The organism is Bifidobacterium coryneforme (genome assembly GCF_000737865.1).
Classification (GTDB): domain Bacteria; phylum Actinomycetota; class Actinomycetes; order Actinomycetales; family Bifidobacteriaceae; genus Bombiscardovia; species Bombiscardovia coryneformis.
Genome location: NZ_CP007287.1, coordinates 288,357 through 403,699, shown reverse-complemented (window position 1 = coordinate 403,699; position 115,343 = coordinate 288,357). Strand labels below are relative to the sequence as shown.

92 protein-coding genes, 4 tRNA genes and 1 pseudogene (2 of these 97 cut by a window edge) are annotated in these 115,343 nt (G+C 61.4%); 35 read left to right on the top strand and 62 right to left on the bottom strand.

Annotation, left to right across the window (positions count from 1 at the left end):
* Window positions 1-20: the final stretch of a hypothetical protein gene (locus tag bcor_RS01495; protein ID WP_033491682.1), read on the top strand. It extends 160 nt beyond the left edge of the window; only the last 20 of its 180 coding nucleotides appear in the window; its start codon lies beyond the left edge, outside the window; it ends in the stop codon at window positions 18-20.
* Between the two features lie 43 nt (window positions 21-63).
* Here the strand turns inward: bcor_RS01495 and bcor_RS01490 are convergent, their stop codons facing one another.
* From bcor_RS01490 to bcor_RS01470, 5 genes are all read right to left on the bottom strand, one after another.
* Window positions 64-1,071, bottom strand: coding sequence for an AEC family transporter (locus bcor_RS01490; RefSeq protein ID WP_033498678.1), 1,008 nt, complete (start codon window positions 1,069-1,071; stop codon window positions 64-66).
* Window positions 1,072-1,238: 167 nt separating this feature from the next.
* On the bottom strand, window positions 1,239-2,018 hold the full coding sequence (pstB, locus tag bcor_RS01485; protein WP_033491679.1) for a phosphate ABC transporter ATP-binding protein PstB: 780 nt from the start codon (window positions 2,016-2,018) through the stop codon (window positions 1,239-1,241).
* 67 nt (window positions 2,019-2,085) lie between these two features.
* Window positions 2,086-3,102, bottom strand: coding sequence for a phosphate ABC transporter permease PstA (gene pstA, locus bcor_RS01480; RefSeq protein ID WP_033498705.1), 1,017 nt, complete (start codon window positions 3,100-3,102; stop codon window positions 2,086-2,088).
* A gap of 53 nt (window positions 3,103-3,155) precedes the next feature.
* Window positions 3,156-4,151, bottom strand: coding sequence for a phosphate ABC transporter permease subunit PstC (gene pstC / locus bcor_RS01475; protein ID WP_051875585.1), 996 nt, complete (start codon window positions 4,149-4,151; stop codon window positions 3,156-3,158).
* Window positions 4,152-4,171: 20 nt separating this feature from the next.
* Window positions 4,172-5,302: a phosphate ABC transporter substrate-binding protein PstS gene (locus bcor_RS01470; protein ID WP_033498679.1), complete on the bottom strand. Its 1,131-nt coding sequence runs from the start codon at window positions 5,300-5,302 to the stop codon at window positions 4,172-4,174.
* Between the two features lie 386 nt (window positions 5,303-5,688).
* Here bcor_RS01470 and bcor_RS01465 point away from each other — a divergent pair, with 386 nt between their 5' ends.
* Entirely contained in the window at window positions 5,689-7,308 is a 1,620-nt protein-coding gene (locus bcor_RS01465) for an MDR family MFS transporter (protein WP_238548561.1), read from the top strand.
* Window positions 7,309-7,332: 24 nt separating this feature from the next.
* Here bcor_RS01465 and bcor_RS01460 read toward each other — a convergent pair whose 3' ends face one another.
* From bcor_RS01460 to bcor_RS01395, 14 genes are all read right to left on the bottom strand, one after another.
* Window positions 7,333-8,106: an HNH endonuclease family protein gene (locus bcor_RS01460; RefSeq protein ID WP_033498680.1), complete on the bottom strand. Its 774-nt coding sequence runs from the start codon at window positions 8,104-8,106 to the stop codon at window positions 7,333-7,335.
* A gap of 42 nt (window positions 8,107-8,148) precedes the next feature.
* Entirely contained in the window at window positions 8,149-8,997 is an 849-nt protein-coding gene (locus bcor_RS01455) for an aldo/keto reductase (RefSeq protein ID WP_033498681.1), read from the bottom strand.
* Between the two features lie 158 nt (window positions 8,998-9,155).
* Window positions 9,156-9,455: a hypothetical protein gene (locus bcor_RS01450; RefSeq protein ID WP_033491674.1), complete on the bottom strand. Its 300-nt coding sequence runs from the start codon at window positions 9,453-9,455 to the stop codon at window positions 9,156-9,158.
* The gene (locus bcor_RS07180) at window positions 9,445-10,581 is read right to left on the bottom strand and encodes a class C sortase (protein WP_051875584.1); all 1,137 of its coding nucleotides are present in this window, start codon (window positions 10,579-10,581) and stop codon (window positions 9,445-9,447) included. The genes bcor_RS01450 and bcor_RS07180 overlap by 11 nt, the downstream gene beginning before the upstream one ends.
* A gap of 467 nt (window positions 10,582-11,048) precedes the next feature.
* A complete protein-coding gene (locus tag bcor_RS01440; protein WP_148303934.1) occupies window positions 11,049-11,861 on the bottom strand; it encodes a hypothetical protein in 813 nt (270 codons plus the stop codon).
* 221 nt (window positions 11,862-12,082) lie between these two features.
* A complete protein-coding gene (locus bcor_RS01435) occupies window positions 12,083-14,008 on the bottom strand; it encodes a SpaH/EbpB family LPXTG-anchored major pilin (RefSeq protein ID WP_033498683.1) in 1,926 nt (641 codons plus the stop codon).
* Between the two features lie 299 nt (window positions 14,009-14,307).
* Window positions 14,308-15,822, bottom strand: coding sequence for an L-arabinose isomerase (gene araA, locus bcor_RS01430; RefSeq protein WP_033498684.1), 1,515 nt, complete (start codon window positions 15,820-15,822; stop codon window positions 14,308-14,310).
* 58 nt (window positions 15,823-15,880) lie between these two features.
* Window positions 15,881-17,494, bottom strand: coding sequence for a xylulokinase (locus bcor_RS01425; protein ID WP_033498685.1), 1,614 nt, complete (start codon window positions 17,492-17,494; stop codon window positions 15,881-15,883).
* A gap of 139 nt (window positions 17,495-17,633) precedes the next feature.
* Entirely contained in the window at window positions 17,634-18,710 is a 1,077-nt protein-coding gene (locus tag bcor_RS01420; protein ID WP_033491699.1) for a LacI family DNA-binding transcriptional regulator, read from the bottom strand.
* Between the two features lie 123 nt (window positions 18,711-18,833).
* Window positions 18,834-19,520, bottom strand: coding sequence for a ribonuclease HII (locus tag bcor_RS01415; RefSeq protein WP_033498686.1), 687 nt, complete (start codon window positions 19,518-19,520; stop codon window positions 18,834-18,836).
* A gap of 9 nt (window positions 19,521-19,529) precedes the next feature.
* Window positions 19,530-20,300 carry a signal peptidase I gene (lepB, locus tag bcor_RS01410; protein WP_051875583.1) on the bottom strand — a complete coding sequence of 257 codons (771 nt, stop codon included), beginning with the start codon at window positions 20,298-20,300 and terminating at the stop codon, window positions 19,530-19,532.
* A gap of 189 nt (window positions 20,301-20,489) precedes the next feature.
* Window positions 20,490-20,858: a 50S ribosomal protein L19 gene (gene rplS / locus bcor_RS01405; RefSeq protein ID WP_033491666.1), complete on the bottom strand. Its 369-nt coding sequence runs from the start codon at window positions 20,856-20,858 to the stop codon at window positions 20,490-20,492.
* A gap of 229 nt (window positions 20,859-21,087) precedes the next feature.
* The gene (pgi, locus tag bcor_RS01400) at window positions 21,088-22,782 is read right to left on the bottom strand and encodes a glucose-6-phosphate isomerase (RefSeq protein ID WP_033491665.1); all 1,695 of its coding nucleotides are present in this window, start codon (window positions 22,780-22,782) and stop codon (window positions 21,088-21,090) included.
* 190 nt (window positions 22,783-22,972) lie between these two features.
* Window positions 22,973-24,097, bottom strand: a complete 1,125-nt coding sequence (locus bcor_RS01395) for a mannose-1-phosphate guanylyltransferase (RefSeq protein WP_033498687.1) — start codon at window positions 24,095-24,097, stop codon at window positions 22,973-22,975.
* Between the two features lie 119 nt (window positions 24,098-24,216).
* Here bcor_RS01395 and bcor_RS01390 point away from each other — a divergent pair.
* A tRNA-Thr gene (locus bcor_RS01390) sits at window positions 24,217-24,289 on the top strand.
* A gap of 205 nt (window positions 24,290-24,494) precedes the next feature.
* On the opposite strand, the gene bcor_RS01385 is transcribed toward bcor_RS01390, so the two are convergent.
* Both bcor_RS01385 and bcor_RS01380 read right to left on the bottom strand, forming a co-directional pair.
* Window positions 24,495-26,360: a SpaA isopeptide-forming pilin-related protein gene (locus bcor_RS01385; protein WP_158332616.1), complete on the bottom strand. Its 1,866-nt coding sequence runs from the start codon at window positions 26,358-26,360 to the stop codon at window positions 24,495-24,497.
* Window positions 26,361-26,413: 53 nt separating this feature from the next.
* Window positions 26,414-29,515 carry an Ig-like domain-containing protein gene (locus tag bcor_RS01380; RefSeq protein ID WP_033498689.1) on the bottom strand — a complete coding sequence of 1,034 codons (3,102 nt, stop codon included), beginning with the start codon at window positions 29,513-29,515 and terminating at the stop codon, window positions 26,414-26,416.
* Window positions 29,516-29,913: 398 nt separating this feature from the next.
* Between bcor_RS01380 and bcor_RS01375 the strand changes: the two genes are divergently transcribed.
* A tRNA-Leu gene (locus tag bcor_RS01375) sits at window positions 29,914-29,994 on the top strand.
* A gap of 26 nt (window positions 29,995-30,020) precedes the next feature.
* Here bcor_RS01375 and bcor_RS01370 read toward each other — a convergent pair.
* From bcor_RS01370 to bcor_RS01355, 4 genes are all read right to left on the bottom strand, one after another.
* Window positions 30,021-30,992 (bottom strand): class C sortase, encoded by a 972-nt coding sequence (locus bcor_RS01370; RefSeq protein WP_051875582.1) that lies wholly within the window; start codon window positions 30,990-30,992, stop codon window positions 30,021-30,023.
* Entirely contained in the window at window positions 30,979-31,659 is a 681-nt protein-coding gene (rdgB, locus tag bcor_RS01365; RefSeq protein WP_033498690.1) for an RdgB/HAM1 family non-canonical purine NTP pyrophosphatase, read from the bottom strand. The genes bcor_RS01370 and rdgB overlap by 14 nt, the downstream gene beginning before the upstream one ends.
* 135 nt (window positions 31,660-31,794) lie before the next feature.
* A complete protein-coding gene (gene rph / locus bcor_RS01360) occupies window positions 31,795-32,559 on the bottom strand; it encodes a ribonuclease PH (protein ID WP_033498691.1) in 765 nt (254 codons plus the stop codon).
* Window positions 32,560-32,617: 58 nt separating this feature from the next.
* Window positions 32,618-33,253, bottom strand: a complete 636-nt coding sequence (locus bcor_RS01355; RefSeq protein WP_033491693.1) for a Pr6Pr family membrane protein — start codon at window positions 33,251-33,253, stop codon at window positions 32,618-32,620.
* Between the two features lie 129 nt (window positions 33,254-33,382).
* Here bcor_RS01355 and bcor_RS01350 point away from each other — a divergent pair, with 129 nt between their 5' ends.
* Both bcor_RS01350 and bcor_RS01345 read left to right on the top strand, forming a co-directional pair.
* Window positions 33,383-34,714: a nicotinate phosphoribosyltransferase gene (locus bcor_RS01350; RefSeq protein WP_033491657.1), complete on the top strand. Its 1,332-nt coding sequence runs from the start codon at window positions 33,383-33,385 to the stop codon at window positions 34,712-34,714.
* 21 nt (window positions 34,715-34,735) lie between these two features.
* A complete protein-coding gene (locus bcor_RS01345) occupies window positions 34,736-35,746 on the top strand; it encodes an aldo/keto reductase (RefSeq protein ID WP_033498692.1) in 1,011 nt (336 codons plus the stop codon).
* 57 nt (window positions 35,747-35,803) lie between these two features.
* Here the strand turns inward: bcor_RS01345 and bcor_RS01340 are convergent, their stop codons facing one another.
* On the bottom strand, window positions 35,804-36,157 hold the full coding sequence (locus tag bcor_RS01340) for a DUF3039 domain-containing protein (RefSeq protein WP_033491655.1): 354 nt from the start codon (window positions 36,155-36,157) through the stop codon (window positions 35,804-35,806).
* A 127-nt stretch (window positions 36,158-36,284) separates the two neighbouring features.
* Between bcor_RS01340 and coaD the strand changes: the two genes are divergently transcribed.
* From coaD to bcor_RS01300, 8 genes are all read left to right on the top strand, one after another.
* Entirely contained in the window at window positions 36,285-36,785 is a 501-nt protein-coding gene (gene coaD / locus bcor_RS01335) for a pantetheine-phosphate adenylyltransferase (RefSeq protein WP_033498693.1), read from the top strand.
* Window positions 36,778-37,530 (top strand): cell division protein, encoded by a 753-nt coding sequence (locus tag bcor_RS01330; protein WP_420796639.1) that lies wholly within the window; start codon window positions 36,778-36,780, stop codon window positions 37,528-37,530. Before coaD ends, bcor_RS01330 begins: the two co-directional genes overlap by 8 nt.
* An 86-nt stretch (window positions 37,531-37,616) precedes the next feature.
* Window positions 37,617-38,213, top strand: coding sequence for a YceD family protein (locus bcor_RS01325; protein WP_033498694.1), 597 nt, complete (start codon window positions 37,617-37,619; stop codon window positions 38,211-38,213).
* A 105-nt stretch (window positions 38,214-38,318) separates the two neighbouring features.
* A complete protein-coding gene (gene rpmF / locus bcor_RS01320) occupies window positions 38,319-38,513 on the top strand; it encodes a 50S ribosomal protein L32 (RefSeq protein WP_033491651.1) in 195 nt (64 codons plus the stop codon).
* A gap of 119 nt (window positions 38,514-38,632) precedes the next feature.
* Window positions 38,633-39,457 carry a ribonuclease III gene (rnc, locus tag bcor_RS01315; RefSeq protein ID WP_081830741.1) on the top strand — a complete coding sequence of 275 codons (825 nt, stop codon included), beginning with the start codon at window positions 38,633-38,635 and terminating at the stop codon, window positions 39,455-39,457.
* A 208-nt stretch (window positions 39,458-39,665) separates the two neighbouring features.
* The gene (locus bcor_RS01310; RefSeq protein ID WP_033498695.1) at window positions 39,666-41,606 is read left to right on the top strand and encodes an acetolactate synthase large subunit; all 1,941 of its coding nucleotides are present in this window, start codon (window positions 39,666-39,668) and stop codon (window positions 41,604-41,606) included.
* 16 nt (window positions 41,607-41,622) lie between these two features.
* On the top strand, window positions 41,623-42,177 hold the full coding sequence (gene ilvN, locus bcor_RS01305; RefSeq protein WP_033491649.1) for an acetolactate synthase small subunit: 555 nt from the start codon (window positions 41,623-41,625) through the stop codon (window positions 42,175-42,177).
* A gap of 76 nt (window positions 42,178-42,253) precedes the next feature.
* Window positions 42,254-44,266, top strand: coding sequence for an ABC-F family ATP-binding cassette domain-containing protein (locus bcor_RS01300; RefSeq protein ID WP_033498696.1), 2,013 nt, complete (start codon window positions 42,254-42,256; stop codon window positions 44,264-44,266).
* Between the two features lie 91 nt (window positions 44,267-44,357).
* Here bcor_RS01300 and bcor_RS01295 read toward each other — a convergent pair whose 3' ends face one another.
* Window positions 44,358-45,083 carry a type 1 glutamine amidotransferase gene (locus bcor_RS01295; protein ID WP_033498710.1) on the bottom strand — a complete coding sequence of 242 codons (726 nt, stop codon included), beginning with the start codon at window positions 45,081-45,083 and terminating at the stop codon, window positions 44,358-44,360.
* Between the two features lie 159 nt (window positions 45,084-45,242).
* Between bcor_RS01295 and cysS the strand changes: the two genes are divergently transcribed.
* The gene (gene cysS / locus bcor_RS01290) at window positions 45,243-46,865 is read left to right on the top strand and encodes a cysteine--tRNA ligase (RefSeq protein WP_033498697.1); all 1,623 of its coding nucleotides are present in this window, start codon (window positions 45,243-45,245) and stop codon (window positions 46,863-46,865) included.
* A 22-nt stretch (window positions 46,866-46,887) separates the two neighbouring features.
* Entirely contained in the window at window positions 46,888-47,889 is a 1,002-nt protein-coding gene (locus bcor_RS01285; protein ID WP_033498698.1) for a LacI family DNA-binding transcriptional regulator, read from the top strand.
* A gap of 78 nt (window positions 47,890-47,967) precedes the next feature.
* Here bcor_RS01285 and bcor_RS01280 read toward each other — a convergent pair whose 3' ends face one another.
* A complete protein-coding gene (locus tag bcor_RS01280) occupies window positions 47,968-49,104 on the bottom strand; it encodes a glycoside hydrolase family 172 protein (RefSeq protein ID WP_033498699.1) in 1,137 nt (378 codons plus the stop codon).
* Window positions 49,105-49,322: 218 nt separating this feature from the next.
* Here bcor_RS01280 and ffh point away from each other — a divergent pair, with 218 nt between their 5' ends.
* From ffh to trmD, 8 genes and pseudogenes are all read left to right on the top strand, one after another.
* Window positions 49,323-50,939, top strand: a complete 1,617-nt coding sequence (ffh, locus tag bcor_RS01275) for a signal recognition particle protein (protein ID WP_033498700.1) — start codon at window positions 49,323-49,325, stop codon at window positions 50,937-50,939.
* A gap of 21 nt (window positions 50,940-50,960) precedes the next feature.
* Window positions 50,961-51,998 carry an endonuclease/exonuclease/phosphatase family protein gene (locus bcor_RS01270; RefSeq protein ID WP_033498701.1) on the top strand — a complete coding sequence of 346 codons (1,038 nt, stop codon included), beginning with the start codon at window positions 50,961-50,963 and terminating at the stop codon, window positions 51,996-51,998.
* 198 nt (window positions 51,999-52,196) lie between these two features.
* Window positions 52,197-52,688: a 30S ribosomal protein S16 gene (gene rpsP, locus bcor_RS01265; protein ID WP_033491638.1), complete on the top strand. Its 492-nt coding sequence runs from the start codon at window positions 52,197-52,199 to the stop codon at window positions 52,686-52,688.
* 28 nt (window positions 52,689-52,716) lie between these two features.
* Window positions 52,717-52,950 carry an RNA-binding protein gene (locus bcor_RS01260; RefSeq protein ID WP_033491689.1) on the top strand — a complete coding sequence of 78 codons (234 nt, stop codon included), beginning with the start codon at window positions 52,717-52,719 and terminating at the stop codon, window positions 52,948-52,950.
* On the top strand, window positions 52,947-53,621 hold the full coding sequence (rimM, locus tag bcor_RS01255; protein ID WP_051875581.1) for a ribosome maturation factor RimM: 675 nt from the start codon (window positions 52,947-52,949) through the stop codon (window positions 53,619-53,621). The genes bcor_RS01260 and rimM overlap by 4 nt, the downstream gene beginning before the upstream one ends.
* Before the next feature lie 168 nt (window positions 53,622-53,789).
* A complete protein-coding gene (locus tag bcor_RS01250) occupies window positions 53,790-54,806 on the top strand; it encodes a YdcF family protein (protein ID WP_033498702.1) in 1,017 nt (338 codons plus the stop codon).
* Window positions 54,807-55,141: 335 nt separating this feature from the next.
* Window positions 55,142-60,470 (top strand): annotated as a pseudogene (locus bcor_RS01240) (RCC1 domain-containing protein).
* Window positions 60,471-60,693: 223 nt separating this feature from the next.
* Complete coding sequence (gene trmD / locus bcor_RS01235) at window positions 60,694-61,605, top strand: tRNA (guanosine(37)-N1)-methyltransferase TrmD (RefSeq protein ID WP_033498291.1); 912 nt, start codon at window positions 60,694-60,696, stop codon at window positions 61,603-61,605.
* Between the two features lie 75 nt (window positions 61,606-61,680).
* Here the strand turns inward: trmD and bcor_RS01230 are convergent, their stop codons facing one another.
* The 4 genes from bcor_RS01230 to bcor_RS01215 all read right to left on the bottom strand — a co-directional run bounded on the left by bcor_RS01230 (window position 61,681) and on the right by bcor_RS01215 (window position 66,068).
* The gene (locus bcor_RS01230) at window positions 61,681-62,289 is read right to left on the bottom strand and encodes an RsmD family RNA methyltransferase (protein WP_033498237.1); all 609 of its coding nucleotides are present in this window, start codon (window positions 62,287-62,289) and stop codon (window positions 61,681-61,683) included.
* A 16-nt stretch (window positions 62,290-62,305) separates the two neighbouring features.
* Complete coding sequence (locus bcor_RS01225; protein ID WP_033498236.1) at window positions 62,306-64,804, bottom strand: ATP-dependent DNA helicase RecG; 2,499 nt, start codon at window positions 64,802-64,804, stop codon at window positions 62,306-62,308.
* 216 nt (window positions 64,805-65,020) lie between these two features.
* Window positions 65,021-65,215, bottom strand: a complete 195-nt coding sequence (gene rpmB / locus bcor_RS01220; RefSeq protein ID WP_033491413.1) for a 50S ribosomal protein L28 — start codon at window positions 65,213-65,215, stop codon at window positions 65,021-65,023.
* Window positions 65,216-65,393: 178 nt separating this feature from the next.
* Window positions 65,394-66,068 carry a sugar O-acetyltransferase gene (locus bcor_RS01215; RefSeq protein WP_274518303.1) on the bottom strand — a complete coding sequence of 225 codons (675 nt, stop codon included), beginning with the start codon at window positions 66,066-66,068 and terminating at the stop codon, window positions 65,394-65,396.
* Between the two features lie 251 nt (window positions 66,069-66,319).
* Here bcor_RS01215 and bcor_RS01210 point away from each other — a divergent pair, with 251 nt between their 5' ends.
* A complete protein-coding gene (locus bcor_RS01210) occupies window positions 66,320-66,775 on the top strand; it encodes a GNAT family N-acetyltransferase (protein ID WP_033498235.1) in 456 nt (151 codons plus the stop codon).
* The gene (locus bcor_RS01205) at window positions 66,772-67,686 is read left to right on the top strand and encodes a mechanosensitive ion channel family protein (protein WP_338010420.1); all 915 of its coding nucleotides are present in this window, start codon (window positions 66,772-66,774) and stop codon (window positions 67,684-67,686) included. Before bcor_RS01210 ends, bcor_RS01205 begins: the two co-directional genes overlap by 4 nt.
* A gap of 86 nt (window positions 67,687-67,772) precedes the next feature.
* Here the strand turns inward: bcor_RS01205 and bcor_RS01200 are convergent, their stop codons facing one another.
* From bcor_RS01200 to leuC, 9 genes are all read right to left on the bottom strand, one after another.
* Window positions 67,773-68,936 carry a D-alanine--D-alanine ligase family protein gene (locus bcor_RS01200; RefSeq protein ID WP_033498286.1) on the bottom strand — a complete coding sequence of 388 codons (1,164 nt, stop codon included), beginning with the start codon at window positions 68,934-68,936 and terminating at the stop codon, window positions 67,773-67,775.
* A 243-nt stretch (window positions 68,937-69,179) separates the two neighbouring features.
* Window positions 69,180-70,181: an NAD(P)H-dependent glycerol-3-phosphate dehydrogenase gene (locus tag bcor_RS01195; RefSeq protein ID WP_148303930.1), complete on the bottom strand. Its 1,002-nt coding sequence runs from the start codon at window positions 70,179-70,181 to the stop codon at window positions 69,180-69,182.
* A gap of 112 nt (window positions 70,182-70,293) precedes the next feature.
* Window positions 70,294-71,187: a lysophospholipid acyltransferase family protein gene (locus tag bcor_RS01190; RefSeq protein ID WP_051875580.1), complete on the bottom strand. Its 894-nt coding sequence runs from the start codon at window positions 71,185-71,187 to the stop codon at window positions 70,294-70,296.
* Window positions 71,188-71,269: 82 nt separating this feature from the next.
* A complete protein-coding gene (gene murA, locus bcor_RS01185; RefSeq protein WP_033498230.1) occupies window positions 71,270-72,601 on the bottom strand; it encodes a UDP-N-acetylglucosamine 1-carboxyvinyltransferase in 1,332 nt (443 codons plus the stop codon).
* Window positions 72,602-72,726: 125 nt separating this feature from the next.
* Window positions 72,727-73,668 (bottom strand): CPBP family intramembrane glutamic endopeptidase, encoded by a 942-nt coding sequence (locus bcor_RS01180; RefSeq protein WP_033498228.1) that lies wholly within the window; start codon window positions 73,666-73,668, stop codon window positions 72,727-72,729.
* Between the two features lie 265 nt (window positions 73,669-73,933).
* A complete protein-coding gene (locus bcor_RS01175; protein ID WP_033498226.1) occupies window positions 73,934-77,239 on the bottom strand; it encodes a CPBP family glutamic-type intramembrane protease in 3,306 nt (1,101 codons plus the stop codon).
* 74 nt (window positions 77,240-77,313) lie between these two features.
* Complete coding sequence (locus bcor_RS07175) at window positions 77,314-78,333, bottom strand: CPBP family intramembrane glutamic endopeptidase (RefSeq protein ID WP_051875579.1); 1,020 nt, start codon at window positions 78,331-78,333, stop codon at window positions 77,314-77,316.
* Window positions 78,334-78,435: 102 nt separating this feature from the next.
* A complete protein-coding gene (gene leuD / locus bcor_RS01165) occupies window positions 78,436-79,122 on the bottom strand; it encodes a 3-isopropylmalate dehydratase small subunit (RefSeq protein WP_033498222.1) in 687 nt (228 codons plus the stop codon).
* 49 nt (window positions 79,123-79,171) lie between these two features.
* Entirely contained in the window at window positions 79,172-80,575 is a 1,404-nt protein-coding gene (gene leuC / locus bcor_RS01160; RefSeq protein WP_033491397.1) for a 3-isopropylmalate dehydratase large subunit, read from the bottom strand.
* A 135-nt stretch (window positions 80,576-80,710) separates the two neighbouring features.
* On the opposite strand from leuC, the gene bcor_RS01155 reads away from it, so the two are divergent.
* Window positions 80,711-81,550 carry an IclR family transcriptional regulator gene (locus bcor_RS01155; RefSeq protein WP_033491396.1) on the top strand — a complete coding sequence of 280 codons (840 nt, stop codon included), beginning with the start codon at window positions 80,711-80,713 and terminating at the stop codon, window positions 81,548-81,550.
* Between the two features lie 10 nt (window positions 81,551-81,560).
* Here the strand turns inward: bcor_RS01155 and bcor_RS01150 are convergent, their stop codons facing one another.
* Window positions 81,561-83,048 carry a metallophosphoesterase family protein gene (locus bcor_RS01150; RefSeq protein WP_033498221.1) on the bottom strand — a complete coding sequence of 496 codons (1,488 nt, stop codon included), beginning with the start codon at window positions 83,046-83,048 and terminating at the stop codon, window positions 81,561-81,563.
* 151 nt (window positions 83,049-83,199) lie between these two features.
* Here bcor_RS01150 and bcor_RS01145 point away from each other — a divergent pair, with 151 nt between their 5' ends.
* Complete coding sequence (locus bcor_RS01145; protein WP_158332615.1) at window positions 83,200-84,159, top strand: polyprenyl synthetase family protein; 960 nt, start codon at window positions 83,200-83,202, stop codon at window positions 84,157-84,159.
* 32 nt (window positions 84,160-84,191) lie between these two features.
* Here bcor_RS01145 and cydC read toward each other — a convergent pair whose 3' ends face one another.
* The 10 genes from cydC to nrdD all read right to left on the bottom strand — a co-directional run bounded on the left by cydC (window position 84,192) and on the right by nrdD (window position 96,993).
* Entirely contained in the window at window positions 84,192-86,039 is a 1,848-nt protein-coding gene (gene cydC / locus bcor_RS01140; RefSeq protein WP_081870301.1) for a thiol reductant ABC exporter subunit CydC, read from the bottom strand.
* The gene (gene cydD, locus bcor_RS01135) at window positions 85,996-87,828 is read right to left on the bottom strand and encodes a thiol reductant ABC exporter subunit CydD (RefSeq protein WP_033498219.1); all 1,833 of its coding nucleotides are present in this window, start codon (window positions 87,826-87,828) and stop codon (window positions 85,996-85,998) included. Before cydD ends, cydC begins: the two co-directional genes overlap by 44 nt.
* Before the next feature lie 46 nt (window positions 87,829-87,874).
* Window positions 87,875-88,927 carry a cytochrome d ubiquinol oxidase subunit II gene (gene cydB, locus bcor_RS01130; RefSeq protein ID WP_033498217.1) on the bottom strand — a complete coding sequence of 351 codons (1,053 nt, stop codon included), beginning with the start codon at window positions 88,925-88,927 and terminating at the stop codon, window positions 87,875-87,877.
* The gene (locus bcor_RS01125; RefSeq protein WP_033498216.1) at window positions 88,924-90,420 is read right to left on the bottom strand and encodes a cytochrome ubiquinol oxidase subunit I; all 1,497 of its coding nucleotides are present in this window, start codon (window positions 90,418-90,420) and stop codon (window positions 88,924-88,926) included. The genes cydB and bcor_RS01125 overlap by 4 nt, the downstream gene beginning before the upstream one ends.
* A gap of 48 nt (window positions 90,421-90,468) precedes the next feature.
* Complete coding sequence (locus tag bcor_RS01120; RefSeq protein ID WP_033498214.1) at window positions 90,469-91,644, bottom strand: NAD(P)/FAD-dependent oxidoreductase; 1,176 nt, start codon at window positions 91,642-91,644, stop codon at window positions 90,469-90,471.
* Window positions 91,645-91,920: 276 nt separating this feature from the next.
* Window positions 91,921-91,992, bottom strand: a tRNA-Gln gene (locus bcor_RS01115).
* 42 nt (window positions 91,993-92,034) lie between these two features.
* A tRNA-Glu gene (locus bcor_RS01110) sits at window positions 92,035-92,107 on the bottom strand.
* Between the two features lie 69 nt (window positions 92,108-92,176).
* Window positions 92,177-93,703, bottom strand: a complete 1,527-nt coding sequence (gene gltX / locus bcor_RS01105) for a glutamate--tRNA ligase (RefSeq protein WP_033498210.1) — start codon at window positions 93,701-93,703, stop codon at window positions 92,177-92,179.
* Between the two features lie 46 nt (window positions 93,704-93,749).
* Window positions 93,750-94,475, bottom strand: coding sequence for an anaerobic ribonucleoside-triphosphate reductase activating protein (nrdG, locus tag bcor_RS01100; RefSeq protein ID WP_110444468.1), 726 nt, complete (start codon window positions 94,473-94,475; stop codon window positions 93,750-93,752).
* A 106-nt stretch (window positions 94,476-94,581) separates the two neighbouring features.
* The gene (gene nrdD, locus bcor_RS01095) at window positions 94,582-96,993 is read right to left on the bottom strand and encodes an anaerobic ribonucleoside-triphosphate reductase (protein ID WP_034259121.1); all 2,412 of its coding nucleotides are present in this window, start codon (window positions 96,991-96,993) and stop codon (window positions 94,582-94,584) included.
* Between the two features lie 537 nt (window positions 96,994-97,530).
* On the opposite strand from nrdD, the gene bcor_RS01090 reads away from it, so the two are divergent.
* The 3 genes from bcor_RS01090 (at window position 97,531) to bcor_RS01080 (ending at window position 100,713) form a co-directional block, all read left to right on the top strand.
* Complete coding sequence (locus bcor_RS01090; protein ID WP_148303929.1) at window positions 97,531-98,634, top strand: ABC transporter substrate-binding protein; 1,104 nt, start codon at window positions 97,531-97,533, stop codon at window positions 98,632-98,634.
* Window positions 98,631-99,401, top strand: a complete 771-nt coding sequence (locus bcor_RS01085) for an ABC transporter permease (RefSeq protein ID WP_033498208.1) — start codon at window positions 98,631-98,633, stop codon at window positions 99,399-99,401. The genes bcor_RS01090 and bcor_RS01085 overlap by 4 nt, the downstream gene beginning before the upstream one ends.
* Before the next feature lie 247 nt (window positions 99,402-99,648).
* On the top strand, window positions 99,649-100,713 hold the full coding sequence (locus bcor_RS01080) for a DUF805 domain-containing protein (RefSeq protein ID WP_033498207.1): 1,065 nt from the start codon (window positions 99,649-99,651) through the stop codon (window positions 100,711-100,713).
* Window positions 100,714-100,844: 131 nt separating this feature from the next.
* Here bcor_RS01080 and bcor_RS01075 read toward each other — a convergent pair whose 3' ends face one another.
* Window positions 100,845-101,720, bottom strand: a complete 876-nt coding sequence (locus bcor_RS01075) for a hypothetical protein (RefSeq protein WP_033498205.1) — start codon at window positions 101,718-101,720, stop codon at window positions 100,845-100,847.
* A 74-nt stretch (window positions 101,721-101,794) separates the two neighbouring features.
* On the bottom strand, window positions 101,795-102,451 hold the full coding sequence (locus bcor_RS01070; protein ID WP_033491379.1) for a histidine phosphatase family protein: 657 nt from the start codon (window positions 102,449-102,451) through the stop codon (window positions 101,795-101,797).
* Between the two features lie 277 nt (window positions 102,452-102,728).
* Between bcor_RS01070 and bcor_RS01065 the strand changes: the two genes are divergently transcribed.
* The 3 genes from bcor_RS01065 (at window position 102,729) to bcor_RS01055 (ending at window position 105,136) form a co-directional block, all read left to right on the top strand.
* Window positions 102,729-104,054: an MFS transporter gene (locus bcor_RS01065; protein WP_033498204.1), complete on the top strand. Its 1,326-nt coding sequence runs from the start codon at window positions 102,729-102,731 to the stop codon at window positions 104,052-104,054.
* 154 nt (window positions 104,055-104,208) lie between these two features.
* Window positions 104,209-104,715, top strand: coding sequence for a GtrA family protein (locus tag bcor_RS01060; RefSeq protein WP_033498202.1), 507 nt, complete (start codon window positions 104,209-104,211; stop codon window positions 104,713-104,715).
* A 73-nt stretch (window positions 104,716-104,788) separates the two neighbouring features.
* Entirely contained in the window at window positions 104,789-105,136 is a 348-nt protein-coding gene (locus tag bcor_RS01055; protein ID WP_033498201.1) for a phenylpyruvate tautomerase MIF-related protein, read from the top strand.
* A gap of 169 nt (window positions 105,137-105,305) precedes the next feature.
* On the opposite strand, the gene rplI is transcribed toward bcor_RS01055, so the two are convergent.
* The 4 genes from rplI to rpsF all read right to left on the bottom strand — a co-directional run bounded on the left by rplI (window position 105,306) and on the right by rpsF (window position 107,080).
* On the bottom strand, window positions 105,306-105,758 hold the full coding sequence (gene rplI, locus bcor_RS01050; RefSeq protein ID WP_033491371.1) for a 50S ribosomal protein L9: 453 nt from the start codon (window positions 105,756-105,758) through the stop codon (window positions 105,306-105,308).
* 14 nt (window positions 105,759-105,772) lie between these two features.
* Complete coding sequence (gene rpsR, locus bcor_RS01045; protein ID WP_033491370.1) at window positions 105,773-106,021, bottom strand: 30S ribosomal protein S18; 249 nt, start codon at window positions 106,019-106,021, stop codon at window positions 105,773-105,775.
* 46 nt (window positions 106,022-106,067) lie between these two features.
* A complete protein-coding gene (locus bcor_RS01040) occupies window positions 106,068-106,673 on the bottom strand; it encodes a single-stranded DNA-binding protein (protein WP_033498198.1) in 606 nt (201 codons plus the stop codon).
* Window positions 106,674-106,783: 110 nt separating this feature from the next.
* Complete coding sequence (rpsF, locus tag bcor_RS01035) at window positions 106,784-107,080, bottom strand: 30S ribosomal protein S6 (RefSeq protein ID WP_033491368.1); 297 nt, start codon at window positions 107,078-107,080, stop codon at window positions 106,784-106,786.
* Between the two features lie 320 nt (window positions 107,081-107,400).
* Between rpsF and bcor_RS01030 the strand changes: the two genes are divergently transcribed.
* Window positions 107,401-108,429, top strand: a complete 1,029-nt coding sequence (locus bcor_RS01030; RefSeq protein ID WP_033498194.1) for a glycosyltransferase family 2 protein — start codon at window positions 107,401-107,403, stop codon at window positions 108,427-108,429.
* 12 nt (window positions 108,430-108,441) lie between these two features.
* Here bcor_RS01030 and bcor_RS07370 read toward each other — a convergent pair whose 3' ends face one another.
* The 4 genes from bcor_RS07370 to rfbA form a co-directional block, all read right to left on the bottom strand.
* A complete protein-coding gene (locus bcor_RS07370; protein WP_081870299.1) occupies window positions 108,442-112,533 on the bottom strand; it encodes a glycosyltransferase family 2 protein in 4,092 nt (1,363 codons plus the stop codon).
* A gap of 174 nt (window positions 112,534-112,707) precedes the next feature.
* The gene (locus tag bcor_RS01020; protein ID WP_051875577.1) at window positions 112,708-113,931 is read right to left on the bottom strand and encodes an ABC transporter ATP-binding protein; all 1,224 of its coding nucleotides are present in this window, start codon (window positions 113,929-113,931) and stop codon (window positions 112,708-112,710) included.
* On the bottom strand, window positions 113,932-114,759 hold the full coding sequence (locus bcor_RS01015) for an ABC transporter permease (protein WP_033491365.1): 828 nt from the start codon (window positions 114,757-114,759) through the stop codon (window positions 113,932-113,934).
* A 63-nt stretch (window positions 114,760-114,822) separates the two neighbouring features.
* On the bottom strand, window positions 114,823-115,343 hold the 3' portion of the coding sequence (gene rfbA, locus bcor_RS01010) for a glucose-1-phosphate thymidylyltransferase RfbA (RefSeq protein WP_033491363.1). The gene runs 379 nt beyond the window's last position; 521 of the gene's 900 nt are visible here — the last part of the coding sequence; its start codon lies beyond the right edge, outside the window; the stop codon is at window positions 114,823-114,825.

The window sequence follows — 115,343 nt, the reverse complement described above, 5'->3', positions numbered from 1 at the left end:
AGCGCTCGGACAAGGACTGAACCGCCGATACAAGACCAGGGGAACCGAAGGTCACCGTCTGACTCAGACCGCCCCTATCAGCAGGTGGGCCAGAATCATCAGGATGGTTGAGCAGAAGGCGGTCAGGGCCAGGGTGAAACCCGCCAATTTTGCATTGCCCAGCACCTTGTCGGTGAACATGGTGGCAAAAACCGCTGTGGGCGCCAGGCAACAGAGGGCCACCGCCTGCCGGACCGGAGGGCCGAAAGGAAGCAGGAACCAGGCCGCCAGGGCGAAGATGACACCGAACGGTATGCGCCATGCCAGAATTTGCGCCACCTCCTTGACATCCTGCACACTTGCGGGAAGGTCCATCAACATGCCAACCATGAGCATAGAGCAGAATGCGTTGGCCGCCGAAAAGGGCCTGCTCGCCTGAGCCACCCAGCCGGGCAGGGTCACCCCGGCCAACATCAGGGCCAGCATGACCAGGTAGGTATCGAAGGAGACGGAGCCGAGGAACCCCTTGACGATATTGGTCAGCATGGCCTTGAAACGGAGATTCCGCGCATCGGAATCGTCCAGTTTCACCGCTGGCGCGGTTCCGACCCTGACCAGTTTCTCCTCGCTGCTCAAAGGCTCCCCCGGCCTGATATGCAGAAGCCCCTGGGTCATGACGTTCGTTCCGGCGGCAACCATGACATTGTTGCCGATATCGAACATGGCGGCGGGAACCAGGGCCGCCGGACCCAGCAGGGACTGGAGCATGGGGAAGCTGAAACAGCCGATGTTGAACCCGGAACCGTTCAGCATAAGGAAGGCCCTGTGCCCCACCGAAGCGTGCCGGCTGGTCAGGTAGATTGCCAATGGCGGCACCAGAGAGGCCACAAAGGCGAACACGGAGACCAGGAGAAGACTGGAATCATGGGGGTTGGTGGCAAAGGAGAAGATGATGGCGCCCGGCAGAATCAGGTTGAACTCGGCCGTTTGCAGGACCCTGTAGTCCATAGGTTTGAAAAGCCCGACCCGCTTGAAGAGGTACCCCAGCAGGATGATGGCCAGGAGTATGACCGGCTCGAGCACCACAGACATACACCGCTCCTCTCGCCACCAGCTTCCTCAACCTTGCGGTTCGCTCCCATGGTACCGAGTTATGCGGGATGTGGCACTGATGGTGTCACATCCTGCGCAAGCGGAGCTGGACTGAACGGACGGAATCAATGCACGGAGACGGCAACCGAACCGCGCAGGGCGACGAATCAGCCGAACCGTCCGGAAATGTAGCGTTCGGTGTCCTCTTCCTGTGGATTGGAGAAGATGGTGGTCGTATCGTTCATCTCGACCAGGTGTCCAGGCTGGCCCACGGCCTTGAGGTTGAAGAAGGCCGTGTAGTCCGAGACCCTTGCAGCCTGCTGCATGTTGTGGGTCACGATGACGATTGTGTAGTCCTTCTTCAACTCGTTGATCAGATCCTCAACGGCCAGGGTGGAGATGGGGTCAAGTGCGGAGCAGGGCTCGTCCATAAGGAGGACCTGGGGGTGGACGGCAACCGCCCGGGCGATGCACAGGCGCTGTTGCTGGCCTCCCGAAAGTCCGATACCCGGCTTGTCAAGGCGGTCCTTCACCTCCTTCCAGAGGTTGGCACCACGCAGGGCCCACTCGACGAGGTCATCGGCGTCCGATTTGGAGATGTGCTTCTTGTTCAGCCTTACGCCGGCCAGGACGTTCTCCCTGATGGACATGGTCGGGAAGGGGTTGGCTCGCTGGAAGACCATGCCCACGTCGCGCCGCACCTCGACCGGGTCCACATCCGGCCCGTAAAGGTCACGCCCCTCAAGGAGCACCTGCCCCTCCACATGGGCGCCCGGGGTGATCTCGTGCATCCGGTCCAGGGTGCGCAGAACCGTCGATTTTCCGCAGCCTGAGGGGCCGATGAAGGCCGTGACCTTGTTGGCCAGGATCTTCATGTTCACGTCCTGGACGGCCAGGACGTCGCCATAGTAGACGTTGAGGTGATTGATGTCTATACGCTGGCCCATGCCGTCTCCTCCATGGTCATCACGATTGTCGTTGCGGGACCGGATTCCGTGGCCCCTACTCTTCGCCTCATTTGGCCTCCTGGACCGAGAAGATACGTGAAATCAGCCGTCCCAGCAGGTTGAGCAGGAGGACGATGATGATCAGAACCAGGGCCGCCGCCCAGGCGCGTTGCATGCGTATATCGGTCAGGCACCCCGGGGAGGCCCCCGGCCCGCAGACCGCCAACCCCTCCGAGTACTCGTTGTAGACGTAAACCGGAAGTGTGGTCATTCTCCCCGAGAAGAGGTTGGGGTTGGTCGTGGCGATGAAACCGGAGGCTATCAGCAGGGGGGCCGTCTCGCCGATGACCCTGGCTATGGCCAGGATGGTACCGGAGACGATGCCCGGCAGGGCCGTACGCAGAACGATTTTGGTGATGGTCCTTTGCTGGGTGACGCCCAGGGCATAGGCGGCCTCCCTCAAGTCGTTGGGAACCACAGCCAGCATGTCTTCGGAGGTCTTGACCACGGTCGGGATCATCAGGAGGGAGAGCGCAACGGATCCGGAGAATCCGTTGACCGTTCCCGGGCCGACCAGGGTCGCGAACATGGAGAAGGCGAAGAGACCCGCAACGATCGAGGGGATGCCGCTCATCACGTCCACCAGGAGGGAGATGGCCTTGGCCAGCCGACTCCCGTGGGCGTATTCGACCAGGTAGACCGCACACATGACCCCTATGGGGATGGAGATGACCATGGCTCCCAGAGTGACCTCCAGGGTGCCGATGATGGCATGGAGAATGCCGCCGTACCCACCGGTGGCCGTGGGGTTGCCACCCACCACCCCGCTCATGTTGTGGGTCAGGAAGTCAAGGTTGAGCCGTTCCATCCCGTTGACCAGGCTGACCCAGAGAACCGAAACCAGAGGAACCAGTGCCACCAGGAAGGAGAACACAATCAGGGCGGTCATGACCAGGTTCTTGCGTTTGCGGGCCCTGAGTGATGAGCGGGTCGGCTTGAACTTGTCGAAGTCGATGACAGGAAGGGCGCCGTCGTCAGGAGTCCTGACCTGAGAGGACGTGCTGGAAAGCCGCTGGTCGCCCATGGTCGGCCCACCTTCCTTCCGTAGCCCTGCCGTTGTCTTGTCCGCCTTGTCCATCATTCACCCGCCTTGGACGTGATCCTGCGTGCGAGGTAGTTCACGAGGAAGGTGATGACGAAGAGGACCAGACCGGTAGCCACCAGGAGGCTCACCCCGATTGAGTCCGCCTCCGGGAACTGGGAGGCGATGTTGGCGGCGATGGTCTGACTGGTCGAGGGGCGGAGCAGGCGCAGAGCGTAGCTGAAGCCCGGGGATAGGATCATCAGAACGGCCATGGTCTCCCCCAGGGCCCGGCCCAGGCCGAGCATGGAGGCGGAGATGATACCCGACCGCCCGAAGGGAAGTACCGCCAGTCGGATCATTTCCCACTTGGTGGCCCCCAGTGCCAGGGCGGCCTCCTGCTGGAGACGCGGCGCCTGGAGGAATATGTCACGGGTGACGGAAGTGATGATGGGCAGAATCATGACCGCCAGCACCAGGGCCACTGTCGCGACCGATCGCGCCGGGGCGGCCACAGGGCCTGCAAAGAGTGGGATCCAGCCAAGGTGATTAGCCACCCAGCCCCAGAATCCGGTGATGCCGGGAACCAGCACCAGTGCGCCCCAGAGTCCATATACCACCGAGGGAATGGCTGCCAGAAGGTCCACCACGTAACTCAATGCCGTGGAGAGTTTAGCCGGGGCGTAGTGGGATATGAAGAGGGCGATGCCCACAGCCACCGGGAAAGCCATAAGGAGGGCCAGCCCTGCAATCAGGACCGTACCGAAGACCAGTGGCCCCACATACTGCCAGAATCCGGAGGCCCTCCCCCCGCTCAGGGAGTCGATGGCCCTGGTCCGCTGCTCCCCGTCCCCGATAAAGGCCGGGAAGGCCTTGATAATCAGGAAGAGGGTCACGGCCGCCAGGACCAGGAGAATCAGGATCCCGGCCCCTCGGGCGCACAAGCGGAAGATTCGATCGGCCCTTGCCCCTGAGTGGGGCCCGCCTTGCGTCTGACCGGCCGGAGGCTGTTCCCCTGTGGTCCGCTCGTCTGCCTCTGCATCGTCTTTCATCGGTTTTTCAGTGTCCCCCATCAGTCCACCTCGATCTTCTTGACCGATGCCATGACCCTGGCCCTGACGGCCTCGCTCAGCTCGGCACTGCCGGCGTTGGCCGCAGCCTGGCGCTGGCCCTCCTCGCTGACGATGTAGGTGAGCCAAGCCTTGGCGAACCTGGCCTTGGACCGGTCCTGATCGTGCCGGTACACCGAGCAGGCAACGTCATAGGAAATCAGCATGATTGGGTATGCGCCTGCCTGATCCGTGGTGTGGTCGATGTCCAGGACCACCCGGTTGGGCTCCACGGCATCAGGGGAGGGCCTGGCGGAGTCCAGAACCAGTGCGGCCGCCTTGGCCGATGGGGGCGTCCAGCCATTGCCTACTTTCACTGCCACCGATCCCAGACTGGTGGTCTGTGCGGCATCGGCATACCCTATGGTCCCCTGGGCCTGGGTCATGGTCATGACCACGCCCGCAGTCCCCTTGGCGCTCTGTCCCAGGTCGTTGGGCCAGTTCTCCCCCACCGCATACGGCCAGGCCGATCCGGCGGCATCATGCAGGTATGAGACGAAGCTCTTGGTGGTACCTGACTTGTCGGAGCGGTGGACCACGGTGATGGGCAGATCGGGCAGGGTCGCGCCCGGGTTGAGCCTGGCCAGTTCCGGGTCCTTCCAGTTGGTTATCTTCCCACTGAAGATTCGGGCGATGGTCTCAGGCGTCATGTTCAGATGACGATCAGGTCCGTTCAGTCCGGCGTCGCCAAGGTTGTAGGCAACAGCTATGGGGGTGGCGTACACGGGGAGGTCGAAGGCCGTTCCATCCTGGCAGATGGCCTCGGATTGCCTGATCTGGCTCTTGCTCAAAGGGGCGTCGGAGCCGGCCCAGATGGTCGAACCGTTCAGAAAGGCGTTGACCCCGGCACCGGAGCCGGAAGGGTCATATGAGATGCGCGCCTGGGGGTGGTTCTGCCGGAAGCCTGCGATCCAGGCCTCGTTGGCGCTCTGTTGGGAGGAGGCACCGGAGCCGGCGAATTCACCGCTCAGGCTCTGGTCCGTGCCGCCTTGCCCACTGGATGGCAGGGCGTTGTCGCCACAGGCCGAGAGGCCGACCACCAGACCCATGCTCAAGAAGAGGGCCAGAGACCGACCGAACACATGTGAACGCATGCTGCCTTCCTCAACCACCGAATCGTTCTTCACTTGGTAACATCCGAATCAAGATTACCGATGCTCACACCAATCAGCATACTGGAAACGCTGGTCCTGGGAAATCGGCCTCACGCAGCGTTGCGAAACCCTGATCACCCTTTGGGAAAGCAACCGCCACCATCCACAGGTCGGTATATTATTGACTTCCTGTTGGACACTCCACCCCAAACCCCCGACCGGTTCCCCGGCCCTGGTTTGTCTTGATTCTGTCGGCCTTCTGCGTATCCACTCACCGATGTCACCCGACGCCATGCAGACCCCTGAGGGGCGGTACCTGTTCCAAACCCTGAGCCATTCAAGGGGATTACCAAAGATGACCAAGCCGGAAAAGGAAGTGGTTGTGCATGAGGAAGAAGGAGCTCGCCAAGCAAGGGCGGACCCTCAGCAAGGATGGAGCCTTCATCAACGGCAAACTCACCCACGAGGCCTTTATCTCACTAGCCATCCTCACCGCCATCACCTTCCTGGGCAACTTCACCCAACTCCAGCTCGCCTCGGCCCTGCCCACCATCGTTCATGAGTTCGGTATTTCACTGACCACCGGCCAGTGGCTCACCTCGGTCTTCCAGTTGGTCATGGGGGTCATGGTGCCCCTTACGGGCTTCCTGACCAAACGCTTCTCCACACGCGAGATCGTCATCACCTCCATGACCATCTTCACCCTGGGGTCCCTCCTGAGCTGGCAATCCCAGACCTTTGCCCTGGTTCTCCTCGGACGTATCCTGGAGGCCGTGGGCACAGGCACCATGTGGCCTGTCCTCCAAATCACGGTCTTCTCCATCTACCCCCTGTCCAAGCGCGGCATGGCCATGGGCACGGTAGGCCTGGCCATGAGTGTGGCGCCCGCCATAGGGCCCACCCTGGGAGGCTGGCAGACCGACGCCAACGGCTGGCGCTCCATCTTCCTGACCCTGAGCATCTGTGGGGCCGTGGCCCTGATCCTCTCCATCTGCGGTCTACGCAACTTCGGCGAGCGCGATACGAGCATCAAGGCGGACTTCTTCTCGGTAGCCCTGTCGATATTCGGCTTCGGTGGCCTCATGTTCGGGTTCACCAACATCGAGAACTATCCGATCACCTCTCTGATGACCTGGCCATTCCTGATCGTGGGCCTGGCGGGCATCGTCTGGTTCGTTCTCCGCCAACTCCACCACACCAGCCCCCTCCTGAACCTGAGGGTGCTGAAGATCAGGAACTTCACGGTGGGCACCATCATCGCCTCCATGTCCTTCTTCGCCTTCAGCTCGGTTACGGTCATCCTGCCCATGTACATCCAGACCGACCGCGGTTATTCGGCCACCATGAGCGGCCTGGTTATGCTGCCCGGTGCCATCGGCACGGCCATCGCCCAGTTCCTCGGAGGACGGCTCCTGGACCGGTGGGGGGCGCGGCCTGTGGCCCTGACCGGCTGTTCCGTCCTCTGCCTGGGAACCGTGGCCCTGAGCATGGTCGGCAGCGGAACCTGGATTGGACTGGTCTCCATCTGCCAGTTCGTACGTCAGATCGGCATGGGATTCACCCTGATGCCCCTGACCACCTGGTCCTTGAACAACCTTGCCCCGAAGGACGTCTCCGCCGGTTCGGCAGTGACCAACACAGCCCGTCAGATAGCCGGTGCCGTTGGGGCCCCCATCCTGGTCATCGTCATGGATTCCATCACCACCCTGCGTCACGCCGCCCTTGGAGGCGGTCCGTCCACCCAGGTTGCGTCCAACATCTTCGGCATCCAGTGGGCCCTGAGAATCTCCGCCTTGATCTGCCTGGGCATGGTCCTGCTGGTCTACTTCGGTGTCCGGGGCAACGGGGCCGGATCGGGCCGCCAGATGACCCGGATGGTCCTGCGCCACATCCACGTCATCCACGCCCCCGCACCCAAGGCAGCAGCCCAGGAAACGGTCACCACCTCAGACCGGCAGGACACCCCGGAACTCGAATCCGGCAACGGGCTCGCTGGTAAATGGTAACCTCCTGAGGACCGGTATCAGGCCTCACTCATCCGAGGGCAGGGGCTGGCCGGGGCAACCATGCAGAACGCCCATCATGGCCTGCTTTTCGGCTGAGGTGACGCTCAGGCCGTACTTGTCCTTGACGCCGATCTGCCGAGCCACATAGGCGCACCGATAGTCTGTACGGGGCGGAAGCCAATAGTCCGCGGAGGCACTTCCCTTTTCCTGGTTGGCTGGTCCGTCCACGGCCAGAAGATTGTAGGGGTCGTTCCCGAAACGGTACCGTCTGGCCGTATCCCAGGTATCAGCCCCCGACTTCCAGGCATTTTCCAAGGCCACCACATGGTCGATTTGAACATCGGCACTGGTCCTCTCACCCCTGATGAAGGTGATGGTCTTGCCGGTATAGGGGTCATCCAGGATGCCGGAAGACACCTTGCACCCTCCGGGAGTGGTATGGCGCACCTGGCGCAGATCCCTGGTCAGCACATCCTCGCGGATATTGCACCCATTGCCATCAACATCGGTCTGTTTGAAACCGAATGAGTCCCGGCGGTATTGACGGCCCGGCCTGGGACGGTCCTGGACCCGGAGTCCTTCCAGGGTCTGGGCGGCATCGCCGGTTGCCTGGTACCTCCCGGTCATCACCCCGATCGTCCCATCCACCCTGGGAAGGACCAGACCGATGGTCACTCCGATCATCGCCACTATGACGAGGAGGACAAGAACCCGCTCCAAGGCCGACGTGGACCTGAACCTGGCACTGCCGGCGGCCCTTCTCCGACCCCTGTATCTTCCGGCAAACCGACGGGCCATCTGTATGCCTACCTCCCCTTGGTTACGAGCGATTCCCGACCATCAGGCGTAGGAGTAGGTCCTCGGGTCGTGACCGGCCCGAACCGGCCCGTCCAGGGCATCGATTGCAGCACGCTCCTGCTCGGTCAGGGAGAATCCGAACAAGTCCAGATTCTCCTTCTGCCGCTCGGCATGGACGGACTTGGGGATGATGATGGTCCCGTTCTCGATGTGCCACCGCAACACAACCTGGGCCGGTGAGCACCCTTTTTCCTCTGCTATGCGGTCTATCACTCCCTGACCGGCGCTCAGATCCGCTCCCCGCGCGAGGGGGGAATATGCCTCCACGGCAATCTTCCTGGAACGGCAGAAGGCCACCAGATCCCGCTGCTGCCAGGTGGGGTGCAGCTCGATCTGGTTGACGGCGGGGTACTCCCCTGTCTCCCTGTGGAGCCTTTCCAGATCCTCCACCAGGAAGTTGCATACACCCAGGGTCCGAACCCTCTGCTGTTGCCGCAATTCCTGGAAGGCCTTCCAGGTCTCGGCCGCACGCCAGTCAAAGGGCGTGGGCCAATGAATCATGTACATGTCGACATAATCGGTTCCAAGGAGACCTATCTGCCGGTCGAAAGCCCGCAGGGCCGAATCATAACCCTGCTCGGAATCCCGAAGCTTGGTGGTCAGCCAGATGGATTCCCGGCGACTTCCGGTGTCATATCCCGCCGCCTTGAGGCCCCTGCCCACGCCTGCCTCGTTCTGATACCCGGCAGCGGTGTCGATGTGCCGATACCCCAAGGAAAGGGCCGACTCCACAACCTGACCGGTCTGGTCATCCGCAATCCTGAGCACGCCCAACCCAATCTGGGGAATCCTGCGCCCGTCGGCAAGTTCGATATCCGGTACTGCGGCCATGATCTGCTCCTCTATCCCTGCAAGGGTACCTACTCCTGCTCCGCAGGAGGTCAACCTCATTCTAGGGCCAGCAGGGACCGGAACCGGGCAGGAGGCGCTCTGTGGTCAACTATGCCTCCACCCGCTCTGCAGGGTATCGCCTTACGCCGCCGACCCGGTCAGCGGGCGGCGACGCCGAAGAAATAAAGGATATGGGAATCGAACCAGGAGTACCCCAGGTCGAATACCGGCAGGAAGCCGATTCGCATCATCATGCCGAAGGCGGCCCAGGCAAAAAAGAGGGCCAGCAGCGCCAGTACCCACATCAGGAAGGTATAGGTGCGCCTCTTACGGACCAGTGCACGTCGTCGCTCCGCTGGCGACAGTCGCCCCCTACCCCGGGAATTACGGTTGTGTCCAAGTTCCTGGTCATGGTCATCGAGCCGGTCCATGCCGGTCACCGATTGCTCATCCGTCATGATGTACCTCCTGACTCCTTGCATAGCCCTGTTCCACCCCTGGAAGGTCTGGTCGCCAGCCCCCACTGTCGCCATCAGGAGGATCACTGTCCATCAATGAGCCATCATCCCCTAAGGAGCCGTCAGGCTCGCCAGCGCTGCCATCGTCGTCGGCACCATACACTCCCGTAACGGGGGAATCCTGCCCGCCGCCCGCTTCGACCTTGTCCAGGTTCGCAATATGCTGTTTGCACTCTTTGCGGCGCCTGGACAGGTAGTACCAGGCCAGCAGACACAGGATCATGAGCAACAGGAGTATCCAGAGCATGTAGTTGGGAGCCCCCTGAGGCTTGGTGGCGGGGACATTCTCTCCGATGAACCGGCCACGGATGAGCAGGCGGTGGGAGTTGATTCCGTAAGGGGTGCAGGTCAGCATGGTGACGTAGTTCGAGCCCGCCACAGGCTGGAGGTCATCGACCTCGGTGGGCAGAATCACCTTGATCTGGTCCACCTGATAGCTCATGCGCTTGTCCAGAACGCGAATCTGGAAAACGTCCCCCTTCTTCATCTGGGTCAGGTTGTCGAAGAGGATATGCCCCACTTCGCCCGTGTGCCCGGTAATCACGGAGTGGATCGTGCTGTTGTCCGTGGGAACGTGGGTGGTGGCGATATGACCTATGCTGTCCCTGAGCACTTCGTCGGTTGTTCCGTGGCGAATGGGGAGCTTCACATTGATCTTGGGGATGTCGACGTAGGCCATCATCCCCTTCCCATCAACGTTGAGAATCTTGGAATACCTCCCGAGGGGCTCCTGAATCTCCTTGTACCGGAAAGGATCTCGCAGGGTCGGCTTGCCGAGGTCATCATCATACTGCTTGGCATCCTGCCACATTTTCTGCCGCTGCTGCGGGGTGAGCTGATTGACGATGTTCTCGTACTCATCGACGGCCTGGGTGGTTTCCGCATAGTTGAAGTAGGCCGCCGCCAGGGGGTACAGGAACAAGGCCAGTCCAATCAGGAAGACCACCACTTCGATGAAGCCAAACCTGCGGTCGGATTTGACCCGGTGCTTGGCCTTACCGGCCCCCGTCGAAGAGCGCCGATCCGGTGCAACCTTCTGGTCGGTCTCCCTCACCGGCATGGTCATCGCCGCCCCCTTGTATCCATCATCCTATTCAACCTCCGTATACGCCTCTCGACCGCAGCCGGACCAACCATGGGACCAGGAACAGCGGAACCGTAACGACAAGCAACCGCCATATCCCCAGTGCCAGAGTGCCCCGCACACAACACCGACCTCATTAAGGTCCCCAATCACCTTCAGTCGATGACTGTTAATCCCCAGGGGTCCAGGTCAAGAGAGTCACTACCTTCTTACCTTACCCGTCTTCCGGCACAACCTCCTTGCCCGGTGTCACACCATCAATGCGACCGACCTTTTGTATAGAGGCATAGCTCTCATAGCATCCCCGGAAACAACCAGACCGTCGGAGTGGAAAAACCCGTGACGGGGCAGGCAAAAGTCACACTAGTACGCAGGAAGCCGACAGCACTCTCAGTGCCATCGGCTTCTAGAGTTGCATGGTCGCTCAGAGACGGCCATACGAACAGAGCTCAAACAATCGTATCGTGGCGCTTCTTCATCGCCATGACCAGGACGACAACTCCCATGATGAGGAAGACGGCCAGCAGAATGAGGGGAAGAATCAAGGATGATCCGGTTTTTGACAGGTGCTGTATCGAGACGGCGCTCCCCGGAACCACATCCGACTTGCTGATATCCAGCTTGGGATAGACATCTACCTGGAAAGTCGGGGAGCCTCCCGGAACCAGGGTGGGCAACTGCACAACGCAGGGGTCCGTCCGAACGGTAACCCCATGGGGGGCAGCAACCAGGCTGACCATCCAATAGGTCGGTTCCTCTTCCGTCCCTCCCAGCTGCGCCGCCGTTCCACCGGAAAGGGTCGCAGAGTTGACATCAAGCTGTGCGCCTTCCAGCCAGATGCCTACAGACTGAGTCGTCGAAGATGTGGTTATGACACCATTGGCATCGGATACACCGTAGAACTCTGTATTCGAAGAATCCTTGAACGAGGCAAGGTCTGCAATGACAGCAGAGGTCAGGTTCTTCTGAAGGGTCTCCGGCGACGAGGCAAGGTCTGCGGCCGCCAGGTTGATCTTGCCCCTGTCCAGCTTCACTGCCTTGTAGATGTACCCGGGGCCTGCAGGAGGATTGCTGCTTCCCGGCAGGATGGAATCCGCATTATTCTGTGTTTCGAGAAGGGTGAGTGTAAGAGTGGGATCCGCAGTGCTTGCGGCTGCTTGAGTCAATCCACCGGCAAGCATGAGTCCGCAAGAAACAACGGAGACAACCAACCAGAGCAGGACCCGTTTTGTCTTCCCCGCCCGTAAGGAACTAGCCTTCATACAACATCCCTTCAAGAGAACCATCCTTCAAGGTGGTCATCCACGTCGGAGGTCAGCACCTACCGGTGTGACATCCCCTTCTCCGACATATCACTAACACAAGATACATGTCTTCTATAGGATATCATAACACCCCATAACAAGAACGGCGGGTGGTCCACATAGGAACCACCCGCCGTTGTGATTGGTTCAGACTAACTCAACCAATCAGTCACAGCAGCTCAGGCAGTACGGGCTGCGTTGCGACGGCTGCGCAGGTAGAGGGCGCCACCCATGATGGCGACACCAACAACCAGCAGCAGGATGATGCCGCGACCACCGGTCAGCGGGAGGCCAATCGGGGCATCCGTATCATCCTTGGTGTAGTTCATCATCTTCTTCGCCACAGACTTACCATTGAACTTGATCTCGTTGGCAATGCTTGCATTGCTATCCGCAGCGTAGGTAGCGAAGCTCAGCTGATCGTAGTCAGGCTCGATCGGGTTCGAACCATAGTAATCTACGATCTGCTGCTCGGTCTTACCTGCGACGTTCGGGCCGAAGGTCACCTGGGAGAAGGGATTCGGGGCCGTGATGAAACCGTTGGGGGCCGTAACCTCGACCACGGTCCAGTTAGCGGCGATGCCCTTCTTGTTCGAGTCCAGAATCGGAAGACCGGTGAAAGCCACCAGACCTGCCGGAGAGGAAGTTGCAGAGAAGAAGGTCACACCAGTGTCAGTGGTGGGGTGGAATGCCCCATCAGTGGCGAGGTAGGAGGTGGGGTTGGCAGGATCAGCCAGACGGAAGACAGCGCCTTCCAGAGCCTTGAGCTGAGTCGGGCTTCCGTCCTTCTGCACCTTGCCGAAAGCAACGGAGCCGGAGGGGGTGATAGTGCCATCGCTAGGAGGAGTATCAGGACCCTTGTCATCAGCGTTGTCCCTGAAATCGGACTCAACCTTGTTGGCGACACCACCATCACCGGTGGAATCACCATCAGCGGTCACCGTGGCACTGTAGGTGATCTCAAGAGTCAGCTCAGTGGGGACATTACCGGAGGCGTCTTTCATGCCTGCAACAGTCTGACGAATTTTGTTAGCGTCTTTGAAGAACTTGAAGATAGTATAAGTGGCCTTACCATCTTGTTCGTTCGCGAAGAACTTACCATTGCCCTGAAGACGGTCAGGCTTGTCAGTCGAAGTCACGACCTCGTAGTCGACATCCCTATCCAAGACAGGTACCGAGGACCCACCGGGAGTTTCGAGAAGGACCTCGATGGAGCTATCCCGCATCTTCAGCGAGGAACCCATACGATCCACGATATGCAGATCCTGGAGGTCACCCTTCACCTCTGCCATATCCAGTTTCTGGTCCTTGAAAGCATGAGTGCTCTCGTTGTAGAGCTTATGCTGGACCTTGTAGGAGACGACATCGCCGGCCTGGGCAATGGAGACTGTGTCCGGTCCCCTCTTGACCCCAGTGACAGTCTTGGTCAGACCGCCCTTGCTGACGTTCTTCGGGAAGACGTGCAGGTGATAGATGTAACCGCTCTTAGCCGGAGCACCCGGAGTGCTGTTATCGGTGGTCCTGTAAGGCAGTCCGAAGAACGAAGGAGCGGACTCAGTGTACTTGGCTGCATTGAAGCCCGGAGAAACAACCGGATTCGTATTCTCGGTCATCACATAATAGTGCTGACCGGAGGCGAAGGTCACGGGAGTGCTGGTGGGCGCACCGCTGGCGTCCGCCGTGAACCAGGAGTCGATGACACCCTGTCCGTTGGTTATACCAGCTGCGTAGAAACCGCTGCTGGCATTAGTGAACGTTGAGGCATCGGTGGGGTTGATGTCAGCGACGGTCTTACCGGTCGCAGGGACGACCTCACGAACGTTGAAGACGATGTCCTTTGCAGGAGTACCAACGCCGGCGGCGGGCCTGTCCATAATCGAGCCGGTGGCCCCGGATCCCTTGGAGCCCGACAGGTACTTCGTGACTGTCAGCTGGGGGGTCTTGCTTGTGTCAAGAGCACCCTCAACGAAGTCGTCCGCAGCTTCAAAGGCCGAAGCCTGAGTCACGGGAAGGGCAACCATCCCGGCCAGCAGAGTGGCACCAGCCACCGCCAGACCGAGAACCTTGGAAAGCCCTCGCCTTTCATTTGTTTTTACTGTATGCATGCATGCATCCCTTCTATTTTGCGATGGTACGGAGCGGTGCGCAACAACACTGCGGCCTATCCGGCATATTCCATTCCCCAGCCGATAAACCCTTCCGAGTGAGCCGTCGCGAAACATGACCCAATACCACTATCGAAGCTTAGTGCACGGCCTTAACCTTTGCAAACGGATAGATGCAATGTATGTCACATGTCTCTGCACTTGCAGAACGCCCTCATTCTCCTTGTACTGCCACTATCGGACCGCAGATCCAAGCGGCAAGCACACGGTGAATAAGGGCGAAATCCGAAAGAAACAATTTATTGCCGGTTATCGAGACGATGCACCATCTCGGAGAGTTCCAGGTCCTTGCCAAACCGCTCGGCCGTGGTGTCCTCATCGATGGAAGCCAGTTCCACGCCGGCAATGCACGCGAAGTCCTCCCACGCCTCGCGACCAACTGTGGTGGTCATGCAGGTGTGATGGGCTGCACCGGCACGCAGCCAGCATTCAGCGGATACCTTCAGGGAGGGCCGAGGCTTCCAGATGGCGCGGGCCACAGGGAGCTTGGACAGGGAGCCACCGGGCTCGACCACATCCACCACATTCATGACCAGACGGAAACGCTCCCGCACGTCCGACATGGAGACCACAACCGCATCCTTGCAGGGGGTGGCGGTGAAGACCAGGCGGACGGGATCCTCCCGGTCTCCGATGGAGAGTGGATGAATCTCCAGACGGGGTCTGCCCTCGGTCAGGAGGGTCGGCGATACCTCCAGCATGTGGGCACCCATGATCTCCTCTTGGCCAGGCACGAAGTTATAGGAGTAGTCCTCCATCAGGGAGCAGCCACCCTTGAGGCCATACCCCATGACGTTGCCGATGCGGACCAGAACAGAGGTCTTCCAATCCCCCTCTGCCGAGAATCCGTACCCGTCGGCCATCAGCCGCTGGGCGCCGACCCCGGGCAGTTGGTGCAGGGCACCCAGGTCCTGGAAGTTGTCGACGGCCGCCGTGGCCCCGACCTCCTGGAGCATGTTGCGCATGCCCGCCTCCTCCCGAGCGGCCACCACCAGGGAGTCGTACCGGGAATCGAGGAGTTCGGGGGCCACATCGTAGCTGCGCTTGTAGTCTTCGATCAGATCCTTGACCTGGTCATCCTTGACGGCCTCCACATGGGCCACCAGTTCATTGACCGGCCAGGTGTTGACGGAGACCCCGAAAACGCGTTCGGCCTCGGTCTTGTCGCCCTCGGTCACGGCCACATCGCGCATGTTGTCGCCCCACCGGCAGACCTTCATGGAATTGGCGGCATCCCAACCGGCGCAGGCCCGGGCCCAGGTCCCGATTCGCTCCGCCACCTCGGGATCGGTGTAGTGCCCCACGACAATCTTGCGGGGAATGCCCAGGCGGGTAAGGATGTACCCGAACTCGCGGTCACCGTGGGCCGATTGGTTCAGGTTCATGAAGTCCATGTCGATGGTCTCCCAGGGGATTTCGACATGGTGCTGCGTATTCAACTGGAGAAGGGGCTTCCTCAACTGCTCCAGTCCACGAATCCACATCTTGGCAGGGCTGAAGGTGTGCATCCAGGCCACAATGCCAATGCAGGCCGGGTCGGAGGAGGCGTCGACCATGAAATTCCTGATGGAGTCCGAGTCCTTCAGGGTCGGCTTGAGAACCAGCCTGACCGGAATTTTGCCGGAGTCGTTCAGGGTCTGCGCTATGTCGGCGGCCTGCACGGCCACCTGCCGCAGCGTATCCTCACCATAGAGGTCCTGGGAACCAACTGCGAACCAGAGTTCCTTACCCTGGAATGGATCTGTCATTGCCATGGTTGCTCCTTATTGCTATTGCTGATTATGGTCACGTATATATATATGGAGTCATGGGTCATCCCTCCAGAGGGATGCTCCTGACTGCCGCCTGCTCGATGGGTAGGGACCTGGAGAACCGTTCGAAGAAGGCGCGGAACCCTTCGACATCCGCCGAGTCGGGGTTCTCCACTCGTGATTCAACGTCGGCGAAGACCCTTGAATCCAGGTAGTCGGCCAGGGTCTGATCGGAGTGGGTCAGGTAGTCGGCCAGAACAGCCATCCCCCAGGCCCCTCCTTCCGCAGCAGTCGACATGACCCGGATGGGGGTGTCGAAAGCCGCAGCCAGAATCTTCTGCGCCACCTTGGGAGTGGCGAAGATGCCGCCATGCCCAACCAGGGAATCCACCTGTACCCCCTCCTGCCGGGTCATCACATCCATACCGATCGTGACCGGGGAGAAGGCCGAGAAGAGCTGCGCCCGCATGAAATTGGCGAGGTTCATATGACTTTCGGGGCCCCGGGCGAAGACCGGACGCCCCTCTTCCAGGCCGGCCAGGAACTCACCGGAATAGAAGCAGTAGTTGATGAGGCCACCGGCGTCCTTGTCGCCCTGAAGGGCCAGGTTGAAGAGGGTTCCATACAGCTCGTCATCGCTCATCCGCAATCCTCCGGCCTGGGCGAAGTCGCGGAAGAGACCCACCCAGGCGTTCAGGTCGGAGGTGAAGTTGTTGGCGTGGCTCATGCCTGCAGGATCGCCGGCCGGGGTGGCCACCGGATCGACTTCAGGGTGCAGGTGTTCCAACCGGTGTTCCAGAACCACCATGGCGAAAATCGAGGTGCCGGCCGAGACGTTGCCCGTCCTGGGCCGCACTGAGTTGGTGGCCACCATCCCGGTGCCGGCATCTCCTTCGGGAGGAGCCATGACCGAACCTGCTGCCAGGGTGCCCGTCGGGTCCAGCAGACGGGCGCCTGCTTCGGTCAGGGACCCCGCCTCCTCCCCCGCCACCAGGGGGCTGGGCAGGAGGTCGCGTATGGACCAGGGCTGGGAGGCAACCTCAGGCAGGCTGTCGAAGGTGTCGAGCATGGCCTGGTCGAAGCGGTGATTTTCCGAGTCGATGGGGAACATACCCGAGGCATCACCTATGCCGAGGACCTTGCGTCCCGAGAGCTGCCAGTGCACATAGCCGGCCAGGGTGGTGATGAAGGCCACCTCGGGCACGTGCTCCTCATGGTCGAGAACGGCCTGGTACAGATGGGCTATCGACCAGCGCTCGGGAATGTTGACCTGGAATGTCCGGGAAAGGCTCTCATGGGCCTGACCGGTGTTGGTGTTCCTCCAGGTGCGGAAGGGCACCAGGAGCCGATCGTCCTTATCGAAGGCCAGGTACCCGTGCATCATGGCCGAAAATCCCATGGCTCCGATACGGGTCAGCGGCACACCGTAACGTTCCTTGACTTGGGAGGCCAGGGCGGCATAGGCACCTTGAAGTCCTTCCCAGACCTGCTCCAGGGAGTAGGTCCACAGGCCGTCCTTGAGCTGGTTCTCCCATGCAAAATCGCCGTCGGCCAGGGTGTGGTAATCCTGGTCGATCAGTATGGCCTTGATTCTGGTCGAGCCCAGCTCGATACCCAGGGAGGTCCTCCCGGCCTCGATTTCCTCAGCGAAGTGCCGGTCGGTGTTCGCTTCCATGGTCCGCTCCTTTGCTGGCCGCCCCTGGTCCTTCAGACTCATCGCAGTCTGAAAACAAGGATTGTTAACGCTCACATTTCCTAGTGAATAGCATAGTAGCGATCGCCTTTTCCGGCAAGCGTGGTGATGTCAGGCGTCGTCATGAACGCCGGACGGCCCGGCCCAGGGATCTGCGGGGTACCACATCAGCCTGGATGAGGCCCACACCATGTCTGGTGACCGGAAAATCGACCGGTCTGCCCTGGTGCAACATGGCCAGGAGCTGGCGCATGGTCGCCGTTCCCAGCTCTTCGAATCGGGGACGTACGGTCGAGAGGGGCGGATTCAGGTTGTCGACAGTGGGGATGTCATCGAATCCGGCCAGACTCACGTCCTGCGGAATACGGATGCCGTGCTCCTGAAGGGACCTGGCCACACCCACGGCCTGATTGTCATTGGCGGTGACCACTGCGGTCGGCATGGACCGCCCGGTCATACCCCGTTCGTCGATCAGGTGGTTCATCAGGGTGTACGACTCCGCGGATTCCCAGCTGCGCGCGTGAACCACGGCTGTCTTGACGTGATATCGGGCGCAGGCCTTCCACCAGGAGGCCAGACGGGTCGAGGCGTCACGCCATTCAGGCGGTCCGGCCATGTAGAGCACCCGACGGTGCCCCAGTTGCACCAGCTGCCTGACCACCTGCTGGATGGCCCCCCACTGGTCGATTCCCGTCAAGGCCACCCGGTCGGAGCCGAGATTATGACTCAGGGCCTCCTCGATGCCCATACCTCCATGGGTGGAGGTGACGATGACCCTGGGCTGGGTCACATTCACCTGGCAGGCCGCCTGAAACATGGTATCGGTGGGCGTGATGAAGATGAAGGCATCGACGTTCTGCTCCAGGAAGGTCCCGCACAGTTCCTGGAACCCCTGCTGGGTGCAGGTGGCTTCGTCGACCATCATGACCGACATGAAGAGCCCATGCGAGCGCGCGACCGTCTCGATGGCGGTGATGGTGGAAACAGGACCATAGAGACTGACCCCACCCGCCACCAGGCCTATGGTCCTGCTGTGGCTGGAGGCCAGGGCCCTGGCCGAGTTGCTGGGTCGGTACCCCAGCTGCCGTATGGCCGCTTCCACCTTGAGGCGGGTCGGCTCGGAAACGTCCTTGGACTTGTTGATGACCCGCGAAACGGTCTGATGGGAGACTCCGGCCAACCGGGCCACTTCAACCATGGACGGGCGGCCGGAACGACGCCGCTCCCTGCTGCCTGGAGGCATATATCCTTCTTCCCGAAACCCGTACAGACTGCTCCGATCATAGCCCGGAGAGGGGAGGATCACCGGCCGAGACCTGAGTCACCCCGTCAGGTGCCAACTGACACGGTGCAGGTCGGAGGGACCATGCTGCCTGATGGCTTCAATGTGCTCGGCGGAACCGTACCCCTTGTTCTTCTCCCAGTGGTAGGGGGCCACGTCGGCCCGCTCCTGGGCCAGGCGAACCATGAGCCGGTCCCTGGTCACCTTGGCGATGACGGCCGCGCTTGCCACCGTGGCGCAGGATACATCACCCTTGACCTTCGTGGTGACGGTCGGCAGGAGGGGCAGGGTCGGGGCGTCAAAGCTGTCGGCGGCCTTGGTTATAAAGTCGCTGGTACCGTCCAGAATGGCCGCCGGGGAGGAGTACGACCCCAGGTCAAGCCGCGCTTCGACATCGGCCAGGGCGCGTAGGGCGGCGATGCCCAGGGCATGCGTGATACCCCACTCGTCGACTTCATGATTCGAACAGGACCCGACGGCCCAGGCCTCGGCCCAGTTCTCAAGGTCCAGATGGATGGCCTCCCGACGGGCGGCGGTCAGCATCTTCGAATCAGCCACCCCGGCAGGCACCTTCAATCTGGGAAGATCCGCGGATTTCAAGGCCACGACACCGACCATGACCGGGCCGGCCAAGGCGCCGCGCCCCACCTCATCCAGCCCAAAAACAAAGTCCGCTCCCCCTGCCGCAAGTTCCGACTCAAGGGCCAGGGTGGGTATGGGATGCATCCGCCGTCCCTACCTGGGTTGCCTGTCGGGAACCGCGTCGAAGACGGAATGCCGATTGTTCAGGAATTTCCAGCTGCCGAAGGGGAAGTAGGTCACCATGGCAGTCCCCTTGATGTTCTCCATGGGCACTTGACCACCGTTCGAATCATCGAGATGATAGCGGGAATCGGCCGAGTTGGAGCGGTTATCGCCCATGACGAAGACATGGTCCGCCTTGACCGTGACCTCGAAGGGGAAACCACTCGGCTGGACACCCGGGCGAAGATAGGAATGCTCATCCAGGGCCACACCGTTGACCGTTACGGGGTACCCGCTCCCCTTGCAGGCCACCGTATCGCCTGGCATGCCGATAAGCCGCTTGACCAGGTAATCGCTCTTCTGCCCGACCTGCGAAGAGTTGTCTAGCCAGTTGCCGGGGTCGGTGAAGACGATGACATCCCCCCTGCGGGGCTTGGCCATACCCCTGGTGATGCCGTTGGTGGTCAGGATTCGGTCATTGATGCCCAGCGTGTTCTCCATGGAACCGGAGGGAATGACGAAGGGGGCCATGACGAAGAGTCTGCAAAAGGCCACAACAGCCAGCACCGATACGATGTCGACCACGACCTGAATCAGGGCTTTGACCTCATTGGAGGACCCTGGCTCCCCTCCCGATGCCGGGCGCTCATATGGTGCGGGATCATCTTCCGGTAAGGGGTCGCGATCACCGAAGCTGGTGGCGATATCGCGGACCGAAGTTCCGAAGGGCACCTTGGACCCGTGCCTGGGTTCCGCGTTCATCCTGATACCATCTGACTGGGGAGAACCAACATGCTCGCTCCTTCTGCTTGAGAGGTATCTGAAATCCGGCCGGATACCGTCTGACCCCACCTGTTGCACCACCCACCAGGAAGAGTCTCCACTGCAAACTCTAGTCGGGAAAAGAAAGACCCGGGGACCTGAATGGCCTCCGGGTCGGCAAGGATGAAACTACTTGGTCTCGGCCTTGTTGTCGCGACGCTCAACGATACGTGCGGCCTTGCCGTGCAGGTTACGCAGGTAGTAGAGCTTGGCGCGGCGGACACGACCACGACGCAGGACCTTGATGGAATCGATCTGCGGGGAGTGCAGGGGGAAGCGACGCTCCACACCCACACCGAAGCTGACCTTGCGGACCATGATGGTCTCGCGCACACCTGCACCCTGACGGGCGATCACCACGCCGGTGAAGGCCTGGATACGGGTGTTGTTGCCTTCCTTGATGTTCACATTGACCTCGACGGTATCGCCGGGGCGGAAGTCCGGGATCTCCTCCGCGGGCTTCATGTGGCTGGCATCAAATTCCTGAATGGCGTTCATGCTGTTCCTCCATGGCCGCCGCACACCGACCCATGTTCCGGGCTCTCTCCCACACTCGGTGGCAGGGAGCCGTTCTCAACCCAACGGTCTGCCGTCGGGGGATGCCGATCCGCCGGTCTTGACCGGCTGGACCCAGAAGGAGGGGGAGCCTATGCGGCAACTCCCCCTCCGGCATTGCAACTGTTCAATGATACACCAGGTCGGGACCCTTTGGGCCCTACCCGATGGATCAGTGGCGGTGGGCCCTGTAGAACTCGATCAGGGAGCGGGTGGACTGGTCCTGGGCGGCCAGGGCCTGGTCGTCCTGGGAGATGGCCGGGGTGATTTCCTTGGCCAGCTTCTTGCCGAGCTCAACGCCCCACTGGTCGAAGGAGTCAACGCCCCAGACGGTCCCCTCGGTCAGGGTGATGTGCTCGTAGAGGGCGATCAGCTCACCCAGGGAGCGCGGGGTCAGGTCATCACCGAGGATGGAGGTGGTGGGCCTGTTTCCGGTGAAGACACGTGCCGGCACGATGGACTCGTCAGTACCCTCCGCGCGGACCTCATCGGCGGTCTTGCCGAAGGCCAGGGCCTTGGTCTGGGCGAAGTAGTTGGCCAGGAAGAGCTCGTGGACATCCTGGTCCTCATCCTTGGCCGGGTTGGGGGTATTGGCAAAGGCGATGAAGTCGGCCGGAATCAGCCTGGTGCCCTGATGAATCAGCTGGTAGAAGGCGTGCTGGCCATTGGTGCCCGGCTCGCCCCAGAAGATCTCGCCGGTCATTGAGGTGACGGGGGTGCCGTCCCAGCGGACGGACTTTCCGTTGGACTCCATGGTCAGCTGCTGCAGATAGGCCGGGAAGCGGTGCAGGTACTGGTCGTAAGGCAGCACCGCGTGGGAGTGGGCCCCGAAGAAGTTCACATACCAGACATTGAGCAGACCCATCAGGGCCACGACGTTCTCCTCCAGGGGGGTGTCGCGGAAGTAGCGATCGATGGCGTTGAACCCGGCCAGGAACTCCTCGAACCGCTCGGGTCCGATGGTGATGGCCAGGGAGGTGCCCACGGCGGAGTCGACCGAATAGCGGCCACCGACCCAGTTCCAGAAGCCGAAGGCGTTGGTCGGATCGATGCCGAAGTCCTCGACCTTGTCAAGAGCCGTGGAGACGGCGATGAAGTGCTTGCGGATGGCCTCGGCCGACTGTGCGTCGGAACCGTCGACGGCACCCTGGGCCTTGAGGTGGTCCAGGAGCCAGGAACGGGCCTGGCGGGCATTGGTCAGGGTCTCAAGGGTGGTGAAGGTCTTGGAGACGATGATGAAGAGGGTGGTCTCCGGATCCAGGTCGCGGGTCTTCTCGGCCAGATCGTTGGGGTCGATGTTGGAGACGTAGCGGGCGGAGATGCCAGCGTCGGCGTAAGGCTTCAGGGCCTCATAGGCCATGACCGGCCCCAGATCGGAACCACCGATGCCGATGTTGACCACGGTGGTGATCCTCTTGCCGGACACACCGGTCCACTCACCGGAGCGAACCTGGTCCGCGAAGGCGTAGATCCGCTTCAGGGTGTCGCGCACGTCGCCGACCACATCCTGGCCGTCGACGACCAGGCTGCCCCTGTCCTCCTCGGGCATACGCAGAGCGGTGTGGAGCACGGCCCGGTCCTCGGTGTTGTTGATGTGCTCGCCCTTGAACATGCTCTCGATGCGCTCGTCAAGCTTGACCTCCCTGCCCAGCTGGGCCAGGAGGGAGAGGGTCTCGGGCTGAATCAGGTTCTTGGAAAGATCGAAGTGGAGGTCCCCGGCCTCGAAACTCAGCTTCTCGGTGCGCTGGGGGTCGTTCGCGAACCAGGCGCGCAGGTCGATGCCTTCGTCCTGCAAGGACTGGAAGTGATCCTGCAAGGCCGCCCAGGCCTTGGTCTGCGTCGCATCTACTGGAGGATTGATGGCCATGTTCTATAGGTCCTTTCGTGACTGCATGCCCGACATGGGAACCGATCTCCGCCAGCACCCACCCAGGCTTGGGTCTCCTACCAAGCTACTCACAAAAGCGGACAGAAGACAACAAAAACCGCCAATCACCCAGGTGGTCCGGCGGTGAATCGGCGGTTGCGGATACGGAGTGTCCGGCTCTGGGCGACCCTCAGAGGATGTCGTCACGCCCATACTGGGAGAGTTTGCCCACCATGTCCTTGACCTCCTGACTTCGGGCCCTGGGAGCCACCAGGAGGGCATCCGGGGTATCGACGACAATCATGTCGTCCACTCCCAGGAGGGCGATGGTGCGTCCCCCGTCGGGCACGACCATGTCGCCACCGGAGTCCAGGGAGACCACCTGGTCGGAGTCGCCGAGAATCTTGATGTTGCGCCTACCCGATGAGGGTAGGAGGCCGGCCACGGAGTTGAAGTCGCCGATGTCATCCCAGTCGAAGCCGCCGGGGACCATGGCAACCCCTCCGGCAGTCGAGAGGGGCTCGGCCACGGCATAGTCGAAGGCGATCTTCTGAATGCCCGGCCAGTACTGCTCCATGGCCTCCTGGCGCTCATCGGCGCCCAGGTCCCATGCCTGCGCAATGGCCATGACGCTGGAATGAAGTTCGGGCAGGTACCGTTTCAGACAGCCCAGAACAACATCGGCCCTCATGACGAACATGCCGGCATTCCAGCGGTACTCACCCGTGGACAGGTAGGCCTGCGCCGTGGATGCATCGGGCTTCTCGACAAACTCGCTGACCAGGTGGGCATCAGGGGCATCGGGAACCTCGTCGGCCAGGGAAGGCCCCTGGTGGATGTATCCGAAAGCCGTGGAGGGCCTTGAGGCCGCGATGCCGATCGTGGTCACATACCCGGCTCGGGCTGCGGCCACGGCCTGTCTGACGGAACGACCGAAGGCCCGGTCATCGCGAATCACGTGATCGGCCGCGAAGGATCCGACCACTATCCGGTCCCCGTGCCGTCGGGACAGAACGGCAGTGGCCAGGGCGATGGCCGCTGTTGAGTCCCTGGGCACAGGCTCGGCGAAAACGGCCTCATCGCCAAGCTTGGGAAGCTGCTGGCGGACCTGGTCCACATGCCTCTGCCCGGTAGAGACCACCACGTGGCCCTCCCCGCAGATGCCTGCCAGACGGTCGAAGGTACCCTGGATCATGGTCCTTCCCGACCCCAGGAGGTCATACAGGAACTTGGGGCGGGCCTGGCGGCTGAGCGGCCAGAGCCTGGTACCCACTCCCCCGGCGGGAATGATGGCATAGAAATCGTCGAGATCCATACCCCCATTGTGTCAATAAGCTTGTACACCGCACCCGTCGTGACGAACCGTCAGAGGGCGTTTTTATCCCGGTCATCATGTATCATTGGTTGCGCTGTCCTCCCGGAGGATGGCGAAAGGCCACTTTAGCTCAGTTGGCAGAGCGTCTCACTCGTAATGAGAAGGTCGACAGTTCGATTCTGTCAAGTGGCTCTCTTCCTTTTCCGCCTATTTGGCAACGCCACTCTTCCGCCTATTCCGAGCCGCGCATGTCCTCCTGTACCCGCGAAGGGTCGCCCCTTACCATGCCCCCGCCTTTCCCATGAAGAGCCTGCATACATAAAGGTCCGGTGCCGAAGAGGTGATTACCTCCTCGGCACCGGACCTGCGAAGCTGCGGCTTACCTTACCGGCTCACCTCAGACTCGTATCTTGTTGGTGCGGTTCCTCACAACAATCAGCACACCTGCCGCACCTGCCAGCACCAGGGCGAGCAGGACCGCCAGGATGATTCCGGCGCCACCGGTAAGAGGCAGCTGGGAAATGGACTTGACGTTGTTGACGGTGATTGCATTGGGGAAGCCTTGCGACCAGGGCGATGTCATGACGTGGTTGGCGTCATAGACAGGCTGGCTGACCTGGGCCTGGTTGGTGGTCGTCGCAGCGACGAGCCCCCAGGCATCCGCCTCGTTGGTGATGACGGGTTTGCTTGCATCGGCCTTGCTGTCCGTCTTCTCCAGGGCGATATCGACATTGAACGTAGGCTTGAAGGCCGAGGAGTAACCGTCAGGCTGCTTGGTCTCTGCAACGCTGTACTTGCCGGCACTGAGACCATCGACGGACAGGGTGCCCGTATTGTCGGTCTTGAGGACGGTCGTCTGGTTCTGCCCCGTTGCCGGTGCGGATTGGTTCATGGCGAGCATGTACTTGCCTGCACTCTGCTCGTTGAACCAGAGCGGAGCGGTGCCGTCCGACCGGGTCACGGAGAACTCGGCATCAGTCAGAGCCGCACCATCGCTCTTGGCGACCTTACGGATCTTGAAGTTGTAGAAGTAGGCCGCATTGGTCGGAGTGTCGGGCGTGACGATGGTTCCGGTCGACCCGCCACCGGGCTGGTTCGAGAAGGTCAGCTTTGCCGAATTGGAGAGCTTACCGGCCTGGGCGGAATCATTGACTCGCATGTAGTAATCAATGGTGATGGGGTCCTTCCAGGTCAGCCTGGTGGCCGGATCGTTGTTCACGACCAGTTTGGTCAGATCGAACTCCACTCCGGTGGCGCCATCGGTCGGAGTGCCAGGGGTAACTATGTAACTTGCGGCATCCTGGGCCGTTGCCGCGGCATCGCTCCCGGACCTGGCCTTCACCACAACAGGATGGGCTTCGTCGCTAACGAAGTCCAATCCCTTGCCAGGGGTATCAGTGACCTTGTACACGAAGGTATCCGGGTTGAATCCTGTGGTCAGAGGAACCTTCAGGGTCAGGCGATAGTGGAGGTAGTCACCAATCGAGACCGAGGCACCGCGGTCGGCATCAGCCTGGATGAGCTCCTTGGAGATGCTGTTTTCATCATCCTTGATGTTGATGGTTCCCACAGGCATACCGCTGACGAAGTCGGTGATGTGGTCGGGACCGACGGTGGTACCCACCAGCATGGGGATCGAGTTGATACGCGTGTTGGTGCTTCCCTGAACATTAGTGACATCGGAGATGATATACAGGCCTTCGGGAAGGCTGGACAGGCTGGCATCCCCATCGGCGGCAGGAGTAACCGTGGCGGTCGACCCCGTCACCTTGGTGGTGAAGGTCGATGTCTTGGCTAGGGCGGTGACAAACTGACGAAGCTTGCCGTCACGGCCCCAGGCATCTGCAGCCGAGCCCGAATTCGATACCGTGTCCTCGCTGCCCGGGGAGGCATAGCCCAACCACTTGCTGGCCACCTCGCCTACAGGGTTGTTGGCATAGGCCGGATCAGAAGTCGCTCCATGGTTGACCGCGGAGAGGGCGGCTTCGGCATCCGCCACGAGATCCGGAACGGTCGCGATTGAAATGTTGCTCACCTTGTTGTCACCGTTGACCGTGGCATCCTGGTAGGTGGCGATCTCGACCGCCGCATACTTGTGCCCGGCAACGGCGTTCTTCAACGTTATCTGACCGTCGTTGGCACTCACATCGACCGTGGTATCGGCGCTGGCCGACCCCACCCCAACCAGGGACACCCCCAGGAGGGCAGCCACGGCTGTCGCCAGGGAAAGCCCCCGACGAAGTTGACTATGTACACCCATCATCTTCTCCTTACTTATTGACTCTTCACATTTTTCTTGGCTGGAAGTCCGACCGGTCATGAAACCAGCCGACCGAAACCTCGTCGTTGCCGGACCCAGATAGCCAGGCAGGCTGTCAGAGCCAGGATTATGGCCGCCACGATCAGGAGGATCAGGCGGGGTCCGCCACCCGTGAAGGGCAGCCGTTGCACAGGGGGCACAAGCCCGATGTGCCTTTCGAAACGGCCAGACTCGTTACCGGCGGTATCGGTCAGGGTCACCGACACATCCCCCGAGGAAAGACCGGCTGGGGCCCGTACGCTCCAGGAGCCGCTTGCGTCGGTGGTTGCAGTATCGGTGCTTCCATCCGGCCAGGTGACCTTCAGGGAGGCATCGCGTTCGGGTATGTTCCCATGACCGGCTATGTAAGCCTTACCGGATACCTGGTGCGAGTTGGCTTTGGTGATTGTGGTCTCGGTCGGTGTCATATCGACCAGGAAGGTCTGGGCTCCGCGCGGTGAGGCGGTTCCGGCCTGATTGGTCAGGAAGGCCTGGAACTGGTAGGTCTGGCTGGACTCGGACCCATCCATGTTCGCCAGGAAGACGCTCGGTTCCATGGTCAGGGACCATTTCCATGGCTGGGAGGCGCTCGGCCGGGTCACCGTCAGGGTTGAGCCGGACATGACCGCCGGGGAGCTGCTCCTGGCACCTCCTGTGGTGAACGTACCCTGAGCGGACACGGCCAGGGTGGACTCCCGGTTGAACCCTGCTCCTCCGGACGGTGTCATGGTCACCGTCAGCGTGGAGTCCCTTGAGAGGCTGTCGGAGGGGTTCTTCAGGTAAGCGGGCGAAACCGTGCCGGATACCTTGACCTGCGAGCCCTGCGGAAGGGCCGTGGTTCCTATGCTCTCGTCGCGCTTGGTGTGGGGCACCGACACCGCATCAACCGTCGGCGCCTGTTCGGGCTTGGTCTGGAAGACAGCCTTGGCGATGTTGGTGAACCCGGATGTCATGTCGTAGCTGGTCGACAGCTCGGTCTGCCAGGCATGGTATCGGCGGGTGCCACCGTCCGCGTTGGGCGGCACGGCCGGACTCTGACCGCCATATGCCGTGTTGGCATCGGTGATGCTCCATGTACCGTCCGAACCGCAGATGGTCTCACCCAGATTCACACCGGCCGTATCACGGTTGTCCGGGTCGGGATTCGTACCAGTATCCTTGATGGGATGTGCGGGGTCCTCACCGAAGAGGGTGACCCTGTTGCCGGGGGTACAGGTACCGGATACGACAGGAGACAGGGTGGAGGAGTAGGCAACCGGGCTGTCCTTGCCGATCGCCTTTCCACCAATCGAGTTGATTGTCGGATCCTGAGGGCGTGGAACATCATAGCGGTAGAAGGCCGTGTCGATGGTCCAACCCTTGGATATCACATCGTTGATCTGGTCCTGGCTCATGGAATCCGTGATTCCCTTGGCTCCATCCGGCTGGTCGTAGAGCGGATTCTGGGCCGCCTTGGCCTGCTGGATGCGCTGAGCGGCATTGGATCCCTTGTAGGTGGTGTTCAGGGAGGCCATGCACCCCTGCAGGAGGGAGTCATCCGAATTGGCGGGATCGGTCGCCGGCTTGGTGGCATCAGGTTGGTTGGTGGTGATGGGCCAGGTGACCAGCTTGAAGTACCCGTCCAGTCCCTGGTCCTCCTTGGCCTTGGCGAAGTTGATGGAGCCATCATTGACCGTCACCTTGCCACCGGCGGTATCCAGGGTGTATCCCTGTGCCGGGGACGTGGAACGATCCAGGAAGAGCCTGTTGGGCCGGTTCGCAAGGCCACCATTACCGCTCAGCGCGGTTATGGAGTTGAAGGCCGAGCTGGCCATGGAGAAATTCCCCTCATTGCCCGAGTCGTTGGTCACCGGGTTCTGGTCCACCCTGACCGCATGGGGCGTCAGGGAATCAACCGGAACCCACTTGTTGTTTTTCAAACCCAGCCATTGGTAGTAGAAGCTGGCATTCCTGGAGCAGTTCGACATGGACATCCACGATGCCCAGGTTCCGTCGGGTTGTTGCGTTGTATAAGCGGTATCGTTCGCGGAGTTGTACCAGTAAACGAAGAACGAATTGGCCGGGGCCACGCCCGGCGGAATGGCATATTCCGTCTTGCCATCGTTGTAGAACCCGATACTGTTGGCGGCGTTCCAGTTCCATCCGAAGGAGGCCCGATCAAATCCGAAATCGGTCACCAGGCCCCAATTGGCCTGGTTCTGACTCCAGAGCAAGGGGTAACCATCCCAACCGATGAAGGCGACCGGACCATTGCAGTAGTGCGTCGTTTGGTTTCCCGGATCGGCGCACCGCTGCTGGTAGAGCTGATAGGTGTAGTAGCTGCCATCGGGTTTACGCAGGAGGTCAACCCCATACATGATGTTGTTGATTGCGGCCCCATACTTGGCGGCACCGTTTTCGTCGAACTGATCGGTGGGCATATTGCCGCACTCGCCGACACCGTTCCAACTACCCCAGCCGCAGGCCAGACTGGCAGGTCCCGCCGTCTTGGTCAGGATGGCGTAGACCCGCTCAACCTGGGTGATGCCACCGGGCGCGTATCCGGAGTCGCTCGTGTACGAATTCCCGACGGAGTTCAGCTGATTGAGGTTATCGGCAAAGTTGACATCAGCCTCGACGGAAATGGCCAGGTAGTCGTAATCGCCCGAGTTGATCACCTTGTGGACCGTAAAGTACTGATCCTTATTCGCGGCCCATTGAAGCGCACCCGTCGTACCCGAGACGTTGCCGGTCGTCATGGTGTTCAGATAACGAACAGACACGTAGTCGCTCGGACTGGTCGTGCCCCAGTACTGATATGCGAAAAAGAGCCGGCATTTGCTGCCGTCGTCGTAGCTCCCGTTCGGCACACAGAACGGATCGAAATCGCCATGGGCCAGCCGCAGTACGAAGTCGTAGCGCAGTTCGTCGTTATTGGTATCGATACGGTCGTTGTAGGCCATCATCTGGAAGAGCTTGGGCTTGTGGTCCACGGTTTCGGCATTGGCGGGTTGGGAGGTGAACTGGAGGGAGAGCGGCAGAACCATGAAAACCGCCAGAATCACTGCGAACAGGGAGGACAGCCTCTTGAAGCCGCGCTTGCGTACTGGCGAATTCCCATTCCAATGGCTGATTCCCATCGCAACCCCCTTCACTCTGATTCCCGTCGACCATTCCAATCGCTTGATCGGTCGGCCCGATACCGCCGAGGCGGACCCGGTACTCGATTACCAGAGATCAACGCGTGAACCCGTTGCTTCGGTCCACATAATTGGACGCTACATGACCGGTGATTGACTCTCGGTTTTTACAAATGGCGGCGTGTCGATAATAAAAATGCGCTATGAAGCGCCCGGTCTTTCCGGTTCCCGGCATGCCGAGATTCATGGATAACTAACTTTTTCTTGTTTTCCCGGAAATTAGTCGGACTTTTTTTGGAGGATAGTGTCCATATCTTCCTCAAAACAACCATCCCACCGTTGTGGTATTTATGAATAGGCGTGGGTATTCGGGCATCCGCACATACCCGCGGCCTTGGGCGCGAGTGGCGTAATGGTAGCCGCGCAGGATTTAGGTTCCTGTGTCTTCGGACGTGTGGGTTCGAGTCCCATCTCGCGCACCGGATTTGCTTCAGGCCGCTACGACTCAGGCCTTTCCGGCGGATTCCCCCAGACGGTGCCGTGGCGGCAGCCTGAACCTGAAGGCAACAACGGACGAGACGGTCCCCACCACCAGCAGGCCTAACCCCGTCATCAGGCCCAGCAGACGCCCATCCTTGGGCGCATCACCCGGGTCCGGTATGGGCTCCGGTATGGACTGGCGCTCGGCGGTCAGAACCAGACGTTGCGTATTGACCCCATAGGGGGTGCAGGTCATCAGGGTCACCAGGTCCTTGCCCGGCACCACCTTATACAGGTGCACTTCCTCCGGATCGATCACATGCACGGACTTGATCCGGTAACCCATGGTCCTGCCCAGGCTGTCGATGTAAAAGATGTCACCGGGTTTGAGTTCATCCAGTCTGGTGAAGAGGAGGGCGTTGGTCAGCCCCCTGTGCCCCGAAAGGACCACATTGGTGGAGGCTCCGCCAACCGGCAGGCTGGTGCCGTACAGATGCCCCACCCCATCCTGGAGCACCTCCTCGGAGGTCCCGTGATAGATGGGCAGGTGGATGGAGACCTGGGGTATACGAATGGTCCCCATGATTCCCCCCGGCCCCTCAAGGAGGGATTGGTAGGCCTTGTCTTCCTGCGACAGGGTGCCTCCCTTGCCCGGAGCGAAGGGGTCGGTCGCCTCGCCCAGGGTGGTCTGCCCCGAGGCCGCGATTCTCTGGTTATAGGCCTTGGCCTTGGCATACTCGGCCCTGATTCTGCCCTGGGGCCATGCAGCCATACGGGAAGCGGCGTTTTCCGCCTCCGCAGCTGAACGACGTTGGGACATGTATTGGACGGCGGGAATCCAAACCACGCATATAAGGGCAGCAAGCAGGAGGAGGACGATCAGTATCTGCAGAACCAGGTTCAGCCTGTTCCAACGCCTGTAGGAGGGGGTTCTTCCGTCACCGGCAAGAACACCGGCAAAGGCCGGCGTTCCCGCATCGGATTCAGGCCTGGACACCGGTATCCCCCAGAACCCACTCGACCAGGACCGGCAGGATGGCGGACAGGGCCTTCCCCCTATGGGAGATGCGGTTCTTCTGCTCGGGGGTCATCTCGGCGGATGTGAGGGGACGGTCGGCTGAGGCCGGCTGATCATCGGGGACGAAAATCGGGTCGTAACCGAACCCATCTTCACCCCTGGGTGCGCGAATGATCCTGCCCGACATCTCGCCCAGCCTCACGGTGTGGCGATTCCCTCCCGGGTACTCCGGTCCATCAGGAACAACCAGGGCCGCGGCGCAGACGAACCGTGCCGTCCGGTCCTGATCGGGTATGTCGCCCAGCTGGTTGAGCAGGAGGTCGATGTTGGCCTGATCATCACCATGGCGACCACACCAACGGGCCGAGAGGATGCCGGGGGCCGCACCCATGACATCGACAACCAGTCCGGAATCGTCAGCAAGGGCGGGCAGACCGGAGAGTTCCGCCGTCTGGTTGGCCTTGAGCAGGGCGTTGGATTCGAACGTGGTCCCGGTCTCAACCGGGTCGGGCAGGTTCAGGTCCGCAGCCGATACGAGCTCGATCCCGGTCTGCCCACGTCCCAGGAGGGACTGCAGAATACGACGCATCTCGACCAGTTTGCCCTGGTTGTGGGTGGCCACGACAACCCGTCTGGTCTGCTCCATGATCGATCCTCCTTATGCGTTCGCAGTCCGCAGCCGCCAGGGCCGCCACCCCGGCTTGGCACAGGGGAATCAGCGGCGACCGGAGGAACGGTTCAGGCAATGCCCGTCTACGCTCGAACTCAATCACTATAGGCATCAGTTTGCGGCAAGTGCGGCATCCTGGGCTGCCTGGAGTTCCCTGTTCCCCTTGGCGGCCAGTTCCAGCAGCGTGTCGAGTTCGGCCCTGCTGAAGGGACGATGCTCCGCCGTTCCCTGTATCTCGATGAAGTCGCCGGAACCGGTCATGGCCACGTTCATATCGGTCATGGCCTGGCTGTCTTCGATGTAGGGGAGGTCAAGCATGGGGTGGCCGTCGATGATTCCCACCGACACTGCCGAAACCCTGTCCTTGATGACCTTATCGGCACTACGGATGTGATGGTGGTCCTGGGCCCAGCGCAGGGCGTCAACCAGGGCCACATAGGCGCCGGTGACCGATGCGGTACGGGTGCCTCCGTCAGCCTGCAATACGTCGCAGTCCAACTGCACCTGGTTCTCCCCCAGGGCCTTCATGTCGACGACCCCACGCAGGCAACGCCCAATCAGGCGGGATATCTCCTGGGTGCGTCCGCCCACCTTGCCACGGACGGATTCACGGGCCGTGCGCTCCGAGGTGGCCCTGGGCAGCATGGCATACTCGGCCGTGACCCAGCCCAGCCCTGAGTCCTTACGCCACCGGGGCAGGGTGGGGGTGAAGGATGCCGTGCACATGACCCTGGTGTTCCCGCACTCAATCAGAACAGACCCCTCGGGGGCATCGGTCCAGTGACGGGTGATCCTGACCTGGCGCAGTTCATCGGCCGCCCTGCCATCCGGCCTCACCACGGCGCCATCACCCAACATGTCCTTGATTGCCACCATCTATATGCATCCTTTCCTGAAACTTGCAACCGGTTATCCGGGGAATCCTATACCTGGATCACGAGGCGGTCAGAGGGGTCTTGGGGGGAAGAATCCTGTCAATCAGGAAGAGCACCAGCCCAAGGATGAAGAAGCTCACCAGACATGCGGCGACGTTGACGGTCAGCTGCCCCCAGCCCAGCTTCCCCAGGTCGATGAAGGCGTAGGGATAGGGGTTTCCGCCGTCTTCCGGGCCGGAGTGGGGCCAGATGGCCGCGCGTACCAGCACAAAGGCCAGGTAGATGGGGAAGTAGATCAGCCAGGTCAGCACATAGTGCCATTTGAAGCGACGGTGGGGGTCGAAGAGGATGAAGTCGACCACGGCCATGATCGGGGTGATGACATGGACCATGTAGGAGGTCCTGATTCCCATCACCAACAGGTAGGACGAGGAGTTCAGGCCCAGAATCAATGCGGCCACCAGGCCGGTTATCACGATGTAGAGGGTCAGGCATCCCTTGAGCCAGGCCGGAGGCTGTTTCCCGTTGAGGAGGCTGGCTGCCCCGGCCCAGATCATGAGCAGGCCCAGGGCCATATTGGTCTGAAAAGTAAAGTAGACCCAATGGTTTCCGATGCCCAGAAGCCAGGCCTCATGGGTGCCCGCCAGGCAGAAGAAGGCAATAAGGAACCGATAGACAGCTACAAGGTATCTCATGGGGACCAGCATATCCCGGCGGTCGTACCGGAGGACGAAACGTCCGCCTCCCCTACCCCGACATGAGCAATGAGGGGACTAGACTATGGGGCAACACAGCAAGCACCGGAACCGCAAAACGAGGATGATATGAACGAATCCGACCGGACATCCACGGCCCTGATGACCGACATGTACGAGTACACAATGCTGGACGCCGCCCTCCAGGACGGCACGGCCAACCGTCGGTCGGTCTTCGAGGTCTATACCCGCCACCTCCCCGAGGGGCGGCGCTACGGGGTGGTTGCGGGCACGGGAAGAATCCTGGATGCCATCGAGCACTTCCGCCCCACCGAGGAAGAACTCCGGTTCCTCTCCGACCGGAGGATCGTAAGCCCCGCAACCATCAAGTGGTTGGAGAACTTCCGGTTCACCGGCACCATCCGGGGGTACAGGGAGGGCGAGATTTTCTTCCCCGACTCCCCCGTTCTCCAAGTCGAGGGAGGATTCGGCGAGTGCACCCTCCTGGAGACCATCATCCTTTCCATCCTGAACTATGACTCGGCCGTGGCTTCGGCAGCCTCCCGCATGGTTTCGGCAGCCAAGGGAAGGCCTTGCATGGACATGGGCGCCCGGAGGGCCAACGAGTGCGCTGCCGTGGCCGCCGCCAGAGCCGCCGTTGTCGGAGGCTTCCAGGGCACGTCCAACCTCCTGGCCGCCCAACGCTACGGATTCAAGGCCATCGGCACGGCCGCCCACTCATTCACGCTGCTGCACGACAAGGAACGCGACGCCTTCGTGGCGCAGATCAATGCCCTGGGCAGGAACACCACCCTCCTGACGGACACCTACTCCATCGACGAGGCGGTAAGGACGGCCGTGGAGGTGGCCGGTCCCGACCTGGGCGGGGTCAGGATAGACTCCGGCGACCTGGGCTCCCTGGCCCAGAGGGTCAGACACCAGCTGGACGCCCTGGGGGCCACCAAGGCCACCATCACCGTCACCAATGACCTGGACGAATACGCCATAGCCTCCCTCCAGACGGCACCGGTCGACTCATACGGGGTGGGCACCATGCTGGTCACCGGGTCCGGATCCCCCACCTGCGCCATGGTCTACAAGCTCACCGAGCGGGAGAACTCGTCCGGAGCCATGCAGGCTGTAGCCAAGAAGTCCGTCGGAAAGGCCTCGGTTCCGGGACGGAAGCTGGCCTACCGGTCATACGAATACAACCTGGCCAACGCGGAGCACGTCATATCCGGGACCGAGGAGGCACTCGCCGGATTCAACCCCGAGCCGGACTGGCGCGACCTTCTGGTCACCTACGTGGACCATGGCTCCATCAACGAGGAGTACCAGGGCGGTCAGGCCGTGCTCAAGGCCAGGGACCACCGGGCCAGAGCCCTGGACGAGTTGCCCATCGGGGCCCTCAGCCTGATGCGGGGGGAACCCATCCTGCCGACCACCATCGAAACGATATAAACGATATAGGAGGGATCTGCAATGCCATACCAAGACGGTTCATACATCCCATCACCCGACCGGTACCAGGCCATGGACTACCCTCATTGCGGGTCCAGCGGCCTCAGGTTGCCTCCCATATCACTCGGGTTCTGGCACAACTTCGGCGACAGCACCCCCTTCGAACGGATGCGGGACCTCTGCTTCACGGCCTTTGACCATGGCATCACCCACTTCGACCTGGCCAACAACTATGGGCCCGAACCCGGCGCAGCCGAGCGCAATACCGGCAGGATTCTCAAGAGGTACTTCACCCACCACCGCCAGGAGCTGGTCATCTCGACCAAGGCCGGATACTTCATGTGGCCCGGTCCGTACGGGGATTTCGGGTCGCGCAAGTATCTCCTGTCAAGCCTGGACCAAAGCCTGGAACGTCTCGGTCTGGACTACGTCGATATCTTCTATCATCACCGCCCCGACCCCGACACCCCCTTGGAAGAGACCATGGGGGCCCTGGCCCAGGCCGTATCAAGCGGGAAGGCGCTCTATGTGGGCCTCTCCAACTACGACGGCCCCACCCTGCGACAGGCGAGCGCGATACTGGACGAACTCCATGTCCCCTTCATCATCAACCAGAACCGGTACTCCATATTCGACCGGACCATCGAGCACAACGGGCTCAGGGAGACCTCGCAAGAGCTGGGCAAGGGCATCATCGCTTTCAGCCCCCTGGCCCAGGGCCTCCTGACCGACCGGTATCTGCATGGCATTCCCGAAGACAGCCGAATCAGGGCCGACGGACGATTCCTCCACGAGTCCGCATTGACCCCCCGGCGCCTGGATCAGATCGGCAGGTTGAACGACCTGGCCCGTCAACGCGGGCAGACCCTGGCCGAGATGGCCCTGGCCTGGCTTCTGCGCGACCCGGCCGTGACCACGGTGCTGATTGGGGCCTCCAAGCCCGAACAGCTTCTGGACAACCTCAAGGCGACCGCCAATACGACCTTCACCCAGGAGGAACTGGACCAGATCGACCTGATATCCAAAGACTGACCACCGAACAGACGACCCGCGCCTCTTGCCTGACGGCTGACGGACTTCGGAATCGACCTACTTCCTGCCGCCGGTCATCTCTTCGTAGATGCGCCGGCAATCCGGGCAGACGGGATACTGGGAGGGGTCATGCTTGGGAACCCAGACCTTGCCGCAGAGCGCGACAACCGGCCGGCCCGTCAGCTTGGATTCGGCGATGCGCTCCTTGGATACGTAGTGGGCGAACCTGTCGGCATCACCCTGATCGCTACGCTGGGTCTCCTCCCGGGTTTCGGTCTCGGGCCTGTCCAGAACGGCTGTGCCTGCACCCTGGTCCGGATCGGAGAGGGGTGAGACCGGGTCCTGATCCAGGATGGGATCCGGACCATTCAGTGATGAAGAGGGATGCAATAAGGTCTCAAAAGCAGTCATATCACCATGATAACCGCTCGGAAGAACCCCAACAATAGGTGCCATCCCAGGGCTGAGAAGAGGCAGGCCGGGCCTGCGGCAAGCCACTGGATCCCGGCGGTTCCAGCCGGGGCGCTAATCTGGAGGCATGACTATAGCCGTATGCCCCGGATCGTACGATCCAGTCACCTCAGGGCACCTGGATGTAATAGAGCGTTGTGCATCCTTCTTCGATACCGTCCACGTCGTAGTGGCCGTCAATTCCGCCAAGACCCCCCTCTTCGGCGAGCAGGAACGGGTGGAGATGATCCGCCAGGCCCTGGACGCGGACGGGTACCCGCAGATTACGGTGGCTTCGACCACGGGCCTGATTACAGACTACTGTCTGCAGGTCGGCGCCTCGGTCATCGTCAAGGGGCTTCGGCAGAACGGGGACTACGAGGCCGAACTGGGTATGGCCCTGGTCAATCGCGATCTGGCGGGTGTGGAAACCCTCTTCCTTCCTGCTGATCCGCTCCGGGAGCATATTTCCAGCACCATCGTCAAGGATGTCGCCCGGCATGGCGGCAGCATCGACGGCATGGTGCCTGACAGCGTAGTGCAAAAACTGACCACCATATTGAAAACGGAGAGAGCCGAAAATGGTTGAGGATACAGACATGCTTGGAAGCGAGGGCACCGGCCCCGACCGGGCGGAAGGCACCTTCGCCTTCCGCGGCGGCGACCAGACCGACCCGAGCGACCAGACCGGTCAAAGCGCCCAGCCCATCGACGATTCCACCTGGATGAACCAGTCTCAGCAGAGCATGAACGTGGATGACCTGCCCGACCTGCGCGAGGACCAGGCGAGCGAACCCCGCGCCGAATTCACAACCGTCTACGACATCATCGACCGGGTCCAGATCATGCTGGACGAGGCAAAGGCCCCCCTGCTCACCCCGGGCATGGTCAAGGTGGACAGGGAGGAGCTCGTCAATGACCTGAACGAGCTCAAGAAGATGCTCCCGGTCCAGTTGGAGCGGGCCTCCGCCCTGATGAGGGAGGCAGAGCGCCGTCTGAATTCGGCGCAGACCCAGGCCAACGCCACCATCTCGGCGGCTCAGAGCCGTTCGTCCGAGATCATCAAGGAGGCCGGGGAACAGGCCCAGTTCCTTGCCGGCCAGGAGAACGTGGTGGCCATAGCCCAGCAGAAGGCCCAGGTCATCATCGACCAGGCCCAGGCCCAGGCGGACAAGCTGGTCCAGGGGGCCAACGGGTACGCCTCCCAGGTCATGCAGGAGCTCGGCACCCAACTCGACAGGGTCAGCCAGGATGTGCGGGTTGGGCTGGAGGTTCTCCACGAGCGTGAGCAGGATGCCGCGCGTACCATGGGCGGGAACCCCGACCAGCAGTAGGGACCGTGGGCCAAGGGCCGCATACCGGCCAGGCCATGGAAGAGACCCGGCGAGCCACGTCGGAGCATAGGAAAAGGAAGCAAGGGATGAGCAGACCCGAGGATTCGCCCTGGGCCGTTTCGGTGGCCCAGGTGGCCGCCAGGGCCGGGCGCAGCAAGCAGATCGACCAGGATTTTCCCGCCCCTACCGGCATCGGCGACAAGGTGGTGGGCATCAAGGAGGGTGACCCGGTGCACGTCACCGGATCCTTCGAATCCATGGTGGACGGGTTGATCTTCACCGCCCATGTCAGCGCCCCCCTCCAAGCGGAGTGCACCCGGTGCCTGAAGCCCATCGACAGGGACCTTGAGGTGGACCCCGTGGTCTTCTTCCCCTACAAGACACCCGAACCCGACCAGACCAACGGCAAGGTCGAGATCATCGCCGGCGAGGAGGAAGGCGGGGACACCTATCCGCTGTGCGAAGGCGGGGCCTTCGCCGACCTGGAGGCCCTCCTGCGTGACAACCTGGTCGAGGCACTCCCCCTGCAACCCGTATGCAAGCCCGATTGCCGAGGACTCTGCCCCCAGTGCGGAGTCGATCTGAATGAGCACCCGGACCACCACCACGAGGTGCTGGATGACCGGTGGGACGCCCTCAGGGGCCTCAGGGACCAACTGGAGGAGCAGGAAAACGGGGAATAACCCTTACCTGACGCTTCTCCGCACCGCCCCGGTGTGACAAAGACCCGGGGTTGCGGTAAACTGCTCTACGCTTAAGCTCTAGATTCGATCGAAACAGAGGAAAACATGGCACTGCCAAAGTACAAGACCTCGCGCGCCAACACACATTCGCGTCGCGCCAACTGGAAGACCAAGGCCGCCGCCACGGTGACCTGCACCAACTGCGGAGCCCCCGCCCTGCCTCACATGGCATGCCCGAGCTGCGGCATGTACCGCGGACGCATGTACCGCGATGCCATCCGCCCGCAGTTCAGCAAGTGAGCACCGTTCACAGCACTGATTGGGAGAACCCCTGCCATCGACGGGTGGCGGGGGTTCTCTGCATAATGGGAGCCATCACCAACATCGGGACCATATGACCGAAAGGCACTGTCGTGAGCATGGATAGGGATACAGACAAGGTTGCAGGCAAGGACGGGAATCCGGGTTCCACCCAGGCCCCGACGGTACGGGTATCCGCGGAAACCGCCCAGGAAGCGGACCTGCCGGCCAGGGAACTCTTCACGGCCCTGCATGCCGAACTGACCCCCGAACTTCTGATCCATGCGCTGACGCACCGGTCCTTCGCGCATGAGCACCCCGGCATGCCCAACAACGAACGGCTGGAGTTCCTGGGCGACGCCGTACTGGAGCTGGTGGCCACCGAGACCCTCTACAAGGCACACCCCGACCAGAGCGAGGGTCAGCTGGCCAAGATGAGGGCCAAGGCCGTTTCGGAGGAATCCCTCTCGGCCATCGCCCGGACCAAACTCCACCTGGGGCCGTACATCCTTCTGGGGCGGGGCGAAGCCGAAAACGGCGGGGCCGACAAGGACTCCATCCTGTGCGACACGGTCGAGTCCCTGATTGGGTCCGTCTTCGTGGAGCATGGAATCGACGGGGCCCGCGTCACGGTCCACGCCCTCCTTGATGACACCCTGGAGGAGGTGGCCACGGAGGGCCCTGCCCTGGACTGGAAGACCTCCGTCACCGTCAAGGCCCACCGACTAGGACTCGGCGACCCCCACTACGCCATGGCCGTCTCCGGACCGGAATTCGCACAGGTCTTCACGGCGCGACTGACCCTGGGAGACGGCGACACGGTGATTGGCACCGCCGATGCCAGCAGCAAGCGCAAGGCCCAGCTGGCCGCCGCCGCCCAGGGGTGGAAGGCCCTGGATGATCCGGAGGTCCTGGCCTCCCTCCAGGCCGAGGAAGCAAAATAGAGTCGTTCCGTCATTCGATACCGGATTGGGACCCTGCCGAACCTGTGCATAGACTGTGAGAAATAACCGGGGCCTGCGCCACGAGCCGCAGGGACTCCCGGCTTATCGGGGCCGGCTTTGGCCGTATATGAGCTGCTGACCCGATAGGTGCCACGTTCGGGACGCACGACCGCATGTCGTCGCGCAGTCGAGAGGTTGAGAGGAAAATATGAGTCTGCCGACACCTCTGCAAGCGTTCAGCTCGGTTCCCAAGGATGAGGGCCGGGGCCAGGCGGGAATCACCCCCCAAGGAGAACCGATGACCGGGGCGCAGGCCCTGATCCGTTCTCTGGAGGACCTGGGGGTTACAGACGTATTCGGGGTTCCGGGAGGCGCCATCCTCCCCACTTACGACGCCATCGATGATTCGGTCGGATTCAGGTTCACCCTGGTCCGTCATGAGCAGGCGGCCGGGCACGTGGCCGAAGGGTACGCCGTCTCCACCGGTCGGGTCGGGGTCTGCCTGGTCACCTCCGGGCCCGGGGCCACCAACATGGTCACCCCCATAGCCGATGCCATGATGGACTCCGTTCCCATGGTGGTGGTCACCGGCCAGGTGGGTGTGGCATCCATCGGCACGGACGCCTTCCAGGAGGCCGATATCGTCGGCATCACCTACCCCGTGGCCAAGCACTCCTACCTGGTCACCAAGGCACAGGACATCCCCCGGGTCATGACCGAGGCCTTCCACATCGCCCAGTCCGGCAGACCGGGCCCGGTCCTGGTCGACCTGACCAAGACCGCCCAGAACGAGCAGATGGTCTACTCCTGGCCCCAGGAGATGATTCTCCCCGGGTACAATCCCGTCACCAAGGCCCACGGGCACGTGCTCACCGATGCCGCCAAGCTCTTTGCCCAGTCCCACCGCCCGGTCCTCTATCTCGGAGGCGGGGCCATGCGGTCCAACGCCCGTCAACAGGTGGAGAAACTGGTGCAGGTCACGGGCGCCCCCGTGGTCACCACCCTGCCCGCGCGGGGAATCATCCCCGACTCCGACAAGGCCGTTCTGGGCATGCCCGGCATGCATGGAACGGTGGCCGCCAACGGGGCCATCCAGCACTCCGATCTCCTGGTCGCCATCGGTGCACGGTTCGACGACCGTGTAACCGGAAGCCTGGAGGACTTCGCCCCAGTGGCCCGGGTGATCCACATCGACATCGACCCGGCTGAAATCGGCAAGAACCGCCATGCTGATGTCCCCATCGTCGGCGATGTGGGTCAGGTCCTCGACGACCTGATCCCCGCCATAGAGGAGGCACAGAAGACCTGGGGACGCCCCGACCTGAAACCCTGGTGGCACCTGGTCGACTCCTGGCGCCACGACTACCCGACCACCTGGGAGGAGACCCCGGACGGGTCCCTGGCCCCGCAGTGGGTGGTGAAGACCCTGAGCGACAAGGCCGATCCGGCCACGATCTGGGTATCGGGCGTGGGTCAGCACCAGATGTGGGCCAGCCAATTCGTCGACTTCGAACAGACCAGGTCCTGGGTGTCATCATCCGGCCTGGGCACCATGGGCTACGGTCTGCCCGCAGCCATCGGAGCCGCCATCGGCACCCAGGACGATGAGGCCCCACGCCCCGTCTGGCTGATCGACGGCGACGGGTCGTTCCAGATGACCTCGGAGGAGCTGGCCACGGCAGGTCAGATGGGGTTGCCCATCAAGATCGCCATACTCAACAACTCCGTGTACGGCATGGTCCGCCAGTGGCAGACCCTCTTCTACAGCAGCCACTACTCCCAGACCAACCTCCACGACGGGGATGACGAGGAGTCCGGTATCACCGGAATCCCGGACTTCGTCAAGCTTGCCGAGGCTTACGGGTGCCTGGGGCTGCGCGCCTTCACCGAGGAGGAGGCACGAGAGGCCATCGACCAGGCCAACCAGGTCAATGACCGCCCGGTCCTGATTGACTTCCGGGTCTGGAAGGATGCCATGGTCTGGCCCATGGTGCCGGCCGGGGCCTCCAACGACACGATCATCTACAAGCCGGGCATCCAACCACTGGCCGGTATCAGACCGGAGCAGGAGGAACAGGAGCCCCGGGAGCAAACCGGGGCCGACCGGGCCGCCATGGCCAGCGATGCCGCCGGGCACATGAAGAAGTAAGGAAGGGCTGCAAACCATGGCCAATTATCCAGCATCCAAGCCCGGCTCCGAGCGTCACACCCTTTCCGTCCTGGTCGAAAACCGCCCTGGTGTCCTCGCTAGGGTCGCGGGCCTTTTCGCCCGGCGTGCCTTCAACATCAACTCCCTGTCGGTCTCCTCGACCGAGCGTGACGACATATCGCGCATCACGGTCACGGCGGATGTGGAAGCCGTGCCCCTGGAGCAGATCATCAAACAGCTCAACAAGCTCCTGCACGTACTCAAAATCGTCGAGCTCAAGGGTGATGAGGCCGTGGAGCGCGAGCTCATTCTGATCAAGGTCAAAGCCAACGAGCACAACAGGTCCGATGTACTCGAAATCGTCAACCTCTTCCGCGTGCGCGTGGTCGACGTCCACCCGGAATCCCTGACCATCGAGGCCACCGGAGCAGATGGGAAGCTCGAAGCGCTCCTCAAGCTCCTCAAGCCCTTCGGCATCGTCGAGCTGGTCCGCTCCGGGGCCGTCGCCGTGACCCGGGGCCCCAAAGCCCTGAGCGAAAAGGTCCTGGGATCCCAGATCACCGACCGTTGATGCCCCGGCCCACAGCGGCTTCACATGATTCCTCTGCCGCCCCACCCATCCAAGGCTGGCGGTAGATTGGGGAATCATGCCCATCTATGATCTCGGTCTGGAACACGTAGCCCTGTCCTTTGCAACCAAAACCATCTTTACGGATGTAACCCAGGGCATCTTCGAGGGTGACCGAATCGGCATCGTGGGGCGGAACGGGGACGGAAAGTCCACGCTCCTTCACCTCCTGAACGGTACCCAGGAACCCGACCAGGGGCGGGTGACCATGCGCAATGGCCTGACCTTTGGCATGTTGGATCAGCGGGACCCCCTGAAGGACGAGGATACGGTCCGCAAGGCCGCCTTGGAGGACCGCCAGGACTATGAATGGGCCGCCGACCCCAGGTCGCGTGAAATCGTCGAGTCCCTTCTGGGCGGCATGGAGCTGGAGGCCAAGGTGGGCACCCTCTCGGGCGGCCAGCGCCGCAGGGCGGACCTGGCCAGGCTCCTGCTCAAGGACTGGGACATCCTGGCCCTGGACGAGCCGACCAATCACCTCGACATGGTCACCATCCACTGGCTGGCCGAGCACCTGAAGAACCGGTGGGCCAAGAACTCCGGCGCCCTGCTCCTGGTCACCCACGACCGGTGGTTCCTGGACGAGGTCTGCTCCTCGATGTGGGAGGTGCATGACGGTGTCATCGACCCCTTCGAGGGCGGGTACAGCGCATACATGCTGCAACGGGTGGAGCGCGAGCGCCAGGCCGATCTGGCGGAAACCAAACGTCGCAACCTGGCCCGCAAGGAGCTGGCATGGCTGACCCGTGGAGCCCGGGCCCGAGCCACCAAGCAGAAGTTCCACGTCAAGGCTGCCCGCGAGCTGATAGCCGACGTGCCCCCCATGCGCAACACCCTGGAGTTGAAAAGGATGGCCACATCCCGCCTGGGCAAGCAGGTGGTCGACCTTATCGATGTGACCAAGATATACCCGGACGGTGCGGCGACTCATGAGAGCGGCGACAGGACGGACGAGGGCGTGCCTGCGGAGGGCCGAATCAACGCCGTCCCCTCCCCCTTCGCCGAGAAGCCGCTGATGGGCTCGGTCACGGTTGCCGAGGACCCCGACGATTCCGCACCGGACGGTACGGCTGCGGCCCGGTCGAGGACCATCAGCGGCCACATGGTGCTGGACGACGTGACCTGGCTGATTGGCCCCGGGGACAGGTTCGGCATAGTCGGCGCCAATGGAGCGGGCAAGTCCACCCTCCTGGGGTTGATAGACGGGCGGACCGACCCCACGGCCGGTCACGTCAACATCGGGAAGACCGTCAAGTCCGCGGTCCTGACCCAACGTCTGGATGAGTTGGAGAAGCTCGGCAAGTACCGAATCAAGGAGGTCCTGAGCCGTTACAAGCCCTCCTACATGGTCGAAGGCAAGGAGGTGACCCCCGGGCAGCTCATGGAGCGGCTGGGCTTCGAGAGCGCCCAGCTGATGACCCGGATACAGGACCTTTCGGGCGGCCAGAAACGACGCATGCAGCTCCTCCTGATACTCCTGGAGGAGCCCAACGTTCTCATCATGGATGAGCCCGGCAACGACCTGGACACCGACATGCTTGCCGTGATGGAGGACCTGCTGGACTCCTGGCCCGGAACCCTGATTGTGGTCTCGCACGACCGTTATCTGCTTGAACGGGTGACCGACCAGCAGTTCGCCCTGGTGGGAGGCAAGGTGGTGCACCTGCCCGGCGGGGTCCAGGACTACCTGGACATGATCGAATCCGGCCGCCTGCAGGCCGGCGCAAACCCGAGTCAGGACCACCAACCCCACACGGAAGCCGGGGCGGGTGCCCCTGCCGACAGCCCCGATCCGGCCCAGGCCAAGGCCGAGCGCATCGCCAAGCGTAACCTGGCCAAGCAGGCCGCGGCGATAGAGCGCAAGCTGGCCAAGCTGGCAGACCAGCGCAAGAAGGTCGAAGCGGACATGGCTGAGCATGATCCCAGCGACTACGAGGGGCTGAACGACCTGAACGCCAAGCTCAAGGACCTGTCCAGCCAATCCGACGAGCTGGAAGAGGAATGGCTGGCAATCGGGGAAGAACTGGAGTAACCGCAGCAACTCCCCGCCACCCGGCAGTTCGGGGAACCACTCACCGGCAGGCGCAGACCGAGCAGTGGCTCATCTCACCGCGTGGATGGACTCAGGCGGACTCCAGGGCAGCCGCATTGGTCTGGCAACGGGCAGCGAAGGCCGAGAAAATCGAATCCGCCAGGGGCTGCATCTGCGGCAGACTTCGCTGGAAGTCCTCCCGCATCTGGGCAATCTGCGACTTTTTGAACCCGTCGGTCATCTGGGGCACGTCCATCCACTCGTCGAAGAGCGGGGCTGTCACCTCAAGGTGGAACTGGAGTCCGAGCCCGGAACCGAACCGGAAGGCCTGGACCTCGGTGTATCTGGAGCGCGCCAGGAGCTTTGCTTGGGGCGGCAGGGAGACCTGGTCACCATGCCAATGAAGGACATCGGTGCGCTTGCTCCACATGGAAACATCATCGTCATTCCCCACCCAGCGTATGGGGGCCATGCCATGCTCCGGTTGCTTGTTTTTGATCAGGTCGCCCCCCAGGGCCCTGGCCAGAATCTGATGACCCAGGCAGATCCCCAGGAAGGGCTTGTTGGCACCGACCGCGGCCCTGGCGAGTTTGGTCTCCGCCTTGAGCCCGGGGTGGTGTTCGTAATCATCGGCCGACATGGGTCCCCCCATGATGACCACACCCGCAAGGTCTTTGAAGTGGGGCAGTTCGGGCTTCTTCTCATCAACGATGTTGAGAATCCTCGTCTCCAGCCCGCAGTCCTGCAGATTTTCAAGAATGCGACCCGGCCGTTCCCAATCCACATGCTGCAGTACAAGCACACTTGGTTTAGCCATGACTCCATTCTTGCACACCTGCCTACCGGAAGCCTGCAGCCCTTCCGACCCACCGATCAGGAGGTGTTGCCGGCCGGGCTGAACCAGGCATTCGAAAGGGTTCGGCAAGGCGTTCGCGAAACGCTGCACCGGTCAACAAGCCTTGATAGGCTCTGGCTTATGGACAAGAGCTCACATCCGCAAAATGACAAGCATTCCGTCAGCCTTGCGGCCGCCGATCTGCGTCTCTATGACACGGCCACCCATCAGGTGACCCCCTTCCATCCGATAGAAGAAGGCAGGGTCGGCATCTACGTCTGTGGGGCCACGGTCCAATCCTCACCCCATATCGGCCATATCCGCACCACCCTGGCCTTCGACCTGATTCGCCGCTGGCTGATGCGCCTGGGCTACCAGGTGACCCTGGTGCGCAATGTGACCGATATCGACGACAAGATTCTTGATAAGGCCTCGGCTGCCGGTCAGCGCTGGTGGGAGCGGGCCTACATCTACGAGCGGGAGTTCAGCAGGGCATATGAGGCCCTGGGCGCCCTCCCCCCCACTTACGAGCCACGGGCCACCGGGCACATCACCGACATGATCGATCTGGTCCAGCGCATCATCGACCGGGGCCATGCCTATGTGGTACCCGACGCCGAGGGGAACCCTTCGGGCAACGTCTACTTCGACGTGCCCTCCTGGCCTGACTACGGGGAGCTGACCCACCAGCAGACCGGCACCCAGGCCGCAGATGAGCAGGCCGCCATCGCCGACCGGATGGGGCCCAGCGTGGATGCCGACGGGCGGGACGACCCTTACAACCCCGCCGACCAGGGCGAGGCAGGCAAGCGCAACCCCCGCGATTTCGCCCTCTGGAAGGCTCCGAAACCCACCGATCCGTCCACGGCCCGATGGAAGACCCCCTTCGGCACGGGCAGACCGGGCTGGCACCTGGAGTGCTCGGCCATGAGCCATCGCTATCTGGGAGCCGACTTCGACATACATGGAGGTGGGCTCGATCTGCGCTTCCCCCACCACGAGAACGAAATGGCCCAGTCCCACGCCGCTGGCTGGGGCTTCGCACATCGCTGGATGCACACCGCCTGGGTGACCCAGAAGGGTGAGAAGATGAGCAAGTCCCTGGGCAACGGGCTCTCCGTGGACCAGGTCCTGTCCGCATACCCGGCCTGGGTGGTCCGCTACGCCCTGATATCGGTCCAGTACCGTTCCATGCTGGAGTGGTCGGACCAGACCCTCCACGAGGCCCAGGGTGCCTACGGGCGAATCGCCAACTTCATAGAGCGCGCCGGTGCAATCCTGGGCGGGCAACCCTCGCGCGACCAGGTCGAGACCCTGGGTGCGGATGGGTTGCCCGCCGACTTCACCCGGGCCATGAACGAAGACATCAACGCCTCTGCCGCCCTGGCCGCCATCTTCTCGACCATCCGCTCGGCCAACTCGTCCATGGATGACCTGGATAGGAACCGCTCCACGGCAGGGCCGGAGCGCGACGAGGCCCTGGAAGACCTCAGGGTCACCCTCCTTCAGGTGCGGGCCATGCTGGACGTTTTCGGCCTGGACCCCCTGGCGGACCAGTGGAGCGACCAGGCAGGCCCGAATCGGGACGACGAACCCATGCAGCAGGCTCTGGACGCCCTGATCCGCACTCGACTCGACCAGAGGGCCGAGGCCCGCAAGGCCAAGGATTTCAACCAGGCCGACCAGATCAGAAACGAACTTGAAGAGGCCGGTATCGCCATCGTCGACACCCCCGACGGACCCACCTGGCACCTGAACCAATAGCAACCCGTGGAAGGGGTATTCCTTGTCGGACATACGCGATGTGGCAAGGCTGGCCAAGGTGTCGGTCAGCACGGTCTCCTATGCCTTTTCGGGGAAGCGCCCCATCCGCCCCCAGACCTATGAGCGCGTCATGAACGCCGCCAGGGAACTGGACTACGCCCCCAACGCCGGTGCCCGGATGATGCGCTCCGAACACAAGAACATCGTGGCCCTGAGCGCCCCGCTCCGATTGAAGCAGAACAAGGAATCCTATGCGGATTACTTCATCGAGATGGCCCGCCAGGAGCACGAACGGGGGTACGACTCCCTCCTGCTGACCGCCGAAAACGGCGTAGAGGACATTCGCAGGGTGACCCGGAGCAACCTGGCCGATGGGGTGATCCTGATGGACATCGTCGATGACGACATCCGTGCCGCCCAGGCCGCGACCTATGGCCGACCCTGCATCGCCATCGGTCTGCCCCGCCACCACAGTGACCTGGCCTGCGTGGATCTTGACTTCGAGCTGATGGGCCGCATGGCCATCGAGGCCCTCCACGACAAGGGCCGGACCAGCCCGGTCTTTCTCAAAGGGCCACGCAAGGAGTACGAGAGGCGGTCGTCATACCGGCTGATCATGCGCAACAGCATGCACACCTGGGCCAAGCGCTACGGCATGCATCTGACCGAGGCGGAGCAGAGCACCATCCGCGAGGACTGCATAGAGCAGACCTACGAATCCATACGGGACCGCCGGGTGGATTCCATCATCAGCGAGGTGAGGCCCATACAACTGCTGGGGATCGTCAGGGCCTTGCAGTCACGGGGCATCGTCATCCCCGACGATGTATCGGTCATCTCCTGCGCGGCCGGCACACCCAGCAGTTCATTGGAACACCTGGGCATATCCGAGATGCCGCTGACCCCCCAGCCGCTCTGTGCGGCGGCATGCGACATCCTGACCGGGGCCATTGAGCAGGGGCAGCAAATCGCCGGCCTGGTCAGTCTGCGCAAACCCACCTTCTACGAGCGCACGTCAGTCTGATATCCGCGCTTGGCGGTGCGGCCATGCGTGGATATCAGAGCGGGCCGGACCCGCTACAGGTCCGGCCCGCTACGGAATTTACCTTGGCCTGCGGTGACGCTCCGAGGTCTCCAGCACCTGCTCAGGGAAGGGCTTGTGAGGCTCACCCTGGTACCAATAGGCCACGCTGGCAAGGTCGTCCTGTCGTTCGAAGAGACCCTGCTCGTCCACGCCGATCTGCTGCACGGTCACCCGGATGTCCTTCTGGAAGGGGATGGGATCGGGTATGTGCCAGCGGTAGAACCCTCTGGTGACAGGGGTCTCCGTATCCCAGTAGTCGCTTGACCTCCCCACCAGGTTCTTCGCCCTGTGGGGGAAGCCCATGTAGGTGCCGTTGTAGGTCCTCTCATACATCCGGCCGGCCTCGTCACGGTCCGCGAAACTCCAGGCCCCGCCGAAGTAGTCTTCCGAACCCGTCGAGCACCAGGTGGGATAGTCCCGGTCGCCGTCGAGGTACATCTTGACCTCACCTTCGCCCCACCAGCGGCTCTCCAGGGCGGTGAGGGCCAGGTAGGTGCCCACATAGGAGCCCCTCCCCTCCACCCCGTCGAGGATGGTGTAGTCATCGGCCAGGTCGGTCAGCCGCTGGCGGCGCCACTGGGCGTGGAAGGTCATGGCATCCGCAGGGAGGCTGTCGGTCTCGACATAGTCGATCTGGTAGAAGAAGGCGGGAATCGGCTCGTTGTGCTCACTGCGCAGCACCAGGCGGGCATGGGAGTGGAAGGGCATGGGGAAGAAGCAGTTGAACCCCCGGTTGGGATAGACCGCCATGGCGGCCGATTCAACCCGGCAACCCTGGGCATGGCCGCAGCAGAAGAAATCGCCCAGCGGGACCGAGACCGAGGGGGTTCCCTCCCCATCCCAGTACCACTCCAGAATGAGGTTTCGCAGCACGTTGGGGCCGGTGGGCGAGGTTGCATCGGTGACGGTCATCCAGATATGGCGGATGATGCCAGGCCCATCCACGTCGGCCAGGACAGTACGACTCCCCGCCGGTATATCGTTCAGGCAGGGGGTGCCCTTCCGGGAGGGTCCCAGCTTGCTGGCGGTCTGGGCGGCCTGCCCTTTTCCGCCATGCGGGTTCTCTGCATTGATGCAACGAGGCCGGTAGTCGGAGGGCATCATGAGCGCTTCCAGACCAGATGGTCCTGTAATGGGCGTATTTCCGGGGTTCATCGGTTTTCTCCTTTTATCCGCAGGGCGGGCATCCTGCCAAGCCTTTCGAATCATGCTGGTCACCTACATCGGCGGAACCATCGGGCATTCTTGCCCGTCACGAATCATCGAAAGGATTCGCTAACCATTAGCATAGACGAGGCCCGCCACCACGGATTGACGGACCATGCCGCAACCCAAGGGCGAATCTCCCGGTCAGCGGTTAGACTTGGGTGCTTATGGCAGCTTTTTCATCTTTGACCGACCGGCTCTCACAGGCCTTCACCCACCTGCGTTCCAAGGGCAAACTGACCGAGACGGATATCGACGGGACCATCCGTGAGATTCGCCGCGCCCTTCTGGATGCCGATGTCTCCTTGGATGTGGTGCGTTCCTTCACTGCCCGCATCCGCGAACGGGCACTGGGCGAAGAGGTCTCCAAGGCGCTGAACCCCGCTCAGCAGGTCGTCTCCATCGTGTACGAGGAGCTGACGGGAATCCTGGGATCCGGGGTGGATCGACCCCTCAACTTCGCCAAGAACCCGCCCACGGTCATCATGCTCGCCGGCCTTCAGGGTGCAGGCAAGACCACCCTGGCGGGGAAGCTGGGATACTGGCTCAAGGATGCCGGACACACTCCGCTCCTGGTGGCCGCCGACCTTCAGCGCCCCAACGCCGTGACCCAGCTCCAGGTGGTCGGCGAACGGGCCGGGGTGCCCGTCTACGCCCCCGAACCCGGCGTGCAGAGCGAGAGCTCCGATGTGGTCTCCCCCGGCCAGGCTCAGGGCGACCCGGTGCAGGTGGCCCGCGACTCGGTCCGACTGGCCCAGGAGAAGCTCTACGACGTGGTCATCATCGATACGGCCGGTCGTCTGGGCGTGGACCAGGAGCTGATGGAGCAGGCACGCAATATCCGCGATGCCGTGAATCCTGACGAGATACTCTTCGTCATCGACGCCATGATTGGCCAGGATGCGGTCGCCACGGCCGAGGCCTTCAACAAGGGGGTCGACTTCACCGGAGTCGTCCTCTCGAAGTTGGATGGCGATGCCCGTGGCGGTGCCGCCCTGTCCGTGGCCTCGGTCACCGGCAAGCCCATCCTCTTCGCCTCCAACGGCGAGGGACTGAAGGACTTCGAGGTCTTCCACCCCGACAGGATGGCATCCCGCATCCTCGACATGGGCGACATCCTGACCCTGATCGAGCAGGCCCAGCGCGAGTTCGACGAGGAGGAGGCCCGCAAGGCGGCCGGGAAGATGTCGGAGGGCAGCTTCGGCCTGGACGACTTCCTTGAACAGCTCCAGCAGGTCCGCAAGCTTGGATCCTTCAAGAGCATCCTGGGCATGATCCCGGGTATGGCCCAGCACCGCAAGGAACTGGAGCAGTTCGACGAGAAGGAGGTCGACCGCACCCAGGCCATCATCCAGTCCATGACTCCGGAGGAGCGACGCAACCCCAAGATCATCGACGGTTCCAGAAGGGCCCGTATAGCCTACGGTGCAGGCACCACGGTCTCGGCCGTGAACGGACTCCTGCAACGATTCGAGCAGGCCGCCAAGATGATGAAGAGGATGACCAACGGCGCCCGTTCCATACCCGGCATGGGTGGAGCAGGCATCGGAGGCAAGGGCAAGGCCGGCAAGAAGGGCAAGAAAAAGAAGGGGTCCCGGTCCGGCAATCCCATGAAGCGTGAGGCCGAGGAGAAGGCCTTGCGCGACCGCCTGTCAGGCAAGGGCGGTACATCCGGCGGTTCCGCCTTCGCCAAGCAGCCCCAGGCCCCTCAAATGCCTGAGGGGATGCCCGACCTGCCCCCCAACCTGGGTGGCGGACTGGGTGGGCTCTTCGGCGCCAACTGACCCCTCCTCAGGAGATTCCTCGTGAATACCCTCCTTTGGATTTTCCTGACGCTCATCGCCCTGTGGATGGCCCTGCGATATCTTCCGGCCGGAGCCGACAGACACCGTCCATTGGTGGAGCTGATCGCCCTGATCGACCTGCTCTCGGCCCCGCTCCTGGCCCTCTTGGTCTGGGCCATCCTGATTCAGGCATGGCCACAGACCGCCCTGGCACTGGTGGAGCTGACCCTGGTTTCCGTATGGCACCTGGGGTACCGGACAGGGTCCGGCCCACGTAGCGTCATAGGGAGGAGTGAAAACCGCAATCGGGTCTCCGACCCGGCATCGGTTGCAACCCTGTCGGTCATGACCCTGAATTGCCGGTACGGAAAGGCCGACCCACAATCCATCGTGGACCAGGTCCGGCGGCACCATATAGACATCCTGGCCTTGCAAGAGGTTGACTCCTCCCTCTTGAATCGTCTGGAAAAGGCAGGCTTGCGGGCCACCCTCCCCCATCTGGTGGAGGGTTCCCCCACCGAGGTGGACAATGGGGGGCGCAATGTCCTCTTCTCACGCACGACCCCCGAGGATTCCCGTCGTGCCGCCATTGATCTGGAGGCCTCATCCGTCCCCACCATGAGGGTGAACACCGCAGCCGGCCCGGTGCGTCTTGCCTCGGTCCATCCCCGCTCACCACAGCGCGGAGCCCGGCAGTGGGGCCAAGGCATCGAGCGGCTGGCCCTGATCAACGGGGCGGAGGTGCCTACCGAAGGGACCTCATCCGAAGACAGGCCCGGTACCAAACCGGCCTTCACCATCATCATGGGTGACTGCAACGCCAACATCCACCATCCGACCTTCCGGTCCATGCTGACCGCAGGCAACCTCCTGGACGCCTCGCTTTCGCTGGGCAGGGGCCTCCACCCCACCTTCCCATACCAGGTGATGGGCCTGCCGCCCATGATTGAAATCGACCACATCCTCATCAGTCAGGGCATCAGGGTCGGTAGCCTGCATGCCATCGGTGTCCCTGGCACCGACCACCGCGGACTGGTGGCCGACCTGATTCTGCCCTGACCACCCAGGCCGCCCCGGGTAACAAGCGGCCGGGCGACGGGAGGGGAACCCATATCCGCCTCATGAGGTATACTTTTGCTGTTATTCATGTCCGACGGTGCCCTCTCAAGCCGCTGGCGCATGAGGAACATGCCGAACAGCGCCACCATGCCCCACATGGAGACGTTGCCAGGCGCACCAAATACAAGGAGAGCCATTTTGGCAACCAAGATTCGTCTGAAGAGAATGGGCAAGAAGTTCTACGCCTTCTACCGCGTGGTTGTGGTCGATTCCCGCAAGAAGCGCGACGGCAAGGTCATCGAGGAGATCGGCACCTACGATCCCAACACCCAGCCCTCTTCCATCAAGATCGACTCGGAGCGCGCCCAGTACTGGCTGGGTGTGGGCGCACAGCCCAGCGACCCCGTCTTCAACCTCCTGAAGATCACCGGCGACTGGCAGAAGTTCAAGGATCTGCCCGGCAAGGAAGGCACCCTGAAGATGCCCGAGGCCGAGATGGACGCCCAGGCTCGCATCGAGCAGGCCCAGAACGAGGCCCAGAAGCTCAAGGCCGCCAAGTCCGAGGCTGAGGCCAAGGCCAAGGCTGCCGCCGAGAAGGAAGCCCCCAAGGCCGATGAGGCAGCCGACGCCGCCCAGGTTGAGGAAGCCGCCGAGTCCGGCGCCGAGGAGAACCCCGCAGCTGCGGAGTAACAGTACGTGAGTGGAAGGGCTGGCTATCATGCTTGCACAGGCCGTTGAGCACCTGATCAGGAACATCGTGGATTTCCCTGACGATGTATCGGTCAAGTCCCATGAGAACCCCAGGGGTGAGTTGCTCCGAGTGAGGGTCAATCCCGAGGACATCGGCCGTGTGATCGGCAGAGGCGGCAGGACCGCCAATGCCATCCGAGCCGTGATTCAGGCACTGGCCGATCACAAGGTGCGCGTCGACATCATGGATGTGCGCCGGTGAGCTCCAGCCAGTCCACCAACCACAGCAGTGACGGTAGAGACCCTCGGCAACGCGAGTTGCTGAGGGTCTGCCGTATCGGCCGCGCCCAGGGACTCAAGGGCGAGGTCAACGTCTATTCATACACGGACGAACCGGAGAGGCGGTTCTCTCCCGGAGCCCAACTGGAGACCAGGGATGGTGAGGTCTTCACGGTTGTTCGCTCGCGGCGGTTCAAGCAACGCTGGATCGTTCTCTTCGAGGGTGTCGACGACAGGAACGCTTCCGAGGCCCTGAACGGCACGGAACTCTATGTGGAAGCCGATCCGGCCGAGGACCTGGCCGACGAGGATTCCTGGTACCTCACCGACCTGATTGGCCTGGAGGTTCGTATGGCCCAGGGCAACGGGCTCGGACTACCGGAGGGCGAGGTTGTCGGCAGGGTCAGGGATGTGCTGGACGGTTCGGCCCAGCAACAGCTCGACATCGAGATGGGATCCCCCTCCCCTGCCGCAGGGAACGATGACTCCCTTCCGGGCCGTTCCGGTGATTTGCCCTCGGGCCGACAGACTGCTGACGACAGCCCCGCAACCGGCCTGATTCCCTTCGTCGAGCAGTTGGTGCCCGAAGTCAATCCTGACGAGGGGTATGTCACCATCGATCCGCCGGGCGGACTTCTGCCGGGGCTGGGCTGAGGCCGGGGTAACGACACCCTCTACCCTCACCCGTCGGGATGGTTGCCTGTTGCGGGGAACACCCCGAAACCCTGTAAACGCGCCACACCAACCACAGTGCACATTGACACCCGACCTGGGTAGGCTATGGAGTAGGACCCTCTCCAGCCACGAAACCAGGTGTATGGCATGATTAATATCCCTCAGCTGCTCCTGCTCTACTCCCCCACCATCATCTCGGGCCTCTTCCTCCTGTTTGGCCTGCACCGTGAACCCAGGCAATTCCGCAACGCCATCTGGCTCCTTCTCTTCCTGGTGTTCCTGAGCGGAACCCTGGTCCTGCAATTCGGTTTGCGATGGTTGATTCTGCCCATTGTCGGCCTGGTGATTCTCACACCCATCCTCGTCGTGGCCTTTCTCCTGGCCAACACGGTCATCGTCACCCGGCGCGAAGGTGTCTCCCTGACCACTCTTCTACCAGCCCTCCTGGCTCTGGCCATGGCCTTCTACCTGCTGCTCTCCCCCCTCCTGCTCATCCTCGACGCCCCCCGCTGGTGTCTGGTTCCTGCGGGGCTCGTCAGCCTGGAGGGCACCTGGTTCTTCTTCTCCTTCGTGGCCCTCCTGCTTTACTCCTGGCTCTACCGGGCACTCCCCCGCAAGCGGCGGTACGACTACATCATCGTGCACGGCGCCGGACTGAACGGGGACCGGCCCACCCCACTCCTCCGTGGTCGGCTCGACAAGGCCTTACAGCTCTGGCGGAAACAGGGCAAGCAAGGCAGGTTCGTGGTCTCGGGCGGGCAGGGTCCCGACGAGGAGGTGAGCGAGGCCCAGGCCATGTCGAACTACCTGATGAACTCCTGCGGAGTACCGGCTGAGGCCATCATCATGGAAAACAGATCAACCACTACCATGGAGAACCTCCGTTATTCCAAGGGGATTCTGGACGACCTGCACAGGGCCGGCAGGGGGCCGCAGGAATATCGGGTGGCCCTGGTGACCAGCGACTACCACGTTTTCCGCGCCAGCGAATATGCCAGCAAGGTGGGTCTCAAGGCCGATGGGGTCGGCTCCCACACTAAGGGCTACTACTGGCCCACGGCGTTCATCCGGGAATTCGCGGCCGTGACCAGGTCACACTGGTGGCCCTATCTGGGTCTGGCCGCCCTCTGGGCCGTCTGGACCGGGATCAGCCTGCTACGTTGAAGGCCAGGCCGGCTTCCATGCTTCCTCCTCGCAAGGAACATGATCCCGACATATGAACCGGCTCACCTCGAATTCTCCCGGATAATCCCTTCGCCTCTCACCGGTTGGACTCCATCCGAGAACCAGCCGGACCTTACTCCTGCCAGGGAACAGCCGGGGCAGCTGCTTTCGCCGTACCCCTGCCGCGTTGCGTGGGGGGACCACGGGGTGGTAGGGTCAAGTAAGTTTACTTTTGAAGGGGTGATTCCAGGTCCGGGCCACTCCGGCTTCGTTTTGGGGACGAGTCGGTAGTTGTTACTTGGGCCAGGAAATGAGTTGGTGAGGTGCTTAGTCGCATGCTTATTTGGAACGCGTTCCATAGTCGTTGTTTCGTACGCCCCGTCGTCGCGGCCCTGGCGGTCCTTTCCGTCATGGGCGGTGGTCTGACAGCGGGGGCGCAGGCCACCGACTCCCATCAAGAGAACGACATCACCTCCTACTCTCAAATCAACGGGGGGGGGGGGTCAATCCCCGGTCGCCAATGAGGATCTGACAGCACCGAACGCTATGCCATCACCTACCGCAACACCGCAGTCCCCGGCAGCGGCGACCCAGCCCACGACAGCCACGGCGACGCCCACGCCGCTGTCCACGCCAAACCCGCTCGCCACCGGGCAGGCCACCACACCCGCCGGAACGCAAACAACCGGCTCGAAGGAGAACCCGCTGCAGGCCAGGACCGGCAGCCACACGGTCACCTTCACCTCACAGCCAGACACCCAGGGCATGCCGGCCAGACAGACCATCCCCGACGGCAAGACCGCCACATGGCCACACGACGACCCCACCAGGCCCGGATGGACCTTCAACGGCTGGTTCCAAGGCGACCTCGCCTACGACTTCACCAAGCCCGTCACCCAGGACCTGACCCTCACCGCCAAATGGGGCAAATGGAACACCAGCCCCGGCACAGGACCCTGGCACGGCGGCACCAACGTCAAAATCGACACCCCAGGCAGCCAAGTACGACTCGCCCAAGTTACCCTAGGCGACAACTACTGCCTAGGGCTGGGCAGCGATGGCAACGCCTACGCATGGGGGGAAGATCAAGAAGGGCGAATGGGGATGGGTGGTGACCAGAGCCGAAACTTAGCCGATGCGCGGATGATCACCATGCCGGAGGGAGTGAAGTTCACCCAGGTGGCCGCCGGGTCTTACCTCCACTCCATGGCCCTCGACCGGGACGGTAGAGTCTGGACCTGGGGCAGCAGCTCTGGTGGCGTTCTCGGCCGTCCCACCTCCGGCGGCAGTGCAAATGACCCCAATCCCGGTCTAATCTCAGTACCGGAAGGGGTGAAATTCACCCAGGTTGCCGCAGGTAGCGGCTACTCCATGGCCCTCGACCGGGACGGTAGAGTCTGGACCTGGGGAATCGAGAGCTTATTTAAAGATAAGCCCGGCACGTTGGACTTACCCGCGGCGATCGCAATCAGCGCCAAGATAAACTACGGCATAGTCCTTACCGCGGACGGAACCGTCTGGACCTGGGGAGAACACACTGGTCGAACAACAAACAATTTGAATCCCCACCTTGTCGATACCGATACGAGGTTCACGGCCATCAGCGTCGGATGGAATAATTTCATAGCCATCGCGCGGGACCGGACCGTCTGGACCTGGATGGACACATTTTCCTATGACTTTAACCATGTCGAGGACCTGAGAAATGCCATAATTATCCTTGGCCGTACCGTAGACGACAAAAACCCCGCCGACCGTCCCGGGCAGGTCCCCGGCCTGACCGGAGCCTTCCAACTCGGCGCAAGCACTCAAAATGCCGTCATCACCGACACCGGCGTATGGGCGTGGGGATTTAACAGAGAAGGCCAGCTCGGCAATGGCACCACTAACCGCGATCCCACCGAATCCGTCATCACTCGATTCGCCAACCCAGACGGGGCACCTGCAGACTTTCACTACGTCAACGTCGCACTCGACTATAGTCACGCCGCACTCATTGGGTCAGATGGCGAAGTGTACACGTGCGGAAGGAATGATCACGGTGAGCTCGGCAACGGCACCATCCTCACCTATGGCATCCGCTTCCCTCTGCCAATCAAGGCTTGGCGTCCTGTCGACCGGGATCTCACGAAGGTGCTGTTCGGCGAGGCCCGCAACATCGGCGGCCCATACCGCGCCTTCGACGGGTGGCACGCCACCTCGCCCAGGCACAAACTGGGCACTGTAGCCCTCACCATCCAGTACACGTACAAGGGCATCCCACAACCCGACGAGACCAGCCACCGGTTCACCTACACCGGCGACACCGCCACCGTCACCTTCAAAACTGAACACGGCTCCCCCATCCCGTCCCAGCAGGTCATCGTCGGCGACACCGCCCGCCGCCCGGACGACCCCGCCACAGACGACGGGTGGACCTTCAACGGATGGTTCCAGGACGACAAACCCTACGATTTCACCCAGCCCATAAGCGGGGACACGGTCCTGACCGCCAGATGGGGCCGGTGGAAGGCCGACCCCGCCCGAGGACCCTGGCGGGGCGGCACCGATGTACGCATCGACACCCCCACCGCACCGGTACGATTCACCCAGGTATCCGCCGGACAGTCCCACTCGCTCGCCGTAGGCAGCGACGGCAACCTGTACGCATGGGGCAACAACACCAACGGCCAGCTCGGCAACGGCACCACCACAAACCAGACCACCGCCACCAAAGCCACCACACCCACAGGTACAGGCACAGGATTCATCCAGACGGCCGCCGGAGGCAGCCACTCCATGGCCCTGGACCGGGACGGCAACATCTGGACCTGGGGAAACAACTCCAAGGGACAGCTCGGCCGCACCCCAGACGACAACAACCCCGCCGACAAGCCCGGACAGGCCGCCACGCCCACGGGCGCGACCTTCATCGCCATCAGCGCCGGAACCGACCACAGCATGGCCATAGACAACGAAGGCAACACCTGGACCTGGGGAGACAACCAATACCAGCAGCTGGGCTTCAGTACAGGCACCGAAACAACAACTACAACGCCCACGGGTGTGGGCGTGCCCGAGGCGGCCTTCGCCTCCGTCAGCGCGGGCACCAGGCACTCCATCGGCCTGGACATAAACGGAACCGCCTGGACCTGGGGCGGCAGCAACACCAGAGGCACCACGAGCGACAACGACCTGCTCGGTCACGATAATCCGTGGAATAAACCCTGGAACGAGTCGTGGGTTCTTTATGTCTATGTCAACTACGCACCGACAGCCATCACGGAGACGAGGTTCAGAGCCGTCAGCGCGGGTAGCGATCACTCCGCAGGCGTCGCCCGGGATGGGACCGTCTACACATGGGGGCACAACGAGAGCGGACAGCTGGGCCGCACCCCCACCGATGCCGAACCCGCATGCACGGCGAGCGTCGTTCCCGGCGTAACCGGGGCCACCGGCGTCAGCGCCGGACGCACCCACTCCGCCGCACTGACCGACTCCGGGATCTGGACCTGGGGCGGCAACCAGTACGGGCAGCTGGGCACCACCACCGGCAACGGCACCAGCGACGGCGTGGCCCCTGCCCGCATGCCAAACCCCAAGGGAACACCCTCAGGGTTCACGTATACGAGCCTCAGCACGTCACCCGTCGGCTCCCATACATTGGCCGTTGGCTCTGACTGGGACGTGTACGCGTTCGGAGCCAACGACTCCGGCCAGCTCGGCACCAGCACCAGCGACGGAAACACGTCCACCGCAGCCCATCCGAATCCGGCCATGGTGTGGCGGCCTGTCGGCTCCCCCGTCACCGGGGTCCTGTTCGGAACCAAGCCCAGCGCGAGCCAGGTGCGCCGCCGGGCGGACGGGTGGCATGCCGCTTCGCCCAGGCACCGTCCCGAAGCCGTCGCCCTAACCATCCAATCAACCGATACCGGGCAGGGACAGCCCGAGGACACCAGCCTGCAATTCATGTACACGGGGGACATGGCCTCCCTCACCTTCACCAGCCAGCACGGCAACGCCCCTAACGTGCAGCAGGTCCCCGCAGGCGAGCCCACCAGGCGGCCCGAAGACCCGGCCGAGGCCGGGTGGACCTTCGACGGATGGTTCGACGGGAACGTCGCCTACGATTTCACCCAGCCGCTGGAGCACGACACGACCTTGACCGCACGGTGGCACCGGACCGGCAGGTGGACCCTGAGCCCGGACCACGGCAGCGAATACGGCGACGACACCGTCACCCTCACCGCACCCGCCGCACCCGACATCCGCCTCGCCTCCATCGACACGGGCGGCACCACCAGCCTCGGCATCGGCTCCGACGGGCAACTCTACGCATGGGGAGACAACACCAACGGGCAGCTCGGTGACGGCACCACCACCCGACGCACCACCCCAGTCCGGGTCGCAAAGCCCGACGGCACCGACACCACGTTCACCTGGGTGCAGGCCGCGGCGGGACGCACCCACAGCGCCGCCGTCGGCAGCGACGGACAGCTCTACACCTGGGGGGACAACACCCAAGGGCAGCTCGGTGACGGCACCACCAGCCAGCGAACCAGGCCCGTCAAGGCCGCCCTCCCCCGTGGCACCGACAGCACGTTCACCTGGGTGCGGGCCGCTGCCGATGACGGCTACACCATGGCCTTAGGGTCGGATGACAACCTCTACGCGTGGGGCAGCCTGCCCGGCGGACTCGGCGACACGGCACACACCGCCAGCAGCTCCCGGCCCGTCAGGGTCGCCCTGCCCCAGGACGCGCCCCCCGCATTCCGGTACGAGCAGATCGCGGCGGGCGACACGCACGCCGCGGCGATCGGATCCGACGGCAACCTGTACACCTGGGGATCGAACACGCACGGCCAGCTCGGCCACGACGACACCGGAACCCCCGCAGCCGCAGCCGCCCCCGACCCGCAGCAGCCCGCGGGCTACGTCCAGGCCAGCGCCGGAGGCGACCACACGCTCGCCATCGACCGGCAGGGACGACTCTGGGCCTGGGGCAGGCTCGCCGACGGCACCGACACCGCCACACCCGCGCGCATACGGACGGCGGGCACGGCCGACACGTACCGGTTCACCCACGTCTCCACCGGACGCAACCACAGCGTCGCCACCGGACAGGACCACCGCACCTGGGCATGGGGAGACAACACCAGCGGCCAGCTCGGCCACACCACCGGCACACCGACACAGCCCACGGCCATACCCGGACTGAACACCACCCTCACCGCCGCAGGAGGCGACACCACCATCGCCATCGACACCAACGGCGACACCCAAGCCTGGGGAGACAACACCAACGGACAAACAGGCCACGGCGACACCAACCCCACACCCGCACCACGCAAGGCCGCCATCCCCCCACAGCCCACACCCACCGGGCTGACCATCGACAACGTCGCACTTCCTCTCAGGCAGACCGGACCGAACACCTGGCAGGCCACCACCACCGCCCACGACCCGGGCCCCGTGCCCGTACGCGTCCGGTGGGCCCTGGCCGGGCAACCCCAGCCCGACGACACCACCAACACGTACACCTACCAGCACACGGGCAGCCTGCCCAACGCTGGAGGCGTGGGCATCATCCTCCTGGTCATCGCCGGCTCCTTCGCCCTCGCGACGGCCAAGGCCAACCGACACAGGCACAACCTGCCCACAACCACCAATACTTCACCTGAGTAAGAGGCCATATAAGGGGGTCCCCACCCTCTGGCCATCTGGAGGCGGCCCACCCAACATCCCAACACCGGGCCGCCTCCACCCCCAACCTATCAACCCACACCCTGTCAACACCAGCGAGCGCCGACCCCTTGCCAAGGGTCATCGAGGCCCAGCATGTATCCTGCACCCACCAGGACCTCATCTTCGACACGGTGGTTGAAAGACCTTGGGTAGAGTTATGAACATGCAGATCGACATCATCTCCGTTTTCCCCGAGTACTTCGACGTAACCGGCCTCAGCCTGCTGGGCAAGGCTCAGGAGAAGGGCCTGGTGACCATCAAGGCCCACAATCTGCGCGACTGGACCCACGACGTTCACCACTCCGTGGACAGCACGCCGGTGGGAGGCGGGGCAGGTATGGTCATGAAGCCCGAGGTATGGGCCGAGTGCCTGGATGACCTGCTTGGTCTTGATCCCGCAAATCTGACCATGCCCAGCGACGGGGAAGCCACAGCCCAGCCCGATGCAGAGGCGGATGCAGGCCAATCGAACCGGAACACGGTTGAAGCCGGCCAGGAGCATGTGAACCCGTCAGTGGAGGATGGCCCCGTCCTCATCTTCCCCAACCCTTCGGCTCCGCTCTTCACCCAGGCCGATGCCACCGCCCTCTCCCATGCCGGCCGGCTGGTCTTCGGTTGCGGCCGTTATGAAGGATACGACGCCAGGATTCCCACCTACTATCGCAGTCAGGGCATCGACGTTCGAGAGTACTCGATAGGCGACTACGTGCTCAACGGTGGCGAGGTGGCGGTCTCGGTCATGCTGGAGGCCATAACCCGCCTCCTGCCCGGATTCATGGGGAACCCCGAATCCATCGTTCAGGAGTCCTATACCGGCGACGAACCCCTTCTGGAATACCGCCAATACACCCGCCCCACAACCTGGCGCGGCCTGGGAGTCCCCGAAATCCTGACAAGCGGCGACCACGGCAAGGTGGATCGTTTCCGCCGGGATGAGGCCATCAGGCGAACCAGCCGAATCCGCCCGGACCTGGTTGCCCGCCTGGACTGCTCTTCCCTTGACAAGCAGGATCGCCGCCTCCTGGATGATCTGGGCTGGCGGACCGACGGAGCCCACCCCGTCAAGGAGAACTGACCGACAGAAGCAAGGGGCGCTCCACAAACGACTCAGGCAGGAATGAGCTCATCCCCATCCTGTAGCACCCAAGCCTTATGCGGCAACTGATTCGATGTAGTAGACCACGGTTTCGCCGTAGGACCTGGATGTGGATACGGCCCACCCGGAGGGGGTCACAGGCAACACTGAGCGCCCCGAGCGTTCCAGGACAATCACCGAGTCATGGTTGACGAAGCCACCCTTGACCAGGCCCGCCATAATCTCCTGGCAGTCTTCCGTGGGCAGATCGTAGGGAGGATCCATGAACACCAAATCGTAGGTGCCTGCGGCAGGACCCGACTCGGCATCATTGCCAGTCTGGAGGGGCCTGACAAACCGCTCCGTCTTGACCCTGCTCACATGGATGCCCATGGTCGGATTCCAGGAAGGATGATGGGTCAGCCTGGCCGCTGACTTGGACAGGAGTCCGGCGGCCCGCCCGGATGACTCCACGGATTCCAGGAGGTTGGCTCCTCGGGACAGGGCCTCGAAGCCCAAGGCCCCGGTGCCTGCATATAGATCCAGCACCCTGGCCCCCTCCACGGCCCCGATGGCCTCCAGATGCGAGAAGACAGCCTCCTTGGTACGGTCTGTGGTTGGGCGGGTGCCTCTGAGAGCCGCAGGGATGGGGAATCCCTTGAATCTGCCGGAAATGATGTGCATGTATCCAGTTGTCCTTTCAGGCCGAGACCAGGAAACCCTCGTTGCCGCGCATGAAGTCCAGAACCGCCCCCGCCAGTTCCACCTGCCCCTTGAGGTCCGGGTCTGACTCCAGGAGATCAGCAGCCTCCTGCCGGGCCTGGGTGATCATCTTGGCATCGGTAACGACCCTGAGCAGCTTCAGGGACGAGCGTCCACCGGACTGGGCCTCGCCCAGTACATCGCCGGCCCCGCGTATCTGGATATCGGCCTCGGCTATTTTGGCCCCGTCGGTGGTGCTGCGGATGACCTCCAGACGCTCGGCGGCCGGCGATTCCGCAGGAGCCCTGGAAACCAGGAAGGCCCATGAGTCCGTGCCACCTCGCCCTACACGGCCACGAAGCTGATGAAGCTGGGAAAGACCGAACCGGTCCGCATCGAAGATGACAATGCAGGAGGCCTCGGGCACATCCACCCCGACCTCAATGACCGTGGTGGCCACCAGCAGGGGGGTCTCCCCCGATGCGAATTCGGCCATCACGGCGGTCTTGGCGCTATCGTCGTCGCGGCCCGTCAGTGTGGCTATTCCGATGCCCTGGAACTGGGGCAGGTCGGCAAGTCGCCTGCTGATTTCCGCCACTGAGTGCAGTGGTGCCCTGGTCCCCTCCGAATCGGTATCGCCCTGGTAAAGGTCCGGCTGGGGACTGTCCTGTTCTCCCCGTCCCTTTCCGGCTGCCTTGTCCTGGTCGGCGGCATCCTGGGTGGGGTCATCATCCTCGTCAATCCGGGCGCATACCACGTAGGCCCGCTCCCCCGCTTCGATGCGCTTGCGGATATGAAGGAACATGCCCCCCATGGTGGCCCCATCGTTCTCGGAGACCACGTAGGTCTTCACCGGCTTGCGGTTGCTGGGCAGCTCGGTCAGGGTGGAGATGTCCAGATCACCGAACCAGGTCATGGCCGCGGTGCGGGGTATAGGGGTGGCTGTCATGACCAGAAGGTGGGGTGAGCGCTCCGATTTGCGCCTCAGTTCCTCTCGCTGCTCCACGCCGAAACGATGTTGCTCGTCAATCACGGTCAGAGCCAGGTTGGGTGCCTGGAAGGTCTTGGAGAATGCCGCGTGGGTGGCAACAACGATGCATGGCCTGCCCGAGGCCGAAACCGCCAAGGCCTGCCTCCGCTGTGCCAACCGCATTCCACCGGTCAGAAGCACCAGCGGCAGGATGCCGTCCTCAAGCTCAGTGGACTGGTCGGAACCCATGTCGATCATGGTCACGTTATCGGCCTGGGTGGTTTTCCCACCGGAGCCCTTGGGCCTGACCTCGGTGCCCATGGCGGCCAGCATACCCTTGATGGACTCGTAGTGCTGCTCCGCCAGAACCTGGGTGGGGGCCACCAGAACCGCTTGGTGACCGGCATCAACCGCCTGAAGCATGGCGGCCAGGGCCACCACGGTCTTGCCCGAGCCAACCTCGCCCTGGAGAAGGCGCTGCATGGGGTAGTCACAGCACATGTCCTCGCCGATTTGCTCGATGACCCGGCTCTGCCCCTTGGTCAGCTCGAAGGGCAGGGACTTGATGAACCGTGCCCGCAGGGAGTCTGAAGCCGCATCCATCCCGGCATCCCGACAGGGATAGGTCGGGCTCTTTCTGGTCTCCTGACGGGTCTGGAGGAGGGCTGTCTGCGAGACGAATGCCTCCTCGTACCGCAAGGTCTTCCTGGCATCCCCGAAGTCCTTCAAGGAGTCCGGATCATGCATGCCCAGCAGGGCCTGGGCCCGATGCAGCAGTCCCCTTCCGGCGCGAACCGGTTCGGGAATGATGTCAGGAACGCCATGCCCCAGGGCTTCCGGATCTATTCGGGACTGATCTTGGTCACCTTCGCCGCCGCTGGAATCAATCCCGGTATCAGATTGGGCCAGAAGCCGCATGAATCCAAGGATGACATCGTGGATATGGTCGGACGATATGCGAGAGTTGGCATGGTAGACAGGTCTGGGACGAGCGACCCTGTCCAGGGCCTCTTGGATGTTGGTCGCATCGGCCTTGAGGTTGCCCCCCTCGCCCGAATCCGGGTCCTCGACGATCAGGGTCTCCGGATGGGTGAACTGAAGTTGGTCCATGTAGGTACCGGGTTCACCGGCCACGACCACCCTGGCCCCGGTTCGGAGCCGCATGCACATCCAGTCCATGTAGGTCTTTTTGTGCGAGAAGAAAACCAGGCGGGCAACCAGGCCGGGCCGCCCCTGCCGGGCCGCGAACTCGGAATCGTCCACGACCACGTCGAAGCGGAATCCGCGGCGTCCGTTCAAGGGCACCACCCGGGCACTCTCCACCCTGGCGGCAAAGGCACAGGGGCTCCCCAGGACGATGCCGCTGATGGTGGTGACCGGCACGGGGTCGGTGACACGGAACGGGTAGTATGTCAGCGCATCCCGGACCGTGTTGATGCCCAGGGATTTCAGGGCTCCCACCCGTCGCTTGTTGGTCATCAGGGATGATACGGGGCTGGACAGGCTTGCCTTGACTGTTGCCGCCATGCCGTATCACCTCCTTTGCACCGGAACCAGATCATCATTCGAGTCGGCCTCATGCTCCGTGCTGGCGTAGCCCAAGTACCCCAACCACTTTCATGGGACCCCTGCCTCCAAGGAATCCCGCGGTGCTCTCCGACCGTTTTGAACGTATGTATCCCTGTATAGCAAGAACCCCCGGAGACTGTTGCTCCGGGGGTTCAATCAAGACGAAAACCGCACTCAGGCGGCGACGCGCTGCACCTTGCCGGCCTTCAGGCACTTGACGCAGACGCGAACGCGGACGTTCTCCCCGTCAACCTTGGTGTGCACCGACTGCAGGTTGGGACGGAAGACGCGCTTATTACGAATATGCGAGTGAGAAACAGTGTAACCGGTCTGCGGGCCCTTGCCGCACACCGCGCAACGAGCTGCCATGATGACTCCCTTTACGTTGTTTTTCCAAGTCGTTCCAGGTGTTCATACCGGCAGCACAAGGCTACGGTCAAACACACAACTTTGTCAGATTACTACACTCAGCCGACTAAGGCAAGTCAAGGGGTCGGGCACCCGACACCCCCGCCCAGCATGGATGCGGTCGTGGGCCTGTAGGGAGCTACTGGCCCAGCTCGGGCAAATCCATCCGATCGGCCTCGGTGATGGTGCGTATCACCCGGCAGGGCACGCCCACCGCCAGGGAGTTAGCCGGGATATCGTGGGTCACCACGGACCCGGCCCCGATAACAGACCCCTCCCCTATGGTGACCCCACCGGTCACCGTTACGTTCGAGGCCAGCCAGCAGTTGGAGCCGATGGTGATCGGAGCGCCGAACTCGTAGTCATAGAGGGACCCGTCCTCATGGCGACGCAGGTTCCGCTCCTGCCAGCGGAGGGGATGCAGCGGGGTTGCCAGGGTGACGTTGGGGCCAATCATGACGTCATCGCCGATCACCACCGGACAGGTATCGAGGACCGTGAAGTTGAAATTGGCGAAGATACGGGACCCGAGTTTGGTGAAGCATCCGTAGTCGAAGTAGATGGGCCCCATGAAATCGGCGTCCTGGCCGTGTCCAGGAACCAGATCATCCAGAATCCGGGTGCGCAGGTCCCGCTCCTCTTCGGATGAGGCGTTGAAGCGACGGCAGAGCTCGTGGGCCTTGACCCGCAGGCGACTCAGCTCGGGGTCCGAGGCATCGTAGAGTTCGCCTGCAAGCATGCGGTCCCTCTGCGGGCGGCGGCTCTTCCGAGCGTCCATGCCGAGGGCATTCTCTGGATTATGGTCCTTGCCCATCGCCATTCCACCTTTCATGTGTCATGTACGCGCAGGCCCCTATTGCCTGCGATCTCTCCATCCATATAATCGTCCAGGTCAGACAGGACCAGCACACCCCCGACAGAGCGATCGGGGTGGGAGGCCACCGAATCGTCCATCGGCATCACCGACCGGAACCGGCCACACTCCTCAGGGTCGCCCCCTACTCGTTTCCGCCCGGAGGCGGCCTTGGTACATTGGAACCAGTCAGGGTCCGACAAGGAGGAACCATGAGGTATGAAGTCAGCGAGCGCATCCCCCAGGATGCCAGGTCCATCCGTGAAGCCGTCTTCGTGGATGAGCAGGGCTTCCATGACGAATTCGACGAGACCGATGAAATCAGCCTCCATATCGTGGCCTATGACGGTGATGCGCCGGTCGGGGTCTGCCGCATCTTCCCCAACGAGGGAAACACCTGGACCCTGGGCCGCCTGGCCGTCCTGAAACCCTACCGGGGCAGGCACCTGGGGGCCGGACTGGTTGGCGAGGCCGAGAAAACCGTCCGGAGCCGTGGAGCGGGCAGGCTTACACTCCATGCCCAGGAACGGGTGAAGGACTTCTACCGGTCACTCGGATACAGGGATATGGGCATCCACGACCTGGACGAAGGGTGCCCCCATATGTGGATGGACAAGCCCCTGGCGGAAACCGTCGGGAACAAGGCAGGAGATGACGAGGAACTATGAACCTGATGCCTCCTCTTCCCGGCTGGCCTGCCACCCTGGCCGTTGGGACCTTCGCCACCCAGGTCCGGACCCCCGAGTCCGGCAAGGTACCCATGGATCGGCCCGAGCGGGCCATTTCCGGCTTCACCGATGCCGTGGTGGGCTGGTTCCACCAGAACTTCGGCAAGATCATCCTCCTGATAATCGTGGCGGCCTGCGCCACCCTCATCTCCAGGATTGTGGCCGCCGCCATGCGGCGCACTCTGGAGCGGACCAACCTCCCCAGCGCCTCCATTTTCATCAACATCGTCCGTGCCCTGATCTGGATCTTCGCCGCCGCCACGGTTCTCCAACCGGTCTTCGGCATCAACCCGTCCACCGTGGTGGCCGCCCTGGGAGTCAGCGGTCTTGCCCTTTCCTTCGGCCTGAAGGACACCATCTCGAATATCGTCGGCGGTTTCGGGCTGATGGTCAGCAAGGTGGTTCAACCCGGCGACATCATCACCATCCAGGGCACCACCGGTACGGTCCGTGACGTGACCTGGCGCCACACCATCGTCATCGACAGGGCCGGCAACCAGCTGTTGATCCCCAACTCCATCCTGAACACCACGGCCCTGGAGAAGATCACAGAGGCCGGGGAGGCGGCCACCACCATCCCCTTCACGCTGCGTGGGGATGCCGATATGGCCAGGTCCTCCCGGTCCATCGCCATGACGGTCACCCAGGCCACCAAGGGTATGTCCATGTCCACCAACCCGCCCATCGTCCAGTTCCAGGGCTTCACCCCGTACGGCGTCAAGGGTCAGGTGGTCATGTTCGCCAGGCCGGGTGTCGCCGCCGCCGACATGCAGGATGCCGCCACCCGTGCCCTGGCCGGCCAGGATTACCTGGTCCAGGAGACCGAACTCGAATCGGATACGGCCGCCTAGCCAGGGCCCCCGGGGTTCATCAGCGTCCAGACAGAGGCGGCACCCCGCCCGGGAGCACCATGCACCCGGCAGGGATGGGCGTCAGGTCAGGCTGATACACCCTCGATCAGCTCGGTAATCAGGTCGGTGTAGGTGACACCGCTGGCCTCCCAGGCCTTGGCGTACATCGATATGGGCGTAAAGCCGGGCAGGGTGTTGATTTCGTTGACGATGATTCCACCCTTGGCGGTGACAAAGCAGTCGACACGGCTCAGACCGGTAGCGTCTACGGCCTTGAATGCCCTGGAGGCAAGGGCACGTATCCTGCTCAGGGTCTCGTCGGGCAGGTCGGCGGGGACCTCCACGTGAGAGGCCGAGGAGTCCACATACTTGCTGTCGAAGTCGTAGAAGGCCTCATCCTGGTCCGTCCTGTCCAGCACAACCTCGCCGGGCCATGCGGTGCGGGGTTCACCTTCGCGGTCGGGAGCGAGCACGGCACACTCGATTTCACGGCCGTCCACACCCTCTTCAATCAGGATCCGCCAGTCATGCCCGGATGCCTCATCGACGGCAGCGGCCAGGGCATCGGCACCGGTCTCCTCCACCTTGACCACACCGAAGCTCGACCCGGCGCGGGAGGGCTTGACGAAAAGCGGATAATGCAGCCCAGCCTCTTCCACAGCAGCCTTCAGATCAACACCGGACAGGCGGTCGCGGGCATCGATGGTGATTCCCGGTGCCACGGGAATACCGGCCTGGCTGAGAAGAATCTTCGTATAGTGCTTGTCCATGCAGGCGGCAGAGGCGAAGACCCCACATCCCACATAGGGCACACCCATCATTTCGAGCAGCCCCTGTACAGTGCCGTCCTCGCCATACGGGCCGTGGAGCACCGGAAAGACCGCATCCACATGCCCCAGAGGTTCCAGAGAGCCGGAGGCCTGCGGGGAGTCCGTTTTGAGGCTGTCGGGACCGGAAACCAGGTCGTCATGATCACCGACCATGAACCCATCCCCGCCACGGGCCATGTCGAGAATGACCGGACAACTGCCCTCGGTGACCTGCACGGTGGGCAATTGGGTGTCGTCCAGGCTCCACCGCCTGGGATCCTCGCCGCCTACGATCCAACGACCGTCCTTGGTGATTCCGACCGGAATGGGCTCATATCGGTCGGTATCGATGGCGTTGAGCACACCGGCCGCCGATACACAGGATATGGAGTGCTCGTCGGCACGACCGCCATACAGCACGACAACACGTTTCCTGGCCATCATTCCTCGGCTTTCCTCATGCAGGGCATGAACCACGACACGGCACCATGCAGCGGGAGGATCTCGCGCGTCAGCCCGTGCGTTTTCGTCACTTACTACAGCAGGATATCCCCTCGGCAGGCGGCAAGGGGCCGCCATAAACGCTCATCCACAAGCCTGGCACGAACCGGGCATGCCTGAACCGGTCGGCACCCCCTGCCGGCGAATCAAATCCGATGGATCGGGGTTTGCCTGCCGTACAACCTACTCCGGAGTAATCTCCCCGCCGAACAGCTCCTCAATCATGCCCCGGCAGTCCAGACCCTGGTCCAGCACATGGCTCATGGCCGTTGCCAGCGGGGTCTCTACATGAAGGCTGCTGCCGAGGGCGACCACGGCATCGGTCGTGGGCACGCCTTCGGCGACGCCCTTGCTCACCCGGGTGGCCTCCTCGATGCTCTTGCCCTGGCCCAGATTGAATCCGAAGGTATAGTTCCTGCTCAGCGGAGATCCACAGGTGGCCACCAGGTCACCGACCCCGGCCAGACCGGCAAAGGTCTTGGCCTTGGCTCCGCAGGCTGCACCAAGAGCGGTGAGTTCAGCCAGTCCCCTGGCCTGGATCATGGCGGCCGTGTTCTCGCCGTATCCGGCCCCTCGCGACATTCCCACGGCCAGTGCTGTGACGTTCTTCAGGGATCCGCACAGTTCCAGACCAATCACGTCGTCGGTCACGAAGGCCTTGAAGTAGTCGGTGGTGCAGGCCCGGGCGACCCGCATGGCCGTGTCGGCATCAGAGCTGGCCACCACGGTGGCACCAGGCTCACGCGCTGCCACCTCCTTGCTCAGGTTGGGGCCCGAAACGGCGGCGAACCGCGACTGATCCAGGTCCAGGGTCTGGCAGACCACCTGGTCCATGCGCCTGTGGGTCCCCCGCTCGATTCCCTTCATCAGGGAAATGACGATGGTATCGGGCCCGAGCAGACCCTTGAACTCCTTCAGGGCCTCACCGGCATATTGCGCGGCTATGGCGACCACGACCATGTCGGCACCCTCCACGGCCTTGGCCCTGTCACCTTCTGCACCGATGGCATCGGGCAGCTTCTCGACAGTCGGCAGGCGGCGCGCGTTCGAATGCCTGAGGCTGATTTCCTCGACCACATCCGGGTCGATGTCCCACATGACCACTTGATTGCCTGCATCGGCCAGCACCTGGGCGAAGGCGGTCCCCCATGCACCTGCTCCCAATACCGTGATCTTCGCCATCATTCTCCTTTGCGTAATGCCGTGCGCACGGGAACGCCGACCAGATGCCTTATCTTTTCGTCACCATCCTATGACACCGTGCCCGATGAGGCGGAATCAAGGGTGAGTTTCGGCCCTATTGCTCACTTCTGGGCCGACGTGTCATGGTTACGTAATCGAAGTACCCCTCAGCCGGAGGCTCCTCGCCGCGAATCTCCGCCATGACCTCCTCCATCCGGTCGCGCAGGCGGACACAGAGGGTATGCACAGCCTCCTTGGGAGGCTCCGGACCCCACTGGTCCATGCCCTCAAGGAGGTCCGAGTAGTCCAGGGGCTGGTCGTAGCACATGACCACGTTCTTCCGGGGCCAAGGCCACTTGTGATTGATCGAGGCCGCACCCCAGGTGATGCTGGGATACAGGGGAACCATCCCCCCCAGCTGCCTTGAGGCCTCCAGAGCGATGAAACCGACACCGGGTTTGAGCGACATGGGCCATTTCAGGGGATCCCGGGTTACAGTGCCTTCCGGCCATATGGTCAGGGGGCGGCCCGAGGTGAGGATGCCTATCGACTCCTCCTCGATGGATCGGGCCTTGCCGGACTTGCGCTCCACCGGCTGCATACCGACCATCTGGAACCAGTTCCCGATCAGGGGCCAGTGGGCCATCTCCGCCTTGGCCATATAGCGCGGTCTACGACCCAGGTGGAACATCGACATCATGGGGATGAAGACATCGAACTGGGTAACGTGCGTGGCCGCCGTAATGAAAGGCCCCGTCTCGGGCACCCTCTCCAGACCCCATGCATAGAGTTTGCAGGAGCTGCGCATCACTTGCACGACACCATGCAAAAGACGGTGGGTGCCGGTCGGATGCTGCCCGCCTATCTCATCCAGGGCCGGTGCCCGGTGCCCGGTGGGATAGTACCGGGTCGGGTCCACCAGGTGGTGCCGCTCGCCCAGGAGGGCCACCTGCTGGTCGGACAGGGGCTTTACCGCGGAACGCGGTGACGGTTTGCCTTTGGAAGCCATCCCATCATTGTGCCCTCTGTTCCGTGCAAGCACGCCGGTGGGCCCGTAAAAACCATGATTCCATTACGAGCCCATCCGGCTCTCAGTCTATCTGGGCATCCAGGGCCGCGAGCTTGTCGCGGAAGTCCTCGTAACCACGATCGATCAGGGAGATGCCGCGGACGGTGGAGGGACCGGATGCCGTCAGCGCGGCAATCAGATGGCTGAATCCACCGCGCAGGTCCGGCACGTCGATATCGCGGCCGGTGAGCGGCGTCGGCCCGAAGATGACCGCCGAGTGCTCGAAGTTCTGCTGCTGGAACCGGCAGGGCAGGGACCCCAGGCACTCCCTATAGAGCTGGATGGTGGCGCCCATCTTGATCAGGGGCTGGGTGAAGCCGAACCGGTTCTCATAGACGGTTTCGTGAACGATCGAAAGACCCTTGGCCTGGGTCAGAGCCACGACCAGGGGCTGCTGCCAGTCGGTCATGAAGCCCGGATGAACATCGGTCTCGATGGCCACAGGCTTCAGGTCGCCACCCGGATGCCAGAAGCGGATGCCATCGTCACGCACGTCGAATTCGCCGCCGATTTTGCGGAACACATTCAGGTAGGTCATCATATCGGGCTGCTGGGCACCCTTGACCATGATGTCGCCATGCGTGGCCAGGGCCGCCGAAGCCCAGGAAGCGGCTTCAATCCTGTCGGGCAGGGAGGTGTGGGTGTATCCGTTCAGGGACTCGACCCCCTCGATGCGGATGGTCCTGTCGACGTCAACCGAAATCTGGGCGCCCATCTTCTGCAAGACGGCCACCAGGTCCATGATCTCAGGTTCGGTGGCGGCACCGGAGAGCTCGGTCTTCCCCTTGGCCAGGACGGCCGCCAGGAGGGTCTGCTCTGTGGCCCCGACCGAGGGGTAGGGCAGATGGATCTTGGCCCCGTGCAGACCGTCGGGGGCGGTGATGTGGATGCCGGCCTCGTGCTCCTTGTCGACCTTCGCCCCCAGCTTGCGCAGGGTCTCCAGGTGGAAGTCAATCGGCCTGCTGCCGATGCGGCACCCACCCAGGGCCGGAATGAAAGCCTCTCCCAGCCTGTGCAGAAGGGGGCCGGAGAAGAGAATCGGGATGCGGGATGAGCCGGACAGGGTGTCCACATCGGCCACATCCGCCAGTTCCACATGCTTGGCCTCGATGGTGACGGTGCCCTCACGGGGCTTGACATCGACCCCGACGCCGTGCAGTCTCAACAGGTCGGAGACCACCTGCACATCGCGTATCTCGGGTACGTTCTTCAGGACGGACACATCGGATGCCAGCAGGGCAGCAACCATGGCCTTGCTTACGAAGTTCTTGGCACCACGCACCTGAATGGTGCCGTGGAGCGGTCTGCCACCGACCACATGCAGAAGATCGTTCTCGGGATTCACCTTGGCCATATCGGTTTCCTTATCCTATCGGCTCCAGACCAGGGCACCTCCACCTGGTCAGACCACGTACATTGCCAGTCTGCCATACAGGGTGTGGGGGCAACGTGAATTGTCACCGTTGGGCGTAGCGGAATTCAGGAGAGCAGCAGATGCAACATGGATATGCCCTCTGTAATCAGCAGGACGACGAACCAGGGAGCGGCCCAGCTTCCATAGGCGTTTGAATAGGTGCGGTTTGCCATGACAAATGCACGAATCCTACGCTCGCTCAGACTGGGGACCACAATCAAACCCACGAAGCAGGCAATCAGCAGCATGAGAGCAACGAGGTCGGCCACGTTCCCATCCAGGCCGCTGATCCAGGGCCCCAAGAGATTGCTGACAATCAGGTTGTTGCTGATGTGGAGGAGAATGGACCAAAAAATGGAGTACTCACATGAAAGGTAGCCCAGAACCAGCCCAACAACGAAGGCGAACAGGCCCTGGGTCAGGTCTCCGTGGAAGAAACCGAACATGGCGGACGTGGTGACAATGGCGAAGACCTTGCCGTATGGCTTGAGGGAGTTCAGTATCGCCCCCCTGAACAGGATCTCCTCGACGACGGGCGCAACGAAACAGGTGTAAGCGAGCATGGGCAGGGTGTCACCGGCCGCCTCGATGATATCGCTTGTGGTCCTTATGGAATCTAAACCCATGACCTCCGTGGTCCAGTCAAGACCCATTCCATAGAATCCCGCAATGATCTGGGCTGAGAAGAGCAGGAGGAAGCAGCCCAGGAAGACCGACCAGGTCATTCGGTACCGCGAGCGGTGGAAGATACCGGCCGGTCCTCCGTCGGCGATTTGACGACGACGCATCAAAACCAGGAAAGCCAAGCCGCACAGACCCATAACCAGGTTGATCGTACCGGCATACTCGGCATCGGTGTGCTCAACAATATACTCGATGCTCCGATGCGATTCATCAGGGTCCGCCAGGATGTTCCACTCCAGCTGGGCCAGAAGCCCGACGAACAAACCAACGAAGTGGGTAATCAGGGCATAGAGGAGGAGGAAGCCGGCTTGACTGTTGAGCACCCGGCGCAACGATTGCATCCATTTGCGTCCGGACCACCCGGATCTACCGGTTGCAGGGACGCCGGGCATGGGGGCACTGACGTTTCCGTGATTCGGGTACATCGCAACCCCAATCCCCTCATTCACCTCTGACAGCTGCATGCCATACACCCTTCCGGGCGTTGCGGATCATTCCACCACCCGTATTCCATTCAAATGACTCAATCCTACCCTACGAGTCCCACCTTGCCACCGGGACCTTGAAGACCTCTGGAGGCTGAGGGGCCTACATGTACTGGAAGACCGCCACGGCAAGACTGCACAGGCAGAAAATAACGAACCAGGACTGCCTCCAGGAGGCATAGACTCCCTTGGGGGCCCGGTACTCCCTGGCATATGCGCGCAGTGAGGAGAACTTCCTGACCAGGATGACCAGCCCGGCCACGACAATCAGGGCAAGCACAACGGCCACGGCCCAGCGGACCTGGACAGGGGCATTGGAGAGCCAACGAGGAATCAGACCGGAATACCCCACGCTTGCGAGAATATGCGCGCCGATGGCCCAGACCAACCCGTACTCCATGGACAGGGCACCGAGCACCAATCCAATCAGGAAGGCCCAGATGGCCTGCACCGGCTGCATCTGCATAAAGGCACAAAGGAAGGCCGAGGTGATGATGGCGAAGACCCTGCCGAACCGTCGCAGCCCGTTCATGATGACACCCCTGAAAATGATCTCCTCGGTCAGGGGCAGGATCAGCAGGGCGTAGAGCATCATGGGAGCGGACCCGTACAGGTCGTTCAGGGGGCTCATGAGTACGGCCGGGGTGACATGAATCATGGGCACCAAGGCTTCAAGACCCCGGTTCAATCCCAGAACGATGCCCTGGCCGACCACCAGGAGGGCCAGCGCGAGAACCAGGGGCCACGCCACGATTCGGCGTCCGATATTCCAACGGACATCGTCATCACCGTGCAACTCATGGCCGGTCATGGTCTGCCGCTCGCTGCTGAAGGCATAGACGACGGCAACCAGGCAGGAAAGCAGATAGAGGCCACCGCGCAGGAGGAAGTTCTGTGTCTCACTGCTGATTCTGCCGCGAAGGTAGGTGATGACCACACTGCTGCCGAGCACGACGACCATGATGTTGATGGCCAGGTAGACAAAGGCGAAGGCGCTCTGTCCAACAGCCGCATCCATGGCCTGGTTGACGTTCACCCTGATTTTGGCCTTGTGTTCCTTGACCGCCACCGCCTTGCCGGTCGGCGTTGTGGGCTTGCGCGAGCCGACCTGCTTGCCGGCCACGACCTTCTTGTCGGGATTGCGGGAAACGGTCTGCTTGCTTGGGCCCCGAGAACCAGCAGGCTTACCCGATCTTGGCGTGCTGGTCGGCTTATCGACCTTTCGGGCTTCGCTCGGCTTGATGCGCTCTTTCGAGCCGGCAGACTTTCCGATCTTGACCGAATCGACCGGCTTGTCCGTTCCGACCTTGGGCTTGGTCGCAGCAACCGTCTTCTTGGCGGTGTCGGCAACACCTCGTACCGTCCGCGCCTTCTGAGGAACAGTCGTCCGCTTGGCATGGCGGATGGCCTTGCTGAATCCTGCGGTCTTACCTGCTCCACCGATGACCGAAGACCAGGTTGTATGGGTACCGCCGGTGGAGCCTGCATCACCAGGGTTCAAGTCCTTCTTGGGCGAGCCGGAGACCGACGCAGGCTTCTTCTGCGCGGGCTTGTCATTGGCCTTGTCCGAACTTGCAGCTTTCTTCCCTAAGCCACCGTCAATCTTCCCGGCCTCGACAGCGTTCTTCGGGGATTCAGACTTGCGGGCAGGCTTGGACTTGACCACTCGTCCCGATCCCGACGGGGACTCAGAGCCGACGGACTGTCGCTTCCTCGCAGCCGACGGTCGGGGCGTGAAGGAGGGGCTCTGCTCAACAGCTCGGACCGTCGCACTGGGCGCAGTGGGTTCAGGTTCACTTGAGGGCCTTGATACCTCTGCAGCAGCAGGGGTCGAGGCGAAGGACCATCCGGCATTGGCTGCGGACGCCTGCTTGGCGTTGGGGACCGATTCGGAGCGCGACTCCGGCTTGGCCTCTGTCCGAGACTCGGATCGGGGCTCGGTTGTAAGAACAGGCTTCTGCCAACTCCAGCCTTGCTTGGGAGCCACCCCCACGGCCATGGAACTGGCCGCAGCGGGGAAGGTGACCTTGGGTGAAGCAACCTTGGGAGAAGGTGTTCCCGTCCCTGTCCCCTCGACGGAATGCACAGCCTGTTCCGGCTGTGCCGAAACCGCCTGCACCGATTTCGGCACATCATCCTTGACTTCAACCGGATTACCAGCCTGAAGGGATATCGGCTTCGATGCCGATACAACATCACCATCGCCTGCGGAGTCGGCAGTCAAAGACGTGGGCAACGACGAGACCGGCGAAGAGGACAACCCGACATCACCAACACCCACCGGGTCATCATCCAGGGGAAGAATCAACGACGCAACCGACGAAGAACCACCAGCGGGAACCGAATCGTCCCGCAAAGAAGGAACCGGAGACGAAGCCGAGCCAACGCCATCAGCAGCAGCCGGACCAGCCGAATCATCAACCGATGGAAGAACCGGCGAAGAGGACAACCCAACGTCACCGATACCGACCGGGTCATCATCCAGGGGAAGAATCAACGACGCAACCGGCAAAGAATCACCAACACCCACAGGATCATCATCCAACGGAAGGACCGGAGACGAAACCGCAGCACCAGCACCAGCACCAGCCGAATCATCAACCGATGACAGGGCCGGCGAAGACACCGTACCGACATCACCGACACCCACAGGATCATCATCCAGGGGAAGAATCAACGAGACAACCGACGAAGAGCCTCCAACACCCACCGGGTCATCAGCCAACGGAAGGACCGGAGACGAAACCGCACCAACGCCATCAGCGACAGCAGCCGGACCTTCAGTCAACGACGCGACCTCTACAGGGTCTGATCGGAGCGATCGGGGGGTTCCTGTCTTCGAGGAGTCCTTGGAAGACTTGACGGGGTATGATGTGGCCTTCCCGGATTCAGTCGATTTGCTGGTCACGGGAGCGGCCAGGTCCTTCCCCTGATGCTTCTGTTCTGCCTGGGTCTTCGGGGACTTCCCCCCGGTCGGCTTCCCCTTGACGGGTTTCTCCTTACCGGCCTTGCCCTTGGCTGGCTTGTCTTTCGTGGGTCCACCCTCCGCTGATCGCACCTTGGCGACTTCGTCCTTTGTGGATTTGGTCTTCCTGGTCACGGCCCCTACCGGCTTTGCCGCCGCCCGCTTCCCGCCGCGCGTCGAACCTGCCTTATCGTCCCAACCTTCGAAATCCCCATCCTCAAAAATCCTCTTGTCTGGAATCCAGGCTACGGAACGGGTTCGACCTCGACGCCCCACCCCATGATCGGCGCCCGTACCCAGCTCCCAGTGCTTGGCGTGGTTCTCTTCGGCGGATACCCGCTCGGTCCATGAATACCGGGGGGACTCCTGCCCCTCCCGGTGCGCGTTTGGGGGTCGCTGAGCCTCTTCCTGGCTACTTGCCCCCCGCTTGTACGCATGCCTCATGGCCGACGTCCTCCCCGAGTGTCAACCTACTGTTCCAACCTAACCCGCCATCCGCACAGATAATACACGAATAGTCAGGAAAAACCGACCCGGAAGCGTCGGATGGACAACCATGGGCGGGTCTCGATCAGGCCCAGCCGGGAATCAGCTCGACCACAGCCATGACCAGGCAGACCACCAGGAAAATCAGGAACCAGGGGGCTAGCCAGGATGCATACACACCCTTGGGCGCCCGGTTGCCCTTGCAGTATTCCACCAGCCGAGCGCGCCTTGACCACCATGCCGATGACCCCCGCCAGCAGCACCATCAGAATAACCACTCCCACGCCGATTCTGATCTCTGCGGGGACCGATTCCATGACCCGGGGAAGGATATCTGAATAGATGCCGTTATTGAAGATGTGGAGTACCAGGGACCATACCAGGCCGTACTCCATGGCCACATACCCCAGAACCAGCCCGGTAAGGAACCCGAACAGACCCTGAACAAAGCTGCCGTGCATGCAACCGAACAGGAGGGCCGATGTGATGATGGCGAAGACCCTGCCGAACCGCCTCAGCCCATTCATGATGACTCCGCGGAAGACGACCTCTTCGGCCAGCGGTCCGAAGATGAAGGCGTAGAAGAGCATGATCGCCGAGGTTGAAGGATCGGAGGTGTCGCCTGCCTGGCCGGGCATCCGCAGGCCCACGGATGACACCAGGGAGCTCATACCCGCACTGGCAGCCGTGGCCACCAGTTGGGCCAGGAAGAAGAGTGTCAGGCTGATTATCAGTGCCATCAGGGTGATTCGCCGCCCGGTCAACCACTGGACCCTGTCATCGCCTGCACCCTCAGCATCGAAGATGACCCTCCACTGGCTGATCAGGGCGACGACCAGGGCCACCACGACCGAGAGGAAGAGGAGCCCATCGCCATAGCGGGCATCGAGCTGGGACGCGGACATATCGGGGAACATCCTCGGCAGGACCAGCTTGGCCCCGACCAGCCCGATCAGTGTTTCGATGGCCAGATAGACCAGGGCGAAGGCGCTGAGCCCGTTGACCCTTGACCAGACCTGTCCTGACTTGCCGTTGGTATTGCCGTGCCTCATAATCCCTCCCTGTCTCGATGGAATCGCCTACACTTCCATCCTAGGAGGCCAAAGGGCGCAATCCCGAGATACGACACCTCGGGCTCGAAGACCGGAATCGAATCAGATGATGCCCTTCTCGGCCAGCGGGCCGCCCCACTCGACCTCCTGCTCCCTGGCCGAGGTGATGTGCCGCTCGGGCATATGCTTGGCGGGCAGGGTCTTGGGCTTGAAGGGGAAACGTTCGGCCCGCATCTTCTCGTAGGCCACGATGTCATCCTCATGATGGAGGGTCAGATCGATATCGTCATACCCGTTCATGAGCCTCCAGCGCACATAGTCGTCCACCTGGAAGGGCAGGACCACATCAGCGCAGGTCACCGTTCGGGTTTCCATGTCCACGGTCATCTCCAGCCCCGGCTCCTGTTCCAGGAGCTTCCACAGGAGCTCAACCGACTCCTGGGGCATGATGGCGGCCAGAACGCCGTTCTTGGCGGTGTTCCCGTAGAAGATATCCGCGAAGCGGGGGGCGATGACCACCCTGAACCCGTAGTCACGCAGGGCCCAGACCGCATGCTCGCGGGAGGAGCCGATGCCGAAGTCGGGACCGGTCACCAGAATCCGCCCCTTGGCATACTCAGGACGGTTGAGCAGGAAGTTCGGATCCCTGCGCCAGGAGTAGAAGAGGGCATCCTCGAACCCGGTCTTCTTCACCCGTTTCAAAAAAGCGGCCGGGATGATCTGGTCCGTGTCGACGTTCGATCGACGGAGCGGGACCCCGACACCGGTGATGACGGTGAGCTTTTCCATGATTACCTCGTTTTCCTGCCTTTGGAAGAGTGGGTTGCCGCAAGCGGGACTACAGGTCGGCGGGGCTGGAGATGGTGCCCCGTATGGCCGTTGCGGCAGCCACCTGGGGCGAGGCCAGGTGGGTGCGCCCACCCTTGCCCTGACGTCCCTGGAAGTTCCTGTTGGATGTTGAAATGGACCGTTCACCCGGGGTGAGCTGGTCGGGGTTCATGCCCAGGCACATGGAGCAACCCGCGTTGCGCCACTCGGCCCCGAAGTCCTTGAATATCTTGTCGAGCCCCTCGGCCTCCGCCTGGAGCCTCACCCTGGACGAGGCCGGCACGACCAACACCCGATGGAGGTTCTTGGCCTTGTGGTTCCCCTTCATGATGGAGGCGGCAGCCCGCAGGTCCTCGATGCGTCCGTTGGTGCACGATCCGATGAAGACCGTATCGACGGCAATGTCCTTGATGGGCATGCCGGGCTTGAGCCCCATGTAGTCGATGGCCTCCTGGGTGGCCTGGCGCTTGGCCGCATCGGCGATATCCTCAGGTACAGGCACCTGGGAATTGATGGGCAGGCCCTGGCCGGGGTTGGTCCCCCAGGTCACGTATGGCGACAGGTCGGACGCATTCAGGGTCACCTCGGCATCGAAGACGGCATCGTCGTCGGTCTTCAGGGTCTTCCAATACTCCATGGCCTTGTCCCACATCTCGCCCTCGGGTGCATGGGGGCGTCCCCTGAGGTAGTCGAAGGTGGTCTGGTCGGGCGCGATCATGCCGGCCCTGGCGCCCGCCTCGATCGACATGTTGCAGATGGTCATGCGGGCGTCCATGGAGAGGTCACGAATGGCCTGGCCCCGGTACTCCAGCACGTATCCCTGCCCACCACCGGTGCCGATCTTGGCGATGATGGCCAGGATGATGTCCTTGGCGCTGACCCCTTCGGGGAGTTTCCCCTCAACATTGATGGCCATGGTCTTGAAGGGCTTGAGGCTCAGGGTCTGGGTGGCCAGCACATGTTCCACCTCGGAGGTGCCGATACCGAAGGCGAGCGCCCCGAAGGCCCCGTGGGTGGAGGTGTGCGAATCCCCGCAGACGATGGTCATGCCCGGTTGGGTCAGACCCAGTATGGGGGCAAAGGCATGGACGATGCCCTGGTCGGCATCCCCCAACGGATGGAGACGGACCCCGAACTCCTTGCAGTTCTTCTCCAGGGTGGAAATCTGGAGGGCCGAGACCTTGTCAGCGATGGGCCGGTCGATGTCGACGGTCGGGGTGTTGTGGTCCTCGGTGGCGATGACCTGGTCGACATGGCGGATGCCTCGCCCGGCCAGGCGGAGCCCCTCGAAGGCCTGGGGGCTGGTCACCTCATGCATGAGTTGCAGATCTATGTAGATAAGGTCCGGCTCGCTTCCCTGTCCCTTTCGCACCAAATGATCGGCCCAGACCTTTTCCGCCAACGTCTGCCCCATAACTCCTCCTAAACCAATGCTCTTAAGCCGGATTGGACCTTGAGCGGGCCCCCATCCGGCTTCTACCCCGAGTATGAAACCCCGCAGCCCTTATGAACTTTTGCATTTCACATACTGAGATGCCATAATGCAACCATGACCGAACCAGCCAGAACCGCCAGCGGGGCACAGGATTGGCCCCCGGAAAAAACACCCGCCCTCAACCTTCAATCCCAAGGTTCGCATGAGTCTCATGATGGTGAGATTCACTCGGGTGTCGGCGTTCTGGACAAGACGGTCAAAATTCTTGACACCCTGGAATCGGGGCCGATGACCCTGGGCCAGCTGGTCAACGCCACCGGCCTGGCCCGGCCCACGGCACACCGCCTGGCCATCGCCCTGGAGCGCCATCGTTTTGTGGTGCGTGACGCCCATGGTCGCTTCGTCCTGGGATCGCGGTTTGCCGAATTGGCCGCCGCTGCAGGCGAAGACCGCCTCCTGACGGCGGCAGCCCCCATCCTGCGAACCCTGCTTGACCGCTCCGGCGAGTCGGCGCAGATCTTCCGCCGCCAGGGCGACATGCGTGTCTGCATCGCAGCCGTGGAGAGGGCCTCCGGCCTGCGTGATTCCATCCCCGTGGGTGCCCTCCTATCCATGGATGCGGGTTCTGCCGCACAGATACTCCTTGCCTGGGAGGACTCCGAACGGCTCCACCAGGGCCTGCGCCACGCCAAGTTCAACGCCTCCACGCTGGCGGCCGTCCGCAAGCGCGGATGGGCCGAGTCCATCAACGAACGCGAGGAGGGTGTCTGCTCCATCTCCGCCCCCATCCGCAACGGATCGGGACAGGTCATGGCCGCCATATCCATCTCCGGGCCGGTCAACAGGATGTCCACCACACCCGGGCGCCACTACGCCCCACTGGTCATGGCCGCCGGCAAGTACCTGACCGAGGCCCTGCAGAGGGCATCATCCGGCACCCACCGCAGGGCCTGACCTGTTTCGGTCACGGTCTCTTGCGCCTGGATGACCCCCAGGAGGCGACCAGCCCGGCCAGGGCCGTGAGCCCTCCTGCCAGGAACCCCGGCCGGCGCAGGAGATTGACCGCGTCTCCGGTGGATGTGGGTACATGGCTCATGGCGAAGGTATAGACCTTGTGGGAGCTGGGTCTGCCGACCAGATCACCGAACTCCAGGAGCTGGGTGCGCGGATGGTGGGGGTGGCGGATATCAAACTCGAAGAGCCTGGCCGCCCGCTTGCGCGGCACAGGCCCATAGGACCCGAAACCGCAGGTCGGCGTGGCACCCAGGACAATCCCATCGGTCTTCCCCACAAACCCGTTGCGGTGGTCATGACCGGCGAAGAGGGCAAAGTACCCCTTGCCCCTGGTCAGGATGTCGAACTCCCCACTGTCCTCGTCGGGGCAGGAGACCCCTTCGCCCAGGTAGGAACCGGCATAGGTGCGGGACTCGTCCAGGATGTAGCACTGGGAGTCGAAACGGCGATATCCCTGGACGGCATAGGCCGTGGTGGACGATACCGGCTTCAGGAGATTGTAGAACTGGGGCAGGGGCATGTGCTGGAAGACCATGGACCGGTTGCCCACCAACCCCGGCACGGCACCCAGGAAGTCCAGAGCCTGGCGGGATGGGGACCCATAGCCACCGGACTGGGCATAGTCACCCGAATCCAGCAGGACCAGTCCCATCACCCTGCCCCTCCCCTCCGTATCCGCCACGGGTAGGGCGAAGGTACCCGGCTGGCAGACATAGGCCTCCTGATCGGGCAGAGCGGAACCGCGCAGTGCATACGGTTTGGCCGGCTTGGCGGCTGTGGCTTCAGGGTTCAGGCATCCGGGGAATTCACGGTAGATGGCATCCATCTGGTCGGTATCCAGTCCGCACTGAAAGTCGTGGTTCCCGTAGGTCACCGCAAAGGGTATCCCCCGCTCCACCAGCGGGCCCGTGATCAGTTCGACGGTCCTGCGCACCAGGTCCTCGGTATGTTTGAGTTCCTGATGCCGGACCTGGTCCGCATCCCTGCCGGAAGCCCCCGACCCTTCGGCCTGGGAAACGGCACCGTTGGATGCCGCCGATCCGCCATTGACACCTGAACCGCCGGTCCTGGACACCGATGCACCGCCAAAGCCCAGGGCGCCGCCCATGCTCAGACCTGCGGAGTAGACCCCATCCAGGGGTGTGCTCCAGCGGCGCTTCCGGAAGGTCCGCTCGTAGGCCGTATCGTATCCCGCCAGCTGGTTGCCGGTGAAGACGACCAGGTCGGGTCGGGAGGCATCGCAGGCTGCGGCAATCAGCTTTACGGTGTCCGGGGAGACCTTGGGCCCCTCCTGGACATCAGCCAATTGCAGGAGCCTGAATTTGCCGGAATGGTGGAACTGCAGGCGTCCCAGCCGGGCGGATACCGACAGGGAACGTCCGTCATCCTCACCGGCCTCCCCCGGGGAGACCTGGGCCAAGTGGTTATGCTGACTCATACCAACCAGACTACTTCACTTGGCTGGGAGCCCACGGTCACCGGAGTCCCCCCCCCCCCTGCCGGCCCTGGTACCGACCCGGGTATGGTGGTCGCGACTTGCTATATTGAGTACATTGCATTCACTGATGAGTATGAGGGAGCGGTTCTCCATGGCAGAAGGGCAAAAGCTCCTGGTACGCAAGGACATGAAGCGGGTCGTTGCCCGTCTTCACGAGGAGGAGACGAAGGTCGAACCCTATAGGGACGACTACCGCAGGCTCCTGGACAACCACGGAAAGATGATTCGGGCGGCAATGGTCGTCCTCTTCGCCCGGGCCTGCAGGCCCGCCCGGGAACCCGTGGACGAGAGCGTCATCACAGGAGCCGCCGCCATCGAGATGCTTCACCTGGCCACCCTGGTCCATGACGATGTTCTGGATGACGCCCCCATCCGGCGTAAGCAGCCCACGGTCCATACGACTCGGGGCAACAAGGCGGCCATATACCTGGGAGATCTGATCCTCTCCCGGTACATGGAAATCATGGCGGAGATTGCCCCGGATACCGACTTCATCAGGGAACAGGCCGGGACCGTCTGCGAAATCGTGGGCGGGGAGCTCTACCAGGAGTCCGGCCGTCACCACACCGACATCACCGTGGACTACTACGACAAGGCCATTTCGGGGAAGACCGCCGCCCTCTTCCGCCTGGCCTGCCTGACCGGCATCCGCCTCTCCTCCCCCCGGCCCGGCAGCCGCATGGAGGAGGCCGCCCGGGCTTTTGGGGGGAACCTGGGCATGGCCTTCCAAATCATCGACGACATCAACGACTTCGACCTGGGCAAGGACACCGGCAAACCCAAGCTGGAGGACATACGCGACGGCATATACACCCTCCCCGTCCTCCTCGGGCTCCGGAAGGACAGGGGGTTCAGGTCCGTCGTCGAATCCGACAGCCCCGAGGAGGTACTGGGGTATCTCCAGGCTCACCCCGAATTGCTTGAAGAGAGCCGGCAGACGGCCCGTACCTATCTGGGCAGGGCCGACCAGGCCCTGGAGGGTTCACCACTCAACGAGGATGTCCGCAACCTCCTGGGTGAGATGGTCACGGCCCTGACCCGTCAGGTCTGAGGCAAGCGACACCGGGCCTCACCCGGAATCGCTTACGAAACGGCCCTGCCGACGTCGCCGACATCCATTCGGTACAACTCACGGAATCGCGGATTGGTCCGGTAGAGGTCAACCGGGGAACCCTGCATGGCGATGTGTCCGTCCTCCAAGAAAATGACCTTGTCGGCATCCTCCAGACCCTGGAGGTGGTGGGTGACCCAGAAGAGCGTGCGCCCGAGACTCACCTGGAAAATCATCTCCATCAGGTCGCGCTCGGTAATGGGATCAAGTCCGATGGTGGGTTCGTCCAGCAGGATGATCGGCGTGCGTTTAAGCACTATCCTGGCCAGGGCCAAACGCTGCCGTTGCCCGCCGGAAAGCCTGTTGCCGGCCTCATCGACCGGGGTGTTGATCCCCTCGGGCAGGGACTCCGCATATTGATCCAGTTGGACGGCCTTCAAGGCCTGGCGAACCTGGTCGTCAGTGGCCTCGGGAGCACCCAGACGAACGTTGGATGCGATGGTCGTGTTGAAGAGGAAGGCCTGCTGGTTCAGGTAGCCGAAGAGCTCCGGACGCTGATCCTGCAAGGCGGCAACCGGTGTTCCATTGATCAGAATCCGCCCCTTGGAGGGTTGGAGGTCGCCAAGGAGCAACTGGAGGACCGTGGTCTTCCCCTCCCCGCTGGGCCCCAGGAGGGCCACCCGCTGCCCGGCCTCGATATGGAGGGAGAAGTCGTCCAGGAGGAGGGGGTCGTCCGGCCCATAGGAGAAGCTGACATGCTCGAAGTCGATGGTTCGGACCGGCCCATCCAATCCGGATTGGTCCACTTCGACCTGCCGTCGTGATTCCACACGGTCGGTCAGGTCATTGAGGTGGTTCAGGGAATCCGTATACAGCGGGACCTCGGCCACCGCCTGCGAGACCACGATGAAGCAGTCGACCAGGGGGAAGACCGAGAGAACCACAGCGGCGGCAAAGTCCGCCAGTGAGGTCGATCCGGTCATGAGGAGGTCGGCTCCGATGATGAGGGCGACCACCATGACGGCGAAGATCATCTGGATGCAGAGGTTCCGCCACCGCTCGAAGCGCTTCTGGTCATGCCTGTCACGGGCGATGTCCTGGAAGTCATCGGCGGCCGTATCCACGAACTGCCTTTGACGGTGGGTGATGACCCAGTCGCCCAGACCCATGTAGCTTTCGGTCACCTTGGTGTACTGGTCCTGCTGTCTGGACTTCTCCTCGGCGTACCGACTGTCGGAGTATGCCAGGGAAACGAGGGGAACCAGGACCAGGATCAGGGCGAAAAGGAGGAAAAGCAGCAGGGAGGTCACCCAGGAGAAGACACCCACCGCTATGGTCACGACCAGCCACATCAGATAGGCCACAACCGTCGGGAAGATGGTACGCAGGTAGAAGTTCTCCAGATGGTCCAGATCGTCGGAGAGCATGCTCAGGACGGTGCCTGTCCGTTCGTGCTCGTTCAGAAAGGCCGCATCCTTGGATAGGGTCCTGTAGAGCTGGACACGCAGCTTGGAGACCACCCTGAGAACCCAGTCGTGGCTCTTGATCCGTTCAAGATACTTGAAGGTCGGGCGACCGATGCCGAAGGCCCTGGTCAGAACCACCGGCACATATACCGCAAAGATGTTGTAGGGGTGGCGGGCCGACCTGCTGATCAGGAAGCCGGACGTGAACATGAGCCCGGCGGCGCAGACGAAGGTGAGCGTGCCCAGGAAGAAGATCAGTGCGAGCAGACCCTTGTTCTGGCGCAGGTAGGGCCAGAACCAGTGATCCTTATGCCAGATGCTGAGGTAGTTCGTGCGACGGCCGGACTCTGCCGGTGTCCCCTGACCGGTTTCAGTCCTGCTGGTAGTCGGCAATCTGGTTACCTCCCATCTCATTGATCAGGGCATCCAGAGGGCCGCCCTTCCCTATCAACTCCTCAGGGCTTCCCTGGGCCACGACCCGGCCACCGTCCAGCATGATGACCTGATCCGCCTCCGCCAGCCAATGCAGACGGTGGGTGGCAAAGATGACCAGGTGCCCCTCCATGATGGGCAGGAGGGTCTTCTTCAGCTCGTATTCGGTCTCGATGTCAAGGTGGGCGGTGGGCTCGTCGAAGATGAGAATCTCACGGTTCTTGTCCAGGAGCACCCTCGCCAGGGCGATGCGCTGGGCCTGCCCCCCGCTGATACCGCGGTTTCCCTCCCCGATTTGGGTATCCAGACCCTCGTCCAGGGTGTTGATCCAGCCGGCCAGGCCGGCCTGGTCGGCCGCCTCGGCAACCGCCGTCGCCGGGGCATCCGGATTGTAGAAGCGGATGTTGTCGGCGACTGTACCGTTGAAGATATAAGGGTTCTGGGGTATATAGCTGATGTGGCGCTGCCAGGTCCGAACATTGAAGTGGTCCAGGTCATGCCCGTCGAGGTCGATTCTGCCCGACTGGGGAAGGTTGAAGCCCGCCAGGAGATTCATCAGGGTGGACTTGCCCGCCCCTGACCTCCCGACCACCGCCACCTTGGTCAACCCGCTCAGGGTGAAGGAGAGCCCCTGGAGGGCATCTGGCTGAGGGGCATCATCGCTGTCCACACTCCCGCCGGACTTGGCTATGGCATCCATCTGCGAGCCACCGGACACCCGACCCTCCTCGGACTTGGGGCCGGGATAGGAGAAGTCCATGCCTTCGACGGTCAGACGACTGTCGCTCCCCCACCCGTTCCAGTTTAGGTCCTCCATGTACTCGGGCTCCGGGGCTGCCAGCATGGTCATGATATCGTTCAGGGCGTTCTTGCCGTTCAGGGTGGCGTGGTAGTCATCACCGAACTGCCTGATGGGCATGAAGTACTCCGGGGCCAGGATCAGGGCCAGGAGGGCCGGGAAGAGAGCCACGGTACCGTTAATCAGATTGTTGCCCAGGAAGACGGCCATGATGGCGATGGCCAGGGTGGCAAAGAAGTCCAGGGCGAAGGTCGAGGTCATGGCCACGCGTATCACGCTCATCGTCCGCCTTCGGAACCTGTCGGAGACGGAATATATCTCGTCTTCGTATTCCTCACTGATTCCCAGCATCTTCAGGGTGGGCAGACCCAGAACCGTATCCATGAACCGGGTGTTCAGCTTGCGGAACTGGGCATACTGCTTGTTGGACCTGTCCCGGGCGGCCATTCCCAGGATGGCCATGAAGAAGAAGAGCAGCGGAAGCATGAGAAGGAGGACGATACCGCTGAGGGCATCCTGAATCCAGACCACCACCAGGATCATCAGGGGGATGAAGACCATGTCCATCATCTTGGGAAGGACCGTGAAGACATAGGTCCTGACCTCATCCAGCCCGTCAATCAGCATGGTCACAGCCGATCCGGTGCCCCGCTGTGCCAAGGCAGCAGGCCCCAGACGAAAGACCTTACGCTGAATCCGTGGTCTGAGTTCGCCGACGATACGGTCTGCGTGGTCCGTCGCCACCCGCTGCTTGGCTACGTCGCAGAGCTGGCGGATGGTGAAGGCCACGAAGAAGATCAGAACCGGTCTGGCCAGGCTCCGGAGACCGTGCCGGCCCCAAATCTGCACCAGGGCCAGGGTGAGCCCGTAGGCCTGGGCGACCACACTGGCTCCCTGCACCAGGGAAAGTGCGGCCAGGAGGCCCATGATTCGCCTGATTCCGGTGAACCGGAAAAGACTCTTGTCAATCACTGGGCCTCCTCAACCTGATCTCAGCCGGCTGCCTGACCGCTACATCCTACTTGGACACAGCTGCCGTGGCCGTAGACCGACTCACCTCAGCAAGGTCGGAGTCATCGGCGACCAGCCGCTTCCGCTGGATGAAGTAGCTCCAGATGAAGTAGGCCAGCATGATGGGCAGGAAGATGCAGAGGACCACGGTCATGATCTTCATCGTGTAGGGGGATGCGGCGGCATCCTCGATCATGATGCTGGAGGCCGGGTCCGTGCCTATCATCACCCGCGGGAAGAGCCCGTTGAAGATGAATGCGATGATGGCCATCAGCGTGATGCCGGAAGACGCGAAGGCGAACCCTCCACGTTTCTTGGTCACAGCCATATGGGCGCAGATGGTGGCAACCAGGATGATCACGGTGATCAACCAGGTGGATATGGGCCGGACCCTATAGAAATCGGTCCTGAAGAAGGCCAGGAGAACGAAGACGACCAGGGCCGGGTAGGCAATCCAATACAGCTTCTCGCTGATATTGAGCATCCGGCGCGATGCCACGGGTCCCAGCTTCAGGCTCAGGAAGTGCAGGCCGTGGACGAAGCTGAAGAAGACGACAGCCACACCACCGACCACCGAAAGCCAGTTGACCACCCCGAAGAACCCGGGCCTGGCATCACCGTTGACATCCAGAGGGATGCCCTGAATCATGCTCGTCAACATCATGCCGAGGAAGAGGGGGGCAAATAGGGAGCCGATGAAGTTGGCCCACTGCCAGAACCCGCGCTCACGCACAGTCAGGGCATGGCTGGCGAACTCGAAGGAGACGCCACGCAGGATCAGACTCACCAGAACCAGGAAGAGGAGGATGTAATACCCGGAGAAGAGGGAGGCGTACCAGAGCGGGAAGGCGGCGAACATGGCGCCTCCTGCGGTAATCAGCCAGACCTCATTGCCATCCCAGTGGGGACCGATGGCCCTCATGAAGGTGGCGCGCTCGTCACCATCCTGGGCAACGAACCGGGTGGCCATGCCCACGCCGAAGTCGAACCCCTCCAGCAGGAGGAATCCGGCGAACAGGAGACCTATGACGAAGAACCACAAACCTTGTAGGATACTCATGCCAGTGCCACTCTCCTCTCGTTCCTGCCGGTCCGCATCTGCAGGCCGAGACCTTCACCCTGGTAGTCGGGGCCCTGGTGCAGCACCCTGCGCGAGTAGAAGATCATGACCCCTCCCAGGAAGAGGAAGAGCAGGAAGTAAACGATATTGGTAAACAGGAGGCTGGGGACCGTGGCCGTGGGCGAAACACCGTCCGCGATGGTCTGCAGTCCGTAGACCAGCCAGGGGTAACGTCCCAGCTCCGTAATCAGCCAGCCACCGGTGTTGCCCACGAAGGGCAGGTATGTGCACAGGCCCAGAATCCACAATTTCCAATCACTGGACCAGAGGGTATCCTTGGACTTCCTGGTGAACCAAAGCACCAGTATCGATAGAAGCAGGACACCGAAGCCCACTGCGGCCATGAACCTGAAACTCCAGAAGAGCACCGTGACCGGCACGTAATAGTTCATGTCCTTGCCGAACTTGGCATCGTACTGCTGGTGCAGCTCCTCATTGGCGGTGTTCATACCCTTCACCGAACCGGAGGGGCTGTGATAGGCCAGGAGGGAGAGCATGTCGGGAATCTCTATGCTCTTGGCGGTCTTGTCCTTTTCGTTGATCAAGGAGACCACGGCCCAGGGGGCGGGATCCTTGGTGTCCTCGTAGATACCCTCCGTGGCGGCGAACTTCATGGGCTGATCATCGATGATGAAGGTGGTCTGAAGATCACCCGCGATGATGACCAGGATTGCCCCGATCAGGGCGATGACGGCGTTGAGCCTGATCGACCGGGTGTAGAAGACCCGCTTGGAGATGTGCTCGGACCCGTCAGCCTCGACAGTGGGCTCGACCTGGGCCGCACCGTTTTGCTCCTGCTTGTGTGCCCGGAGCAGACCCCAGGCGCTCATGCCGACCAGGACCATGCTGCCTGTCACCACGGCACCGAAGAAGACATGGGGGAAGGCCCGCCAGAGCTGCGGATTGCCCAGAACATCCCAGAAGTTGGTCATGCGCACCCGCCCGGTGGCCTTGTTGATCTCGAAACCGGTGGGATGCTGCATAAAGCTGTTGGCTGCCAGGATCCAGATGGCGGAAACCGAGGATCCCAGGAAGGTGAGCCAGATGAAGATGGCGTGGACAGCCGGCTTGAAGCGGTTCCAGGTGAACATCCAGACACCGATGAAGGTCGACTCCATGAAGAACGCCAGGAGCGCCTCGATGGCCAGCGGGGCTCCGAAGATGTCGCCCATGAACCGCGAGTAGTTCGACCAGTTCATACCGAACTGGAACTCCTGAATGATGCCGGTGACCACACCGACGGCGAAGCTCAGCAGGAATATCTTCCCCCAGAACTTGGCCATTTTCTTGTAGATTTCTTTCCTCTTGACCACATACAGCGTCTCCATGATGGCCACGCAGAGCGCCAGGCCTATGGAAAGAGGTACATAGAAGAAGTGGAATACGGTCGTCATCGCGAATTGGAATCGCGACAGACCCAGAACGTTAAGCATCTTCCTTGCCTTCCCAATTCTCTCTCTTGTTCAACCCGGACGGGCGAATCAGTTGCCTTCCAGCATGGTCCTGATGTTGGCGAGCTCAAGGACGGAACGGTCGTTGACGATCTTCTTCACGATCCCAACCACAGCGCCCTTCAGCTTCCACTTGCCCATCATGTCGATCTCGGCAACGCCCACATGCGGTCCCAGGGAGCAGACGGTACCGATGCTCTTGAAGGTGAACCGTTTTGTTGGGCGCCCCTGCACCCTGGCGATGACGTTGGCTGCAGCCGTATCAGCCTGGGCAATCGAGATCTGTGCTGTGGTGGGGAACAGCCTGCCCGACTCGGGATCAGGAACGGCGCTGATATCGCCGATGAGGTATTCCTCAGGGTGATCCTTGAGTGAGAGGTCATCCTCCACTACAACGCGGTTGCGCTTTTGATTATATCCGGAATCGGCAATGACATGGTTACCACGCACCCCTGTGGTCCAGATGATTGTATTGGCCTTGAACTCCTGGTCGTTGCTGATTACGGCACCCGGCCGGACCTCGGTGATGGCCGTGGAGGTGTGGAATTCGACACCTTTCTTCTTCAGGTAGCCAACGGCCCAGTCGACCAGCTTCTGCGAGAACATGGGAAGGATCTTGGGCGAGGCCTCGATGCATGAGATCTTGATCTGATCGGCCGGCAGACCATACTCGGCGACCAGCTTGGGCATACGGTAGACCAGCTCCCCCAGGTACTCGATGCTGGTGAACCCCGCGCCACAGACCACCACGTGGAGGTCATTGGGGTCGTGGCTGTTCCGGTAGTTGGCCAGGGTCTGCTCCAGGTGGTGCCTGGCGGCCAGGGATGTGTCGATGTCGACCAGGGGCCAGCCGTTCTCCTCGGCCCCCTTGATGCCGAAGGTCTCCGATTCGAACCCCAGGGCGTTGATCAGGTAGTCATACCGGAGGGGTTCATGCTCCTCCAGGGTAACCCGGCGCTCCTCCTGGTCGATGCCCGTCACCGTGTCGATGAGGACCTCGACCTTGGGTGAGACGACCTTGCGAATATCGAAAGTGACGTCGGCCGGTTCCTTGGTGCCGGCGGCAATCTGGTGGAGCTGGGTGGCCTCATAGTGGTAGGGGTGCCGATTGACCAGGATGATACGGGCATCAAGATTGGCATGTGCCAGCTTCTTTGCGGCACGCATGCCGGCATACCCTGCGCCCAACACAACGATAGTATTCATAGTCCTTCACAACCTTTTGCTCGAACAACCTTGTACAGCGTGCAACGGGACAGTCAGGACCGATTTCCATCCGTACCGGCCCACCTGCCGTTTATCTCTATCGTATCGGCTCGGACACCCCGAAAGGCCGAACCTGACCTTACGCGGCGAAATCATGTTGTGACCTAGACGACAAATCCGATGGCATACGGCAGTCGGGGCTACAAGCCTTCAACGGAAAGGGGCCCAGAACGAAAAAGCCGCGGTCCCCTGAGGGAAACCGCGGTTGAATACTCGCTGGGGTACCTGGACTCGAACCAAGAATGGATGAACCAGAATCACCTGTGTTGCCAATTACACCATACCCCAATTGGCTATGTGGCAACCGCTTGGACGGTTGCCACATAATCGTACCCCCGACCGGATTTGRACCGGTGTTGGCGCCGTGAGAGGGCGTAGTCCTAGACCGCTAGACGACGGGGGCTTTCTCTTTTCGTAGCGCGCCGACCTGATTCAACAAGCCGGTAGCACAACAAAAAGATAATATACCCGCTCAGAGATGTTGGCGCAAGTTGGTCAGCCGCTGGAGTGTTGCGGTCTTGCCGATAATCTCCAAGGACTCGAAGAGCGGGGGCGACACCCGGCGACCGGATACGGCGATCCGCACGGGCCCGAAGGCCAGACGGGGCTTGTACTCTCCCTGCTCGACCAGGGCCTCAGTAAGAAGGTCATGAAGATGGTCGGTGGTCCAACTCTGGTCGGGCACCTCCCGGAGCGTCTGCTCGGCCAGCTCCAGAACGGCAGCGGCCGACTCCTTGAGCTGCTTGCGTGCGTCTGGGTCGGGCTCGATGTAATCGGCATCACTGAGCAGGCTCCCCATCATCCCGGAGACCTCGCCCAGAAGACGGACACGGGGCTGGACCAGGGGGCCGGCCGCCGTCAGGACCTCACGCTCACGGTCGGTCAGGTCATCCCAACTCTCGGCAGTGACCAGACCATCACGCTTCAGATAAGGCAGGGATCGATTCAGGAAATCCTGCGGATCCAGCATACGGATGTGCTCGGCATTGATGGCGATGGCCTTGTCGATGTCGAAATGAGCCGGATTGGCCTTGACATCGCGAACATCGAAGCGCTCAATCATCTCATCCATGGAGAAGACATCGCGGTCGGGGCCTATCGACCAGCCCAGGAGGGCCAGGTAGTTCAGGAGACCCTCGCGGATGAAGCCATGCTCACGGTGCAGGAAGAGGTTGGACTCGGGATCGCGCTTGGAGAGCTTCTTCTTGCCCTGACCCATCACATAGGGCATGTGGCCGAAGAGGGGCATGGCCTGGGCGACACCCAATTCCATCAGATACCGGTAAAGAACGATCTGCCTGGGCGTGGAGCTGAGGAGGTCCTCCCCGCGCAGAACCACGTTTATCCGCATCATGGCATCATCAACCGGGTTGGTCAGGGTATAGAGGGGGTCCCCATTCGGGCGGACAATCACATAGTCGGGCACCGATCCGGCCTTGAATTCAATCCGGCCTCGAATCAGATCGTCGAAGGCAATGTCCTCATCGGGCATGCTGATACGCAGGGCGGGCTTACGGCCCTGGTCGCGGAAAGCCTGTCGCTCCTCCTCGCTCAGGTCCCGGTCGTACCCGTCATACCCGAAGGCCTCGGGTCGCCCGGCGGCGACGTTGCGCTCCTTGATTTCGTCCGCGGTGGAATAGGATTCGTACGCGTAGCCGGCATCCACGAGCTGCTGGGCGACCTTCTTGTAGATGTCGCCCCGCAGGGACTGGCGGTAGGGACCATCGGGGCCACCTACCTCCACCCCTTCATCCCAGTCAAGCCCCAGCCATCTCAGGGCATCCAGGATCTGCCCGTAGCTCTCCTCGCTGTCGCGCTGGGCATCCGTGTCCTCGATTCGGAAGACGAAGGTCCCCTTGGAATGACGGGCCTGGGCCCAGTTGAAGAGGGCCGTACGGACCATGCCCACGTGGGGGGTGCCCGTGGGGGAAGGGCAGAACCGCACCCTCAGATCCTTGGGCAGTTCGGGTTTCGAGTCGTGATCATGCTCATCAGTCATAGTCACTATTGTGCCCCGGCAAGGCGACGTTCGGAAAGCGGCCCGGTCAGCCCCGCTTCTGCTCCTGCTCCCTGTTCTTGCTGTAGGTTTCGGGAATGAACCTGGTCTGGTCGTGGACCTTCGCCCAGAGAACCAGCTGACCGGTTTCAAGAGACTTCGGAACATCGATGATGCGCTGGTTGGACGATCCACGGAATTGGAGGAGGGAGTTCTTCTGGTCCTCCAGGTAACGACCATCGACCAGGACATCCAGATAGGAGATCAACTCGGCCTTGTCAGGGGTCTCCCCCGGGCGATTCAGCTCCTCCCAGGTGTAGCCAGTCCAGCACCAGATGTCCTTTTCCTGGCCGAACTCCTGACGGATCCGTTTGGAGAGTCCGAGAAGCATGGGTGTATTAAGGAGGGGCTCGCCGCCCAGGTAGGTGATGCCCTGCACGTAGGAGAGGGAGAGGTCCCTGATTATCTGGTCCTCCAACTCCTGGGTATAGGGGTGCCCGGCCTTGAAATCCCAGATGGAGGAGTTGTAGCACCCCTGGCAACGGAAAGGACAGCCACTGACGTACAGGGAGGAACGGATGCCTTCCCCGTCGGTCATGACCAGTTGCTTGTAGTCGGCCACAATGCCCTGGCTGAGCTTGCGTCCGTCCCACTGACCGGCTTTGGGGTTGTTGGTCAGGAGGGAGGGAATTCCCGGGCCCCTGTCCTGTTCGTCGGCCGCGAAGTCACGGTGGCCGGCGGCACCGGTCTTCCTCATGACACCCTGCTTACCCATTGCCATCCTCCAAACTCCGCCCGGTCTGGCCGCCGGTCACGAAAATGGCGGGCCGTCACTGCACGGCCCGCCATCGGTATTGCTCTTCGACTCGCTTGGTCAGGGCCTACTCGGCCTTGTCGTCGAACCACTCCTTGGTGTTGCCGTCCTTCAGGACCACGCGACCGGTCTCGCCCTGCATGTGCTTGACCCTGTGGGCGATCTCCTCATGGCGACCGTGGACCATGGGCCGCTGGACCGGATTGCCCAGGTAGCCGCAGGTGCGCTTGGTCACGTTGCACTTCTCCGGGTCGTCGTTACCGCACTCCGGGCACTTGAATCCCTCTTCGGTGGGCGCGAAGTCGCCCTCGTACCCGCAGACGAAGCAGTGATCGATGGGGGTGTTCGTGCCCAGGTAGCCTATGCCGATCTGATAGGCGTAATCCCAGACGGCCTCCAGAGCCTTGGGGTTCTGCTGCATGGAGGGGAACTCGCAGTAGTTGATGAACCCTCCCGAGGCCAGGTAGGGGAAGTCGCGCTCATAGCTGAGCTTCTCCATGGGGGTGGGCCGCAGCCATACCGGGTAGTGGAAGCTGTTGGTATAGAAGTCGTGGTCGGTCACGCCCTCGACGGAACCGAACTTCTCCTTGTCCATCCGGCAGAAGCGGTCGGTCAGGGATTCGGCGGGGGTCGAGTAGACCGAATAGTGATACCCTTCGGACTTCTCCCACTGCTTGCAGAGCTGGCTCATGCGACGCACGATGCTCAGGGCGAATTCCTTGCCCTCCTGGTCCCAGGTGTGATCCTGCATCCAGTCCTTGCCGAAGAAGACGCTGGTGGCCTCGTACAGCCCGATGTATCCCAAGGAGACGGTGGAGCGGCTGTTGCGGAAGAGGGTGTCGACACTGTCGGTGGGCTTCAGCCGGCCGAAGGCACCGAACTGGTAGAGGGTCGGGGCGTTGATGGGGGTGGCCTGCTTGCAGCGCATGATGCGGAACTGCAGGGCGTGGTGGGCCACCTCCATACGCTGGTCGAACAGCTTCCAGAACCGGTCCTTGTCGCCACGGGATTCCAGGGCGATACGCGGGATGTTGACGGTGACAACACCCAGATTCATACGGCCGTCCTCTTCGTCCTCCCCGGTCTCCGGGTTGGTCCAGGCCTGGAGGAAGGAGCGGCAGCCCATGGGGGCCTTGAAGGAACCGGTGATCTTGATCAGGTTCTCATAGAAGACCACATCGGGGTACATCCGCTTGGTGGAGCACTCCAGGGCCAGCTGCTTCATGTCATAGTTGGGATCACCCTCGTCGGCGTTCAGCCCATGCTTGATGGTGAAGACCAGCTTGGGGAAGATGGCCGTGTGGCGGTCCTTGCCAAGACCACGGATGCGAATCAGGAAGATGGCGCGCTGAATCTCCCGGGCGAACCACGAGGTGCCCAGGCCGAAGCCCACGGTAACGAAGGGGGTCTGGCCGTTGGAGACGCGGTTGGAGTTGATCTGGTACTCCATGGTCTGCATGGCGTCGTAGATGTTCTTCCTGGTCAGAATCTTGGCGTAGACCTGACGCAGGCGAACCATTTCAGGCGCATCCAGATCAAAGGGGGCATCCTCACCGATGGGCTCACGGTCGTCCAGGTGGAGCCAGTCGGCCTCACGGGCCTTGAGACCGCGGACGACCTCCTTGGCCACCTCGATGGGCTCCTCGTCGGGGAGAACGGCCTCGGCCATGGTGTAGTTCTTCTTGTAATCAAGCCGGGCATAGCTGTCGAGCATCTCGTCGCAGCGGTTGACGGTCTGGCCACCGTACTGGGAACCGGCGATGTCCTTGATGATCTGGGTGATCTGCGTGGCAGCGGTGCCGATGGACTTCGGCGAGTCCATCATGGCGTTGCCCAGCTCGAACCCATGCTCCAACATGTCGCTGAAGTTCGGCAGGGAGCAATTGGTCTCCGCGGTGAAAGGCGAGTAGTCGGCATCATGGAAGTGGATGTCGCCCTTCATGTGGGCATTGGATACATCCTTGGGCAACATGCTGAAGGCCGATGCCTTGGACACGGCACCCGCCAGGAGATCACGCTGGGTGGCGTAGACGTTGGCGTCCTTGTTGGCGTTTTCCCGTACCAGGGACTCGTCCTTGCTGGTCAGACGGTGGACGGCCTCATTGACATCAGTGGCCTTGGCCCTCTGAATGTCGCGATCAAGACGGTAGGAAGTGTAGGCCCGGGCGATCTCGTAGAGATGGGCATTGACCAAGGCGTGCTCGACCAGGGTCTGTATGTCTTCGATCTTGACCGGATTGGTATAGCGATCACGGATCTCCGACTGAACGGTCAGGGCCATCCTGCGGATCTCCTGACGGTCGTCCGGCCCGATCTCGTGCATGACATCCGTAAAAGCGGCCTCAATGGCGTTCATGATGTTGACGGGATCGAAATCGACGATCCGGCCATCGCGCTTCTCGACCAGAATGCCATCGACCGAGTCGCGTTCGGAGGTGTTCCTCTCCTCTGCACGGCTTGCCACCACCTGCGTATCCATCGTCACTCCTTGCATTGCCGCTCTCCATGCCCGCGAAACCGCTGAAAGGCCGCGAACTACATTCTTGTCATCTGTGATAACGAGATAACTCTACCACCATACGCCACAATATCTAGTGCGAGTCACAAAGATGAGCACTAGATATAGTGCAATGACGCCAAATGTGATTTGACTCACATCTGCCGGCAATCATGCCGACTCACTGAGCCGCATTATCCCGGGAAAAGTGGATGACAACATGTTGGTCAGGGACGACACGGCCCTCCAACACACCCTCATCCTGTCTATGGGACCATCCACATGCATGGAGAAGAAGTACCCGACGGAAGTCCTCGTCCTGGATTTCGCGCGGTCCATTTATGGTAGGTTCTAGAGTGATTTTGTTCGCGCGGTTGGTGGCAGCAACCGTGTCACGACACGTTTCATACACGGAATCGACTACACCGGTCAGGAACGTCGCGCGGGCTCCTCACCTTCCCGTCGAGACACCTCACCGGTCATGGCACCAGGGAGTGCCGGGAAGGCAAGGTGACAGGCATGAGGAAATCCATGGCGGGCGCAGCTCAGGCAAGAGGACCACACGGATTGGCCTTCAGACTGGCGGCCTTGACGAGCGCGGCAGTCATGGGACTCTCTCTGGCAGGCTGCGGTGCCGGCAATCAGGCCGAAGGCGCGGACGACGACTCCCACATCTCCTTCATGCTGGACTGGACCCCCAACACCAACCATGTAGGCATCTATGCAGCCCGTCACCTGGGGTACTTCAAGGACGCGGGCATCGAAGTCAAGATACTCCCCACTGCACAGGCCGGCGCCGAAACATCGGTGCAGAACAAGGTGGCGGATGTCGGCTTCTCCAAGCTGAGCAATCTGGCCACCTTCAACTCCCAGGGGTCCAGCCTCAAACAGGTCTTCAACCTGGGGCAGCACTCTGTGGCACGTTGGTGCTCCCTGGCCTCACGCACCGATATCCAGACCCCCAAGGATTTCGACGGCAAGACCTTCGTCAGCTTCGGATCGGCCGAGCAGACGGCCGTGGTACAGCAGATGATCAGACATGCGGGAGGCAATGGCGATTTCAAGCGGGTGACCAGCGGAACCAATACCTTCGCCACCCTGACCAGCGGCAAGGGGGACTTCGCAGGCTTCTACGCCAATTGGGAGGGTGTAGAGAGCGAGATCGAGGGCCCGGCCCTGCACTGCTTCACACAGTCAGACTGGGGGGTGCCCGGCAACCCCGACCAGCTGGGCTTCGTGGTCAGGGACTCCTGGCTCGATCAACCCGGGCACCGCAAGGCCCTACAGAAGTTCATCACCGCCAGCATGAGGGGATATGACTACTCCCTGGCCCACCCAGATGAGGCCGCCGAAATCCTGGTCCAGGAGACCAGGGGATCGAACATCGACCCGGAACTGGCCAGCAAATCAATGGAGAGCATCGTAAAGGAAGGCTACTGGTTGGAAACACCCGGCCAGAAGACCATCAGCGGGATGATCGACATGGACGACGCCCAGAGTTATCTGGACTTCCAATTCAAGGCCGGCACCTACAAGGACGCCAGGAAGGGAAACCCCGACAAGGCACCCCAGGCCAGCGACCTCTGGACCGACGAGTTCGTCAAGGAGGCAAGGAAGCAGTGAGGCAGACCAGCCCCAGACCTGGATGGACACGGCTCCTGGCACCGACCCTGACCCTGGTGGCCCTCTTGGTCATATGGGAGGCCGCCGTACGCCTGGGAGGGGTGCCGGACCAGGTCCTCCCCTCCCCCAGCCAGATCGCCCAGGCCACCTTCGACAGCCTTGACGATTTGATTCCAGCCACGGCGATCACCGGAGTCGAGGGACTCCTCGGTTTCCTCCTGGCCACCGCCCTGGGTCTGGTTATCGGCCTGGCAATCCATGCCTGGCGGACCCTGCACGATGCCATCTATCCGCTGATTGCTGGAGCACAGATGATTCCTCTGATCACCATCGCCCCGCTCTTCATCATCTGGTTCGGGTTCGAGCCCCTGGGCAAGGTGGTCATCGTAGCCATCTTCGCCCTCTTCCCCATCGTCGTTCAGACCTGCCGGGGCCTGGATGCCGTGCCGCGTTTCTACCAGGACGTGGCTCTGAACTGCGGGGCTACCAAGGCATGGGCCCTGTGGCACGTGAAGCTGCGGGTAGCGGCCCGGCAGATCTTCGGCGGATTGCGAATCAGTGCCGCCTATGTCTTCGCCACCGCAGCCACGTCCGAATACCTGGGCGCCCAGAGTGGTTTGGGAATCTGGCTCCAGTCGGCTTTCAACTCCTTCAGAACCCCGCTGATATTCTCCGCCACCCTGGTCATCGTGATTCTGACGGCTGCCCTCCTGGCACTCATCACGCTGGTCGAGCGTCTGCTCCTGGGAGCACCCGAGAAGGACTAGAGGGCCTGCCCGCCAAGAATCGGAGCAACTCCGTGATGAGGCCCACCCGAAGCACACGGACGATTGCTGCAACGATTTTCTTAGGAAACACACTGTCCCAGCCAGGTACCAGCCCCGGATTCAGGCTGTTATACGTATCCTCTGAGACACGGATATGGAAATATTGAAAAACTCTTGCAATAATATTTACATACCGCTAATTGGTATGCGGGGATTTTCGTTTATTACACAAGGGGAAGAAGTATCTATGAACCAGCCGAATAATGGCAATGAGGGTAATCTGCCTGACTTCTGGACGCAACCCGACCAGAACCAGCCCGAACAGGCGGCGGGAAGCACCCCCGATTATGCGTATGGGGCGGGGCAGGACCCGGCTGGCGCACAGGGATACCAGGGAGGGAACAACCCCTACCCATCATATTCAAATGAGCCGGTCCAGGAACAGCAGTTCCCCCCGGCCCAGCCGACCCCTCAGGAGCCTTCTTACACTTACACCGAGCAGCAGCCCCAGGAAACACCTGGAATCGGTACTGAGCAGACCTACCAGTCGACGTACCAGCCGATGCCCACACCCGAGCCCACTCCGGTCGAGCCGGCCTATGGAAGCCAGGCGGCGTACACCAACAACCATCCGACTCCTGCAACGCCCGACTACCAAGAGCAGGCATACGGCCAGCAGCAGGCGGCCTACCAGGGTCAGGACCCTTATGCACAGCCGGTCGGATATGAGCAGGGGGCATACCAGCAGGGTGCTTACCAGCAGCCGGGTGTGGGACCGCAGATTCCGCAGACACCTGCCTACCCCTCAGGGGCGGGTTACGCCTACACCGGTGTTCCACCGATTGACCAGCCCTGGTACGGCATCGACTTCATCAACGCCAGCAAGCGCTTCTTCAACAAGTACACCACCTTCAAGGGGCGGGCCTCCAGGGGAGAGTACTGGTGGTCCATCCTGCTGAACATCCTGATCTATATGGCCTGTGGCGTGCTCCTCGCTCTGGCCCCCGACACTGCCGCCGAGGCAGTGGCGGACGCTGTTTCGATCGCGCTGTTTGTCCCCAACATCGCGGTTGCGGTGCGCAGATTGCACGACAGCAACATGTCCGGCCTGTGGTACCTTCTGCCTATCGTCACCACCACTGTCGGCGTCATATTGTTGATCTTCGGAATCGCGGCGGCTTTCATGCAGACACCAGGCGTAGTCATTACCCTCATCGCGCTGGGTGCCATCATCACGCTGGGGGGAGGCATCGCCAATCTCGTGTTCATGCTTCGGCCCAGCGACCCACGCGGCGCCCGCTTCGACAAGTGAGGGCGATGCCCTGGGTCAGATAGAGACAGCAGGACTCCGAACATAACCGAACCCCCGATACCGAGCAGTTCACGACCATGCAGGTCGAGATCCGAGGTATCGGGGGTTTGTCTATTTATCCAGGTCGGAACTCAGAGTTCCACAGGAGGCTTGTTCGGGTCTTCCGGGACATGCGCAAACTTCGCCTGGAGAGCCTCGCGACTCTTGCGCTCATCGTCCTCCTTGGCCTGGCGCTTGGCCTCTTCCGGATCCCAGACCACCTCATCCAGGTGCTTATTCCACTCGGCAGCCACCTCGGGGGCCAAGGTATCCGCCAGATCGTGAATCGTCTTCGACGAAATGACGGCAAGGGCTCCACGGACCTGCTCATCGGTCAGGAAGACCCTGGGGATACCCATCCGTTCGTTGAGCTCGTTCAGATAGAGCAGAATCGGCAGGATTCTGACCATCTGATCCCCGTCGGCATGGACGGCCGAGGCCAACCGGTCCAGAGCGATCACGGACGTGGCCAGGCGTCGGCCCACCTCGGCCTGCTCCGCCGAAGACTCCAGGGGCTCCCCTCCTGGCGTGACCTCCTTGGCGAGGCAATCGACCAGGTCGCGGGCGGCCTTGACATCCTCCTGGTTCCAACCGGCCCCGAGGACCTCGGCGGCCTGGACCAGCTTGTCCAATTGACCCTGTGCCGCCCCGCCGACCATGCCCTCATATGCGTCGTTGGCGGCCAGGAGGGCATCAACCAGTTCCTGCGGTCGGCCGGGAATATCCTCGGCTCCTTCATATACGTACTCGGCATCGGGGATGGTCACATCCTGGCCTGTCATTACCCGAGCCAGGACCCTCGTTATCCTGACCTGCAGGGTCTCGGCGTATTTGGCGTCGTTCCTGAGCCTGACCGCATCGGTCAACGGCCACAGGTCAATCAGGTCGACCCCGGCCTGGATGGCCTCCCCCATCGACGGCCTGGATGCCAGCTCTTCGACCAGATTCTGCTCATAGACCACAATCATCACGCTCCTTCACCTGAGTCGCGGTCCAATCCGCGTTGCAATCCTCCTGCCATCCTATGACACCGGAGACGGCCTTACACACCTGCCGCCGGATCCGCATATGTGATGCCAAGCACCTTCCGGGAGCCGCAGTCCAGGGTGATGGAGGTGACCGAGGCAAGGGCGGTGCCACGACGCAGCATATTGTGCTCGGGATGGCCCGTCTCCAACAGGTGCCGGAAAGTCCAGATGGGCGACTCATGGGAGACGGCCAGAATCTGTGCGTCCGGATACTCCTCGACCTTTTCGTATACGAAGTCCGAAACCCTGCGGGCTATCTGCCGGTAGCTCTCGCCCCAGCTTGGTTTGGAAAGATCCAGGACCAGTTTCAGGTTGGAGGGGTACCAGAGGGCACCCGCACCCCGGCCGATCCGTTTGCCGCGGAACTCATTGCCGGCCTCGATCAGCCGCTCGTCATAGTGCGGATTCAGTGGGTCCAAGCCACGTTTCCCCCTGGCGGGATTGACCTCTTCCAGAAGGATGTCCGTGGTTTCCCTGGTCCGGTCCAGGGGGGAGGAATAGACGGCGGCGATGTCCCTGAAGCCAGGCGCTGCCGCCAGGAATCTACCCGTGGCGTGGGCCATCCCCCGCCCGCGTTCGGACAGATGGAAGCCTGGAAGGCGTTCGTAGAGAATATGGTCGGGATTGAATACCTGACCGTGGCGGATGAAATGAATGGTCGTTGCCGGCAAGTGACCTACCTCCCGATGGCTCCCCGGGTCTTCCCTCAGGACGAGAGCTCGGGGTAAACTTATATCAGCCCGGGACCGGCTTCAAGGGTCCGGAGCGGTTACCAGTCTAACAGTCCGTAACAGCCACCAATTCAACCCCTCTCCCCCTGTTTTCCGGGATTCCCCAGAGCGACCCGCGTCTTTGCGGATGGAGGAAGCGGAAGCACTACGTTGAGCGGCAGGCCCCGAGGAAACCAAACACATAGGCATACGAGCAGAGGAAAAGGCAGGAGGAGCAATGCCGCAGCAGGTAAGGGATGCACTGGGTCAGGTCGGCCATCGTATTTTCGGGGGCTACGCGTCACTTTTACGTATGCCCCACACAGCCCGCTTCGCAGTCGGCTCGGTCATCGCCTCCATGCCCTTCCCCATGGTCGGCATGACCATCACCATCTCGGTCCAGCATTACTACGGCAGCTACTCACTGGCCGGAGCCCTGACCGCCGTCCAGGCCATATCGCTCGCCCTGGTGAGCCCGATCCTGGGTAAACTGATTGACAAGTTCGGCCAGCGACAGGTCTCCATCCCCACCGTGGTGGTATGGATGGTCGCCGCCACGGCCCTTATCACCTCGATCACCTCTCATGCGCCGGCCTGGGTGTTGTACTGCATCACCCCCTTCATGGCGGCGATACCGCCGTGGGGAGCCATGAGCCGCAGCAGGTGGACCAACATCCTCAGGGGAGACAGGAAGGCCACCGACCAGGCACTGTCCCTCTCCGGGGTCTTCGACGAGGCCATGTGGGTCATCGGAAACCCCTTGGCTTCCATCCTGGCCGTCATATCCGGGGTATTGGCCTTCTCCTTCACCGGAGTCTGTGTCCTGGTCGGCGCCTGGATGTTCCTTTCGATCGCCACAACGGAACCACCGTCCCAGACCAGCCTGGCCAAGGCCCAGGGCATCACACGCAAGGAGTACCGGGCCAGGCAGGCTGCCAGGGCGGCCGAACTGCAGGGGCAGGAGGGGCAGAGTGCCTTCTGGAGCTCGGGCATGATAGCCGTATGCGTCACCTGGTTCGGCCTGGGTGCCTTCCAGAGCGCCGCTTCCATCTCCATCATCTCCTTCGCCACCGAGCAGGGCATGAAACAGATGACCGGGTTCGTCTTCGCCTGTTTCTCCTTCAGCTCCTTGATAGGCGCCCTGCTCTATGGTGCCAAGAGCTGGACCATTCCCCTCTGGAAACGCTTCTACTTCTGCCTCCTGGTGGTCAACCTGGGCATTGGCACCTTCCTCTTTGCCAGAAACCTCTGGACCATCATGCTCATCTACCTGGTCATCGGCATCTGCCAGGCACCGACCTGGATCAACGGGAATCAACTCATGCTCCACCTGGTCCCCCCTGCCAGATTCACCGAGGGGATGGCCTGGCTGAGCGCCATGAACTCCATCGGGTCCTCGGCAGGGTCCGCAATCGCCGGTCAGTTCATCGACCGATACGGTTCCCAGGGCGGATTCGGGGTTGTCACGGCTCTAGCGCTGACCTCCCTCACCATCGCCTTCGTAGGGTTCCGCCAGATTCGTGACAGCACAGAGAAGCCCATTCTCACGGAGCTCAAGGCCTGAACCCTCTGCCTCCAAGCCTGGGTACGGCATTCCGGCTCCGTCGGAATCATCAACAGGCACCGGTGCCGTTGCGATTCCTGCCGTCGTGAGATTTCTGCATACAATTCTCCGGCAGTATCGGCCCGGCTGCCGGGGAGTGGTTCAATGGTGCCTTATGCGCAAACTCATCGAGCAACTTGTCAAGTTCGGCATCGTGGGCGCCATCGCCTTCATCATCGATGTCAGCATCATGAATCTGCTGATCATCCTGGCCCACTTCAACAACGTGCTGGCCGGCGCCATATCCTTCCTGATCTCCCTGGCCTTCAACTACCTGGCCAGCATGAAGTTCGTTTTCAAACACCGGAACGATATGGCCCGTTGGATGGAGATAACGGTCTTCCTTATCTCCTCGGTCATCGGATTGGGCATCAACGAGCTCATCCTCTGGGCAGGCACGGCCATGCTGCCCGCCGACGCCATCCACTCCATGCACAGCAAGTATGTGCTCTACTCCAACGCAGCCAAGATAGTGGCAACCGTCGTCGTGGCCATATGGAACTTCATTATCCGCAAGTGGCTCCTTGATGCCCCGGCACCCGGCCAACCAGCCAAGGAGGGCTCCCTCTCCCATCGCCTCGGGGCCTGGTCCCTGACGCATCGTCCTTTCGGATGGAACTGACCGGCACCGTCTAGTATTGAAGGGGTCGGCGGGCCAAGTCCAGGCCCTCTCCAGTCCAGTCAGGAGGAACATCATGCCTGTTATCCATACCCACGTCAGCACCTCGATAAGCGCCGAACAGCGTGAACGGATCAAGACCGCCTACGGCAAGGCCATCACCGCCGTTCCCGGCAAGTCCGAGGGGTGGCTCATGTGCCCCTTCGAGTCGGACATGCCCATCTACTTCGCGGGTGACGACTCCCAACCAGCCGCCTATGTGGAGGTCAACGTCTTCGGCAGCGAGGTTCCCAAGTCGGCCTGGGAGAGCCTGACCAAGTCCATCATGCAGATTCTGGACACCGAGCTGTCCATCCCCCAGGACAGGACCTACATCCGCTATACGGCCACCAAGGACTGGGGCTGGAACGGCGGCAATTTCTGAGCCGAAGGATTGTCCGGAAATGAGATACCGGACACATGAGAAGAAGGTCCCCCGCACCACATCGGGTGCGGGGGACCTTCTTCAATCTTGCTTAAGCCCTGATGCCGGGACCGGGAATACCGACCCCGAACCCTGGCATCAGCATTACCTGGGTCTCATCCAGGGTGGTTCACTCGCCGGCAATCACCTTGACGGTGAAGTTGGCGGTGATTTCCGGATGCAGAGCCACTGTTGCCGGGAATTCGCCGGTGGTCTTGATGGACTCAACGGAGATGGTCCTGGGGTCCACATCGGCCATGGGTCGAAGGGCCTGGGCGATTGCCTCGTTGGAGATACCACCGAAGAGCTTGCCGGAATCGGAGACCCTGGCGCTGATCTCAACGCTCTGGCCTTCGACGGCGTTCTTGGCTGCGACTGCATCCTCACGGGTTGCCAGCGACTTGGCGCGACGAGCCCTCTGCATGGCCTCGATCTGGGCCGCGGCACCCTTGGACCAGGCGAAGGCCAGGCCCTGGGGAATCAGGTAGTTGCGGGCATACCCGGGCTTGACGGCGACGACGTCACCCTTGTGCCCCAGGTCGGTCACGGTATCAGTGAGAATAACCTTGGTTTCCTTTGCCATGTCTGTATCCTCCCTCAGCGACCGGTGGTGGCGTAGGGCAGCAGGGCCATCTCACGGGCATTCTTGATGGCCGTGGAAATCTCGCGCTGCTCCTGGACGGTGACGCCGGTGATACGACGGGAACGAATCTTGCCGCGGTCCGAGATGAACTTGCGCAGCAGGGCGACGTCCTTGTAATCGATGGTGTGAACCTTGGCGGCCCTGAGCGGATTCGGCTTCTTCTTGAAGGGCTTGACCGGTGGTTGCGGCCTCTTGCGTGACATATGTTCTCCTTATTGCACTTATGAAATCTTGCCTTGAGCTATCAGCTCAGAACTCGGGCTCATCTCCTGCGCCGCCGAACTCCCCCGAGGACCCAAAGGATCCGAAGGAGTCACCGGAACCGGTGGACGACCAGGGATCCTGGGCAGGAGGCTGAGACCCCTGCTGGGGCGCGGCTCCCGCCGCGGCACCACCCTGGTAGGAGGATCCACCCTGGTAACCGCCGTTCCCGGCACCTGCAAACCCACCACGGCCGCTCCCGTTGGGGGCACCAGTGTTGGAGTTCCGGGTCACCTGGGCGGTGTTCCTGGTCAATGCAGGGCCAATCTCATCCAGACGCAGCTCCACGACCGAGCGGTTGTTGCCCTCACGGTCCTGGTAGGAGCGCTGTACCAGACGACCCTGGGCGATGACCCGCATGCCCTTGGTCAGACTGGCCTGAATGTTGGAGGCCAGGGGGTTGTAGGTGGAGTCCCATGCGGAGCACCGCATGAAGAGGGCGTCCCCGTCCTCCCACTGACCCGAGTTCCTGTTGAACTGCCTGGGCGTAGAGGCGATGGTAATGTTGGCCACCGTACCGCCATTGGAAGTGGTGCGCACCTCCGGATCCGCAGTGAGGTTCCCCACCACGGTGACGTATGTATCTCCTGCCATCTCACGACCTTTCCTCTTGTCGGGAATCCCGGATGTTCTGCCATCCCGTGGTTCCCCTGCCCATGGCGGACGGATGCCCCGCAGGGCCCGTCAACGCTCGATAGCTGTTTTTACTTGGCATCCTTACGAAGGATCTTCGTACGAATGATGGATTCGTTCAGGTTGAGGACACGGTCGAGCTCGGAGCTCACAGCCGGCTCGCAGCTGTACTCGACGACCACGTAGTTGCCCTCGTTGTTCTTGTCAATCTCATAAGCCAGCTTGCGGCGGCCCCAAATGTCGATATTGTCGACGGACCCACCTTCCTTGGTGACCACCTCGAGATACTGATCGGTCAGCTTCTTCAGGGATCGCTCATCCAGGCTCGGATCAGCAATGAACATCAGTTCATACTTGTGCGCAGACATCACCCACCTCCTTTGGACCTAACGGTCACGGACTTTCCGTGACAGGAGGGTGCATAAAGCCGGCGGTCCAATCACCACATGGCGCCAGAACCACCAGACAATGTTTCGAGTATATATCGTCATCAGGACCGGATTCGATCAGCCGGCTACGCTGGAGCCAATCGCCGTCCGGCATTGCCGGAAACCAGTTCCTGACGAGAAAGATGGCAAGGCCCTGCGGCTAGACTCGGGCATCATACGGGCCATACCCACCTCTGACCGTGCCGACCCCTCATGCACGGCGCAACCCAGACCATGAGGCTTCCACTAGACTGGCTTCTATGACCGTCAGCCAAGACCTGGTATCAATCATCGTTCCCGTATACAACGCAGCAGAGTACCTACCCCGCTGCCTGGATTCCATCTGTGGGCAGACCCATGACAATCTGCAGATCATCCTGGTTGATGATGGGTCCACCGACGGGTCCGGCTCCATTTGCGACCGATATGCGGCCCGGGACCATCGCATTCAGGTGATACATCAGGAGAACCAAGGCATCTCCGTAGCCCAGAACGCAGGACTCGACGCCACCCGAGGCACCTACCTGGCCTTCGTGGACAATGACGACATCCTTGATAGAAGGAACATTGAATTACTGCTCCACGCCCTCAAATCCACCGATGCCGACATGAGCAAGGCCAGATGGCAGCAATTCGGCCCCTCCCAGATGGACTCCATTGTTGATGAAGCCTCTCATGGGGCTGCCTCACCACGAAACATCAAGGTCTTTGCCAACCCCTTCAAGGCCTATCAGACATACTTCTGCAAGAGTCTTCGCATCTTCATGGACATGATCGGCAAATCCGGTGAGGTCAGGTATTTCAACGAGGCCAATTGGTGCAGACTATACAAAGCTGAACTGTGGGAGGGTATCCGCTTTCCCCCCGGCCGCTACGCACAGGACATCATGGTGGCTGGCCCGCTATACCGACGAATGTCCAAGGTTGCCGACATCAATACAGTCCTGTACTACTGGCTGCAGTCGCCCTCATCCGTGACCCACTCCCTCCGCAGCGTGGGCTTCTACCGCGACAATGTGGCTGCGGGTCTGGCCAACTTTGAGCTGGCCCTGGACGACGGAATCACCCCTATGCGCAGTTACTATTCCATCTGGGATGGGCTCCGTTCCGAGACGGCTGCAGCTGGCTCGGACCCGCAGAGCCTGGAGGAACTGCACCAGGACCGGCAGAGGGCGTCGGCCCTCTTCCACAAAATGGGTATCGCCCGACGCGCCCTCTGTACCGTCGCCACCTGGGTCAGGCATCTGGAGAAGCTCATATACGATGCCCGGGTCAAGAATATGGCTTAATCTGCTGGGTATTCAGTCCTCCCGGACCCAGAAGTTGCCCGAGGTCCGGGAGAGATTGGGGTTGTAGTAGGGGTCGTTCTCGACCGCCTCCGCATGTCTGCTCCTGAATTCCGCGGACTCCTTTTCCAACCTCGCCCTCTTCTTTTTGTCTTTGGCATCCTTCCCGCGAGTCACCGACTCGAAGTGATAGAGCTCGACCTCATGGGCCCACACGTTGTCCCTGCCCAGCTCATCGTGGATTCGTGCGCAGAGATCGACGTCGTTGTATGCGACCGCCAGAGTTTCGTCAAAACCGGAAACAGCCTGGAAGTCCTCGGCCTTGACCATGCAGCACGCCGCCGTCATAGCGTAGTAATTGACATTCTCGATGAGTCTGCCGAAATAGCCAAAGTGGGTCCGTGGCGTGCCGACCATGATATGCCCGGCCACGCCTCCAAGCCCCAGAACAATGCCTGCGTGCTGAATGGTGTTGATCGGGTAATAGAGCTTGGCGCCAACCACTCCTATCCGTTGTAGCTGAGCGAAAGAGACCAAGCGCGTCATCCAGAGCGGGCTGATGACCTGGGTGTCGTCGTTCAGGAAGAGAAGGTACTTGCCCTTGGCCTCCTTGGCAGCCAGGTTGTTGATGCGGGAGAAGTTGAAGGGGATATCGAGATCAAGCACCCTGAACCGCTCCCCCAGGCGCTCCTGGTACCTGGCATACAGTCTTTTCATGGCCGGGTTGGTGCTGCCGTTATCGGCAATGAGCACCTCATAGTTAGGGTACTTGGTCTTTTCGATCACCGAGTCCATGCACCGCTCGATGTTGTCATAGCCATTCTTGGTAGGGATAATCACCGACACAAGGTCGGGGTCGTGAATACCGTAGTGAACGTTGTAGATGCCGCTCGGACCGGCAGAGACCACCTCGGCGTCAATCCCCCTGCGTTCCATGGCCGAGCTGAGGGCTCGCAACCCCGCGTCCGAAGCGTAGTCCTTGGCACCACCGCTGGAGGCAGTCGATGTGGGTAGAGTCCTCCAGTGGTAGAGAACCTTGGCTATGTGCTGGACTCTTGATGGCTCGGTACGCTCCATGAACCGCAGGAGCATATCATAGTCCTGGGACCCCTCATATCCCACACGGAAGCCACCGATCTCATTAACGATGGATCTGCGGTAAACACCCAGATGACTGATGTAGTTGGTGCTCAGGAGAAGATCAGGCTCGTAGTCGGGCTTGAAGTGCGGGTCGAATCGGTGACCCTGCTCGTCTTCCTTGTCCTCATCGCTATAGACCAAGTCGGTTTCAGGCTTCTCGTTGAGCCGCTTGACCACTTCGAAGAAGGCCTGAGGAGGCAATTCATCATCGTTGTCAACCAGAGCCACGAACTCACCGGTTGCGATCTCGAGAGCCGAATTGGTCGCCCTCGATATGTGCCCGTTCTCCTTTCTGAATACGACCTTGATCCGGTCATCCTCTGCGCTCATTTGCTTGAGGACTTCAGCTACACGGGGATCCGTGGAGCAATCATCGGCCAGGCAAAGCTCCCAGTTGGGATAGAACTGGTTGCGGATGGAATCCACACAGGCTCGGAGCCACTGCGGCTCAACATTGTAGACAGGCACCAGAACGGAGATCATAGGCCTGTATGCGAATCCATCAATCCTGGATTCGACAGCCGCTTTGTCATATTGCTCGGTACGCGCGATGAGTTTCCTGTACGCCGCCTTCTGCCGACGTGGCACCAGATATCGGTCGAAAATACGCCTGGCGAAGCTACGGGGATGCCTGATGGCGGCAGCTTTTCTGAGAAGTAGCCCGAACCTGGACATGGCTTGGGAACGGGGCACTTTCAGGGTCAAGGAAACCTGCCCGGACGGCCCGGAAATAACCAAGGACGGATGCTCGGCACGGAAAGCCGCCAGTCCGTCCGGCAGACTGATCCGCAGCTTGAATCCAAGCTCGGAATCGATGGGCATGGCCTTGGTCATGTTGACATCCGGCCGAAGAATCCGCTTCACATCATTCAAGCGGGCATGCTCGCAGGGAGATATACCGACAGAAGCCGCTTCATGCCCCTCCAGGTCGGCTGCCCAACCCGTCACCGTGATGACGGAGGAGCCCGATGAGACCAGGACCTGATCAATGGACGCCTCTACAGGAGCATGGTCCGGTTTCTCGGAGGGGAAGAAGGCCGAAGCGAAGGGATCCACCATGCCCTGGTGGGAAGCCAAGTACCGATCCAGGTCTTCCTGGGGTATCTTCGCAGGGTTTTTCGCCTCGTCAACGAAGAGGGAATATGGTTGCCAGAGGGTGGTAAGACCGCATTCCTCCTGCAACCTGACACAGTAGTCAATGCCTTGAAGACCGGAAGAAAGAGACTGATCGAACCCCTTTATCCGCTCAAAATCACGGCGACGAGTAAGCAGGCAATCCTCCGTGACGGCGAACATATCACGAGGCAGGAGATCACGGAAGTAGTATCCGATGCCCTGGTCCCAGTCTCCGCGCATCTCGAAAGGCTGGCCTGTCTTCATCGCTCGCAGGGTCACGCCCACATTCGCAACTCGTCCACGGTCATCCAGGATTTTGCCTCCGACAACCCCAACCTGATCGTCGCGAGTATAGTTGACCATTTCAGTCAGCCAGTCCGCCCTCTTGGGGTTCTTCCCATCCAGGAAGACCAGAAGGTCCTCATCGCATTCTCGCGCTGCTACGTCAATCCCGGTCTTGTCAGCAGACACAAACCTCACCCGAGGGTAGTCTGTTCCGAGCTGAAGATCATGGAGCTTCTCACCCGTATACCCGGAAGCAATAACAGCCACCGAGGGCGCTTCTCCATGGTAGTCGATCTTGTAGGTGCCGAGGTTATCGAGCATGCGGACGCTGCCATCTGTTCCCCGACGCTTAAGGGTGGCTTCAAGCGCAGCCTTGCCTGCCTCATAGGCGTACATCTTGCTGCGGGGATCACCGGCCACTGAACTGGAGAGGGTCCTCCAGTGATACATGATCTGGGGAATGTGATGGACCTTCTGCGCCTGCTCCGTCGCCCTCAGGACGAAGTCATAGTCCTGACTCCCGTCGAAGGCGGAATCCAGACCTCCCACCTTCTGCAGCAGGGCCCTGGAGACGGTCACGAAGTGGGTGATGTAGTTGTGGCCCAACAGAAGATGGGGCGAGAAATCAGGCTTGAAGAAGGGATCGAATCTGACCCCCTTTTCCGTGATTTTGTCCTCATCGGTGTAGATGAAGTCAATCGATGGATCGGAGTTAATTGCCGAAACCACCTCATAGAGTGCACTGGGAGCCAGCTCATCATCATTGTCCATGAAGCCGATGTACTGCCCCTTGGCCAGCTCTATCGCAGAGTTCGTTGCGGCGGCTATGCCACCGTTCTCATCCCTGTACACGGCATGGATTCGGGGATCACCGGCGGAGATCTCCTTCAGCAGGGTTCTCACCGACTCATCAGGAGAGTGGTCATCGGCCAGGCATAGTTCCCAGTTCGGATACCACTGGGCATCCATGGACTCCACACACTTGCGCAGCCATTGCTCATCCACGTTGTATACGGGAACCACGATGGAGATCAATGGCTTTTCAGCGAAGCCCTCCATGACCTGCATGGCATCCGCGGGCTTAGTAACCTCATGAGTCCGTATCCACTGGTCATAGGACTTCTGCCGCTTGGTGATCTTCCTCTTGGCGCGCTTCACCAAGGACCTAAAGTTAGACGAGAAGGAATCATGAAGAAGACGGTAACTGATCTGTCTCAAACGTTGTTTCTTCCTGTCATTGCTGAGTTTACGTTCCAAACGGTTCAGATCGATCTGAACCGGCCGTTCAGTACCGTTGATCATGAAAAGAAGTTGGAATGATCCCTTGCTGGAAAGGGTTGCAGCGGTAAAACCGGGCCGGGCGGAAGAATCCAGATCGAAGACCGTGGCAATGTCATTCCTGTCCTGCCGTTCAACGGTTACATCCTCATCTTGGGGGCGAATGCGTATTCCGGTCTTACGATAGGTATCCACAGCCCAGCCGGATACCGTGACGGTGCCGTCTATGGGGTTCTTCACCAGATCCTCGATGGCAACCTCATAATTTACGGCGCTATGAACGATCATCCTTTTTTTCTTCCTCGTCTTCGCACTATCATCAACAAGGCCACGTGTGGCTGACTTCTGAATATGTGTCACCGCTCCTTCTCGGAGCGGAATCAGGCCCGAAACAGCAGATACATCCTAATGAACTCCCAGCGGTAAAAACATGCGTACCCACTATGCGTCTGTATGCCATCATCAGGTCAGTTTCACACTGACTTTCGGATGAGTCAAACTTTGATCGTAGAGTTTAGCCTTGCGAACCTGGAAGTGGTACACAGCCGACTGCTTGAGCAGAAGGTCATCTCCCGAGGCAGCAGTGATGTTAACGTCATAATCACCAGAGGCCAGAACATTCTCGATCTTAAATATGATCTCGTGACGACCCTTGGTAAAAGTGTCCTTGTCTGAATTGACCAGGTTCGAGGTAGCCAGAACCACCCTGCCCTGCTGGTCTACCAGATTGATCTCGAAGATGCCGTGTGGAACGTTCCGCTCGCATTCGAAGGCGATCCTGATGTCGAAGTTCTGGTTGATGTCGAGGAGCTGGGTGTTCTTCCCATCGGCTGCGACCTGTATGTCGACCATCCGAACACCATCGCCTTGCTCCAGTCGGACCGCCTCATTGTCCTTCTGGACGGCCTCCTGCTCCTTCTCTACGAAGTAGTCGGAATAGGCACTGGCGACTTCGTCCGGTTCGCCGAACTTGGCAATGACACCATCCTGTATCAGCATGGCTTTGTTGCAGAACTGTCGAACATCACCCATGGAATGAGTGACCAGTATGATGGTCTTCTTCTCTCTCTTGGCCTCGAAGAAATAATCCCGGCACTTCTTCTGAAAAGCTTCGTCTCCCACTGCCAGTACCTCATCAAGGACGAGAATGTCACCCTGGGACTTGATGGCTACTGAGAAGGCCAGCCGAACCTGCATACCACTGGAATAGTTCTTCAGCTTCTGTTCCATGAAGTCGCCCAGCTCGGCGAAATCGACAATATCGTCATACATATTGTCGATCTCTTCCCTGGAGAACCCGAGCATGGCACCGTTCAGATATACGTTCTCCCTACCCGTAAGCTCAGGATTGAAACCCACTCCCAGCTCGATGAAAGGCACCAGTTTCCCATTGACCTGAACCTTGCCACTGTTTGGAGAGTATATACGAGAGATGATCTTCAGAAGAGTGGACTTGCCGGAACCATTCTTGCCCACAATGCCAAAGAAATCACCTTTCTTCACCTCGAAGGAAATGTCCTTGAGCACATGCTGGATGGTATATCCGTTCTGCCTTCGGATGGTGTTGAAGACGAAACCCTTAAGGCTGTTGGTCTTCTCATAGGGCAGTTTGAAGTCCTTTGACACATGGGAGACCCTAAGTGCCACATCATCAGGCAGATTATCGGTTTTATCGGAAAGTTTCATTTATACCAGCTCCGCGAAGTACTTGGATTTGACAGTAAAGAACTTCAAGCCCAGCAGGAAGATCAACAGGGAGAAGACAACAGGCCAGCAGGCGACGAAGAAGTTGCTTGTCCATCCCCACAAGGTCGGATTGGCGGGGGATATCAGCACATGACGAGCATCCTGCACAATCTGGGCCATAGGGTTAAGCATGAGGTCCAGCTTGGCGAAAATAGGTCCGTTGTTACCGGCCCTGGAAGAGATCATGCTGATTGGATAGATGATGGGCGTAGCATAAAAGCCGGCTTGCGTCACGACCTCCCAGATGGGGTTCAGATCACGCAGGTCGACATAGAGCGCACTGAGGAAGAATGAAATACCCAAGGCCAGCAAGTAGAGCTCAAAGACTATCGGCAGAATGAGTAAATTCGACCATGCCGGCTTGACTCCGTTGATCAGGGCAAAGACAATCACGACGATGAAGTTGAACCCGAAGTTGATCAGAGCGCTCATGGATGACGCAACGACTACCACATACTTGGAGAAGTGTATCTTCCGCAGAAGATCTCCATGCCCCACAATCGAGAGCATACCGCCAGTTGTTGTTTCGTTAAAAAGATTCCACAGGATGATACCAAGCAAGAGAGCCACGGCGAAGTGCGGAACATCCGCTCCAAACCGCATGAAGCGCACGAAGACGACATACATAATGGCAAAGAGCATAAGGGGCTTGAGAACCGACCACAGGTACCCCAAGACCGATTCCTTATACCTCAGTTTGAAATCCGTGGAGACCATGGCTTTGAGCAGAAGCCAGTTCTTCTTGCTGAAAATCTCTAATCTCTTCAATTTCCTCTCCTTGGTCGCACTCGACAATGGAACCCGTACTTGAAGGTGCGGGTTCCTGAATCGTCAGGCTTGATCCACATGCTTCTTGAAGATGATCTTGTTGTTGGCAACATCCAGCAGATGCTGACCATATGGAGACTTGCCATACCTTTGACCTGCTTCTACCAGCTCTTCACGGGTGATCCAGCCATTCTCGTAAGCTACCTCTTCCACAGCGGCGATGGGAAGACCCTGGGCCCTCTGAACGGTTCTGACGAACTCCCCTGCCTCATAGAGGGAATCCATGGTCCCTGTATCCAGCCAGGCATAACCACGACCCAGGGTCTGAACGCGCAGGGATTCGTCTTGAAGGTAGAGACGATTCAGATCGGTGATCTCCAATTCACCACGTGCAGAAGGCTTGACCTGCTTGGCAAACTCAGTGACTCGCTCGTCATAGAAGTACAGTCCGGTAACCGCGTAGTTGCTGGCCGGATGCTCAGGCTTCTCCTCAATGCTGACGACCTTGTTGTCTTTGTCGAACTCGACCACGCCGTACCTCTGTGGATCGTCCACATAGTAGCCGAACACCGTTGCCCCGTGCT

Coding starts and splice junctions, on each gene's coding strand:
- bcor_RS01055 (WP_033498201.1), top strand. CDS start 104,789: ATGCCTGTTATCCATACCCACGTCAGCACCTCGATAAGCGCCGAACAG.
- bcor_RS01020 (WP_051875577.1), bottom strand. CDS start 113,931: ATGAAACTTTCCGATAAAACCGATAATCTGCCTGATGATGTGGCACTT.
- pstB (WP_033491679.1), bottom strand. CDS start 2,018: ATGGGCCAGCGTATAGACATCAATCACCTCAACGTCTACTATGGCGAC.
- bcor_RS01340 (WP_033491655.1), bottom strand. CDS start 36,157: ATGACTGCTTTTGAGACCTTATTGCATCCCTCTTCATCACTGAATGGT.
- ilvN (WP_033491649.1), top strand. CDS start 41,623: ATGGCCAATTATCCAGCATCCAAGCCCGGCTCCGAGCGTCACACCCTT.
- cysS (WP_033498697.1), top strand. CDS start 45,243: ATGGACAAGAGCTCACATCCGCAAAATGACAAGCATTCCGTCAGCCTT.
- bcor_RS01230 (WP_033498237.1), bottom strand. CDS start 62,289: ATGCACATCATTTCCGGCAGATTCAAGGGATTCCCCATCCCTGCGGCT.
- pgi (WP_033491665.1), bottom strand. CDS start 22,782: ATGGCCATCAATCCTCCAGTAGATGCGACGCAGACCAAGGCCTGGGCG.
- bcor_RS07180 (WP_051875584.1), bottom strand. CDS start 10,581: ATGACCATGCCGGTGAGGGAGACCGACCAGAAGGTTGCACCGGATCGG.
- bcor_RS01215 (WP_274518303.1), bottom strand. CDS start 66,068: ATGGGCAAGGACCATAATCCAGAGAATGCCCTCGGCATGGACGCTCGG.
- bcor_RS01260 (WP_033491689.1), top strand. CDS start 52,717: ATGCTTGCACAGGCCGTTGAGCACCTGATCAGGAACATCGTGGATTTC.
- bcor_RS01125 (WP_033498216.1), bottom strand. CDS start 90,420: ATGCTTAACGTTCTGGGTCTGTCGCGATTCCAATTCGCGATGACGACC.
- bcor_RS07175 (WP_051875579.1), bottom strand. CDS start 78,333: ATGAGGCACGGCAATACCAACGGCAAGTCAGGACAGGTCTGGTCAAGG.
- rpsF (WP_033491368.1), bottom strand. CDS start 107,080: ATGTCTGCGCACAAGTATGAACTGATGTTCATTGCTGATCCGAGCCTG.
- bcor_RS01345 (WP_033498692.1), top strand. CDS start 34,736: ATGCCATACCAAGACGGTTCATACATCCCATCACCCGACCGGTACCAG.
- bcor_RS01040 (WP_033498198.1), bottom strand. CDS start 106,673: ATGGCAGGAGATACATACGTCACCGTGGTGGGGAACCTCACTGCGGAT.
- bcor_RS01490 (WP_033498678.1), bottom strand. CDS start 1,071: ATGTCTGTGGTGCTCGAGCCGGTCATACTCCTGGCCATCATCCTGCTG.
- bcor_RS01195 (WP_148303930.1), bottom strand. CDS start 70,181: ATGATGGCGAAGATCACGGTATTGGGAGCAGGTGCATGGGGGACCGCC.
- bcor_RS01065 (WP_033498204.1), top strand. CDS start 102,729: ATGCCGCAGCAGGTAAGGGATGCACTGGGTCAGGTCGGCCATCGTATT.
- rpsR (WP_033491370.1), bottom strand. CDS start 106,021: ATGTCACGCAAGAGGCCGCAACCACCGGTCAAGCCCTTCAAGAAGAAG.
- bcor_RS01210 (WP_033498235.1), top strand. CDS start 66,320: ATGAGGTATGAAGTCAGCGAGCGCATCCCCCAGGATGCCAGGTCCATC.
- bcor_RS01280 (WP_033498699.1), bottom strand. CDS start 49,104: ATGAACCCCGGAAATACGCCCATTACAGGACCATCTGGTCTGGAAGCG.
- bcor_RS01455 (WP_033498681.1), bottom strand. CDS start 8,997: ATGGCCGCAGTACCGGATATCGAACTTGCCGACGGGCGCAGGATTCCC.
- bcor_RS01190 (WP_051875580.1), bottom strand. CDS start 71,187: ATGGCTTCCAAAGGCAAACCGTCACCGCGTTCCGCGGTAAAGCCCCTG.
- rplI (WP_033491371.1), bottom strand. CDS start 105,758: ATGGCAAAGGAAACCAAGGTTATTCTCACTGATACCGTGACCGACCTG.
- bcor_RS01450 (WP_033491674.1), bottom strand. CDS start 9,455: ATGACGGATGAGCAATCGGTGACCGGCATGGACCGGCTCGATGACCAT.
- lepB (WP_051875583.1), bottom strand. CDS start 20,300: ATGAACGCGGAACCCAGGCACGGGTCCAAGGTGCCCTTCGGAACTTCG.
- pstA (WP_033498705.1), bottom strand. CDS start 3,102: ATGGGCGACCAGCGGCTTTCCAGCACGTCCTCTCAGGTCAGGACTCCT.
- pstC (WP_051875585.1), bottom strand. CDS start 4,151: ATGAAAGACGATGCAGAGGCAGACGAGCGGACCACAGGGGAACAGCCT.
- bcor_RS01395 (WP_033498687.1), bottom strand. CDS start 24,097: ATGGATCTCGACGATTTCTATGCCATCATTCCCGCCGGGGGAGTGGGT.
- araA (WP_033498684.1), bottom strand. CDS start 15,822: ATGGCAATGACAGATCCATTCCAGGGTAAGGAACTCTGGTTCGCAGTT.
- bcor_RS01420 (WP_033491699.1), bottom strand. CDS start 18,710: ATGGTTGAAGTGGCCCGGTTGGCCGGAGTCTCCCATCAGACCGTTTCG.
- coaD (WP_033498693.1), top strand. CDS start 36,285: ATGACTATAGCCGTATGCCCCGGATCGTACGATCCAGTCACCTCAGGG.
- bcor_RS01175 (WP_033498226.1), bottom strand. CDS start 77,239: ATGAGGCATGCGTACAAGCGGGGGGCAAGTAGCCAGGAAGAGGCTCAG.
- bcor_RS01350 (WP_033491657.1), top strand. CDS start 33,383: ATGAACGAATCCGACCGGACATCCACGGCCCTGATGACCGACATGTAC.
- bcor_RS01440 (WP_148303934.1), bottom strand. CDS start 11,861: ATGAAGGCTAGTTCCTTACGGGCGGGGAAGACAAAACGGGTCCTGCTC.
- bcor_RS01205 (WP_338010420.1), top strand. CDS start 66,772: ATGAACCTGATGCCTCCTCTTCCCGGCTGGCCTGCCACCCTGGCCGTT.
- bcor_RS01470 (WP_033498679.1), bottom strand. CDS start 5,302: ATGCGTTCACATGTGTTCGGTCGGTCTCTGGCCCTCTTCTTGAGCATG.
- bcor_RS01460 (WP_033498680.1), bottom strand. CDS start 8,106: ATGGCCCGTCGGTTTGCCGGAAGATACAGGGGTCGGAGAAGGGCCGCC.
- nrdD (WP_034259121.1), bottom strand. CDS start 96,993: ATGGATACGCAGGTGGTGGCAAGCCGTGCAGAGGAGAGGAACACCTCC.
- rph (WP_033498691.1), bottom strand. CDS start 32,559: ATGGTGGCAATCAAGGACATGTTGGGTGATGGCGCCGTGGTGAGGCCG.
- rpmB (WP_033491413.1), bottom strand. CDS start 65,215: ATGGCAGCTCGTTGCGCGGTGTGCGGCAAGGGCCCGCAGACCGGTTAC.
- bcor_RS01355 (WP_033491693.1), bottom strand. CDS start 33,253: ATGAGATACCTTGTAGCTGTCTATCGGTTCCTTATTGCCTTCTTCTGC.
- bcor_RS01425 (WP_033498685.1), bottom strand. CDS start 17,494: ATGGAAGCGAACACCGACCGGCACTTCGCTGAGGAAATCGAGGCCGGG.
- bcor_RS01155 (WP_033491396.1), top strand. CDS start 80,711: ATGACCGAACCAGCCAGAACCGCCAGCGGGGCACAGGATTGGCCCCCG.
- bcor_RS01415 (WP_033498686.1), bottom strand. CDS start 19,520: ATGCATCCCATACCCACCCTGGCCCTTGAGTCGGAACTTGCGGCAGGG.
- bcor_RS01060 (WP_033498202.1), top strand. CDS start 104,209: ATGCGCAAACTCATCGAGCAACTTGTCAAGTTCGGCATCGTGGGCGCC.
- bcor_RS07370 (WP_081870299.1), bottom strand. CDS start 112,533: ATGATCGTTCATAGCGCCGTAAATTATGAGGTTGCCATCGAGGATCTG.
- bcor_RS01300 (WP_033498696.1), top strand. CDS start 42,254: ATGCCCATCTATGATCTCGGTCTGGAACACGTAGCCCTGTCCTTTGCA.
- bcor_RS01465 (WP_238548561.1), top strand. CDS start 5,689: ATGAGGAAGAAGGAGCTCGCCAAGCAAGGGCGGACCCTCAGCAAGGAT.
- leuC (WP_033491397.1), bottom strand. CDS start 80,575: ATGGGGCAGACGTTGGCGGAAAAGGTCTGGGCCGATCATTTGGTGCGA.
- bcor_RS01075 (WP_033498205.1), bottom strand. CDS start 101,720: ATGATTGTGGTCTATGAGCAGAATCTGGTCGAAGAGCTGGCATCCAGG.
- ffh (WP_033498700.1), top strand. CDS start 49,323: ATGGCAGCTTTTTCATCTTTGACCGACCGGCTCTCACAGGCCTTCACC.
- gltX (WP_033498210.1), bottom strand. CDS start 93,703: ATGACTGATGAGCATGATCACGACTCGAAACCCGAACTGCCCAAGGAT.
- bcor_RS01080 (WP_033498207.1), top strand. CDS start 99,649: ATGAACCAGCCGAATAATGGCAATGAGGGTAATCTGCCTGACTTCTGG.
- murA (WP_033498230.1), bottom strand. CDS start 72,601: ATGGCCAAGGTGAATCCCGAGAACGATCTTCTGCATGTGGTCGGTGGC.
- rpmF (WP_033491651.1), top strand. CDS start 38,319: ATGGCACTGCCAAAGTACAAGACCTCGCGCGCCAACACACATTCGCGT.
- nrdG (WP_110444468.1), bottom strand. CDS start 94,475: ATGGGTAAGCAGGGTGTCATGAGGAAGACCGGTGCCGCCGGCCACCGT.
- cydC (WP_081870301.1), bottom strand. CDS start 86,039: ATGAGATGGGAGGTAACCAGATTGCCGACTACCAGCAGGACTGAAACC.
- bcor_RS01380 (WP_033498689.1), bottom strand. CDS start 29,515: ATGGGAATCAGCCATTGGAATGGGAATTCGCCAGTACGCAAGCGCGGC.
- bcor_RS01030 (WP_033498194.1), top strand. CDS start 107,401: ATGACCGTCAGCCAAGACCTGGTATCAATCATCGTTCCCGTATACAAC.
- cydB (WP_033498217.1), bottom strand. CDS start 88,927: ATGAGTATCCTACAAGGTTTGTGGTTCTTCGTCATAGGTCTCCTGTTC.
- trmD (WP_033498291.1), top strand. CDS start 60,694: ATGCAGATCGACATCATCTCCGTTTTCCCCGAGTACTTCGACGTAACC.
- bcor_RS01310 (WP_033498695.1), top strand. CDS start 39,666: ATGAGTCTGCCGACACCTCTGCAAGCGTTCAGCTCGGTTCCCAAGGAT.
- rdgB (WP_033498690.1), bottom strand. CDS start 31,659: ATGGAGCAGACCAGACGGGTTGTCGTGGCCACCCACAACCAGGGCAAA.
- bcor_RS01145 (WP_158332615.1), top strand. CDS start 83,200: ATGGCAGAAGGGCAAAAGCTCCTGGTACGCAAGGACATGAAGCGGGTC.
- bcor_RS01295 (WP_033498710.1), bottom strand. CDS start 45,083: ATGGCTAAACCAAGTGTGCTTGTACTGCAGCATGTGGATTGGGAACGG.
- bcor_RS01325 (WP_033498694.1), top strand. CDS start 37,617: ATGAGCAGACCCGAGGATTCGCCCTGGGCCGTTTCGGTGGCCCAGGTG.
- leuD (WP_033498222.1), bottom strand. CDS start 79,122: ATGGAAAAGCTCACCGTCATCACCGGTGTCGGGGTCCCGCTCCGTCGA.
- bcor_RS01200 (WP_033498286.1), bottom strand. CDS start 68,936: ATGGCCAGGAAACGTGTTGTCGTGCTGTATGGCGGTCGTGCCGACGAG.
- rplS (WP_033491666.1), bottom strand. CDS start 20,858: ATGAACGCCATTCAGGAATTTGATGCCAGCCACATGAAGCCCGCGGAG.
- bcor_RS01090 (WP_148303929.1), top strand. CDS start 97,531: ATGAGGAAATCCATGGCGGGCGCAGCTCAGGCAAGAGGACCACACGGA.
- bcor_RS01330 (WP_420796639.1), top strand. CDS start 36,778: ATGGTTGAGGATACAGACATGCTTGGAAGCGAGGGCACCGGCCCCGAC.
- bcor_RS01435 (WP_033498683.1), bottom strand. CDS start 14,008: ATGCATACAGTAAAAACAAATGAAAGGCGAGGGCTTTCCAAGGTTCTC.
- bcor_RS01150 (WP_033498221.1), bottom strand. CDS start 83,048: ATGAGTCAGCATAACCACTTGGCCCAGGTCTCCCCGGGGGAGGCCGGT.
- bcor_RS01385 (WP_158332616.1), bottom strand. CDS start 26,360: ATGATGGGTGTACATAGTCAACTTCGTCGGGGGCTTTCCCTGGCGACA.
- rnc (WP_081830741.1), top strand. CDS start 38,633: ATGGATAGGGATACAGACAAGGTTGCAGGCAAGGACGGGAATCCGGGT.
- bcor_RS01250 (WP_033498702.1), top strand. CDS start 53,790: ATGATTAATATCCCTCAGCTGCTCCTGCTCTACTCCCCCACCATCATC.
- bcor_RS01120 (WP_033498214.1), bottom strand. CDS start 91,644: ATGAATACTATCGTTGTGTTGGGCGCAGGGTATGCCGGCATGCGTGCC.
- bcor_RS01225 (WP_033498236.1), bottom strand. CDS start 64,804: ATGGCGGCAACAGTCAAGGCAAGCCTGTCCAGCCCCGTATCATCCCTG.